General features: G+C 44.8%; 105 protein-coding genes and 1 pseudogene (1 of these 106 running past the window's edge). 57 read left to right on the forward strand and 49 right to left on the reverse strand.

Annotated elements, in window-relative coordinates; translation table 11 throughout:
• Nucleotides 1-382: 382 nt before the first annotated feature.
• The 7 genes from ABDW33_RS07340 to rlmD all read right to left on the reverse strand — a co-directional run bounded on the left by ABDW33_RS07340 (nt 383) and on the right by rlmD (nt 8348).
• A complete protein-coding gene (locus ABDW33_RS07340; protein WP_343689420.1) occupies nt 383-1366 on the reverse strand; it encodes a M28 family peptidase in 984 nt (327 codons plus the stop codon).
• A 29-nt stretch (nt 1367-1395) separates the two neighbouring features.
• Entirely contained in the window at nt 1396-2892 is a 1497-nt protein-coding gene (gene cysS, locus ABDW33_RS07345; RefSeq protein WP_343689421.1) for a cysteine--tRNA ligase, read from the reverse strand.
• Between the two features lie 75 nt (nt 2893-2967).
• On the reverse strand, nt 2968-4038 hold the full coding sequence (locus tag ABDW33_RS07350; RefSeq protein WP_343689422.1) for an endonuclease/exonuclease/phosphatase family protein: 1071 nt from the start codon (nt 4036-4038) through the stop codon (nt 2968-2970).
• 104 nt (nt 4039-4142) lie between these two features.
• The gene (locus ABDW33_RS07355; protein ID WP_343689423.1) at nt 4143-5207 is read right to left on the reverse strand and encodes an endonuclease/exonuclease/phosphatase family protein; all 1065 of its coding nucleotides are present in this window, start codon (nt 5205-5207) and stop codon (nt 4143-4145) included.
• 93 nt (nt 5208-5300) lie between these two features.
• Entirely contained in the window at nt 5301-6047 is a 747-nt protein-coding gene (locus ABDW33_RS07360) for a rhomboid family intramembrane serine protease (RefSeq protein WP_343689424.1), read from the reverse strand.
• 36 nt (nt 6048-6083) lie between these two features.
• Entirely contained in the window at nt 6084-6917 is an 834-nt protein-coding gene (locus ABDW33_RS07365; protein ID WP_343689425.1) for a rhomboid family intramembrane serine protease, read from the reverse strand.
• A 24-nt stretch (nt 6918-6941) separates the two neighbouring features.
• Nucleotides 6942-8348 carry a 23S rRNA (uracil(1939)-C(5))-methyltransferase RlmD gene (gene rlmD, locus ABDW33_RS07370; protein ID WP_343689426.1) on the reverse strand — a complete coding sequence of 469 codons (1407 nt, stop codon included), beginning with the start codon at nt 8346-8348 and terminating at the stop codon, nt 6942-6944.
• A 101-nt stretch (nt 8349-8449) separates the two neighbouring features.
• Here rlmD and ABDW33_RS07375 point away from each other — a divergent pair, with 101 nt between their 5' ends.
• The 4 genes from ABDW33_RS07375 (at nt 8450) to ABDW33_RS07390 (ending at nt 12402) form a co-directional block, all read left to right on the forward strand.
• The gene (locus ABDW33_RS07375) at nt 8450-9859 is read left to right on the forward strand and encodes a redoxin domain-containing protein (protein ID WP_343689427.1); all 1410 of its coding nucleotides are present in this window, start codon (nt 8450-8452) and stop codon (nt 9857-9859) included.
• A gap of 309 nt (nt 9860-10168) precedes the next feature.
• Entirely contained in the window at nt 10169-10861 is a 693-nt protein-coding gene (locus ABDW33_RS07380; RefSeq protein ID WP_343689428.1) for a porin family protein, read from the forward strand.
• Between the two features lie 112 nt (nt 10862-10973).
• Complete coding sequence (locus ABDW33_RS07385; RefSeq protein ID WP_343689429.1) at nt 10974-11582, forward strand: porin family protein; 609 nt, start codon at nt 10974-10976, stop codon at nt 11580-11582.
• Between the two features lie 124 nt (nt 11583-11706).
• Entirely contained in the window at nt 11707-12402 is a 696-nt protein-coding gene (locus tag ABDW33_RS07390; protein WP_343689430.1) for an outer membrane beta-barrel protein, read from the forward strand.
• Between the two features lie 235 nt (nt 12403-12637).
• On the opposite strand, the gene metF is transcribed toward ABDW33_RS07390, so the two are convergent.
• Nucleotides 12638-13591 carry a methylenetetrahydrofolate reductase [NAD(P)H] gene (metF, locus tag ABDW33_RS07395; protein WP_343689431.1) on the reverse strand — a complete coding sequence of 318 codons (954 nt, stop codon included), beginning with the start codon at nt 13589-13591 and terminating at the stop codon, nt 12638-12640.
• A gap of 188 nt (nt 13592-13779) precedes the next feature.
• On the opposite strand from metF, the gene lptB reads away from it, so the two are divergent.
• Genes lptB through fabG form a run of 3 tightly spaced genes read left to right on the forward strand, consistent with a single transcriptional unit; the run spans nt 13780 to nt 16885 of the window.
• Nucleotides 13780-14544: an LPS export ABC transporter ATP-binding protein gene (gene lptB, locus ABDW33_RS07400; RefSeq protein ID WP_343689432.1), complete on the forward strand. Its 765-nt coding sequence runs from the start codon at nt 13780-13782 to the stop codon at nt 14542-14544.
• A 30-nt stretch (nt 14545-14574) separates the two neighbouring features.
• A complete protein-coding gene (locus ABDW33_RS07405) occupies nt 14575-16107 on the forward strand; it encodes a GH3 auxin-responsive promoter family protein (RefSeq protein ID WP_343689433.1) in 1533 nt (510 codons plus the stop codon).
• Nucleotides 16108-16135: 28 nt separating this feature from the next.
• The gene (gene fabG / locus ABDW33_RS07410) at nt 16136-16885 is read left to right on the forward strand and encodes a 3-oxoacyl-[acyl-carrier-protein] reductase (RefSeq protein WP_343689434.1); all 750 of its coding nucleotides are present in this window, start codon (nt 16136-16138) and stop codon (nt 16883-16885) included.
• 57 nt (nt 16886-16942) lie between these two features.
• On the opposite strand, the gene ABDW33_RS07415 is transcribed toward fabG, so the two are convergent.
• Complete coding sequence (locus tag ABDW33_RS07415; protein ID WP_343689435.1) at nt 16943-17821, reverse strand: SMP-30/gluconolactonase/LRE family protein; 879 nt, start codon at nt 17819-17821, stop codon at nt 16943-16945.
• Between the two features lie 126 nt (nt 17822-17947).
• Between ABDW33_RS07415 and ABDW33_RS07420 the strand changes: the two genes are divergently transcribed.
• Nucleotides 17948-19375 carry a hypothetical protein gene (locus ABDW33_RS07420; RefSeq protein ID WP_343689436.1) on the forward strand — a complete coding sequence of 476 codons (1428 nt, stop codon included), beginning with the start codon at nt 17948-17950 and terminating at the stop codon, nt 19373-19375.
• Nucleotides 19376-19424: 49 nt separating this feature from the next.
• Complete coding sequence (locus ABDW33_RS07425; RefSeq protein WP_343689437.1) at nt 19425-20477, forward strand: nucleoid-associated protein; 1053 nt, start codon at nt 19425-19427, stop codon at nt 20475-20477.
• Nucleotides 20478-20673: 196 nt separating this feature from the next.
• Here ABDW33_RS07425 and ricT read toward each other — a convergent pair whose 3' ends face one another.
• The 5 genes from ricT to radA all read right to left on the reverse strand — a co-directional run bounded on the left by ricT (nt 20674) and on the right by radA (nt 26153).
• Nucleotides 20674-22152, reverse strand: coding sequence for a regulatory iron-sulfur-containing complex subunit RicT (gene ricT, locus ABDW33_RS07430; protein WP_343689438.1), 1479 nt, complete (start codon nt 22150-22152; stop codon nt 20674-20676).
• 143 nt (nt 22153-22295) lie between these two features.
• Nucleotides 22296-23435, reverse strand: a complete 1140-nt coding sequence (locus ABDW33_RS07435) for a hypothetical protein (protein WP_343689439.1) — start codon at nt 23433-23435, stop codon at nt 22296-22298.
• 87 nt (nt 23436-23522) lie between these two features.
• A complete protein-coding gene (locus ABDW33_RS07440; RefSeq protein ID WP_343689440.1) occupies nt 23523-24050 on the reverse strand; it encodes a glutathione peroxidase in 528 nt (175 codons plus the stop codon).
• Nucleotides 24051-24098: 48 nt separating this feature from the next.
• Entirely contained in the window at nt 24099-24779 is a 681-nt protein-coding gene (locus tag ABDW33_RS07445) for a ComF family protein (protein ID WP_343689441.1), read from the reverse strand.
• A gap of 6 nt (nt 24780-24785) precedes the next feature.
• Nucleotides 24786-26153 (reverse strand): DNA repair protein RadA, encoded by a 1368-nt coding sequence (radA, locus tag ABDW33_RS07450; protein WP_343689442.1) that lies wholly within the window; start codon nt 26151-26153, stop codon nt 24786-24788.
• Nucleotides 26154-26736: 583 nt separating this feature from the next.
• Here radA and ABDW33_RS07455 point away from each other — a divergent pair.
• The 6 genes from ABDW33_RS07455 to pyrH all read left to right on the forward strand — a co-directional run bounded on the left by ABDW33_RS07455 (nt 26737) and on the right by pyrH (nt 31510).
• Nucleotides 26737-27426 carry a zinc metallopeptidase gene (locus ABDW33_RS07455; RefSeq protein WP_343689443.1) on the forward strand — a complete coding sequence of 230 codons (690 nt, stop codon included), beginning with the start codon at nt 26737-26739 and terminating at the stop codon, nt 27424-27426.
• Nucleotides 27427-27728: 302 nt separating this feature from the next.
• On the forward strand, nt 27729-28172 hold the full coding sequence (gene rplM, locus ABDW33_RS07460) for a 50S ribosomal protein L13 (RefSeq protein ID WP_146968348.1): 444 nt from the start codon (nt 27729-27731) through the stop codon (nt 28170-28172).
• Between the two features lie 14 nt (nt 28173-28186).
• Nucleotides 28187-28576, forward strand: coding sequence for a 30S ribosomal protein S9 (rpsI, locus tag ABDW33_RS07465; protein WP_083723339.1), 390 nt, complete (start codon nt 28187-28189; stop codon nt 28574-28576).
• Between the two features lie 77 nt (nt 28577-28653).
• Nucleotides 28654-29655, forward strand: coding sequence for a 30S ribosomal protein S2 (rpsB, locus tag ABDW33_RS07470; RefSeq protein ID WP_343689444.1), 1002 nt, complete (start codon nt 28654-28656; stop codon nt 29653-29655).
• Between the two features lie 133 nt (nt 29656-29788).
• Nucleotides 29789-30616, forward strand: coding sequence for a translation elongation factor Ts (gene tsf / locus ABDW33_RS07475; RefSeq protein WP_343689445.1), 828 nt, complete (start codon nt 29789-29791; stop codon nt 30614-30616).
• Nucleotides 30617-30796: 180 nt separating this feature from the next.
• Complete coding sequence (gene pyrH / locus ABDW33_RS07480; RefSeq protein ID WP_343689446.1) at nt 30797-31510, forward strand: UMP kinase; 714 nt, start codon at nt 30797-30799, stop codon at nt 31508-31510.
• A gap of 45 nt (nt 31511-31555) precedes the next feature.
• On the opposite strand, the gene ABDW33_RS07485 is transcribed toward pyrH, so the two are convergent.
• On the reverse strand, nt 31556-32641 hold the full coding sequence (locus ABDW33_RS07485; protein WP_343689447.1) for a DUF3298 domain-containing protein: 1086 nt from the start codon (nt 32639-32641) through the stop codon (nt 31556-31558).
• 119 nt (nt 32642-32760) lie between these two features.
• On the opposite strand from ABDW33_RS07485, the gene pdxH reads away from it, so the two are divergent.
• Nucleotides 32761-33405, forward strand: a complete 645-nt coding sequence (pdxH, locus tag ABDW33_RS07490) for a pyridoxamine 5'-phosphate oxidase (protein WP_343689448.1) — start codon at nt 32761-32763, stop codon at nt 33403-33405.
• 58 nt (nt 33406-33463) lie between these two features.
• On the opposite strand, the gene ABDW33_RS07495 is transcribed toward pdxH, so the two are convergent.
• The 6 genes from ABDW33_RS07495 to ABDW33_RS07520 all read right to left on the reverse strand — a co-directional run bounded on the left by ABDW33_RS07495 (nt 33464) and on the right by ABDW33_RS07520 (nt 39450).
• A complete protein-coding gene (locus ABDW33_RS07495; RefSeq protein ID WP_072362758.1) occupies nt 33464-33592 on the reverse strand; it encodes a 30S ribosomal protein THX in 129 nt (42 codons plus the stop codon).
• A 328-nt stretch (nt 33593-33920) separates the two neighbouring features.
• On the reverse strand, nt 33921-34190 hold the full coding sequence (locus ABDW33_RS07500; protein ID WP_012788562.1) for an HU family DNA-binding protein: 270 nt from the start codon (nt 34188-34190) through the stop codon (nt 33921-33923).
• Between the two features lie 307 nt (nt 34191-34497).
• On the reverse strand, nt 34498-34800 hold the full coding sequence (locus ABDW33_RS07505; RefSeq protein WP_343689449.1) for a DUF4286 family protein: 303 nt from the start codon (nt 34798-34800) through the stop codon (nt 34498-34500).
• A gap of 15 nt (nt 34801-34815) precedes the next feature.
• Nucleotides 34816-35580 (reverse strand): exodeoxyribonuclease III, encoded by a 765-nt coding sequence (locus ABDW33_RS07510; RefSeq protein WP_343689450.1) that lies wholly within the window; start codon nt 35578-35580, stop codon nt 34816-34818.
• A gap of 71 nt (nt 35581-35651) precedes the next feature.
• Nucleotides 35652-38402 carry a methionine synthase gene (gene metH, locus ABDW33_RS07515; protein WP_343689451.1) on the reverse strand — a complete coding sequence of 917 codons (2751 nt, stop codon included), beginning with the start codon at nt 38400-38402 and terminating at the stop codon, nt 35652-35654.
• A 31-nt stretch (nt 38403-38433) separates the two neighbouring features.
• Nucleotides 38434-39450, reverse strand: coding sequence for a homocysteine S-methyltransferase family protein (locus ABDW33_RS07520; RefSeq protein ID WP_343689452.1), 1017 nt, complete (start codon nt 39448-39450; stop codon nt 38434-38436).
• Nucleotides 39451-39721: 271 nt separating this feature from the next.
• Between ABDW33_RS07520 and ABDW33_RS07525 the strand changes: the two genes are divergently transcribed.
• Nucleotides 39722-39934, forward strand: a complete 213-nt coding sequence (locus ABDW33_RS07525) for a hypothetical protein (RefSeq protein WP_343689453.1) — start codon at nt 39722-39724, stop codon at nt 39932-39934.
• Between the two features lie 102 nt (nt 39935-40036).
• Here ABDW33_RS07525 and recR read toward each other — a convergent pair whose 3' ends face one another.
• The 3 genes from recR to ABDW33_RS07540 all read right to left on the reverse strand — a co-directional run bounded on the left by recR (nt 40037) and on the right by ABDW33_RS07540 (nt 45451).
• Nucleotides 40037-40654 carry a recombination mediator RecR gene (gene recR / locus ABDW33_RS07530; protein ID WP_343689454.1) on the reverse strand — a complete coding sequence of 206 codons (618 nt, stop codon included), beginning with the start codon at nt 40652-40654 and terminating at the stop codon, nt 40037-40039.
• 46 nt (nt 40655-40700) lie between these two features.
• Nucleotides 40701-42209 carry an Ig-like domain-containing protein gene (locus ABDW33_RS07535; protein WP_343689455.1) on the reverse strand — a complete coding sequence of 503 codons (1509 nt, stop codon included), beginning with the start codon at nt 42207-42209 and terminating at the stop codon, nt 40701-40703.
• A gap of 83 nt (nt 42210-42292) precedes the next feature.
• A complete protein-coding gene (locus ABDW33_RS07540; protein ID WP_343689456.1) occupies nt 42293-45451 on the reverse strand; it encodes an ATP-dependent DNA helicase in 3159 nt (1052 codons plus the stop codon).
• A 53-nt stretch (nt 45452-45504) separates the two neighbouring features.
• On the opposite strand from ABDW33_RS07540, the gene ABDW33_RS07545 reads away from it, so the two are divergent.
• The 5 genes from ABDW33_RS07545 to ABDW33_RS07565 all read left to right on the forward strand — a co-directional run bounded on the left by ABDW33_RS07545 (nt 45505) and on the right by ABDW33_RS07565 (nt 48205).
• The gene (locus ABDW33_RS07545) at nt 45505-45966 is read left to right on the forward strand and encodes an SRPBCC family protein (protein WP_343689457.1); all 462 of its coding nucleotides are present in this window, start codon (nt 45505-45507) and stop codon (nt 45964-45966) included.
• A gap of 76 nt (nt 45967-46042) precedes the next feature.
• Nucleotides 46043-46546 carry a sigma-70 family RNA polymerase sigma factor gene (locus ABDW33_RS07550; RefSeq protein ID WP_343689458.1) on the forward strand — a complete coding sequence of 168 codons (504 nt, stop codon included), beginning with the start codon at nt 46043-46045 and terminating at the stop codon, nt 46544-46546.
• Entirely contained in the window at nt 46547-47041 is a 495-nt protein-coding gene (locus tag ABDW33_RS07555) for a hypothetical protein (RefSeq protein ID WP_343689459.1), read from the forward strand.
• A gap of 210 nt (nt 47042-47251) precedes the next feature.
• Nucleotides 47252-47620, forward strand: a complete 369-nt coding sequence (locus ABDW33_RS07560) for a hypothetical protein (RefSeq protein WP_343689460.1) — start codon at nt 47252-47254, stop codon at nt 47618-47620.
• 84 nt (nt 47621-47704) lie between these two features.
• The gene (locus ABDW33_RS07565; protein ID WP_343689461.1) at nt 47705-48205 is read left to right on the forward strand and encodes a hypothetical protein; all 501 of its coding nucleotides are present in this window, start codon (nt 47705-47707) and stop codon (nt 48203-48205) included.
• A 48-nt stretch (nt 48206-48253) separates the two neighbouring features.
• Here ABDW33_RS07565 and ABDW33_RS07570 read toward each other — a convergent pair whose 3' ends face one another.
• The 8 genes and pseudogenes from ABDW33_RS07570 to kbl form a co-directional block, all read right to left on the reverse strand.
• On the reverse strand, nt 48254-49159 hold the full coding sequence (locus ABDW33_RS07570; RefSeq protein ID WP_343689462.1) for a LysR substrate-binding domain-containing protein: 906 nt from the start codon (nt 49157-49159) through the stop codon (nt 48254-48256).
• A 57-nt stretch (nt 49160-49216) separates the two neighbouring features.
• Nucleotides 49217-49513: a hypothetical protein gene (locus ABDW33_RS07575; RefSeq protein WP_343689463.1), complete on the reverse strand. Its 297-nt coding sequence runs from the start codon at nt 49511-49513 to the stop codon at nt 49217-49219.
• A 326-nt stretch (nt 49514-49839) separates the two neighbouring features.
• Nucleotides 49840-50571, reverse strand: a complete 732-nt coding sequence (locus ABDW33_RS07580; RefSeq protein ID WP_343689645.1) for a flavodoxin-dependent (E)-4-hydroxy-3-methylbut-2-enyl-diphosphate synthase — start codon at nt 50569-50571, stop codon at nt 49840-49842.
• Between the two features lie 327 nt (nt 50572-50898).
• Nucleotides 50899-51783: pseudogene (gene ispG, locus ABDW33_RS07585) on the reverse strand ((E)-4-hydroxy-3-methylbut-2-enyl-diphosphate synthase); the annotation flags it as partial.
• A gap of 56 nt (nt 51784-51839) precedes the next feature.
• Nucleotides 51840-52643 (reverse strand): tetratricopeptide repeat protein, encoded by an 804-nt coding sequence (locus tag ABDW33_RS07590; RefSeq protein ID WP_343689464.1) that lies wholly within the window; start codon nt 52641-52643, stop codon nt 51840-51842.
• Nucleotides 52640-53674: a VWA domain-containing protein gene (locus ABDW33_RS07595; RefSeq protein ID WP_343689465.1), complete on the reverse strand. Its 1035-nt coding sequence runs from the start codon at nt 53672-53674 to the stop codon at nt 52640-52642. Before ABDW33_RS07595 ends, ABDW33_RS07590 begins: the two co-directional genes overlap by 4 nt.
• 185 nt (nt 53675-53859) lie before the next feature.
• On the reverse strand, nt 53860-54672 hold the full coding sequence (blaOXA, locus tag ABDW33_RS07600; RefSeq protein WP_343689466.1) for a class D beta-lactamase: 813 nt from the start codon (nt 54670-54672) through the stop codon (nt 53860-53862).
• 68 nt (nt 54673-54740) lie between these two features.
• Nucleotides 54741-55928 carry a glycine C-acetyltransferase gene (gene kbl, locus ABDW33_RS07605; protein ID WP_343689467.1) on the reverse strand — a complete coding sequence of 396 codons (1188 nt, stop codon included), beginning with the start codon at nt 55926-55928 and terminating at the stop codon, nt 54741-54743.
• A gap of 365 nt (nt 55929-56293) precedes the next feature.
• On the opposite strand from kbl, the gene ABDW33_RS07610 reads away from it, so the two are divergent.
• From ABDW33_RS07610 to ABDW33_RS07635, 6 genes are all read left to right on the forward strand, one after another.
• Nucleotides 56294-56779, forward strand: a complete 486-nt coding sequence (locus ABDW33_RS07610) for an RNA polymerase sigma factor (protein ID WP_183289204.1) — start codon at nt 56294-56296, stop codon at nt 56777-56779.
• Nucleotides 56780-56805: 26 nt separating this feature from the next.
• Nucleotides 56806-57867, forward strand: coding sequence for a hypothetical protein (locus tag ABDW33_RS07615; RefSeq protein ID WP_343689468.1), 1062 nt, complete (start codon nt 56806-56808; stop codon nt 57865-57867).
• Nucleotides 57868-57919: 52 nt separating this feature from the next.
• Entirely contained in the window at nt 57920-58825 is a 906-nt protein-coding gene (locus ABDW33_RS07620) for an outer membrane beta-barrel protein (protein WP_343689469.1), read from the forward strand.
• A 24-nt stretch (nt 58826-58849) separates the two neighbouring features.
• Entirely contained in the window at nt 58850-59089 is a 240-nt protein-coding gene (locus ABDW33_RS07625) for a hypothetical protein (RefSeq protein WP_343689470.1), read from the forward strand.
• Between the two features lie 139 nt (nt 59090-59228).
• Nucleotides 59229-62144: an insulinase family protein gene (locus tag ABDW33_RS07630; protein WP_343689471.1), complete on the forward strand. Its 2916-nt coding sequence runs from the start codon at nt 59229-59231 to the stop codon at nt 62142-62144.
• A gap of 140 nt (nt 62145-62284) precedes the next feature.
• Nucleotides 62285-62872: a L,D-transpeptidase gene (locus ABDW33_RS07635; RefSeq protein WP_147319889.1), complete on the forward strand. Its 588-nt coding sequence runs from the start codon at nt 62285-62287 to the stop codon at nt 62870-62872.
• Between the two features lie 195 nt (nt 62873-63067).
• Here ABDW33_RS07635 and ABDW33_RS07640 read toward each other — a convergent pair whose 3' ends face one another.
• From ABDW33_RS07640 to ABDW33_RS07650, 3 genes are all read right to left on the reverse strand, one after another.
• Complete coding sequence (locus ABDW33_RS07640) at nt 63068-64003, reverse strand: alpha/beta fold hydrolase (RefSeq protein ID WP_343689472.1); 936 nt, start codon at nt 64001-64003, stop codon at nt 63068-63070.
• A gap of 71 nt (nt 64004-64074) precedes the next feature.
• Complete coding sequence (acs, locus tag ABDW33_RS07645; protein WP_343689473.1) at nt 64075-65988, reverse strand: acetate--CoA ligase; 1914 nt, start codon at nt 65986-65988, stop codon at nt 64075-64077.
• Nucleotides 65989-66215: 227 nt separating this feature from the next.
• A complete protein-coding gene (locus ABDW33_RS07650; protein WP_343689474.1) occupies nt 66216-66509 on the reverse strand; it encodes a hypothetical protein in 294 nt (97 codons plus the stop codon).
• A 372-nt stretch (nt 66510-66881) separates the two neighbouring features.
• Here ABDW33_RS07650 and ABDW33_RS07655 point away from each other — a divergent pair, with 372 nt between their 5' ends.
• Together ABDW33_RS07655 and ABDW33_RS07660 are read left to right on the forward strand one after the other, a co-directional pair.
• Nucleotides 66882-67505: a helix-turn-helix transcriptional regulator gene (locus ABDW33_RS07655; RefSeq protein WP_343689475.1), complete on the forward strand. Its 624-nt coding sequence runs from the start codon at nt 66882-66884 to the stop codon at nt 67503-67505.
• 185 nt (nt 67506-67690) lie between these two features.
• Entirely contained in the window at nt 67691-68167 is a 477-nt protein-coding gene (locus tag ABDW33_RS07660) for a hypothetical protein (RefSeq protein WP_343689476.1), read from the forward strand.
• Here the strand turns inward: ABDW33_RS07660 and ABDW33_RS07665 are convergent.
• Nucleotides 68162-68683, reverse strand: coding sequence for a 5'(3')-deoxyribonucleotidase (locus ABDW33_RS07665; protein WP_343689477.1), 522 nt, complete (start codon nt 68681-68683; stop codon nt 68162-68164). The genes ABDW33_RS07660 and ABDW33_RS07665 overlap by 6 nt on opposite strands.
• Nucleotides 68684-68777: 94 nt before the next feature.
• Here ABDW33_RS07665 and ABDW33_RS07670 point away from each other — a divergent pair, with 94 nt between their 5' ends.
• The 8 genes from ABDW33_RS07670 to ABDW33_RS07705 all read left to right on the forward strand — a co-directional run bounded on the left by ABDW33_RS07670 (nt 68778) and on the right by ABDW33_RS07705 (nt 79915).
• Nucleotides 68778-69524, forward strand: coding sequence for a DeoR/GlpR family DNA-binding transcription regulator (locus ABDW33_RS07670; protein WP_343689478.1), 747 nt, complete (start codon nt 68778-68780; stop codon nt 69522-69524).
• A 14-nt stretch (nt 69525-69538) separates the two neighbouring features.
• Nucleotides 69539-70696: an MFS transporter gene (locus ABDW33_RS07675; RefSeq protein ID WP_343689479.1), complete on the forward strand. Its 1158-nt coding sequence runs from the start codon at nt 69539-69541 to the stop codon at nt 70694-70696.
• On the forward strand, nt 70683-70919 hold the full coding sequence (locus tag ABDW33_RS07680) for a hypothetical protein (RefSeq protein WP_343689480.1): 237 nt from the start codon (nt 70683-70685) through the stop codon (nt 70917-70919). The genes ABDW33_RS07675 and ABDW33_RS07680 overlap by 14 nt, the downstream gene beginning before the upstream one ends.
• Before the next feature lie 280 nt (nt 70920-71199).
• Nucleotides 71200-74019 (forward strand): carbamoyl-phosphate synthase large subunit, encoded by a 2820-nt coding sequence (gene carB, locus ABDW33_RS07685; RefSeq protein WP_343689481.1) that lies wholly within the window; start codon nt 71200-71202, stop codon nt 74017-74019.
• Nucleotides 74020-74494: 475 nt separating this feature from the next.
• On the forward strand, nt 74495-76447 hold the full coding sequence (locus tag ABDW33_RS07690; protein ID WP_343689482.1) for a ComEC/Rec2 family competence protein: 1953 nt from the start codon (nt 74495-74497) through the stop codon (nt 76445-76447).
• 11 nt (nt 76448-76458) lie between these two features.
• Nucleotides 76459-77973 (forward strand): bifunctional phosphoribosylaminoimidazolecarboxamide formyltransferase/IMP cyclohydrolase, encoded by a 1515-nt coding sequence (gene purH / locus ABDW33_RS07695; RefSeq protein ID WP_343689483.1) that lies wholly within the window; start codon nt 76459-76461, stop codon nt 77971-77973.
• A gap of 75 nt (nt 77974-78048) precedes the next feature.
• Nucleotides 78049-78645 carry a sigma-70 family RNA polymerase sigma factor gene (locus ABDW33_RS07700; RefSeq protein ID WP_343689484.1) on the forward strand — a complete coding sequence of 199 codons (597 nt, stop codon included), beginning with the start codon at nt 78049-78051 and terminating at the stop codon, nt 78643-78645.
• On the forward strand, nt 78620-79915 hold the full coding sequence (locus ABDW33_RS07705; protein ID WP_343689485.1) for a TonB family protein: 1296 nt from the start codon (nt 78620-78622) through the stop codon (nt 79913-79915). The genes ABDW33_RS07700 and ABDW33_RS07705 overlap by 26 nt, the downstream gene beginning before the upstream one ends.
• On the opposite strand, the gene ABDW33_RS07710 is transcribed toward ABDW33_RS07705, so the two are convergent.
• The 7 genes from ABDW33_RS07710 to mutY form a co-directional block, all read right to left on the reverse strand.
• Complete coding sequence (locus ABDW33_RS07710; protein WP_343689486.1) at nt 79909-80118, reverse strand: YqaE/Pmp3 family membrane protein; 210 nt, start codon at nt 80116-80118, stop codon at nt 79909-79911. The two genes, ABDW33_RS07705 and ABDW33_RS07710, sit on opposite strands and share 7 nt — an antisense overlap.
• Nucleotides 80119-80141: 23 nt before the next feature.
• On the reverse strand, nt 80142-81557 hold the full coding sequence (locus ABDW33_RS07715; protein ID WP_343689487.1) for a LutB/LldF family L-lactate oxidation iron-sulfur protein: 1416 nt from the start codon (nt 81555-81557) through the stop codon (nt 80142-80144).
• 85 nt (nt 81558-81642) lie between these two features.
• The gene (locus ABDW33_RS07720) at nt 81643-82218 is read right to left on the reverse strand and encodes a DUF3109 family protein (RefSeq protein WP_343689488.1); all 576 of its coding nucleotides are present in this window, start codon (nt 82216-82218) and stop codon (nt 81643-81645) included.
• Nucleotides 82219-82281: 63 nt separating this feature from the next.
• The gene (gene gldD / locus ABDW33_RS07725) at nt 82282-82917 is read right to left on the reverse strand and encodes a gliding motility lipoprotein GldD (RefSeq protein ID WP_343689489.1); all 636 of its coding nucleotides are present in this window, start codon (nt 82915-82917) and stop codon (nt 82282-82284) included.
• Between the two features lie 18 nt (nt 82918-82935).
• Nucleotides 82936-84294: a gliding motility-associated protein GldE gene (gene gldE / locus ABDW33_RS07730; protein ID WP_343689490.1), complete on the reverse strand. Its 1359-nt coding sequence runs from the start codon at nt 84292-84294 to the stop codon at nt 82936-82938.
• A gap of 171 nt (nt 84295-84465) precedes the next feature.
• Nucleotides 84466-84921, reverse strand: coding sequence for a single-stranded DNA-binding protein (locus tag ABDW33_RS07735; protein WP_343689491.1), 456 nt, complete (start codon nt 84919-84921; stop codon nt 84466-84468).
• Nucleotides 84922-85098: 177 nt separating this feature from the next.
• Entirely contained in the window at nt 85099-86163 is a 1065-nt protein-coding gene (mutY, locus tag ABDW33_RS07740; RefSeq protein ID WP_343689492.1) for an A/G-specific adenine glycosylase, read from the reverse strand.
• A 518-nt stretch (nt 86164-86681) separates the two neighbouring features.
• On the opposite strand from mutY, the gene ABDW33_RS07745 reads away from it, so the two are divergent.
• The 5 genes from ABDW33_RS07745 (at nt 86682) to ABDW33_RS07765 (ending at nt 91599) form a co-directional block, all read left to right on the forward strand.
• Nucleotides 86682-86972 carry an HU family DNA-binding protein gene (locus tag ABDW33_RS07745; protein WP_072362799.1) on the forward strand — a complete coding sequence of 97 codons (291 nt, stop codon included), beginning with the start codon at nt 86682-86684 and terminating at the stop codon, nt 86970-86972.
• A gap of 23 nt (nt 86973-86995) precedes the next feature.
• Nucleotides 86996-87838 (forward strand): tetratricopeptide repeat protein, encoded by an 843-nt coding sequence (locus ABDW33_RS07750; RefSeq protein WP_146968300.1) that lies wholly within the window; start codon nt 86996-86998, stop codon nt 87836-87838.
• Nucleotides 87839-87872: 34 nt separating this feature from the next.
• Complete coding sequence (locus ABDW33_RS07755) at nt 87873-87968, forward strand: AURKAIP1/COX24 domain-containing protein (protein ID WP_223233134.1); 96 nt, start codon at nt 87873-87875, stop codon at nt 87966-87968.
• A gap of 304 nt (nt 87969-88272) precedes the next feature.
• Nucleotides 88273-89823, forward strand: coding sequence for an Rne/Rng family ribonuclease (locus ABDW33_RS07760; RefSeq protein ID WP_343689493.1), 1551 nt, complete (start codon nt 88273-88275; stop codon nt 89821-89823).
• 120 nt (nt 89824-89943) lie between these two features.
• A complete protein-coding gene (locus ABDW33_RS07765) occupies nt 89944-91599 on the forward strand; it encodes a L,D-transpeptidase family protein (RefSeq protein WP_343689494.1) in 1656 nt (551 codons plus the stop codon).
• Between the two features lie 21 nt (nt 91600-91620).
• Here ABDW33_RS07765 and ABDW33_RS07770 read toward each other — a convergent pair whose 3' ends face one another.
• Nucleotides 91621-92001 (reverse strand): RidA family protein, encoded by a 381-nt coding sequence (locus ABDW33_RS07770; RefSeq protein ID WP_146968297.1) that lies wholly within the window; start codon nt 91999-92001, stop codon nt 91621-91623.
• 50 nt (nt 92002-92051) lie between these two features.
• On the opposite strand from ABDW33_RS07770, the gene ABDW33_RS07775 reads away from it, so the two are divergent.
• The 6 genes from ABDW33_RS07775 (at nt 92052) to ABDW33_RS07800 (ending at nt 97010) form a co-directional block, all read left to right on the forward strand.
• Nucleotides 92052-92705: a 3-hydroxyacyl-CoA dehydrogenase family protein gene (locus tag ABDW33_RS07775; protein WP_343689495.1), complete on the forward strand. Its 654-nt coding sequence runs from the start codon at nt 92052-92054 to the stop codon at nt 92703-92705.
• 3 nt (nt 92706-92708) lie between these two features.
• The gene (tsaB, locus tag ABDW33_RS07780) at nt 92709-93386 is read left to right on the forward strand and encodes a tRNA (adenosine(37)-N6)-threonylcarbamoyltransferase complex dimerization subunit type 1 TsaB (RefSeq protein WP_343689496.1); all 678 of its coding nucleotides are present in this window, start codon (nt 92709-92711) and stop codon (nt 93384-93386) included.
• Between the two features lie 293 nt (nt 93387-93679).
• On the forward strand, nt 93680-94039 hold the full coding sequence (locus tag ABDW33_RS07785; protein WP_146968294.1) for a metalloregulator ArsR/SmtB family transcription factor: 360 nt from the start codon (nt 93680-93682) through the stop codon (nt 94037-94039).
• Between the two features lie 293 nt (nt 94040-94332).
• Complete coding sequence (locus tag ABDW33_RS07790; protein ID WP_343689497.1) at nt 94333-95736, forward strand: MBL fold metallo-hydrolase; 1404 nt, start codon at nt 94333-94335, stop codon at nt 95734-95736.
• 112 nt (nt 95737-95848) lie between these two features.
• A complete protein-coding gene (locus tag ABDW33_RS07795) occupies nt 95849-96658 on the forward strand; it encodes an SDR family oxidoreductase (protein ID WP_343689498.1) in 810 nt (269 codons plus the stop codon).
• 28 nt (nt 96659-96686) lie between these two features.
• Nucleotides 96687-97010, forward strand: a complete 324-nt coding sequence (locus tag ABDW33_RS07800; RefSeq protein ID WP_343689499.1) for a BON domain-containing protein — start codon at nt 96687-96689, stop codon at nt 97008-97010.
• 260 nt (nt 97011-97270) lie between these two features.
• Here ABDW33_RS07800 and ABDW33_RS07805 read toward each other — a convergent pair whose 3' ends face one another.
• The 5 genes from ABDW33_RS07805 to ABDW33_RS07825 form a co-directional block, all read right to left on the reverse strand.
• On the reverse strand, nt 97271-98131 hold the full coding sequence (locus ABDW33_RS07805; protein WP_343689500.1) for a lysophospholipid acyltransferase family protein: 861 nt from the start codon (nt 98129-98131) through the stop codon (nt 97271-97273).
• Nucleotides 98132-98150: 19 nt separating this feature from the next.
• Nucleotides 98151-99749 (reverse strand): L-aspartate oxidase, encoded by a 1599-nt coding sequence (gene nadB, locus ABDW33_RS07810; protein WP_343689501.1) that lies wholly within the window; start codon nt 99747-99749, stop codon nt 98151-98153.
• Between the two features lie 159 nt (nt 99750-99908).
• Nucleotides 99909-100556 (reverse strand): hypothetical protein, encoded by a 648-nt coding sequence (locus ABDW33_RS07815; RefSeq protein WP_343689502.1) that lies wholly within the window; start codon nt 100554-100556, stop codon nt 99909-99911.
• A 17-nt stretch (nt 100557-100573) separates the two neighbouring features.
• Nucleotides 100574-101911, reverse strand: a complete 1338-nt coding sequence (locus ABDW33_RS07820; RefSeq protein WP_343689503.1) for an ATP-binding protein — start codon at nt 101909-101911, stop codon at nt 100574-100576.
• The gene (locus tag ABDW33_RS07825) at nt 101912-103267 is read right to left on the reverse strand and encodes a sigma-54 dependent transcriptional regulator (protein WP_343689504.1); all 1356 of its coding nucleotides are present in this window, start codon (nt 103265-103267) and stop codon (nt 101912-101914) included. It abuts the gene before it with no gap.
• 289 nt (nt 103268-103556) lie between these two features.
• Here ABDW33_RS07825 and ABDW33_RS07830 point away from each other — a divergent pair, with 289 nt between their 5' ends.
• From ABDW33_RS07830 to ABDW33_RS07865, 8 genes are all read left to right on the forward strand, one after another.
• The gene (locus ABDW33_RS07830) at nt 103557-104804 is read left to right on the forward strand and encodes an efflux RND transporter periplasmic adaptor subunit (protein ID WP_343689505.1); all 1248 of its coding nucleotides are present in this window, start codon (nt 103557-103559) and stop codon (nt 104802-104804) included.
• Between the two features lie 17 nt (nt 104805-104821).
• Nucleotides 104822-105511 carry an ABC transporter ATP-binding protein gene (locus ABDW33_RS07835; protein WP_343689506.1) on the forward strand — a complete coding sequence of 230 codons (690 nt, stop codon included), beginning with the start codon at nt 104822-104824 and terminating at the stop codon, nt 105509-105511.
• A gap of 12 nt (nt 105512-105523) precedes the next feature.
• Nucleotides 105524-107926: an ABC transporter permease gene (locus ABDW33_RS07840; RefSeq protein ID WP_343689507.1), complete on the forward strand. Its 2403-nt coding sequence runs from the start codon at nt 105524-105526 to the stop codon at nt 107924-107926.
• A gap of 100 nt (nt 107927-108026) precedes the next feature.
• The gene (locus ABDW33_RS07845; protein ID WP_343689508.1) at nt 108027-110363 is read left to right on the forward strand and encodes an FtsX-like permease family protein; all 2337 of its coding nucleotides are present in this window, start codon (nt 108027-108029) and stop codon (nt 110361-110363) included.
• A 73-nt stretch (nt 110364-110436) separates the two neighbouring features.
• Complete coding sequence (locus ABDW33_RS07850; protein ID WP_343689509.1) at nt 110437-112851, forward strand: ABC transporter permease; 2415 nt, start codon at nt 110437-110439, stop codon at nt 112849-112851.
• Between the two features lie 4 nt (nt 112852-112855).
• Entirely contained in the window at nt 112856-113518 is a 663-nt protein-coding gene (locus ABDW33_RS07855) for an ABC transporter ATP-binding protein (protein ID WP_116853235.1), read from the forward strand.
• A 179-nt stretch (nt 113519-113697) separates the two neighbouring features.
• Nucleotides 113698-115155: a TolC family protein gene (locus ABDW33_RS07860; protein WP_343689510.1), complete on the forward strand. Its 1458-nt coding sequence runs from the start codon at nt 113698-113700 to the stop codon at nt 115153-115155.
• A 38-nt stretch (nt 115156-115193) separates the two neighbouring features.
• Nucleotides 115194-115343, forward strand: partial view of an efflux RND transporter periplasmic adaptor subunit gene (locus ABDW33_RS07865; protein WP_343689511.1) — the 5' portion only. It continues 1161 nt past the right edge of the window; only the first 150 of its 1311 coding nucleotides appear in the window; its start codon is at nt 115194-115196; its stop codon lies beyond the right edge, outside the window.

Below are 115343 nucleotides of genomic sequence, written 5' to 3' on the forward strand. Positions count from 1 at the left end.
AAGCGGGTATTTTTCGGGAGTGGGTATTTCAGGAAGCGATCGTTTTAAGAGGAGGGAGTGTTGGGGAAATAATCGTTGGGGAGGAGAGAGTATTTGGAAGCGATCGTTTTAAGAAGAGGGAGTATTAGGGAAATAATTGTTTGGGAGGAGAGAGTATTTGGGAAGCGATCTTTTAAGAAGAGGGAGTATTGGGGAAATAATTGTTTGGGAGAAGAGAGTATTTGGGAAACGATCGATTTATGAGGAGTATTTGGGGATGCGATCGTTTGGGAAGAAAGAGTATTTGGGAGTGCGCGGGTCTTGTGGTGAGGGGGCGATTTAGCATAAAAAAAACGCTTCCACCTTTTGGGTAGAAGCGTTGTCTATAAAAAGTTTCTGAAGACTAATATTCAAATGGCTGTTTGTAGATCACTTCCAGCAATGTTTGTCCAACGACCTGCAAAGTTCTTTTATCAATCACCTGCATATTATCGTTTGTCGTATGCCAGTGAGGCGCAAAATTGCCATTCTGCTGCATGGCAATAATATCAAAGGTAGGAATCATCGCAATTGTATTGATATACACATGGTCATCAGTGATAGCAGCTCCTGTATTCTCATAGCGGAAGTAATCAGAGTAGCCTAGCCTGTTGGCCACATCCCAGAACATCTTCATTGGTCCATAAGCATACTGCTGGGAGCCTGCTTCCATAAAGAACTGTGAGCCACGGCCACCTACCATATCCAGCAGAATACCATAGTTCGCTTTATAGCCTTTTACATGTGGATTCCGGGCCCAATACTGCGTACCCAGGCAGTAACTATTTTCATCTTCACTTACACCGCTGTCTTCCACATCTTCCAGCAGGATATCGATACCCGCTGCAGGATGCTGTGCGTGCAGCTGACGGGCTACTTCCAGCAATACACCAACCCCACTCGCACCATCATCAGCACCGTCAAACTGTTTTGTTTTATCAAATGCATCCTGATCTGCATGAGGCCTGGTATCCCAGTGTGTGAGTAGCAGGATACGCTGCGCTGCATCCGGGTTGAAAGTAGCGATCACGTTGATACATGGAACAGATTTACCACCCGGAACAGTTACATTGGTACGCTGAATATAAAGGGTATCTGCCAGTGGTTTGAATTGCGCGATCAGCCACTCAGCACAGGTATTTTGTGCAGGTGTAGCAGGAATGCGGGGACCAAAGGAAACCTGTTTTTCAGTATATACGTAAGCGCTATCAGCGTTAAATACTGGAACATTCACGTTAGCCTGCTTAGATGTAGCAGTGGTATCAGTTGTCTGGGCCGGTTTGGTATCCGAATGACAGGCAGCTGCACAAAAGGCAATACCTGTTAAAATGCCAATCAATTTACGCATATGAAACAAGAACATTTAAATGATCAATCTTACTGGATAGTATAGCTCACGCTGCCATCCTTTTCGTCTTTTAACTGAATACCCGCTGCCAGCAACTGGTTACGGATCCGGTCTGAAGTAGCATAGTCTTTACGGCTCTTTGCTTCTTTACGCATTTCGATAATCAGCTGCATTACGCCATCCAGTGTATTGTTGTCTGTTGCCAGGTTCTCCGGCTCAAGTCCAAGGATGTCGATCAACCAGGTTTTCCAGGTCTTTTTGATCAGCAGGAAAGTGTCTTCACTGAGTTCATACATTTTAATCTGTCCACCCTTTAGAGAATTGATCACAGGGGTAATCTCGAACAGGTTGGCCAGCACTTTAGCTGTATTGATATCATCATTCATGAAGTCCTGGCATTCTTCGCACCAGGTACGCACCTGTTTATCGAGGTCTTTATTCAGGTCACCATCAGTTTTGGTATATTCCAGCTTCTGCAACACATCGTATGCACTCCACAGGCGTTGCAAGCCTTTTTCGGCTGCCTGTAAAGCTTCGTTGGAAAAATCGAGTGTACTGCGATAGTGTGTTTGTAATATGAAGAAGCGAACGGTCATAGGACTGTACGGTTTCTCCAACTGGTAATTATCGCCAGAGAACAGTTCTGTGAGGCGGATAGTGTTGTTATACGCCTTTCCCATTTTACGACCGTCTATAGTAATCATATTGTTGTGCATCCAGTAGCGGGCCATCAGCTCTCCATGTGCGATTTCGCTCTGAGCAATTTCACACTCATGGTGAGGGAACTGCAGGTCCATACCACCACCGTGGATATCGAACTGCGTACCCAGATACTTGCTGCTCATCGCAGAACATTCAATGTGCCAGCCGGGAAAGCCTTCTCCCCATGGGCTAGGCCAACGCATCAGGTGTTCGGGTGGTGCGTTCTTCCACAAGGCAAAGTCTACCTTATTGCGCTTCTCGTCCTGATTTTCCAGCTCGCGCGTCGTCTCCAGCATGTCTTCGAGTACGCGACCACTGAGGATACCGTAGTCGTGAGAAGCCGCATACTTCTTGACATCAAAGTATACAGAACCATTCACTTCGTAGGCGTAGCCTTTGTCCATGATGGTTTTGATCATTTCTATCTGTTCAATGATATGACCGGTTGCAGTAGGTTCTATACTTGGTTCCAGGGTGTTGAATTCACGGAATGCCCAGTGGAACAGGTTCGTATATTTTTGTACCAGCTCCATCGGCTCCAGCTTTTCCAGCTGTGCCTTTTTGCTGATCTTATCTTCGGCTTCGCGACCTTCTTCTTCGAAGTGACCGGCATCGGTAATATTCCTCACATAACGGACTTTGTAGCCAAGATATTGAAGGTATCTGTATACCACGTCGAAGGTAATGTAAGGGCGGGCATGTCCCAGGTGGGACTCTCCTGATACGGTCGGACCACACACATACATACCAACATGACCAGGATACAATGGGGTGAATACTTCCTTTTCTCGCTTCAGCGAGTTGTAAACTTTAAGCTCAGACATATCGTTTAATTCGGATTGCAAAGATAGTTATTGTTTCGTCAGGGAAATGATAGTCCCCGGCACCAGTCATCCAAATTATTTTGCATGGGTTGCATGCAGGGAAAAATTGGCGATAACGGGATAATGGTCCGAGAGGTCAGAATTTATCTTGCGGTAAGAATTGATTTCCATTGATTTATCGTAGAAAATATAATCGATCCGCAGGGTGGGTGCCAATCCGGCAAAGGTACGGCCAATACCACTCCCTTTCTGGAGGAAAGCGTCCTGTAAGGAGCCGCGGATGGTAAAATAGGTATAAGAGGCAGGTGTATCATTGAAGTCTCCGCAAACGATGGTGCGGTAGGGACTGGTTTTGATAAAATCTGCCACTACTATGGCCTGGCGGGCACGCCCTACATAGGCATCCTTCATCTTCTCAATGATGTTGCGGGTGGCTACCAAACCGCTGTCCTGCTGGTTTTTGATCTTTTGAATGTTATGGTAATCCCGCTGATCAAACCGATAGGAGGCCAGGTGCATATTGATAATTCGAATCGTATCGCCATCCTTCACAATGTCTGCATAGATCAGGCTTTCGCTGCGGGGACCCGTAGACATCTTGATCTTATCGGACTTGATAATCGGGTAACGGGAGTAAATGATAGATCCCCAGTGCTGCATACCTCCCCGGTTAAAATCGCTGGAAAAGTAGCGATAGGGCAGGTGCATTTCGTGGGAAATATCTTCCCTGTTATTGAAGTCATTTTTCTTTTCTGAGGTATAGAAATCCTGAAAGCATACCACATCCAGTGCCTGTTTTTTGATCAGGGCAAACATGGCCTGTCGGGTGTACTTACTGTCTTTCTCCCTGTATAGTCCAAACTGCGCTACGTTATAGCTCATAACATTGAGGCTACCTTCGGGAGCGACAAGCTGCTTTCCGGCAGAAGGAAAGTTGAAGGCAATGAAAGCCGAGATGGACTTCCATCCGATTACGATCGACAGCAGGGACAGCAGGCAATATTTATAATCGAACAGGAGCCAGCAGATAAAAAAGAGAATTAAGGCCAGCAGTAGTATTGGGAACAATAAAGTAAAGAAGCTGATCGGCCACCACTGCACGGGAGAAACAAAAGGAGCCAGGCATGCTACCAGGAAGAATAGCATGATAATGATGTTGACCGTTAGAAAAAAACCTTTTGTAAATAACCGCAGAAATCTCAACTCCTAATCGCTTTTACGAATAAAGATAATTGAAACGATCAACTTTGTTATAGTGATAAGCTTGCCATTATTGGAAAATGTTCAAAACCCTTGTGTGGAAAGGAGCTGAAACCGTTGATATGAAAAGGTGATTGTGTAAGTATATAGTCAATTCGAAGGGTAGGAGCAAGAAATGACAGTGTTCTTCCGATGCCCCAGCCCTGTTCAAGGAATGCGTCTTTTAGCCCTGGGGCAATGGTATTGTAGGTATATGACACAGGTGTGTCGTTGAAATCACCACACACAATAGTGGGATAAGGACTTTCTTTGATGAGTGCAGCCAGCTGTTCTGCCTGTGCAGCCCGCTTGCCGAAGGTGTGCTTCATTCTGCTGATGAGGCCTTTGGCCTGCGTTGTTTCGCCTTGTAGAGCGGCGTAATCCTTACGTCGAAACATGTAAGATTGCAGTTGTGCGGTAAAGACACGAATGATATGTTCATTTATTTTTATATCAGCCTGCAGAATGCTGCTGCCACTACCTACATCACTGTGTCCGCTGGGAATGTGGCAGGCAGATATGATGGGGTATTTTGAGAATAGCACGATGCCGTATTTCCAGGTGTTCCAACGCGTTTTATCGCAGGTAAAATATTGATAAGGGTAATGGAGTTTTTCCTGAATAGCGCCCAGGTGATCTGTATGGTCAGGGCCGCTGTTGGTATAGAATTCCTGAATGCAGAGAATATCCGGAGATGCTGATAGCAGGGTTGTATAAATAGATTGTTTGAGATCGGTGTCTTCTTCATATCGCTTCAATCCCATGCTACTGCTGTTGAAGGTCATGATGGTAAAATGACCGGTTTGGGGTGTGGCTTTGTTGCCCCCGGGATGATGGCCAAAGGTGACTAACAGGGCACGGGAGGAGAGCAGGATGCCAGCGAGAGAAAGGCCCCAGTAGGGTTTCTTTCTAAACAGCCAATAAGCCAGAAAAATCAGGTTAATAACCAGTATGATGGGAAAGAACAATCCTGCGAAGCCACTCAGCCACCATTTACCGGGACTGAGGTAAGGGAGCCAGCTGGAGAGGATCAGGGATAATGTGACAATGCTTGTGGCGATGAAAGATTTTGACACGGTACAGGGGTTTCTATAAAAGTAATGAAATACTCTATAAAGCAAAAACGCTTCTGTCATTGACAGAAGCGTTTTCAAATATCAGTTACCTCATTATTTTTCCTTCGGATGGAAGAGGTGAGTTACTTTGTACAAAACCTTGTTGAGTCCAGCTCCCCAGTCATTGCCTTTCTTCCAGGCGTTCATGAAAAGGTATCCCACCAGGGCGCCGCCTGTTAATGCTGGCAGCGCAGTGAGGTCATGGTGAGAGAACAGGTGTCCGGAAACTGACATGACCAGGTACAGAATGGTTACAATCCACATAGGTATACCACCGCTGAGTTGCTGGAAAATGCGCACATTTGGAGCCACCAGCAGCGAAGCGACAGCAAGGGACATTACACAGGCTGAGGAGCCGCAATAGGAGGCGAAGAATTGTGTAGCATGGAATGCTGGTATGAATTGCATACCCAACATGTAAAGAAGGTTGCCTGCCATACCACCAAAAAGATACAACGGAAGGATAACGCCGGCTCCTGCTTTGCGTTGTAAAAGGGAGCCAAATGCCCACAGCCAGATCATGTTACCAAATACCATCCAGACGCCTTCGTTTACAAAGAGGGAGGTGATAAATGTCCAGGGCATGCGGGCAAGCCTGCTGAAGCTGGCGGGGAGGATGACATTATTCATTACATCCAGGTTGAACCGGATGGTGGAATTGCCTTCAATATTATAAACTACTTGTGTAAAAAATAGCAGGATAAATACTGTCAGATTAACCAGTACCAACTGGGTGACCATGTTTTTCCCTTCTCCCAGAGAGAGGATTGGCATCGGTTCTCCTTTTTCGACTACGTCCATTGACCTAAACTTTAGGGTTCAAAGGTACGATTACATTTAGTAAAAATTTCGCCGGTTCCTCTTGTTCCACGTTCGGAGCAGCAGGTAGCTGAACAGTACCCCTCCCAGGTGGGCGAAATGCGCAACATTATCGCCTGCTGAATTGCGGAGGCCTGATACGAGTTCCATCAGGATCATGGCGGCAACGACGTATTTGGCCTTGAGTGGAACGAGGAAGTAAATGTATATCAGGCTGTTCGGGAACAGGTAGCCGAAGGCAAAGAGCAGTCCATACACTGCACCGGAAGCGCCAAGGGTAGCGGCGTCGCGGTAGGCAATCTGGTAATTGCGGAGAAAGACCTTCCCGTATTCTATTTTAATCTGGTTATCCGGGTAGAATAATTGCTGATTGGATGAATTGACGAGATCGTAATGGGCATTCAGGGCATTGAAATGGGCCAGGCTTGGATCGTTAATATAATTATTGATCTCAGCATTCAGGCGCATATTCTCATAGGTGAGCACGCCCATATGGCAAAGTGCTGCACCGAGGCCACAGATCAGGTAGAACATGATGAAGCGCTTGGCCCCCCACATATTTTCGAGGGTTGACCCAAACATCCACAGGGTGAGCATATTGAAGAATATGTGCACCAGCGAGCCATGCATGAACAGGTGAGTGATCAGCTGATGTGGTTTAAAAAGGGGAGAGCCCCAATAGTGCAGGGCAAAAAGATCCGACAGGAAATGACCTGGAACAAAATTCGGGTCATCGAATAATGTTACCTCTCCAAATTTTAGCTGTGCGAGAAACACTAAGCCATTGATGATCAATAAGTTTTTGATCACTAATGGTAATATGTTGAATCCGCGGGGCCTAAACTCACTCATTATGATTTCCGGTTCTGATTATTACTAATTCCTTTTTTCTAACAATACCACGTTCTCAATGTGATGTGTATGAGGGAACATGTCTACTGGCTGGATCTTTTTTACCGCATACATCTGGTCCAGCAGCGCCAGGTCTCTGGCCTGGGTAGCCGGGTTACAGCTGACATATACTATACGGGGGGCTGCGATTTCGAGTAGTTTGTTCACCAGTTTTTCGTGCATACCAGCCCGAGGAGGGTCAGTAATGATCACATCTGGTTGCCCATGTTGGGCAAAAAATGCATCGTTACATATGTCTACTACGTCGCCAGCGAAGAATTGAGCATTGTTTACGCCATTGCGGGCTGCATTTTCTTTCGCATCATCTATCGCCTCTTTAATCAGTTCGATACCCACCACTTTTCCTGCCTGTCTGGATACAAAAATACCAATACTGCCAGTTCCACAATATAAATCATAAACAATTTCTGTTCCCGTTAATCCGGCAAATTCTCTTGTTACCTGGTAGAGTGCTTCTCCCTGGTAAGTATTGGTCTGGAAAAATGATTTCGGGCCGATCTTAAAGGTAAAATCTTCCAATTTTTCCTCTGCGTATCCTTTGCCAAAATACACTTTAGGCTCCAGGTCGAAGATGCTGTCGTTCAACTTGGGGTTGATGGTGTAGAGAACTGTGGTAATACCGGGTACGGTTGCCAGCAGGTGATCCAGCAGGGCTTCGCGGTCTTTTTTATTTTCGTGTTGGATCACGAGGTTGACCATGACTTCGCCTGTGGTGAGGATGCGTACCACCAGGTTACGCAGCCAGCCTACCTGGGCACGGATATCGTAGAAAGAAAGTTCATGTTCGAGTGCGTAAGCCCTGATGGTATTACGAATGGCATTCACGGGTTCTGCTTCCAGATAGCAGGTGTTAATGTCAAGCACCTTATCGAAGAGCTTAGGTACGTGAAAACCGAGGGCATTCTGCCTTGGAATGGTACCGTCTTCAGCAATGGCTTCAGCAGGCATCCAGGCTTTGTTGCTGAATGTGAATTCCAGTTTGTTGCGGTAGTGTGTAACATGCTTTGAGCCGAGGATGGGCTGCATGTCAGGAAGTTCCAGTTTACCTATCCGGGTCAGGTTGTCAGTCACCTGCTGTTGCTTATAGGCAAGTTGTTTGTCATAAGGGAGCATTTGCCACTTGCAGCCACCACAGGTGCCAAAGTGTTCACAAAACGGGGTCACGCGGTCAGCTGCATAGCTATGAAAGCGGATGGCGCGGCCTTCGGCCCAGTCTTTCTTGCTTTTTCCCAGGCGAACATCAACGACATCACCGGGTACCACACCTCCTTCAATGAAGATCACTTTGCCATCAATACGGGCCAGTGCTTTCCCTTCAGCAGCATATGCGCTCACGGGAACTTTTTCCAGAATTACATTTTTTTTCCTCACGGGTGCAAAGGTAGGATTTTCATAGAGTAATGTGGGGGTGTAGCGGGGACGTATTTTTCAAATTCCTAATTCTTGGCTACATTTACATCAACCGATGTCCTATGCATAAACTTATGATAATACTGGCGTTTGTTTGCTCTGCAATGCAGTTACAGGCGCAGAATGGCTACAAGATCACAGTACAGCTGAAACAGTACAAAGGTGGTATGATGTACCTGGCCCAGTATATGGGTAAAAAGACATATATGGCGGATTCCGCCATGCTGAATGACCAGGGGGTAGCTGTACTTCAGGGAAAGGAAGCTTTACCAGGCGGTATTTACCTGGTCGTATTCCCCGGTAAAACCCGGTATTTTGAAATGCTCCTGGACAGCAAGCAGGAAAACTTCTCTGTTTCTGCGGATACCTCAGATCTGATCAATAAAATTGTTTATAAAAACTCTCCGGAAAACGAACTATTCGTAGCGTATAATAAGTTTCTTTCCAGGGATGTAGCTAACCTGAATAAGGAGGCGCAGGCCCTGCTGGCAAAGCATACTGCCGCGGATACCGCCAGTGCCAGGCAGGTACAGGCAGAACTGGGCAAAAAACTACAGGCTTACAGAAATGATGTGATTGCCCAAAATCCGCAAAGTCTGCTCACCAGTATCTTCAAAATGATGAAAGATCCGGAAGTGCCGCCTAAGCCTGCAGATGCGGATTCTACTTTTGGTTACCGCTATTTCAGAAGTCACTACTGGGATAATACAAACCTCAGTGATGGACGACTGGCCCGTACACCGGTACTGGAAGATAAACTGAGCAGGTACTTTACCCAGCTGGTGCCCATGGATCCGGATTCCATCAATGTAGCAGCAGATGAACTGATCGAAAAAACACGCAAGGATAAAGAGAATTTTAAGTTTGTGGTGTGGTGGCTGACTTCAACCTACGAAACCTCTCCTTATATGGGTATGGATGCTGTGTTTGTACACCTTGTGGAGAAGTATTATGTAGCGGGCGACGCATACTGGCTGAATGAGGAACAGCTGAATAAGGTCATTTCACGCGCCTATTCTATCGCACCTAACCTGATCGGACAACAGGCGCCACCACTGGAAGTGAAGGATAGTGCACTAAAACCTGTTTCGTTGTACACAACCAAGGGTAAATTTACCGTGTTGGTGTTCTGGGATCCTACCTGTGGGCATTGTAAGATAGAAATACCCAAACTGGATTCAGCGTACAATGCCAGCTGGAAGAATAAGGGTGTGACGATGATTGGATTCAAAACAGAAGGTACGAAGGAACAGTGGGAACAATTTATACATGACAACCATCTGAACGGCTGGATCCATGCCTGGGATCCTGATGCACAATCTAACTACAGGCGCCTATACGACGTATATAGCACACCGGTAGTTTACCTGCTGGATGAGAAGAAAAAGATTGTTGCAAAAAGATTAGGCGTGGAGCAGTTGAGTGAATTCATTGAGCGGTCAGACAATAAAGGAAAGACTGCAAAGAAGTAAGGTTTCCACGACTGTGTAACAGAACGTACATGTTGTACGCACACACTATTAAATGAGTAGTTATTTATTCCCTCAATACATGTATCGTCCCGTGTATCGCTTGCCAGCACATGCAGCAAAAGATACACGGGATTTTTTACAGGTACACTGTGAATCAATTTAAAAACTGAGTAACCGTGAAAATGAGAGCAAATATTAAATGACTATATAATTAATGTTGTAACTCTTTTATTATCAGGAGCATGTGTTTGCTGTTTTCTGCTTTGGCATAGTCTTTGGCAATGTAGTCGTAATAAAACATTCTAGGTTATGACAAAGAAGATGATCCTTTCGTTTGCGACCCTTGCAATTTTTTCAGCAAGCGCTATGGCACAGGTACGTGTAGGTGTAAAAGGTGGATGGAACCTTTCAAGTATTACGGTTGACAATAGTGGTAGTGTTGACAAAGACAAATCACTATCAGGTTTTAATATCGGTGTTATCGCAGATATGCCGTTAGTACCAAAGATACTGTCTTTCCAGCCGGGTGTATTCTACACAACCAAGGGTGCCAAATTGAAATCAAGTAGCAGCAGTGATGCGGTACAGTACAAGTACACTACTACTCCATCTTATATCGAAGTTCCACTGAACTTCATTGGTAAGTTGCCTGTTGGTCCGGGTGCAAGTCTCTTTGCGGGTGTTGGTCCGTACTTCGCTTTTGGTGTGGCTGGTAAGAACAAAGCTTACACAACTGTAGGTGGTGTGACGACTACTACAGAATCCAACATCAAATGGGATGATGATACCCCGTTCAATAATGACGATCCTAACCAGGGTTATAACAAGTACAAACGTTTTGACTGGGGTGGTAACGTGCAGGTAGGTGCGGAGATCAGTAATTTCCTTATTTCTGCACAGTATGGACTTGGTTTTAACAAGATCAATTCTGGCGGAAACGACGGTAGCAATGAAAAGAACAAAAACCGTGTGTTTAGTGTAAACGTAGGTTACCTGTTCTAATATCTTTAACAACCGGGCGTAAGCAGGCAACGTCTGTAATTAAAACAACAGCTATGAACATGTATAGCATCCAACAACGCCTGTAGGATGCTATACTGATAAATTCTCCTATATGAAAAAAGTACTCTTAGCAGTAGCCGGGCTTTTGATAGCCGGTGTATCTTTCGGGCAGACAAAATGGGGCATTATTGCAGGTCCTCAGTTTTCAAGTTTTACAACAAAAGCTGATAATGTCAGCAAAAAAACAAGTGATCTCACTACCAATCTGAGGGCTGGTATCACTGTAGACGTTCCGCTGGCTGACGAATTTTATATCGGTACTGGTTTGCTGTACTCTGGCAGAGGCGGGAAAGAGTCCCCTGTTAAAGTGAACTTATCTTATTTGCAGTTGCCGGTAAATTTCCTGTTTAAACCAGAAGTTGGTACCGGAAAGCTAAACCTTGGTGTAGGTCCATACTTTGCCTACGGAGTAGGAGGTAAGTACAAAGCTACTGTCAATAATGTTGAGGTGACTACCAAGGCTTTTGATGATGAAGCGGGTACAGGTAAGCTGAAAAGGTTCGATGCCGGTCTGGGTATCGTAGCTGGCTATGAACTGCCTGTAGGCTTGTATCTGGGTCTGAATGCAGACTTAGGCCTGGTAAATGCATATGACAACACTGACAATGGCAGGAGCTGGAAGAATACTTCCTTCGGTGTTTCGGTAGGATATAAATTTTAATGGCAAGCAATATTTTATGACAGGGCTGATCTCCTTCCCCGGAGGTCAGCCCTGTTGCTTGTTAACCGTGGATTAATACAACAATTGCCACAGATTTATTATCTTAGTTGCTACAAACCCCTATATGTTTGAGCAATCCATTCCTCGTATCATTTTATTATCCCTACTAAGCATGTTCCTGTTCCCTGATCAATCCAGGGCGCAGGTTAGTTTTAGTGTCAATGTAGGCCTCAATCAATCCTGGATGCAGTTCAGTGACCCAGCCGGGCATTCTGCCGAAGGTAATCGTCCACTCACCAGATTTAATGCTGATTTATTGTTACATGTTCCCCTGGTACAAGGACTGTATGTGGTACCGGGTGTACGATATATCACCAAGGGTGCAAACCTGACAGCGGGTGACGACGGAGAATTTACCCGCCGGCTGGAAGTACGTTACCTGGAAATTCCGGTTTGCCTCACTTATAAGGTACCTGTGTCATTTGGCCGGATCACAATAGGAGCGGGGCCCTATGCGGCTTATGGTCTGAACGGAAATAACCGGATGCAGGTTTATAATGGTGGAAATGTGGTCAGTACCACAGATTATAGTGTGGGATTCAGCAGAGATGTGAACAAGGGTATTTATCCCGGCACCCGGCTGAATCGCTGGGATGTGGGAGGACAGGCAGTACTTGGGATTGAGTTTAATAACCTCATGATGGCGGGGGTGCACTATAGCAGGGGCATCCGTAACCTGGATCTGTCCGGCAACAGTACCATACGCAATTACAGCGTAGGAGTTTCCCTGGGAATAATGTTTAGCAGGGAAGATTATTAACGGACATCGTTATTATTCCAATAGGAACAGAAGGCGTATCCGGGCAGGGTACGCCTTTTTTTTATGGCGAGTAGGGGTATGGCTCATAACCTGCGTCTTACATAGGATAAAACAAAAAGTGTGACAGTTATTCGGACATGCCACTACGTTTCCACGTAATGGCATTCTTATTTTAAAAGAACAACCCGCCTTCACCTGTGGGGAAAGCGGGTTGTTATATAAGGTGTTATAGTGGTTATACTACAGCTTCTACTACTTTTCTGATCACTTCCGGCTTGCCCAGTGTATAGTAGTGTAATACCGGCACTCCGAATTCCTTCAGTTCTCTGGACTGCTGAATGAGCCACTCGGTTCCTACCAGTTCTACATCTTTATCTGTTTTACACCTCAGTATTTCTGTGGCCAGGTCGTTCGGAATATCTACATGGAAGGCCCTGGGCAGTACTGTTAACTGCTTACGGGTGGTCATTGGTTTCAGTCCGGGGATGATGGGGACAGTAATGCCCATTTCCCGGCACTTTTTGACAAAGTCGAAGAATTTCTGGTTGTCAAAGAACATCTGGGTAATGATATAATCGGCGCCGTTCTCCACTTTACGTTTCAGATAACTCATATCGGTTGCGAGGTTCGGGGCCTCGAAGTGTTTTTCCGGATAGCCGGCCACGCCGATACAGAATTTGGTTTTCACCCCACCCTGCAGGTCTTCTTCCAGGTACATACCATTGTTCATATTGACAACCTGGTGCAGTAGTTCTTCGGCATAGCGGTGTCCATGAGGTTCAGGTTCGAAGGACGGCTCATTTTTAGGAGCATCCCCCCGTAGTACCAGTACATTGTCTACCCCAAGGAAGTTGAGGTCAATGAGGGCATTTTCGGTTTCTTCGCGGCTGAATCCGCCACAGATCAGGTGAGGTACAGCGTCTACATTATAATGGTTCATTACGGCAGCACAGATGGCTACGGTGCCGGGTCTTTTACGTATTTCCACCTTTTCGAAGGTGCCGTCTGACCTTTTTTTGAACATGTGCTCACTTCTGTGATAGGTAACATTAATAAATGCTGGTTTAAATGTCATCAGGGGGTCCAGATGATCATAGATCGACTCTATGCTCTTTCCTTTCAGCGGGGGGAGAATTTCGAAAGAGATCAGCGTATCCTTTGCCTGTGCGATATGTTCTGTTACTTTCATAGCAAATGGGCTTATTAATATATGAAGCCGGACAAAAATAATGCTTCTCTTAGAATTATCGTCTAATAATTCTCGAATAGTCCGAATATTTACAAACCTTTGTGTCGGATTTGTAGATAAAAGCACGAGCAGGAATTACCCGGCATTGAAAGCTAAAGTAAATGCTTATTTTTGCTAAGTTTCAACATATGGCATTAAAAATACATACAGATAAGCTGGTAAAGCGTTATGGTCAAAGAACTGTAGCGAATCAAGTTTCTGTAGAGGTAACTCAGGGAGAGATCGTTGGATTGCTGGGCCCGAATGGTGCCGGTAAAACAACCACATTTTACATGGTAGTGGGGCTGATCAAGCCGGATGAAGGGCAGGTATTTCTGGACCAAGTAAACATCACCAAGCTGCCCATGTACAAAAGGGCTAAGATGGGGATCGGTTACCTTCCCCAGGAGGCATCTGTATTCCGTAAGTTGAGCGTGGAAGACAATATTTCTGCGGTATTGGAGATGACTAACCTCAAGAAAGCTGAACAGAAAGAGAAACTGGAGAGCCTGCTGGAGGAGTTTCGCCTGACCCATGTGCGCAAAAGCCCCGGCGATGTACTGAGCGGTGGTGAGCGCAGGCGTACAGAGATTGCCCGTGCACTGGCTGTGGATCCTAAATTTATACTACTGGATGAACCATTTGCAGGTATTGACCCTATTGCTGTAGAGGACATCCAATCTATCGTTGCCCGCCTTAAATATAAGAATATCGGCATCCTGATCACTGACCACAATGTGCAGGAAACACTGTCTATCACTGACCGTGCTTATCTGCTGTTTGAGGGGAAAATACTGAAAGCCGGATCAGCCGAAGAACTAGCTGCAGATGAACAGGTTAGGAAAGTGTATCTTGGACAGAATTTTATTTTACGTCGTAAAAATTACCTGGACGAAGCAGCTAGACAGAAATAACTACAACTACTCCGTTCCTACCATCCTATTATGAGAATATTAAGTCCTGCAATATCACAACTGGCGCGTTTGCGCATGGGGCGCATAGAGTATTTTATGCAATATCCCCTGCAGGTGCAGCAGCAGGTATTTCAAAACCTACTAAGTGCCGCTCAGTATACTGAGTTTGGTAAGCAATATGGATTCTCGCAGATCTACAAGATTGAAGAGTTTAAACAAAGGGTACCTATTCATAATTATGATACCCTGAAGCCATATATACAGCGTTCCATGGAAGGTCAGCAAAACATTCTGTGGAATACGCCTATAAAATGGTTTGCCAAATCCAGCGGTACCACCGCCGACAAGAGTAAGTTCATTCCGGTATCTGTAGAAAGCCTGGATGAATGTCATTATCGTGCGGGTCGTGATGTACTTTCTCTTTACTATAATAATTACCCTGAGTCCAGGTTACTCACCGGCAAATCGCTCGTTATCGGTGGTAGCCATCAGGTGAACAAGCTGGCTCCGGACAGTGATTCCTACTTTGGTGACCTGAGTGCCGTAATGCTCCAGAACATGCCATTCTACGGCAACATGATCCGCACGCCGGATCTGTCTATTGCCCTTATGGATGAATGGGAAGAGAAGATCGAGCGCATGGCCAATACGGTGATCCATGAGAATGTAACTTCTATAGCTGGAGTGCCTACCTGGACAATGGTATTGATCAAGCGGATTTTTGAGATCACTGGTAAGGATAACCTGGCAGACATCTGGCCCAGCCTGGAGCTATACATGCATGGTGGCGTAAGTTTTACGCCATACCGTGAGCAGTTCAAAAAGCTGATTCGCAAGCCGGACATGTTCTACCTGGAAACCTATAATGCATCGGAGGGCTTTTTTGCCGCACAGGATGTGATCGGGCAGGAGGGGCTGTTATTGTTCCTGAACCATGGTATTTTCTATGAGTTCATGCCGATGGAAGAAGTAGGAAAAGATAATCCTCAGACACTTCAACTGAATGAAGTAGAGCAGGGCAAAAACTATGCGCTGGTAATCAGTACTAATGGCGGCTTATGGCGCTATATGGTAGGCGATACGGTGCAGTTTACGTCTTTGTCTCCGTTCCGAGTAAAGGTGAGTGGGCGTACCAAATCATTTATCAATGCATTTGGAGAAGAACTGATTGTCGAGAATTCAGATAAGGCGATAGCCAAAGCATGTGAAGAAACGGGTGCTATTGTAAATGATTACACAGCAGCCCCTATCTATTTTAGCGAAGGAGAAGCGGGAGGTCATGAATGGTTACTTGATTTTGATGTGATGCCGGATAGCGTGGATCACTTCATCGATGTACTGGACCAGACACTGAAATCTATCAATTCTGACTATGAAGCCAAGCGCCATAAAGATATGGCGCTGCGCAGGCCTGTATTGCATGTGCTTCCAAAAGGCACCTTCACCGAATGGTTGAAGAGCAAAGGGAAACTGGGTGGTCAGCACAAAGTACCCCGGTTGAACAACGACCGGCAGCATGTCGAAGAAATTTTAAAATTCACTGGTATCACGGGTGTGATATAATTGGGTAACCATTAACTAATACGTATATATGAAATTACTGGAGAACAAAGTAGCTATCGTCACCGGGGCCAGCCGTGGTATTGGAGAAGCTATCGCTATCAAATTTGCAGAAGAGGGTGCAAATGTAGCTTTCACTTACCTGAGCTCTGATGAAAAAGCCAAAGCGCTTGAACAGAAGCTGCAAGGCATGGGAGTAAAGGCGAAAGCCTATAAATCCAATGCCGGTGTTTACGAGGAATGCGAAACGTTGATCGCCGATGTACTGAAAGAGTTCGGCGCTATTGATATTTGTGTGAATAATGCGGGTATTTCAAAAGATAACCTGCTGTTGCGTATGAGTCCTGATCAGTGGGATGATGTAATGGACATCAACCTGAAGAGCGTGTACAACATGACTAAACATGTGATTCGCCCAATGATGAAGGCCAGGACTGGTTCCATCATTAATATGAGCTCTATTATTGGTATCAAGGGGAATGCCGGTCAGAGTAGTTATGCTGCTTCCAAGGCTGGTATTATCGGTTTTACCAAGTCTATCGCACAGGAGCTGGGTAGCCGTAACATCCGTGTAAACGCGGTAGCACCTGGTTTCGTGGAAACTGATATGACACATTACCTGAAGGAAGGTACCGGTGCGCAGGCTTATATTGAGAAAATTCCGTTGGGTCGCTTTGGTAGCCCGGAGGATATTGCCAACGTAACGTTGTTCCTGGCTTCTAACCTGAGTGCTTATGTAACAGGTCAGACAATCAGTGCCTGTGGTGGTTTGAATATCTAATAAGGATGTATATAATTGAAAAGCGGTTGTGTTTTCGGGCACAACCGCTTTTTATTTTTAATATTTTTTACCGGGTGTTGCAACGCGGAAGGTTTCTACACACTTTCGATCCTGCAGGGTTACGAAAACTGTTTTACCGTCCGGGCCACCGAAGGTGAGATTACTGCATTGCTTTCCTTTCAAAGGGATTTCCCTGATGGTTTTGCCGGCGGGAGAGAGTACCCAGATCACTCCTTTGCCCCAGCGGGCTACATAAAGGTTGCCTGCCTTATCACACTTCATACCATCGAAACCAAAATCTGGTACTTCAGCGAAGAGCTTTTTGTTGCTCAGGTTCCCGGTTTTGTCAACATCGAACTTCCAGATCTTACGTTGTACGCTTTCGTTCACATACAGTGTTTTTTCATCCGGACTGAGTTCTATGCCGTTTGTAGTACCCATGTCTGGCTCCAGCAGTACGGCTTTACCTCCTTTATCGATACGCCAGATCTGGCCGGTAGATTGTTTCCAGTTAGGATCTGATGCATAGATCTGATCCTTCTTGTTTATACAGAGATCATTTGGCTGATTGAACCTGTCATCATGGACATATACACTCACTTTCCGGGTCTTTGGATCTACCTGGAGTATATTGTGGTTGATGAAATCCGGCAGGAACATCTGGCCTTTGCTGTTATAATGAATACCATTGCCTACACTACTGTCAGGCAGTGTTACGAATACTTCTCCTGTGCCGGTTTTAGTATTTATCCTGCCAATAGTACCATCTTTTCCAAAGTTGACTACATAGAGATAACCGGACTTATCGTAATGAGGGCCTTCAATATTCACGGAGAACATTTGTTCTTTGGTAAGATCCCTGGTTTTGTATAAATCCTGGCTTTTTAGCTGTATTGTGGCAGTGAGACCCAGTAATAGACAGACAAGTTGTTTCATGATAGAAAGATTGACGTTGAACATTTAAGATAGTAAAATTTACACGGTCTGCAAGATTGAGCTAAAAATATAAGAATCAAAACATTATAAATATTTTATACATTTGTAATGTTATAAATCCTATATATGTTTCGTCCTATGCTTATGGCGGGCTCCCTATGGCTTGCGTTATTAATGACCTCCTGTCATTTTGGTTCAACGACTACTACCAATCAGGACAGTACAGTGAATGTTCCGGTTTCGCTTACGTTCGGGGAGTTTGTAGAGAGTTTACCCATCGTGCCCTTACCTTATTATTCAGATACATTACATGCTATTCCGGAGAATTTTAAAGTGCCGGGTTATCCGGCTATTTATGATATTCAGAAAGCTGGCAAACTTGCTACTGTGAATGGTTATACACCAGTCATCTACAGTGGTATGATGACGGAGGGGCACCGGGCTGTATATCTTAGCATTTACGATGCTGCCGGTGATGAGCGGTCCCGTATGCAGCTGGCGGGAGACGGGTATATAGATAAGGAAAGTGTGGCCTATAATGAGCGTTATAAAGATGCTTACCTGTACGCGGATTTCGAATCAGATTCGTTTATTGAACTGAAATGCTATTATCAATTCAATGATAAGGGGAATATTAATACGGAGAAGAGAGCTTGTTTCTTCTATCACATTACTACTGATGGCATGATAGCAAAGTTGCCACAGGATACTATTTCGCTGGATGCATTTGCCAGCGGATTTCCGGTGAAGGAAATGCCTTTTCAGGAAAATGCTGTGACGCTGAAAGGGTTAAAGTTGATTTCCAGACTGACGCCGTATTTCAACTTTGCGGAAGTAGATGTGGATTCGATATATGCGTATGGTAAAATTGAGCTGGATGGGTTGCCGACTGCCTTGTTATTTGGCCGGGACCTGGTGGAAGGAGAGGGGGGATCGGATGCACAGGTGGATCTGGTCACTTATAATGAAAAAGGAAATATAGCTGGTAACCTGATGATCATCGGAGGTAGTGGTACGGAGGGCGGAAGTTATAGAACCAGTAATGCCAGGATAGATCGTGAAGGAAATGTAAGGCTGGATGAGCAGAATACTTTATTCCTGGAGGACGGTGCGGAGTTTACGGCAAAGGTGGATATGCAGTATGCCATACAGTCGTCTGGTAGTATAGTGCCTGTAGAAGCGACGCTGATCACCATTACAGGGTCGGTATTCAGGCAGGATCAGTTGCTGAAGCAGTTTGGAGACAATCCAATTGATTACCTGGTAACAGAGATCCCCAGTCCGGAGAGGCTCCGGTTGGGTATGCACTTTTTCAGAAAGGGGACGGAGTACCTGGTGGAGCTATTCACCAGCAACGCGGATGGGATGGTGCAAGACAGGTACCCGGTGTATAATACATTGAAGAAGGTGAGTTACAAAGAAGCTGCGAGCAGGGACCAGGAGCCGGAGGATGGGTATGTGATAGAGAAGAGAGGGCATTACACAAAGGATGTGGTGATCAAATTGCCGGGTAAAGATGTGCATATAGATGCTGATGGCAGGTTTGTGAAATAGAGGTTATCCCTCACCCTTCAATGGGTTAATTTTCACTATTTTCGCCGGCATGATACATGTTTCTGAATTTAAGGACCTGGAGCTGCTATCGATCCACAAGGTGGGCAACGCCTCTCAGGAAGAGTCCCTGATCTGCTCTCAGGAGCCTTTGCAATTACAGGATGAGACCATCAGTCAGCTGTTGCTGAGTTATTTTATTCAGCCTTTTACAAATGCGGCAGAGTACTTCCGTTTTTACCATGAGGCGGACCTTCAATTAAATGAAATTTTTCAATATTGCCGTCGTATATTTGAGAATCGGGACAATTTTCATGAGCAATCAGTAAATATAGCCAAACATCTATATAAGCATTCCACACATCCTAAAATTAAGGGTGGAGAGTTGTATATCGCTTACTTTAGTAAATGTCAGGTGGATGGAGAGGATGTAGAAGCGATCGGTATATTTAAATCAGAAACGAGAGATACCTATTTGAAAGTATACCTGTCCAACGAGAGCTACCAGGTAAATTACGACGACGGTATTAATATCAACAAGCTCGATAAAGGATGCCTTGTATTCAATACAGAAGAGGAAGAGGGGTATAAAGTCAGTATAATAGATAGTATCAGCAAGCAAAATGAAGCTGTATACTGGAAAGACGCTTTCCTGCAGGTACAAAGAAGGGAGGATAATTATCATCAGACAGAGCTGGCGGTGAATATGTGTAAGCAATTCATCAGCGAAAAGTTACCTGGTGAATATGAAATGAGCAGGATTGACCAGGTAGATCTGCTCAACAAATCAGCTGCTTATTTTAAAGAAAAGGAGCAATTCCAGATGGATGATTTCGCTCAGGAAGTATTAGGACATCCGGATGCTATCGAATCATTTAAGGAGTATAGGCAACAATATCAACAGGATTATAAGCAGGAGATACCGGACGAATTTGATATATCAGCACCAGCCTTTAAGAAGCAACAGAAAGTATTCAAGAGTATTCTTAAACTAGACAAGAATTTTCATATATACATACACGGTAACAGGGAATTGATTGAACGGGGTTTTGATGAAGCCACGAATATGTATTACTATAAGCTGTTGTTTGAGAATGAGAGTTAACATGTCGTAACAAAATGCGGTATGGGTCGTCTAACATTATTACACCGATCGGTTATAATTTTTTCATAAGCAAAAACCAATTATTAATAAAGGCTGCTCTTTTGGGCGGCCTTTTATAGTTAACGGGCAAAGCCATGGGATTGTTTAATAAAAAAACGCTTCTGTTTTCAGGCAGAAGCGTTTTTTTATTATTGGATTATTTCTGTTGTTTTTGTTTAGGCTTTGGCGGCCTGTTTTGCGGCTGCTGTTGGCCACCACCACTACCACCTTGTTGCTGGGGTTTAGGTTGTGGTTTAGGCCCCTGAGGTTTACCCTGCTGCGGCTGTTGTTGTTTAGGCTGTTGCTGCTGCTGAGGTTTAGGTCCCTGTGGCTTGCCTTGTTGTTGTGGTTGCTGTTGACCACCACCACCCGCTTGTTGCTGGGGTTTAGGTTGTGGTTTAGGCCCCTGTGGTTTGCCCTGCTGTGGCTGTACCTGTTGTTTAGGTTTTGGCTGTTGAGCAGGTTGTTCAGCAGGTTTACCACCTTGTTGCTGTTGTTTATGTTTTTGTTTTTCCTTGTCCTTGTGTTTGCGTTTCTGGGATGTTTTTTCCAGTGAGCGCAGGCTGATCTGGCCTACAACGTCTGCAAATCCGAGGTCGGTTTCTTTTGGTTTACCTGCTACGACTTCAACTGGTTTCAGGTCGTCAGGTCTGATGTTCTGTTTGTTCAGGTGGCGTATTTCTTTTACGCGGCTGATGGTCAGCGGGTATTGTTTATTGCTGTCGCCGTAAGAATACCACATCAGGTTTTTGAAGATATCCCTCTTCTGCAGGGTAGCTACACCATTAACGGTTTCAATGCTATCTGCATCTTCCGGGAAGTCTTTCAGGGCATCGAGGTAGGTATCCAGTTCATAGTTCAGGCAGCATTTGAGGCGACCGCATTGGCCGGATAATTTTGCCTGATTGATGGAAAGGTTCTGGTATCGTGCAGCGGTGGTGTTAACACTCTTGAAGTCAGTAAGCCAGGTAGAGCAGCACAATTCGCGGCCACAACTACCGATACCGCCTACTTTGCCGGCTTCCTGGCGGGCGCCGATCTGGCGCATTTCCACCTTTACCCGGAATTCTCCGGCGTAGAGCTTAATTAATTCACGGAAGTCAACACGGTCATCAGCAGTGTAGAAGAAGGTGGCTTTACGTCCATCTGCCTGAATTTCTACCTCGGCGAGTTTCATTTCGAGGCCGATACTGCGGGCAATTGCTCTTGCTTTAATGAGGGCATCTCTTTCGCGGGCTTTATTTTCACCCATTCTGTGAAGATCTTCATTGCTGGCGCGACGCAATACTTTTTTTACTTCAGGGGTATCTTCTATCCTTCTTTTCTTCATCTGGAGCTTTACCAGTTCGCCAATGAGGCTTACCTGTCCTACATCAAAACCGCTTACCCCTTCTACTGTAACCATCTCTCCTTTATCCAGGAACTGTTTGGTAACGTTTCGGAAGAAATCTTTCCTGCTCCCGTTGTTGAAACTTACCTCTATAATATCAAATGGTGCTAAGCTATCACTTAAGGGAATATTGGCCAGCCAGTCAAAAACATTCAATCTGTTACATCCTCCACTACTGCAACCTCCATTACTTTTGCATCCTGACGGCTTTCCCTCTGCACCTGTACCACATCCGGCACAAGCCATATTTATATATTTAAAAGAGTTAATTGATATGCATCCGGTATTGTCCCGAACGCTTTAAAATACGTATTTCCCTTTATATATACAAAAGGGCGAAAGTAACAAAGGTAACGGAAAAAGTAATGTCCCGTCGCGTCAATATAGGTTTAACAGGCTGGGACGGGCTTATGTTTAAAAATGTACTGCAATTTGATACTGAGTGCGTGAAAGAGCAGTTTAGCGTTGGCATTGCGCTCAATATAGTAGCTCGCGTTGTCCAGTTCCTGCATAATTAGTTCCATCTGTTGGAGGTTGGCCAGTTTTTGCAATTTGAAGGCAAAATCGGTCTCTTCCTCAGAAAAGGCCAGCAGGCTTTTGTCTATGTATTTCAGTCTCAGGGTATGTTCCAGCAGATTGATAAAATAGCGGAGGAATTGTTTTTGATTTTCGCGTCCCATTTTAGTGCTGGCTATTCCTTCTATCCATTCCTGGAGGGCCAGGCGGTTGTTGGTGAAAATATAGTTGAGCCAGTTGCGGAGCAGCTCGTGGTAGTCGTCTTCGGCGTTCTGGAGCAGGGCAAGTGCTTCCCGGTAGTTGCCGGAAGCAATAGTAGCGGCCTGACGGGCTCTGGCAGCAGGTGCATTGGCCCGGGTCACGAGTGCATTTACCAGTACATCTTTAGGTAATGGATTTACCTTGATGAGGTGGGTACGGGAGAGGATGGTCGCCAGTATCTGTTCCTGATTTTCGGCAACCAGGATAAAGATGGTGTCGTCTGGTGGTTCTTCGATCAGTTTAAGCAGGCGGTTTCCTTCATTGCCCAGGTATTCGGGCATCCACATGAGAAGGATCTTATATTTACTTTCAAAGCTTTTCAGGCTCAGTTTGCGAATAATATCCTGGCATTCAGTGGCCGTAATATTACCCTGTTTGTTTTCTGCTCCAATAAATTGCAGCCAGTCATAAGCGTTTCCATATGGATGTTCGGCAATGAATTCACGCCATTCGCTGGCGTAATCGGCACTGACTGGTTTATCGCCTGTTTTTTTAGGAATAACAGGGTAGGAGAAGTGAATATCCGGATGAATATATTTTTCTGCTTTGATACAGGCTGCGCATTTACCACAGGGACCGTCGGGTTGTTTGTCTTCGCAAACCAGGTGTTGTGCGAAGGCAAGGCCAAGGGGCAGACCACCGGCACCTTCCGGTGCCAGCAAGATCATGGCATGGCTAATGCGTTGCTGGGTGACAGCGTTGAGCAGCTGGTGCTTGATGTCGTCCTGACCTATGATATTGGAGAAGAGCATGGGTGCAAATTAAAAGAAAAATCGCTTACGCCTTTGGCATAAGCGATTTTTCGCTGGGGAGAGGCTTGTGGCCACCTGAAGAACTACTTAATATTTCTTTTCGATTGCAGCGATCACTTCTGCTGAATTAGGTTGTGTTTTAGGGGCAAACACGGCAACCAGGTTTCCTTTTTCGTCCAGCAGGTATTTTTGGAAGTTCCATTGTACTTCTGCAGGTTCGAGATGTTTTTCCTTGCTTTGTTCCAACAGCCATTTGTAGATAGGGTGGATATCGGCACCTTTCACGGAGATCTTGGCAGCCATTGGGAAGGTGACTGCATATTTTTTGGTACAGAACTCCTGGATCTGCTGGTTGCTACCTGGTTCCTGAGCGCCAAAGTTGTTAGCAGGGAAACCGATAATCACCAGGTTTTTTTTGTACTTCTCATAGAGTTTTTCCAACTCAGCATATTGTGGTGTATTTCCACAAAGAGAAGCGGTGTTCACGATCAGGATTTTCTTGCCTTTGTAATCGGCAAAGTTGATTTTACCACCATCTACAGCATCTACTTTAAAATCGTAAATGGCGCTGCTTTTCATAAATATCAATAACGAGATGAGCAATGTTTTTAACATACCTACAAAGTTTGAAATGAAGTTAGAGAATAATTCACATATTAGGCGTTAATGGCGTGCATATGCCAGTGAACAAATGCTGAACGGAATATCAGCCTGTTGAAAGAGTTTTCCGCAGGCCTCAGTGGTAGCGCCAGTTGTAATCACGTCATCGACAAGTAACACGTGTTCACCTTTTAAGAGTGCTGGTTGTGCCAGGCTAAAAGCATGTTCTACATTTTGCCAGCGGAGGATCCTGTTTTTCCTGGTTTGGGAGGCGGTGAATACTACCCGTTTGAGCGCATGTGGAAATACAGGTTTTCCAATCACAGCGGCAATGCCTGCTGCTAATAAAGCAGATTGGTTATAGCCACGAAATTTCTCTCTTTTCCTGGTAATAGGGACAGGTACAATACAGGTGATCTGTTGGATCCAGCTGGTTTGTGCCAGCATTTTTCCCATTTGTTTGCCCATATAGACGGTTAGTTTCCTTTTGTGCCGGTACTTTATTTTATGCACCAGCTTACGGAGTATAGATGCCTGAGAAAAATAGTAAGCAGCCAGGGCGTGTTGTACAGGCAATCTGCCGTAGAATAATTTTTCTACGGGGTTTTCTGTAAAGTGCTGAAAGCCCGTGTGTGGTAAACTGACGGAGCATTGATGACATAGAAAAGCTTCAGTAGGTGTGAGAGTAATACCACAACTCTCACATACATGGGGAAAACAAAGATGGAGTAACGCTGTAAACATGTGTGGTTAGAATAATCTGCTATACACTTCATCTACGCGGCCTACGGGAATCACTTCGATATTGAATTTACTGAAGTCGGCTCCTTTTTTATTATACCGGCTTACGAAGATCTTTTCAAAGCCCAGTTTTTCTGCTTCGGCAATGCGTTGTTCGATACGGTTGACTGCACGGATTTCACCGCTTAGTCCTACTTCGCCGGCAAAGCAGATCTTGTTGGCGATAGCAATGTCTTCGTAGGAGGAGAGTAATGCACAGAGCACTGCGAGATCGATAGCGGGATCTTCGGCGCGGATACCTCCTGCGATGTTAAGGAATACGTCTTTGACGCCAAAGTGGAAGCCGCCTCTTTTTTCGAGTACGGCGAGCAGTAATTGCAGGCGGCGAAGATCGAAGCCGGTGACAGTACGCTGCGGAGTGCCGTATACAGATTGTGTAACGAGTGCCTGTACTTCAATGAGCATAGGGCGCATGCCTTCCATAGTAGACGCGATGGCGACGCCGCTAAGCAGATCTTCACGTTGCGAGATGAGAATTTCGGAAGGATTGGTGACCTGTCTTAATCCGGTTCCGGTCATTTCATAAATGCCCAGTTCTGCGGTGGAGCCAAAGCGATTTTTGATGGTACGTAGTATGCGGTAAGCATAGTGTTGATCACCTTCAAATTGTAATACCGTATCCACCATATGTTCCAGAATTTTCGGGCCGGCGATGGAGCCATCTTTTGTGATATGACCGATTAAAAATACGGGTACATGACTTTCTTTAGCGAAGCGTTGCATTTCGGCGGCGGTTTCCCGGATCTGAGAAACGCTACCTGGAGCAGATTCGATAAATGGAGATTGTAGTGTTTGTATAGAATCGATGACTACGAGTTGAGGACGCAATTTTTTAATCTCCTGAAAGATGGTTTGGGTGTTGGTTTCCGTAAGCAGGTAGAACTGGTCGTTGGTTGCCTGCAGGCGATCTGCGCGCATTTTTACCTGAGTGGCGCTTTCTTCACCGCTTACATATAGCGTAGTGATATTTTTAAGTTGCAGTGCATTTTGAAGGAAGAGCGTGCTTTTGCCGATACCGGGTTCACCGCCTACGAGTACGAGAGATCCTGGTACGATACCGCCGCCGAGTACACGGTTCAATTCAACATCGGGTGTGAGTAATCTTTCTTCTTCAACTGCGCTTACTTCACTGAGGTTCACAATGTTATTACGGCCATTCTCTTTTTCTGTTTGCCAGGATTGGTTGCGTAGCGGAACATCTTTCTGAATTTTCTCTTCGACAAATGTATTCCATTGATTACAGGAAGGACATTTACCTGTCCACTTAGCAGATTCATATCCACAATTCTGACAGAAGAATGCTGATTTTATTTTCATGTAGCAAAGGTGATAAAAGCACTAAAAAAATGAGCAGTGCTATCCATAAAAAAGTTAAAAAAGGGAAAAAATGGGGTGGGAAGAAAATGGCTTAAAAAGAAAAGAGCCAACAGAAGATTCTGCTGACTCTTTCTACTTACTAACCCATTAAATTCAGGTCTAAATTACTAAATGGCTTCAGAATAAAAAAGTTTATTTAATCGATGTGAATAACTTTTGAAGAGTTTTTCTAATGTGACAGATCGGCTCCCATAGCCTATTTCAGGGCTTCCCGGTATTTAATTATACTTTCATTGAAAGGGCGTAAAAGGTTGATAAATAGGATTGATAACGCCCAAAAATATATATGAAAAAAGGGTCATAACAGGCACATCTTATGCTGTCATATAGTCCGAAAATCGCCGTAAAAATTTTTAAAACAGGACACAATGACAGTGTTAAATTTCTGTTTGGCAGGTCGTGACTGGGCGTGTGGGGTAGTTTCTTAAGGAAATCATAAATCCTTTAGAAAGGATGGTTTTGGAGGGGATTTTGATCTTAGTTAGGGGTAATTTTATAAAGAATTTAAACACTTACTCTATTTATGACACCTGGAATGTTGATAGTATCGCTGATTTTTGTTGGGATCAGCATGCTGGTGAGTTACCGGTTACAGGGGAAATTCAGGGAATACAGTGGGATACCTACCTCATCCGGTTTGACCGGCAAGCAGATAGCACAGAAGATGTTGAGTGAGAATGGGATATATGATGTGCAGGTGATATCTGTAGATGGGTTTCTGACTGACCATTACGACCCTACCAACAAGACGGTTAATTTAAGTCCGGAGGTATATTCCGGGGCGAATGTAGCGGCCGCGGCGGTGGCGGCACATGAGTGCGGGCATGCGATTCAGCACCAGAAGGCGTATGCATGGCTGGGCTTCAGGTCCAGGTTGGTGCCTTTGGTACAGTTTAGTTCGCAATGGCTGCAGTTTGTATTGATGATCGGGGTTTTTGCATTGTACTGGACGTCGGCGCCTTTATTGATTGGTATATTATTATTTGGACTGACAACGGTGTTTGCGTTAGTGACGTTGCCGGTAGAGTTCGATGCTTCCAGGAGGGCGTTGATATGGCTGGACAATACGGATCTGATGCGGGTGCAGGAGCATGACAAAGCGAAAGATGCCCTTTGGTGGGCGGCTATGACCTATGTAGTAGCAGCGGTAGCTTCTGTGGTTACGCTGGTGCAGTATATCTTTTTATTCCTGAGTGCAAGGGACAGGAATTGATCAGTAAGTACTTTGTCATAATTGTCAGGGGCCGGAAGTAGGAGACTACATCCGGCCCTTCTATTTATATCATTTGTGCAATATGTATTTCTAGCTGATTAACAGGCTAAAAAGGGCCTAATGAATTTTTTCACCGGGTATGTTAATAATTATCGGTCAAAATTTTTATTGAAAACCAGTGTGTTATAAGGGTGCTTGTGAAAAAATGTCTCAAAAAGTATGGTTATTCAAACTCTGTGATTTAACTTCGCACTCCCAAATTGTGTGGGATCATATTTCAAGCGTAAATTTTATTTACTATAATGAATACTTTAAGCTTCAAGACTAAATCTGCCAACGACGCAACTGTAGTGCGTGACTGGCATATTGTAGACGCTACCAACCTGACACTGGGTAGGATGAGCGCGAAGATTGCGTCCATTTTAAGAGGTAAGAACAAGCCTTACTATACTCCTCACACTGATTGTGGAGATTTCGTGATCATCATCAATGCTGAAAAGATCCAGCTGACTGGTAATAAATGGAATGACAAGGAATATCTGACTTACACTGGTTACCCAGGTGGTCAGAAAGCAGAGGTTGCGAAGGATCTGATCCGTCGTCGTCCGGAAGTCGTAATAGAAAGGGCTGTTAAGGGCATGCTGCCTAAGAACCGTCTGGGACGTGCTATGTACAAAAAGCTGTTTGTATATGCCGGCGCTGAGCATCCACATGCTGCGCAGAAACCTAAATCCTTAACTTTCTAATTTTTCTCTGATACATGGAAAAGCAAAAAAATACTATTGGTCGTCGTAAGGAAGCCGTAGCTCGCGTGTATATCAGCAAGGGCACTGGTGCAATTACAATCAACGACAAGGACTATAAAGAATATTTCGCGCTGGTTTACCTGCAGAATCAGGTAGAGCTGCCGTTGAAAACTATCGACGCTCTGGATAAATTTGATATAAAGGTAAATGCTGCCGGTGGTGGTATCAAGGGTCAGGCAGAAGCAGTGAAACTGGGTATTGCACGTGGACTGTGTGAGGTGAACATCGAGTTCCGTCCTGCACTGAAAGCGGCTGGACTGCTGAAACGTGATCCTAGAGGCGTTGAACGTAAGAAACCAGGTAAAGCTAAAGCTAGAAGAAGCTTCCAGTTCTCTAAACGCTAATCGTGATGAATGCGTGGTGGTATTATATACCCTTCGCAGATTATTAACATTGACCTTTTATAACAGAGTATAATAACATGGAAAATAATACCTCATTACAGCAGCAGTTACTGGAGGCAGGTGTACACTTCGGTCACCTGAAGAAGAAATGGAATCCAAAAATGCTGCCTTACATTTTCGCAGAAAAGAAAGGTATTCACATCATAGATCTGAACAAAACCGTTGAAGGATTACAGGAAGCTGCTGCAGCCCTGAAATCTATCGCTAAGAGCGGTAAGAAGATCATGTTCGTTGCAACAAAAAAGCAAGCTAAAGAAATCGTAGCAGAAGCGGCTAAGCGTGTAAACATGCCTTACGTGACTGAAAGATGGTTAGGCGGTATGCTGACCAACTTCACCACAATTCGTAAGAGTGTGAAGAAAATGCAGAGCATTGAGAAAATGCTGACTGACGGTACTTTCGATAGCATCACTAAGAAGGAGCGTCTGACCCTGACACGTGACAAGGAAAAAATGGAGAAAGTACTGGGCGGTATCGCTCAGCTGGCTCGTGTTCCTGCTGCGTTGTTCCTGGTTGACATCAGCCATGAGCACATTGCACTGGCAGAAGCTCGTCGTCTGGGTATCTCCACCTTCGGTATGGTAGATACTAACTCCGATCCTACCAAGGTAGATTTCGCAGTACCAGCTAATGATGACGCTACTAAATCTATCGCAATCGTTACTAACTATATCGCTGCAGCAATTGCAGAAGGTTTGGCTGAGAGAGCTAACGAGAAAACTGACGACGTAGTTGAAGAAGAAGAAGAAGACAACAAGTCTCTGAAATTCGAACTCGAAGGCGGTGATGATCGTGGTGGTGAAAGAGGTCGTAAGCCAGGTGGTCGTGGCCCGGGTGGTCCTGGTGGTAACAACAACCGTCCTGGCGGCGGCGGCGGCAACCGTCCTGGTGGCGGCGGCAATCGTCCAGGTGGTAACCGTCCTGGTGGCGGTGGTGGTAACCGTCCAGGCGGCGGTGGCGGCGGACAGCGTCGTCCTGCAGGTTCTGGTGGTAGCAGACCAGGTGGTGGCGGAAGATAATTCTGTTCATGACTAAATAGATCAATTGCGAACCGTGGACAGCTTACCTGATCTGTGGTTCGCAATTGGTCATATAAACCGGACAAGTAGCAAAATTCATATAAACTTAATACTCTTAAACTCATTATAAGTTATGGCAGCAACAATTACAGCCGCTGATGTGAACAAACTGCGTCAGCAAACAGGTGCAGGTATGATGGATTGCAGAAAGGCGCTGGTAGAAAGCGATGGTGATTTTGAACAAGCAGTTGATTATCTGCGTAAAAAAGGCCAAAAAGTAGCCGCTTTACGTTCTGACCGTGAAACTAAAGAAGGTGTTATCATTGCTAAGACTGCTGCTGATGGCAAATCTGGCGTGGTAGTAGCATTGGGTTGCGAAACTGACTTCGTAGCTAAGAATGAAGACTTCATTAAGTTTGCCCAGTCTCTGGTAGACCTGGCCCTGACTTCCGGTGCTAACACTGTAGAAGAACTGGGTGCTGCTACACTCGATGGCGCAACTGTTAATGACAAAGTAAACGACCAGGTTGCTAAGATCGGTGAGAAAATCACCCTGGCACGTTTCGAAAAAATCAGTGCTGCTTCTGTAACTGCTTATATCCACGGTAACTACCGCATGGGTGTACTGGTAGGTTTCTCTGAACCAGTAGCAGAAGAAGTTGGTAAAGACGTAGCGATGCAGATCGCTGCTATGAACCCAATCGCAGTAGATGCAGCCGGCGTTTCTGAAGAACTGGTTGCCCGTGAAAAAGCAATCGCTCTGGAACAGATCGCGGCTGAAGGTAAAACCGGCGACATGGCTGAGAAAATCGCTATGGGTAAGGTGAATAAATTCTTCAAAGACAATACCCTGTTACAGCAGGCATTTGTAAAAGATAACAACAAATCTGTTGGAGACTATCTGAAGTCTGTAAATGCAGGCCTGAAGGTAACAGGATTCAGCAGGATCGCATTGGGATAATATAATCCCGGTCAGAAAAGGAGAGAAGTTTTTCTCTCCTTTTTTTTGTGCTTAATGGAAATCACGTAGTGTCAACGACGGGTAAACCTGCCCCGGAAATTCCGCGTTCCGCATTTTTTGTATCTTAGGGGCGCAGTAACCGATAACTAACTTCAATTAATATATCATTTTTCTATAGTCATGTTGCCAAAGTATAAGCGTATTTTACTTAAACTAAGCGGTGAGTCCTTAATGGGCGAGGGGAATTACGGAATCGATCACAAAGTGATCTCACAGTATGCATACGATATTAAAGCTGCTACTGATCTGGGCGTGCAGGTTGCGGTCGTGATTGGTGGCGGTAACATCTATCGTGGTATGAACGAGAAAGAAACGGGTATTGAACGTGCTCAGGGTGATTATATGGGGATGCTGGCGACAGTTATCAACGGGATGGCCATGCAGAGTGGTCTGGAAAAGGTGGGTTTATATACCCGGCTGCAATCAGCTATCAAGATGGAGCAGATCGCAGAACCTTATATCCGCCGCCGTGCTATCCGCCACCTGGAAAAAGGCCGTGTTGTGATCTTTGGTGCTGGTACAGGTAACCCTTACTTCACTACTGATACCGCTGCTTCCCTGCGTGCGATCGAAATCCAGGCAGATGTAATTCTGAAAGGAACCCGTGTTGATGGTATTTATACTGCTGATCCGGAAAAAGATCCAACTGCTACAAGGTTTGAAACTATTACCTTCTCTGAGGTATACCAGAAATCACTGAATGTGATGGATATGACGGCTTTCACTCTTTGTCAGGAGAATAAACTTCCGATCATTGTGTTTGACATGAATCGCCCGGGCAACCTGCTGCAGGTGATCATGGGAAAGAATGTCGGGACATTGGTAAAAGGATAAACTTATTTTAAAAGGGGAAGTTGCTTAGCAACTTCCCCTTTTGCTTTATTTCAGATAACCTTTCAGCGCTGTAAAGGGCAGAAAGAGGGTAATCTGTCCCATTGCATACGGCCCAATCTCATACGGTGTATAGCAGAAACCAATCCCCTTACCGGTGATGAAAAAGTTGTCATTCACCGGAATACTGTCGACCAGTAACATGTCTTTTAAAGCCGTTTCTTCACCCACCGAGAATAATTTTCTATAAGCTTTTTCCAGCAATGCCGGTAATGCCTCTTTATAGCCCGGTTTAAAGAGGTCATCAGTTGTTAATACTTTCTTCTTATTAAGATCTAAAACCTTGTAAATCGAGCCGTAATTGCCATGTGCCCCCCCTGTATACTCATAGCTAAATGATTCAACACATAAATAAGGGTATTGGTTGTATACGACCCTCATATCTGCATCGGCAGACCAGCTGGCAGTAGCCGGAATTTCCTGGGTAGTGTCCAGGTCTGATTCAGTGGTCTTGTAGGTAATCAGGAAGGAGTCTATGTCCCTTCTCAGATAGCGAACCGGATTGTCCAATACCGGGTTGCCTGTAACTGTGTTGCGGATAAAAGCGGCGGTCGCTTCATCCTCTCCGGCAGCCGGCCAGATAATAGCGTTAGTGGCGACTGCTACAGGAGAATTAGGGTGACCTGCGAGCAATTTTAGCGAGTCTTCTCCATAATATACGCTCAGCGGCGTCGCCTCTTTCATATCCGGATGTAATGTATAGTCGTAAGTAGTTCCTTTTCCCCTCCATTTCCCCTTGTATACACCAGCACTATCCAGGATGCCTGTAAAGAATCGTTCTTCCTTTTCTTCAGTACTCTCATACAATACCAGCATCTTATTCTGATCCTGGTTGCCCCAGATGACAATTGGTTCCCCGATGTCGTCGTACATATAATAACCACGGTACATTGCAGGGTTGGCTTTGGTCAGTTCCATGGTAATATTCTTACCTGCCAGTGTACCTTTCAGTTGAACATAAAAATAAGGTGTGGTCTTAAAATTGGGCAGACTCACGTTCGCCTGTTTGGGACGCTTGTCTCCACAGGACACCAGTAAGAAGGCTGAAATAGTAATAAGGAGTAAGGTTCTCATGTGTTAAAATTAGTAATTATTCATATTCTTTTATGTGTAGAATCCTGATGACAATCAAGCATTTTAGCGTATTGATGCGAGGGGCATCGTGTATCTTTGTGATAGTAAATTATTGGCCCATGCTAAATAAAGAAGTAGCTGACCTGCGCAAGGATTATACACTTGCCGAACTGGACGAAAACGAAGTAGCCCAGGATCCGTTTCAACAATTTGAGAAATGGTGGAACGATGCCATTACCGGAGAGATAGATGAAGCGAATGCGATGACGCTGGCAACCAGCACAGCAACTGGTATTCCTACTACACGCATTGTATTGCTGAAGAGTTTTGACAGGGATGGTTTTGTGTTTTTTACCAATTATGATAGCCGTAAAGGCCATGAAATGGCCGCTAATCCGCATGTATCGCTGCTGTTTTTCTGGAAGGAACTACAAAGACAGGTGCGCATAGACGGGTTGGTATCAAAAGTAGATGCGGCCATGAGTAATGAGTATTATAACAGCCGTCCGATAGGTAGCCGGATCGGAGCAATTGCATCTCCTCAGAGCCGGGTTATACCGAGCAGGCGTTTCCTTGAAGAAAAGGTAAGAGCAGTGAGTGAAAAGTACGAGGTGAGTGCGCCTGAAAGACCGGAAAACTGGGGTGGATACATTGTAAAACCGGTAGCGATTGAGTTCTGGCAGGGACGTAGTAGTCGACTTCATGACCGCATCCAGTACAGTCAGGAAGGGAGTAACTGGAAAATAGAGCGCCTGGCGCCGTGATATAGGAACTAATTATTAGAGGCTGATCCCATTAAAGAGGTCAGCCTCTTTAATAATTTTAGGCTTGCTTTGCAGCAGCTTTTGCAGCTTTAACAGCAGCAGCTTTTGCAGGCTTAGCAGGTCTTGATTTACCGAAAGAACCACTGAAAATCTTACCTTTTTTGGTTTTGATATCACCTCTACCCATTGTTAGACAGTTTGATTGTTTATTATTAATTGGTGCAAATTACAGAAAAAAGGAAAATACCGCAAACCCGGGCTTTTCCGGGATGTGGAAAGGATGGCCTGGCCAGCTTTAAAATTGAGTTACAGGCATGTTTAGGGAACCTTTGGTCGAAGAAGCGTCGAAGAAGCGTCGAAGAAGCATCGAAGAAGCGTCGAAGAAGCATCGAAGAAGCGTCGAACAAGCATCGAAGAAGCGTCGAACAAGCGTCTAGCCCCCAAAATGGGCCTGTATAAAATAAAAAAAGCAAGAAACAGTGATGTTCCTTGCTTGAATAAGGTAAGCTAACAGATTAAAGCTTGTCGGACAGCGCCTTACCAGCTTTGAATTTAGCAACTTTCTTAGCTTTGATCTTGATGATCTGGCCAGTCTGTGGGTTTCTACCGTTACGAGCAGCACGTTTAGAAACAGAGAAAGTACCGAAACCTACTAAGGTTACTTTACCACCTTTTTTCAGGGTATCAGCAACAGCTTTAGTGAAAGAATCCAGCGCTTCGTTAGCTTGGGTTTTAGTGATACCGGCATCTTTTGCCAGTTTGTCGATTAATTCGGCTTTGTTCATAGCTAGTAAGATTTAACTAGTGAATTAAAATGTTTGATGTGAGCAAATATAGCGCGTTTTATCAGATTACCAAATTTTTTACATCTTTTTTAAGCAAAAATTTATCGGCTGAAAAGGGCTACAGGTAACGGTTACAGCTGATTCGCCCATGATATGGATGTATGAGCGAAACAGGAGTTAATTGCTGAAACCCGCTACTAGTGGCAATTTGCTACTGGTTTTATAATAAACGTCAGAGTGTTCCAAGTATTGTACCAAACTCACAATCCCCTATAAACAGTGGATTTCCTGTGGATAAGTTTAGATGTTATACTACCTGCATTACAGTTCTGAAGGCTACAAACTGGCTCCCAAACAGGTCGTAAGCTCTTTTTTGGAGTACTGGCGCATACTCGTCTATGTAAGTTTGATAGTTCTCCAGCGTATCTGCAAAGAATTGTATGGAGTAAGTGAGACCATCTTCCTCATCCTGATCCAGCAGCCTACACATGCGGTAATCATGGAATAAGCCGGTATTCATAATTGCAGGGATCTGGTCTTCTTTCATCCATTGCAGCCATCTGTCGTTAATGGGATGCGTAACCATCGTGGTAACGTTAAATATAATCATAGTTGGAAGTCCTTGTTAGTGGCTTAATTGCAGGTAGATAGGGCAGTGATCAGAGTGCTTTACATCAGCATAGATCTTCGCCTCTTTCAGCCTTTCCTGCAGGGGAGTCGTGACGGTGATATAATCAATCCGCCAACCTTTATTGTTGTTGCGTGCATTGGCGCGGAAACTCCACCAACTGTACTGATGTGGATCTGCACAGAAATGACGGAAAGTATCTACAAATCCATTCTCGAATAATTTGTCCAGCCATGCACGTTCTTCCGCCAGAAAACCACTGCTGTTCTTGTTGCCGACAGGATCATGGATATCGATTGGTTTATGCACAATGTTATAATCACCGCACACTATTATATTAGGCCTTGTTGCTTTGAGTGTATGGAGGTAACCAAAGAACTCGTCCAGCCATTGGTATTTATAGGTCTGTCTTTCGTCTCCACTAGTCCCGGAAGGGATATATGTGTTAACAAGTGTGATATCCCCGAAATCGAGGCGTATTACCCTTCCTTCGGCATCGCTCTGCATGTAGCCGTTTCCATATTCTACATGGTCGGGTTTTATTTTGGTAAGCACTGCTACGCCACTGTATCCCTTTTTCTGTGCGGGATACCAGTAGTGTTCATAGCCAAGCTCGTCGAACTGCTGGTAGTCTACATTATCTTTATGTGCTTTTATTTCCTGTAAGCAGATGATATCGGCGGGGTCGGTTTTGAGCCATTCTGTAAAGCCTTTTGTCATGGCAGAACGGAGCCCGTTTACATTGTACGATATGATTCTCATACTGTAAATATACGAATGCCGGTGATTGCAGCGCAACCACCGGCATTCAGCTAAAAATTATAACGAAGTTTTTACATGTCGTATTCCAGTACCGGTCTAAGCCATTTCTCTGCTTCCTCTACTGTCCAGCCTTTGCGCCCGGCGTAATCTTCTACCTGATCTTTTTCGATTTTGCCTATACCAAAGTACTTTGCTGCCGGATTTGCGAAATACCAGCCACTTACACTCGCAGCAGGATACATGGCGAGTGATTCTGTCAGGGTAATACCGGTATTTTCGGTAGCATCCAGCATATCAAATAGTTTGTATTTCTCTGTATGTTCAGGACAGGCAGGATAGCCAGGAGCCGGACGAATACCTGCATATTCTTCTCTGATCAGGTCATCTTTGCTCAAATGTTCTTCTGCTGCATATCCCCAGAATTCCTTTCTCACACGCTCGTGCATCAGCTCTGCAAAGGCTTCTACCAACCTGTCTGCAAGGGCTTTCAGCATGATGCTGCTATAGTCGTCATGGTCTGTTTTGAACTTTTCCAGCCAACCTTCAATATCACCTCCGGTGGTGACTGCAAACGCTCCCATGTAGTCTTGTATACCTGTATCAGAAGGTGCTATAAAGTCTGCCAGGGAAAGATTTGGCTGACCTGGTGCTTTCTTGATCTGTTGACGCAGACATTCCAGTTTTACAGTTCCTTGTCCTGGTTTGGGAGAAAGTACTGTGATCGTATCATCGGCGGTTGTGTTGGCAGGGAAGAGGCCTATTACTGCATTGGCAGTGAGCCATTTCTCTTCTACGATACGTTTTAGCATCGCTTTCGCATCCTCGTAGAGGCGGCTTGCTTCTACACCGACTACTTCGTCCGTCAGGATCGCAGGGAATTTGCCATGCAGTTCCCATGAGATAAAGAAGGGCTGCCAGTCGATATATTCAGCAATTTCAGCCAGTTCATACTGTCTGAATACCTGTACTCCCAGTCGTTTAGGCACCACTGGATTGAAGCCAGTCCAGTCTCTGATTGCCTTGTTCTGGCGGGCTTCTGCGATAGGCAGGTATTGTTTCACCGGTTTCTTGTTCCGGAAATTGTCATTTAGCTTAGTGTATTCTGCGGTTACTTCCTGCAGGAAGTTTTTCTTTAACGCTTTGTTCAGCAGGTTTCCTGTAACGGTAACGCTACGAGATGCATCCAGTACATGCACCACCCCATGTTCGTATTCCGGCGCGATCTTTACAGCGGTATGGGTACGGGAAGTAGTTGCACCACCAATTAATAATGGCACTTCAAAGTGCTGGCGTTTCATTTCGCGGGCTACGTGTACCATCTCATCCAGGCTTGGCGTGATCAGGCCACTGAGACCAATAATATCAACATCTTCCTGACGGGCGGTCTGCAGGATCTTCTCTGCGGGTACCATTACACCCATATCGATGATATCATAACCATTACAGCCTAATACCACACCGACAATGTTTTTACCGATGTCGTGTACATCGCCCTTTACGGTGGCCAGCAGGATCTTTCCGGCTGACTTGATCACACCGCCATTTTCTGCGACCATTCTGGCTTTTTCCTCTTCAATAAAGGGTGTCAGTACGGCTACAGATTTCTTCATCACACGGGCGCTTTTTACAACCTGTGGCAGGAACATTTTACCACTGCCGAACAGATCGCCGACCACGTTCATTCCATCCATAAGCGGCCCTTCGATCACGTCGAGCGGACGGGGATATTTCTGTCTGGCTTCTTCGGTATCTGCTTCTATATAGTCGGTAATGCCGTTTACCAGTGCGTGGCTCAGTCGTTCTTCCACCGATCCCTGGCGCCAGGTTTCGTCTTTTTCAATCACTTTGCCTTTTGCCTTAACGGTTTCGGCAAATGCGATAAGGCGTTCGGTAGCGTCTTCGCGGCGATTCAGGATAGCATCGTCGCAAAGCTCACGGAGCTGTGGTTCGATCTCGTCGTAGATCTGCAGCATACCAGCATTGACGATACCCATGTTCATACCCGCTTTAATAGCGTGGAACAGGAATACGGAGTGCATGGCTTCGCGCACCACATCGTTACCTCTGAAGGAGAAGGAGATGTTACTCACACCACCGCTCACACTAGTCAGCGGCATCAGTTCCTTGATACGGCGGGTGGCGTTGATAAAGTCTACTGCATAGTTATTGTGTTCCTCGATACCGGTGGCAATCGCAAAGATGTTAGGGTCGAAGATGATGTCTTGCGGATCAAAGCCAACAACCTCTGTCAGGATCTTGTAGGAACGGTGACAGAAGGCAACCTTTTTTTCTTCAGTATCAGCCTGTCCATATTCATCGAAGGCCATTACAACTACAGCAGCACCGAAGCTTTTGCAGATGGTGGCGTGTTCAATGAATTTCTCTTCTCCTTCCTTGAGGGAGATAGAGTTTACGATACACTTACCCTGCAGGCATTTCAGACCTGCTTCAATGATGCTGAACTTACTGGAGTCGATCATCACCGGGATCTTTGAGATGTCCGGCTCTGCGGCGAGCAGGTTCAGGAAAGTGGTCATTGCTTTTTCACCATCCAGGAGGGCATCATCCATGTTCACGTCCAGTACCTGGGCACCATTTTCTACCTGCTGGCGGGCTACGGACAGTGCTTCTTCGTACTGTCCCTCCCTGATCAGGCGGGCAAATTTCTTGGAACCGGTAACGTTGGTACGTTCACCGATATTGATGAAGTTGGTTTCAGGTCTTACTATCAGTGGCTCCAGGCCGCTCAGGCGCAGGAAAGGTTTGATGACAGTTTTTTCCTGTCCGGTGGCAGTTTGCGCGGTATTGAGTGTATCGCTCATTGGTAGCTATGGTAATTAGCGGATAAATTAATTAAGCCAGTGTTGTTTCCTGTACAGGTAACGCTCTGGGTGCAATTTTCGCAACGTGCTGGGCAATGTGCCGGATATGATCCGGGGTGGTGCCACAGCAACCGCCTACGATATTTACGAAGCCTTCTTTGGCAAAGTCTTCGATAATGCAGGCTGTATCATGCGGTGTTTCATCGTATTCTCCGAATGCATTTGGCAGGCCGGCATTTGGATAACAGCTGACATAGCAGCCCGCTATCTGCGCCAGTTCAGCTACGTGAGGGCGCATTTGCTCTCCACCCAATGCACAGTTTAACCCTACAGAGAATGGTTTGGCATGCATAACGGAGATATAAAAAGCTTCCAGTGTTTGTCCGCTCAATGTACGTCCGGAGGCATCTGTGATGGTGCCGGAGATCATGATGGGCAATTCTGGTTGTTTGATATCCCTGAAATACTGTTTGGCTGCAAAGATAGCCGCCTTACTATTTAGTGTATCAAAGATAGTTTCGATGAGCAGTATGTCAACTCCTCCTTCATGTAAACCGCGGATCTGCTCATAATAAGCAGCTACTACTTCGTCAAAAGTAACGGAGCGGAAGCCCGGATTGTTCACATCAGGGGAGAGGGAGAGTGTTTTATTCAGCGGACCGATGGCACCTGCTACAAAGCGGGGCTTGTCAGGGTTTTTTGCTGTATAATCATTTGCTGCTCTTTTGGCAATTTGAGCGGCCGCCACATTTAGTTCAAAAGCCAGGGCCTGCATGTCATAGTCTGCCATTGCAATGGTCGTACTACTAAATGTATTGGTTTCGATAATGTCGGCGCCAGCTTCGAGATATTCTCTGTGTATGGCTTCGATGATCTGGGGCTGAGTCAGGTTGAGCAGGTCATTGTTGCCTTTTACATCCAGATGATAATCTTTGAAACGCTCGCCTCTATAATCTGCTTCTTCCAGCTTATAACGCTGGATCATGGTACCCATGGCACCATCTATGATCAGAATACGTTCTGCTGCACACTGGGATAATGATTTCATATCGATTATGCGTTTACTATTTTTTCCGGAAAGACATACAAAGATACTTATTTATTGCCTCATTATATGAAATATCACCATTGGAACATGTATTGGCAGAATTTTTTACTTTATTAGGGAAAATGAGAGAAAATTTTGTTTGAAACTAAAAGTCTACTATATTTGTAGGGTAATACAACAATGGATCGATATACCACCGTCTGATTACTACCAGGGAATCCACCACTTTGCCCGCATAGTTATTAACCTGCTTAAACAAAAATTTAAGACAATGAGCATTGCGAAGCATGTACACAGCTTACAAAAGCACTTAGCGCAATTTGGTTTATACCCGGTGCCTGATGATGCTGAGAATGAAGCCAATACTGTATTTAGGATCTGCTTTCTGAACAAGTATGAGATAGAGCGCTGGCGTGAATTGCGCAATGAAGAGGAGGGAGGCGGACCACAAAAAGACAAAGACCAATCATCAACTTTTTCATAACGTGGAATTACAGGTTAAACACACACGGGTGTTGTTGAGCACTCGTATTTATTTAAAAAACGCTGAAAGGCAGCTGCAGAACGCTGATACCTTCGGCGTTTTTTATTTCTGTACGTAACTTTCCAGTGGTAAACGATTAGAGATAGATCTGGCCAGCGTCATTTCATCTGCATATTCCAGTTCCCCGCCGAAGGCGATACCACGGGCGATGGTGGTGATCTTTACAGGAAAATCCTTCAGCTTTTTAGAGAGGTAATAAATAGTTGTGTCCCCTTCAATTGTCGGGCTCAGCGCCATGATGATTTCTTCGACTCCTTCCTGCTGCACTCTTTCTACGAGGGAATAGATATTCAGCTGATCGGGACCGATGCCATCAATAGGAGAGATGATGCCTCCCAGTACATGGTATACACCATTGAACTGCTGGGTATTTTCAATCGCCATGACATCACGGATATTTTCCACAACACACACTAAAGTTTTATTGCGGGAGGGATTACTGCAGATAGAGCAGATCTCTTCGTCGGAGACGTTGTGACAGGTCTTGCAAAACTTGATCTGGTCACGCATACGGGTGACTACTTCGCCGAATAGCTTTACCTGGGCAGGGTCCTGTTTGAGGAGATGTAATACCAGGCGAAGCGCTGTTTTTTTGCCAATACCCGGCAGCCGCGCAAATTCATTAACAGCATTTTCTATCAGAGCGGAGGAGAAGATCATGGTACAAAAATAATGATTTTTCGTGGGGGCTGTGTGCCCCGGCCGGTTATAACTGTAATTTGATCGGTACTCCCCAGTTAGCTTTGATGTTCTCCTTTTTAGGGAAGGTCACGACTCTTTCGGGTTGTTTTTTGGGTGTACCATAGTATACTCCACGGTCCCAAACGCCATTGTTGTTATCATCCAGCAGAATCCTTACTTCATATTCAGCTGGCGTAATGCGCTTCTGAACCCACGAACCTTTTACAAGTTTACCTGAGTACTTTATTTCTTTGTCTTTCACCAGCTGTGCCACAAAGTGCATGGTATCGCCACCGGCTGCTCTCAAACTATCACTCAGTGTGAGAGTCAGCATCGCACTACCATAATCTGATTCTTTCCTGGCGTTGAAGAGGATGGTATCAGCTTTTGATTGCTCTTGCCCAAGGGTATCAAGAACGGCCTCTTTGGGGATAGTAAGGCGGTATGGCATACCTTCTTTCCAGTTGTATACGACATGTAGCACTTTGCGGGTAGAATCGAAGAAAGTAGTGAAAGGTACTGGCTTAAAGGTGGTATCTTCTGCCAGCAGCATGCGGGTTGTATCCAGTGTTTTTACCGGGGCACTGAAGTTCACGATCAATGGCATACCCAGGTCCTGGCTGTTTTTTTCTCCCAGGGTTGCTGCTACCAGAATCCTTCTTTTCTTTTCTTTCTCTTTTTCTTCTTTAGACTTCTTGTCCTCTTCAGGAGGAGGATTGTTTCCTTCCTGTGCTCCACCGGGGCCACCTGCTTCACCCATTTCATCGGGCCCTCCCCCTTTTAGCGTAGAGTCTTTTTCTATGAAAGTGAGGAGTGGTATGTCGTACAGATTTTCATCGCGCAGGTGAATCACGCTATCCTGAAAGGCAATTAGTTCTTTAGGGTCATTGTATTGCAGGTCTTTGTTTTCTTCTTTGAGGGCGAATAGCTTGTAATCGCCGGGTGCAAGATTTTTGAACCAGAACGTACCGTTCCCTCTGGAGCGTGCGTAGTAAACCGGTTTTTCCTTGGATACTACGGAATCTTCCAAATGGCGGTACAGCATTACAGATACGTTGCTATCTGGTTTGCCGCTTTCAGCATTAATGATATATCCTTTTATCTGCAGGGAATCAAGGTAGTCGCCGGTGGATATTACATAAGCGAAGTCCTGAATAGGATTACGCTCGTTAATATCGCGGATTGCATCAGAGAAGTTAAAGGTATAAGTAGTATTGGCTTCCAGCGTATCCTTGATCACCATGGTAATGGTTCTCAATTTAGCTGTTACGGTTGGCGTGCGTTTCAGGGTAGGAGAAACAATCAGTTTTTCGAAGATGTTGTCCAGCTCTACGTATTCACTGAAAGACATCGTTACCTTATGAGCCTTGAAGTGCAGGCTGGAATCTGCCGGACTGGCACCGAGCAATACAGGAGGTATCGTGTCTTTTGCGCCTCCGCTGGGTGGAACGATGTTCGCACAGCTGGAGAATAAAAGTACACTTGCTATGATAACTGTAAGCAGGGAAACCCAGCCACGGAAATTCTGATTCATTTTTATCGTATTATGCCAAAAACCGGGTCCAAAGATCAAATTTGAATCAGTAAAATCCAAATATTGCCGGAGGGTGGGAAATGTTAAAATTGTATTTCGCTTTCTTCTTCCAGGTCATGAAGTGCGATATGCAGCTTGTGATCTTTTACAAAGTTGCACCATACACAATCCTCTTTGCCACATCCGGTATAGAAATCCTTGTTTTGAATTTTGGTCCAGGTATCCACGATCTGCTGTGTTACAGCTGCGATATCATCGGCTGTGATGAACACTTTTTCCTTGTGGTAGACCTTTTGTTTATTCGGTTCGACAAAGTCGAATTCTGTGCTTGCCACCTGCCAGCTTTTGGAGCGGTAGTTTTCCAGCAGGATCTTATAGAACACTGCCTGTCGCCAGTAGTCACCTCCATTTGGGTTCTTTTCGTTAGGGCGGTCAAACTTTTTGTAGTCTTTGATTGCCTTTTCGTAGTCACCGGTTTTGTAGTCTACTACATTGACCTGATTACCTTCAAACTCCAGTTTATCCACCTTTCCTTTAAGAGGGACGCCACTTACTACGATATTGCGCACGTTTCTCTCCACGCTTACTATCTTGTTCCAGGTGCCGATATAGGTATCGTAGTAGTTGGTCAGGATCTCTTTACCATACTCCATTCTTCTTTCAAAAGACTCGCGGGTAAAGCACTCGCGGTTCCGACGCATGCTCCATACGAAGTCTTTGACAAACTCTTCGCGGGTAGGAAAGGTATTGTTGCCTGCTTCCTGCATTTTCTGGAAGAGTTTTTCCAGCGCATAGTGTACGGCAGAACCAAACTCCGTATTCTCTGAGCGGCCAGTCGGGATGCGGACAAGGTTTTTATAGAAGAAGCCCAGCGGGCAATCAAGGTAATTGTTCAGTGCTGTCACGTTCATCGTAAAGCTGGCGAGCAGGTTGTCGATAAACAACTGATCTGCACGGGCTATTTCAGGTGCCAGCTGCTTGCTGTAATGGAGTGATTCGAAGGCGAACATGGCTTCTTCGGAGAGTTCCACTTTTTCGTTGGGCAGCTGGTGTTGTTCCAGTATTTCTGTGATGAACATGCTGGGTTCCAGCGGTTTCCCATCCAATCTGAATTCAGGATAGCTGATATAGAGGTATTTTTCTGCACGGGTAATGGCCACATAAAAGAGGCGGCGCAGTTCCTGCTCATCTGTGCTGGTAGATTGGGTGGCGAACACGGTATCGGGGAAGGAGAATCCGCTGTTGTTTTTCTTTTTCTTCTCCCAAAGGTGAGAGTTGGTGCCTGCCAGGAAAATATATTCGAATTCCAGTCCTTTGGAACCGTGTGCGGTGATCAGGTTAATTCCCTTTTCGTTACCAGATACCTGTACCAGCGGAATGGGGATTTTATTGGCCTCCATGAGGTCAACCATTTCCACAAAAGGTACGAGGCCCAGATCGGGGTTGCGACGGGTTTCTTCTTTAATGAAATCGAAGAGTGCCTGCAATACTTTCATCAGCCACATTTTCTCAGGAGAGTCCATGATGTGGGTGAGGATGCCGCCTTCGCTGATAATGCTGGCAAAAAGTTGTTGTAAGGTGAGATTATGTGCTTCTTTAATCCATCTTTCCATCATTTTACTTAGTTCCATCATGGCCAGTTCCGGCGCTTCAGTAAAGAGCGTGAGGTTACGAGTGGTTTGCCATTCCTGCAAGTATTGACGGATGGAGGACTTTTCAGCATATCCTTTTTCAGCTACTCTGATACTCACTTTGGCTATTTCAACGGGTGGAATATCGTAGAAGTCGAAATGCATGATCTTGAAGAGCAGATCGTCTCCGCTGTAGGGCGTATCCAGTTCTGCTGCCAGGTAGCGAAGTATTGTTAATACTTTGCGGGCGAATGGATTTTCAAACAGGTTCACATGTCTTTTGGAATAGAAAGGAAGGCCTTTGAGACGGAAGTATTGTGCGAGCTCTTCCCCAAATCGGTTCTCGCGGTAGATGACAGCTATCTTGCCTGGGGGAACTCCTTTTTCCAGCAGGGATACCATTGTGTTTGTCAATCCGGCCATTTCATCGCGGGGTGTATTGTAGCGATGGATAACAGGGCTGATGTTCAGGTGCATCAGCTTATCATTGCTGGAGACAAGCTGTTTGCTAAGTCCTGGTAGCTGATTAACCAGGCGGGAATTGCCGTTATTATCAATCAGCGTCATAGACGCATCCAGTATGTTCTGTACGGAACGATAGTTCTGGGTGAGTACAATGGTACGCAGGGTTTCTGCAAAGCCGCCGGCAAACTGCTCCATGTTTTCGATATTGGCGCCCTGGAAACGGTAAATGGACTGGTCATCATCGCCTACTACAAACACGTTTGGCAGTTCTTCGCCGGTAATGAGCTGCTGAATCAGCCGGTTCTGGGTACCACTGGTATCCTGGTATTCATCCACGAGGATGTATTGAAAGCGTTCTTTGTAGTCTGCCAGGAGATTGGGGTGTTGTTCGAAGGCCCTGATCACCCAGTTGATCATATCATCGAAGTCGTACCTGTTGGCGGCATGCATGAGGGAATTGAACACGATGAATTGTTCAACAGCAGCTTCCAGACGGGCCATTTTCTCTACTTCAATTTCTATCTTATCGGTACGAATGTCTCCTTTTTTAAAATTTTTGGTCGCTCTTTTGCAGATAAATTCGTCGCGGTTCGGCAGGTCGTCGATGTAGGTTTTGATAGCATCTTTGATATAGTCAACGGTCCAGCCTTCCCGCTTCATGGTAGAGAAGAGGTTGGAAAGGTTGTTCATATCAAAGTATACATCCCCACGGTAACGTTTCAGGGGATTCTGTTTGCTAAAGCCGTCAATGAGTTTTTTGAGCAATTGTATTTTTTCCAGTTCTGATATAGGATCGAGGCTGTTTTTTTCAAAGTAGCCCAGGTTGTCCTGTATGACTTCGTTACAGAAGGAGTGGAATGTATGGATATTAACACGGTAAGCATCCGGGCCGATGAAGTCGGTGAGGCGCTTACGCATGGCAACAGTACCTGCGTCGGTATAAGTAAGGCAAAGAATGTTTTGTGGTAAGAAGTCGCTGTCGCGCAGAATCTTGCCGATACGCGATGCCAGGATCTGCGTTTTGCCGGTACCAGGACCGGCTATCACCATCACAGGGCCTTCGGTATTGTCAACGGCTTCCCGCTGTCGTTCATTTAACCGATTATACACTTCCTCGAAACGTTGTTGATATTGATCTCTGGACATGACTATATTTGATATGGATTAGCATCTGGCGACACTAAAATATATATGAAGTTATGGCAAAAATCTATCTGTTGCGGTATGAGCAGGTATTAAATACATCGATACCGGAGGCCTGGACGTTTTTTTCACGGGCAAATAACCTTGAAAAAATAACGCCCTCGTATATGCGTTTTGACATTACCTCGCCTGTTACGGATAAACCGATTTATGCAGGTGAAATCATCACCTACGTTATTCATCCTGTGCTTGGCATACCCTTGCGCTGGATGACGGAAATTACGCATGTAAAAGAAGGTGAGTATTTTGTAGACGAACAGCGGGAGGGGCCATATGGGCTCTGGCATCATCAGCACCATTTTGAGGCAGTGGAAGGGGGCGTGAAGATGACTGATATTGTGCATTACTCATTGCCATTAGGCATTTTGGGCAGGCTTGCACATGCACTTTTCGTGCGACGTCAGCTGGAAGGGATTTTTGCTTACAGGAAGCAGCGGGTACAGGAGTTCTTCGCATAGCATTTACATGTTATAACAAGAAACTTGATGGTTAAGGAGAGATTAGCTATCTTAGTTATAGTTAAACCTACAACATTTGGGACAGGCTGCTGTTCATATTGATGAGCATTTACTAATTGAACGCTTGATTGCTGGAGACCCCGGAGCCAGGGAGTTATTATATGACTACTATGGACCAGCATTATATAGTTTAATATTACAGGTGGTTCCAGATAATAAAAAGGCTGAGGACATCCTAACTACTGTATTTGTACGTATATATAGTGATATATACACCTACAGGCAGTCCGGCAACGCCACACTTTTCGGGTGGATGATGCGCCTGACAAGGGAAATAGCTCTTTCAGAGGGTAGTCATACGAGTGAGGAAACAACGAAGGCAGTAATACTCCAGGGGAACAATTCGCTACTGCGGTTTACCAATACATTGCCACAGGATAAACAAAAAGTGTTCTATCTGTGCTACTTTAAGGGGCTACCCAAGGAAGCAGTGGCCCGAATGACAGGGGTAGAGCCCGAGACGATCGCCGGACTGATGAAGGAAATAATGATGGCTTTCAGGAACTTTTTAAGAAATTAATTGGAACTCGATCACTACATACAAAGCGGTATCATAGAGAGCTATGTACTTGGGCTTGCTACCAACGTAGAGGTAGAAGAGCTGCAATATATGCGTAAACTCTACCCCGAACTCAACAGTGAAATAGCTGCTGTGGAAAGGCGTATGGAGAGAACTGCATTGGCGGAAGCTGTTTTGCCTCCAGAGGAGTTGAAAGAGCGCATTTTCCAGCGTATCAACTGGAGAGAGGACGATTACTATGATACCGGTGATTATCGCAGATCTTCCAATACCCGTGAAAAGGCCAGTTACAACACGACCTATATTAATATCCAGCCAAAGGATAACCAGTATATTACGGTACACAAATGGTGGAAACTCTTTTTCATAGCTGTGTTTATTATTTCGAAAGTTTGTCTGGCTTCAGCTATTTACTTCTATTTGAAGTATGAAATGCAGGAAAAGAAGCTCGAACAATTAACTCCGCGCACAGAAGTACCTACTAATCCCAGGTGATTTTACAGGGCAACCTATAAAAAAGTGATATTTTTCAAATTTTAATTTGACATTTGCGCAGGCAAGTGATGTTGACCTTTAGAGGGAACATATGGTTTCACTTCTTTTATTTTTTGCCTTCTGGACTTACAGGATTACATAGATAGTGGTATTATAGAAAGTTACCTGCTTGGCCTTGCGTCAGTTGAAGATGTGGCTATGCTGGAACGTATGCGTTACATATATCCGGAGTTGGAAACAGAAATTGCGATGGTTGAATACCGGCTTCAGAGGGTTACGGAAGAAGGGGGAGTGACTCCTCCCGCAATAGTCTGGAATAAGATCGCTACCCGGATTACCTGGGAGAAACCACCCAGGAACCAAAGGCTATTGCCTGAAAATCCGACCTATATTCTACAGCCTCAGCGTAATACCATGACAGTAAGCATCTGGTGGCGTTGTGCGGTTATTGCGATGGGCATGATTATCATAGGTTTATTGGCCACCACCATTTATTTCTATCACCGTTTTCATCAAATGGAAGACCGTTTTCTCCGCATGTTGCCCAACCTGGAGCAGCAACAATCAACCCAGAGGTAGGTTTGGTACACTTCTTGTCTTCTCTAAATTCGAGCCGGTAACTAATTGCGTTACTGCCTTTTTAAACATTAAAATATTTCTTACATGAAGCATCTTACATTAGCAGCATTGTGCTTGCTGGCATCTCTCTTCACCATATCCTGTAAGACCCAGTCGGGGGCTACCAATACTAACGTGAGCGCAAGCAAGGGGAGCGTAAAAGGTAACTGGATTATCACTGATATCAGCTTTGAAGGGATCCCACAGCATTCAAAAATCACTGTTTTTGATCAGGCTTCTTACAGCTGTTTTAAAGGTAGCCAGTGGGTATTCCCGAATAATGAGACCAATGGTTCCTATACGCTGACTTCTACAGACGACGGTTGTAGCACTGCTTCCCAGCCAATTGTATGGTCTATTTACAAAGCAGATGGTGTGGAAAATTTACAGTTCAAGAAAATTGGAGGTGGTGTAAAAGCGAAGAATGTTACGGAAGGTTACCGCGTGGAAATCAGCTCGCTTGACAAGACGACCATGGTATGGAGAGCCGCAGTAAATTATGAAGGCAAAACAGGGTATATCATTTACACGCTTCAGCGTAGCTAGAAAATAATATTGAAAACAAAAACCGGCTATAATGGCCGGTTTTTTTATTTATGGTTGTTGTAATTCAGTATGTTGTCTGGAAAAGCGCATGAATAGTTGTGCTAATTTATCCTGTTGTCCCTGCAGGTAGATAAAATGGAATTTCCTTACCAGTTTAAAGTTCCTGACTGGCAGAATTTTAAATTCTCCAGCTTCCAATTCCCGCTGTACTGCTTTTAAGGAAAGGAATGCGGCACAGGGGGCGTGGTGCAGGTAAGATTTGATGCTTTCGGTACTCCCCATGTACATGGCTATATGCAGGTCGGTCAGTTTCAATTTTAATCTTTTTAGTTCATCGGTGATGACTTCCAGGGTACCAGAGCCATGTTCACGCATGAGCAGGGGAATGTTTTTCAGATCGGCAGCATTGAGGGGAGTATTGTTATCACCGTAGTTATAATTTACATTTCCTATCAATGCTATTTCGTCTTTGGCGATCTCCACATACTTGAGTACAGGGTTTTTGGAGCGTCCTTCTATGAGACCCAGCTGGATACTTTTGTCAAATAGTGCCTGTTCTATCTGTTCGGTATTACCACTAATCAGGGAGGCAGTTACTTCGGGATACCGCTGATTGAATTGTGCCAGCAAAGGGGGAATGAAGTATTGTGCGATGGTGGTACTTGCACCTAAGGCCAGCAGGCCACCCTGTTCATGTTTGAGCTGGTTGATCTCATATTCAAGATTACGGTAGCTGGTAAAGATATCGTCTGCATGCTTGAGCATCACCTGCCCTGCACGGGTGATCTTGATACGGTTGCCGATTCTTTCAAAGAGGGCCATGCCCAGTTGTTGCTCCAGCTCGTGAATGTGCTTGGTCACGGCGGGCTGGGAAATAAACAGCTCTTCGGCTGCTTTGGTAAAGCTTAGGCGTCTTGCAACTGTATAGAACACTTTTAACCTGAAGTCCAACATGTGATAAATGTACGAAAATAAAAAAGCTGGCTATTATGAGCCAGCTTTTTACGATAATTATGCTTTCTTTTTTGCATCAGCTTTTGGAGCTGCTTTCGCGTCTTTTTTCTCTTTATTCTCCTTGTAACGCATGTCAGGAGTACCGTCTTTCTTCTTAGGTGTGTTTGCTGCTGCTTTGTCTTCTTTGTTTTCTTTGAAACGTTTGTCAGGAGTGCCGTCTTTTTTCAGCTTTGGCGCGTCCTGTTTAGCTTCAGTTTTAGGTTTGTCCTGTTTTTTCTGTGTTGCAGGAGTCTGTGCGAACGCGATAGAGGCACCCATGAGCAGGGCGAGTACACCAGTCAGAAACTTTTTCATAGTGTTGTTCATTTAAATTAAAGTATAGAAAATATTAGATGAATGCTGGTATTTAAGCGACTGGTACTTAGGTTATTAAACCCGTAGTTCTCACATGTAAAATACGTATATATACGCTTGACTCAGGGCCTTTGTCAGACGTACCTTTGTATCAACCTGACAATATTACTATTAACCCCAAAAGCTATTGAATGTTAGAGAAGAGATGCATCGATTGTCTGACAATAATATAAATAACCCCTACTATTGATTTTAGTTCGTCCGTTAACCTCAAGAACACGCATAAAGATGCGAGGGCTGTTGGTTCACAACAGCCCTTTTTTATTTTAATTATTTGTTTCTACCCACATACCGTTTTCCCTGATCAGGTTGATCAGTTCATCTACGGCTACATCACTATTCAATCCTCGTTTTACCACTTCTTTGCCTCGGTAAAGGGTGATTTTGCCAACGCCGCTGCCTACATAGCCAAAATCAGCATCTGCCATTTCGCCGGGGCCGTTTACAATGCAGCCCATGATAGCGATCTTCACTCCTTTGAGGTGATTGGTTACTGCTCTGATTCTTGCTGTTGTTTCCTGCAGATCGAATAGGGTACGACCGCAGGAAGGGCAGGAGATGTATTCAGTTTTAGAAATTCGGGTACGTGTGGCCTGCAGGATGCCGAACGCAACATTGTTCAGCAGGGTATGATCTACGGTATCTGCTGCGGTTTCGGTTTTCACCAGCCACAAGCCATCGCCAAAGCCATCCAGCAACAGTGCACCGGTTTCAGTAGCGTAGTGTATCAGGTGTTCATCATTGGTATGATCAGCTGCCAGGCAACGGAGAATGCATGGTAACTGCACATTTTGTTGCATGAGTGTCATGAATGCCCGGCGTACTTCCGGCATTGCATGCTGATTAGAGGAATGCAGGCATAGTACAACTGGTTTGCCATTGTTGAGTTGCAGCAGCAGTTCTTCCGTCAGAGTAACACCGGTATTGATATCAACAAAGTTCAGTACCTCAGAGGTATTTTTGGCTTGTATGAACTCTTCGGCGGAGAAGAGCGGCATATATTTTTCCTTTTCTTCTACGGTTTCCCAAACGTTTTTGGGGACGATCACTTTCAGTGTGCCTGGCAAAGCAAAGGAAAGCGCCACATGGCAGAACAGGTAATCTGCTGCTGCGTCGGCAATATTCCATTTGTCAGTTGCTTCATCATAATTATAACCGATGCCCTGTAAGTCTACGGGCCTGATAGCACTTACGTCACTCAGATCCGCTACGACTACCGGCACTTGTTTACCTCCTACATTATTAAAGGCAACAGACTCCCGACGTTTGTAATTGAATGGAGAGTAAGGAACCTGTTCAATGGGAGGGATGGGAGTATGATTCTGACGTGTGGTATAGCGTTTTACCAGATCCCGGCATACAGGCAATTCGAATTCCGGATCTTCTGTAAGTGATACGCGGATAGTATCGCCAATACCATCTTCCAGGAGGGTACCAATACCAACGGCTGACTTGATACGGCCATCTTCGCCATCACCGGCTTCAGTAACACCGAGATGCAATGGATAGCAGTGCCCCAGTTCTTCCTGCATAGTTTGAATGAGCAGACGGTAAGCCTGCACCATTACCTGCGGATTACTGGCTTTCATACTCAGAATGATGTTGCGATAGCTGAGATCTTCCGCAATACGGAGAAATTCCATTGCGCTTTCCACCATACCCATGGGGGTATCTCCATACCGGCTCATGATACGATCGCTGAGGGAACCATGGTTGGTACCGATGCGCATCGCTGTACCATATTCTTTACAGATGTTTACCAGTGGAGTGAACTGTTTGCGAATACGATCGGTTTCAGCCAGGTACTCACTGTCTGTATAGTTGATGGTTTCAAATTTCTTTTTATCTACGAAGTTGCCGGGGTTGATACGCACTTTTTCCACGATACGGGCTGCTATTTCAGCGGCATTGGGAGTGAAGTGGATATCGGCTACGAGGGGAGTATGATAGCCTCTTTTACGCAGTTCGCTTTTTATGGGCAGCAGATTTTCTGCTTCTTTTTTGCTGGGCGCAGTGATACGCACCAGTTCGGAGCCCGCTTCGATACAACGGATGGCCTGCTCTACAGTAGCCAGGGTGTTCATTGTATCTGTAGTTGTCATGGTCTGGATACGCACAGGGTTAAAATTCCCTATCAACAAATCGCCTACCTTAACTTCCAGCGTAGCCAACCTTTTATACTCCGTCAGTGAATTACAATATAACTGCATAGTTCGAAAAAATATCCAGGGCAAAGGTAACAAAAAGCATCACGTGGGATGTTAAATCACCAATCCTTATCCACAGGCACAACCTGTCCTTTTGCTTTCTTCATTTTGTCCTGCAGTTTCTTTTCCTCCTGACCTAAAGCCTGCAGGTATCGTTCTGCCTCCTGTTTATCCAGTTTGCTGGGTTGTGGTTGCGGTTTCTCGTCCTGCTGATCTTTTTGGTCTTTATTGTCTTTGTCCTTATTCTGCTGGTCTTTGTTGTTTTTATTTTGGTCCTTATTGTCTTTGTTCTGTTGATCTTTGTTTTGATCCTTTTTATCCTGGTTGTCCTTATTGTCTTTGTTCTGCTGATCTTTTTTGTCTTTGTTTTTATCCTTGTTCTGCTGGTCTTTGTTGTCGTTTCCTCCGTTGCCCTGCTGTTTTTTCAGCATGGCCTGTGCATATGCAAGGTTATAGCGAGCCTGGGCATCAGTGGGATTCATCTTCAGGGCTTCTTTGTAAGCCTTGATGCTTTCTTCCCATTTCTTTCCTTCCATAAAGGTGTTTCCGATGTTGTAGCTGGCATCTGCTTTCTGAGTTTTGTTAGGTGCCATCTTAAAGCTATTCAGGTATTGTGCACGAGCGTCGTCGTAGCGTTTTTGCTCGTACATGGAGTTACCCAGGTTATACCTGCCTTCTACAGACGCCTGGTTGACTTCCAGTGCTTTCTTGTAGTTTGCTTCAGCATCGGTGTATTGCTGTTTTGAGTACAGTTCGTTGCCTTTGCGGATGTACTTATTACCATTCTGGGCGAAGGAGTAATTACAAATGCAGAGGAACAAGCCAGTCAGCAAAAGGTGATATGTCAGGTTATTCTTTCTCATGGTTTTTCTGTAGCAGTGACAACATTGGCGCGTGCGCTGCGCTTAATTTCCGGAATAAAGAACTCCGCTACCAGCAGTATCAGGCTAATAACGAGAAAATATTGGAAATAGCTGTTGTAGTCTGTAAAAATATTCTCTCCGAACTCTTTCTGTTCCATGCTGTCTATTTTATGGACCAGAGAATTCACCACTTCTTCGGTATTATTATCCAGGTGTTCGTAGATGCCTTTCCCGGCGGCAGCTATGCGTTTCAGCTCTTCTTCGTTGAGTTTGGAGATGACGGTGTTGCCATCTTTATCCTTTTTGTAGGTGCCGGTTTCAGGATCTGGTAATGGAGATCCGGTAGGCGAACCAATACCGATGGTATTGATCACAACCCCAGCGTCGAATGCAGCATTGGCTTTGGAGATGGCAGTTTCGTCATGATCTTCCCCATCGGAGATAATGATGAGGGATTTGTGTTTACGTTCCTTTTTATTGAAAGCCTCATCGCTCACCTGAATGGCCTGACCGATAGCGGTACCCTGAGTTGGGATCATGTCCGGGCTTACTGTGCTCAGGTACATTTTTGCAGCAGAGTAATCGATGGTCAGTGGCATTTGCAGGTAAGCGTTACCAGCAAAAACAACCAGGCCGACACGGTCGTTATCCAGTTTATCAACGAGTTTTGAAATTAATTGTTTGGCGCGGGTAAGGCGATCGGGTTTTACATCGCCGGCCAGCATACTTTTACTGACATCGAGGGCAATGACTACATCCACCCCTTTGCGGGTTATTTTTTCCATACGACTTCCTTTTTGGATATTGGCCAATCCGAGGACGCCAAAGAAAAAAGCGAGGAAAATAAGGAGGAAGCGGAATGCAAACCGCCGGCGGGAGTAACCGGTGAATAGTTTCTCTACCAGTACCGGGTCACCCAATTTGCGTATTGAGCTGCGCTTCCACCAGGAGATGCTGATAAACGCCAGTTGCAATACCAGCAGCAGTACTAAGGCCCATAAATATTCGCTATGCTGAAAACGTAACATCATAGGGATCAAATATAATTTTTTTAGTACGTTTTACACTATTAGAGGGTAAGGATTTAGGAGATTTTTAACGTAGGTAAGAGGTGGAAAGAAGATGGTTGACGGAGGCAACGAATTGATTGACAGCGTCAAGTGATTTTTTCAGGCATGAAAAAAGGCCGTTTTGGGCGGCCTTTTCTTAAAATTATTTATTTGTGTCCTTCCATATAACCGGCTTCCTGGAGAATACTTTTTGTGATATTCATTCTCACTTTTTCCATGTCAATGTTTGGATTATCAGATTCGATGTTGAGTACAAAGAAAGCAGGATGTCCGTTTTCTTCGATCCAGCCTACTATCCAACCGATCTGTTTTTTACCTTCCTGGCCCCAACCAGTTTTGTAGCGCAGCTCGTATTTAGGTGTTTTTTCCATTAGCATTACTTCACGTACCCATTGCATGGTCAGTTTATGGAAGGGAAGCTCATCAAAATAGAGTTTCTTCACGAATCCCAGTTCTTCATCCGGAGAGATGCGGAGGCTGTTATCCAGCCAGAAGGTATCGATTCGGCTGATTTTCATGTTGCCATATTTCACGGTATCCAGGTAGTGCTGCATGACAGGTTTGGTAATGCGACGGGCTACTTCCTGGAAATAAGGAACTGCAGATAGGCGGAAAGCCTGCTGCATGCTCAGGTCACGATCCCATACGGAGTCAGCGCCCTGGTGGTGTACGCCATTCCATGGAATAACAGTGGCGGTATCCTTGATCACACCGGTCTCCAGGCCAACCAGGGAATTGAAGATCTTGAAGGTGGAAGCTGGCAGGAAGCGTTCTTTAGCGCGATCAATATTATATACCTTAAAAGATCCTTGTCCGTTGTCGAACAACATAAAGGTGCCTTCTACCTTATTGTCGGTAAAATACTTTTCCCATTCTTTCTGAACGTGCACATTATTTGGTGCGCAGGCATTCACTAAGATCGCCATCAGCAGTAGCAGCCAACCGGTTTGTTTCATCATAGCAAAATTTTGATCCTGCAAAAGTAATATATAAAAGGAAGAAGCCCGCCTTAGGAGCGGGCTTCTAATTATTTAATCACACCTAATTCCTTTCCTACTTTGGTGAAGGCGGCGATTGCTTTGTCCAGATGGGCTTGTTCGTGAGCAGCACTCAACTGAACGCGGATGCGGGCCTGGCCTTTGGCAACAACCGGGAAGAAGAATCCGATAACGTAGATTCCTTCTTTTAACAGTTTTTCGGCAAACTGTTGGCTGAGTACGGCATCGTACAGCATTACAGGCACAATCGGGTGATCACCTGGTTTGATGTCGAAACCGGCCTCCGTCATTTTTGTCCGGAAATATTTGGTATTATATTCAAGTTTGTCCCGGAGTTCGGTGGTAGAACTGAGCATGTCGAGCACGGCGATAGAAGCGCCTACAATGCTGGGGGCTACAGAGTTAGAGAAGAGATAAGGACGGCTACGCTGGCGGAGCATGTCAATGATCTCTTTTTTACCGCTGGTAAAACCACCTGATGCACCACCCAATGCTTTACCGAGGGTACCGGTGATAATGTCGATACGGCCCATTACATTTCGATATTCATGAGTACCGCGGCCGGTTTTCCCGAGGAATCCGGAAGAGTGGCTTTCATCGATCATTACGATGGCATCGTATTTATCTGCCAGATCACAGATCTTGTCCAGCTGGGCGATGGTACCGTCCATGCTGAAAGAGCCATCGGTAACAATGATACGGCTACGAAGACCTGCGGTTTCCTGCAGTTTGGCTTCGAGGTCAGCCATATTATTATGTTCATAGCGGTAACGTTGTGCTTTACACAGGCGTACACCATCTATAATAGAAGCATGGTTGAGAGCATCGGAAATGATAGCATCCTGTTCGTTGAACAGGGGTTCGAATACTCCACCGTTTGCATCAAAGGCAGCAACATAGAGGATAGTGTCTTCAGTACCAAGGAATTGTGCAATTTTTTGTTCCAATTCGCGGTGAATATCCTGAGTACCACATATAAATCGCACGCTGCTCATACCATATCCATGTGTATCAATCGCATCTTTTGCAGCCTGCACCACCTTGGGGTTACTGGAAAGGCCCAGGTAGTTATTGGCGCAAAAGTTAAGTACAGTATTGCCACCTACCTGGATTTCGGCACCTTGTTCAGAGGTGATGATCCTTTCGTTTTTAAAAAGGCCGGCAGTACGGATCTCGTTCAGTTCCTCCTGCAGGCGGGTAATGAATTTTTCGTTCATAGTAGCAGATTTTGTAACCGGGTTCAAAGTTATGGCAATAAAAGTATTACGATTCGGGGATCTGGGAAGCGAATTCTGGCAGTTATATAAAAAGTTTGACGGGGGTGTAACATTTGGTTGAAGCTTTGCGTCATAATAATGTCTGCACCCTGATCCTGTTTTATCCAGGAGAAATGATCCGGACTGAATATTTCCGCGCTGTATGTAGTGAATTGATGGCTTGAGCGCCCGCGGGAAGTTCTGCCATTCGGAAAAAGATGGGAAATATTGCAGAAAATTATGGTACGTAGTTGGGCGGGACAAGAGGAAGAGATGCGTTTAAAGTTAATTGTCGGACATTAGCACTAAAATCCTGCAACACCTGGATGACGGAAAAGGAGTACAACAAATGCGTGGATCTGTACGCGGATAATCTCTTCCGGTTTATAGTAAAGAACCTAGACCATACAGAGGATGCGAGAGACGTGGTACAGAATGCGTTTGAAATATTGTGGAAACATTGTATAGATGTGCCTTTTGAAAAGGCCAAGTCATATCTCTTTACAGTAGCTTACCACAATATGATAGACCATGTCCGTAAGGTAAAGCGGATAACACTGGTCGATGAGTTTAAGGAAGAGACGAAGATTAGCGAGCAGAAGATAAACGATGCCAGGAAAGTATTGGAGAAAGCGCTGGATAAACTAACAGATGTACAACGATCCCTGATTCTGTTAAAGGACTATGAGGGATATAGTTATGAGGAGATAGGAGAGATCATGCAACTGAATCCTTCGCAGGTAAAAGTATATCTACATAGGGCGAGGTTGCATCTGAAGCAGTATCTTGTGAAAATCGAAAATGTAATTTGATCTGATTTTTAATTATTTATCAGACTTTGGCGATAAATATAGACATATCGAACTATGAGGAGTACCTGCTGAGTGCCGTGGACGGTGAATTGAATGAGGAGGAGCAGGCAGCGCTGGAGGTTTTCCTTCAGCAGCACCCTAAGTGCAGGCAGGAATTAATCCTGCTGCAGTCGGCACGTATAGTGCCGGACAACGAACTGCGTTTTGACAGGAAGGAAATGCTATACAGGCAGTCAGAAGCCGATACGCTTTCCGCCGGAAACTACGAAGACTTTTTACTGAAGTATGTAGATAAAGAACTGAGTACAGCAGATCAACGCAAAGTTGAGGTGCTGGCCCAACAGCATCCACACATCAGCCGGGAGCTGCGGCTGCTGGAGGCATCGAGATTACAACCGGACCTTTCTGTCATATTCCCTGATAAGTCAGTGCTTTACCGGAACAAGACCCGGGTTCGTGCCATCTGGTGGTGGGCTGCGGCAGCTGCTGTAGTAGCTGGTGTAGCAATATTATTGATTCCTCCACGACATTTGGAAGGGCCTGGTGCAGAAGTGGCCGTTCATCAGCAGCAAAAGCAACCCGCTGTTCCCTTGCCGCCACATTCTTCCCCCCAGCAACAGGTAAATGACAAGCCAGCTGTTGCAGCGGTAGAAAAGCCGGCTGCTAATCCTCATACTGCCAGCACTCAACCCGTTGTTACGGCGCATGTAGCTCCGGCAACACATAGCATAACAGCTACGACTCCTCCGCCAGCTGCCCCGGCGGCCCGGCAGGATGATGTTCCGGCTTCTGTGGCACTGAACAAATTACCTCAGCCAGAAAGTACCACCAGTGAGATTGTACAACAGCTGAAGGAACAGAAGGAGCAACAGAAAATAGCCAACGCTGGAATCACCAATGAAACTGATAAAGCGCCGGTAATAGCCAAATCGGATAACAATAAAGAAGATGCCATGCATACCCGGATAACGGAAGCTTCCAGGCCCGTTCAGGGAGAACTTGTTGTGTCAGTGACAATGAGAGGAGATAGTAAGATATTAAATGGAGTTGCAAACGTAGCGCGATTCTTTTCCAAAAAGAAGAAATAAGCATAGCAAAGCTGTTGTCAGGACGGCCATCTTATATGTAAGAATTATCAATATGAAGTGTAAAGTATTACGCTGTTTAATTTTATTGCTTTTCATTTGTGCGGGTGTTCATGCCCAGACAGCCGACACTATTCAGGTGAAAGGCTTGATTATTGTACAGGGAAAAGATGCAAAGGGAAAGCGCATCTTTAAGGTGTATAATGATACGGCATATGCCAGGACACAACTAAAACGCAATTTACAGACGCGTTGGTTCGTTTTTGATCTGGGATATAATAATTATATGGACCGGAGTGATTATAACGGAGCTGCTTCATTAGCCCTGTATAGTGCCCCCAGTGATGTATACTTTAGTGACATGAAGGCATACACTTATTCAGCAGCGGGGTTAAATACCCTGGCACCCAGAGTAGGCAGTTCGCCACTTACTCCGTCAGAATTTAAACTGATTGCCGGTAAATCTATAAATGTAAATATCTGGTTGTTCCAGCAGCGATTGAATCTATACAAACATAAGCTGAACCTGATTTATTCCTTTGGAGTGGAGATGAACAACTATCGTTTTGCCCGTAATATTACTTATGTTCCCGGTTATCCCACTACTATTATGAGGGATACTGTGAGCTTTTCAAAGAATAAGCTGTTTGCAGAGTATTTGAGTGTGCCTGTCATGTTGAACTTTAACAGCAATCCAGCCCGTCCTTCACGTGCATTCAAAATGAGTATGGGTATTATGGGTGGGTACCTGGTAAAAGCCCGTACAAAACAGATCAGCCGTGAACGAGGGAAAGTAAAGAAAGTTGACGATTTTAATCTTAATAAATGGAGACTCAGTATTACCGGAGATGTAGGATATGGCCCTGTAAAGCTGTATGGCAACTTTGCATTGACGCCATTACATGATTATGGTCTTGAGCAATATCCTTTTTCTGTGGGATTACGTTTCAATGGTTTTTAATACGTGGGGATCAAATAAGTTAGTATGCGCTCATTCATTACGTTTATGGTTTGTACCGGATTTATAATCTGGGCCCACTCATGTGATAAGAGAATAGTTGGTGTTAAGATCTATGGTCGTGGACCGGATGCAGGACAAAGTCAGGATGGATATGTTCAGAGGGAATCACATTCGCCTGTTCCATTATTTATAGCCAATGCTGCTAAAAGACATGCTGCCGACTCTATCCTGTTACCGAAGCAGGATCACTTCATTGTGAGGTAGGACCTGAGCACCTGGTCCGCTGCTCACCTTTATACTCCTTTTAACAATTTCCAGTTTGTAGGAAGTTGAAACTTACCGTTATATTTGGTTTTTATTCAAAAACCAACAAATGAACCTCGTTAAAAAAACAATTTTTTTAATGCTGCTAGCCAGTTGCATTATCCAACTGTCTATTGCGCAGCAGAAGTATGAATGGAAGGAGGCCAAATCCGGGGGATATACTTATAAGTATATTACCAACGATCCCATGCAGGCCCGATTCTATACCTTGAAAAATGGTCTGACCGTGATACTGAGCGTCAACAAAAAAGATCCTCGTATTCAGACCCTCATCGGCACAAGAGCAGGTAGTAACAATGATCCTAAAGACCACACTGGCCTTGCACACTACCTGGAACACCTTCTCTTTAAAGGTACAGAGCAATATGGTTCTCTGGACTGGGCTAAGGAAAAACCTTACCTGGACAAGATCGAAGGCTTGTATGATAACTACAATCATACTACTGATGCGACTACCCGCAAAACTATCTATCACCAGATAGACAGTGTATCAGGTCTGGCTGCTAAATACGCCATTGCCAACGAATACGATAAAATGATGACTGGTATGGGAGCACAGGGTACTAATGCTCATACCTGGGTAGAAGAAACTATCTACGAGGAAGATATCCCTTCCAATGCTATCGACAAGTACCTTGCTGTTCAGGCAGAACGTTTTAAGGATCCGGTTTTTCGTCTCTTCCACACAGAGCTGGAGGCAGTGTATGAAGAAAAAAACAGGGGGCTGGACGATGACAGCCGTAAATCTTACGAGGTATTGCTTTCTTCCCTGTTCCCTACCCATAACTACGGTCAGCAGAGCACCATTGGTACGGTAGAACACCTGAAGAATCCTTCTCTGAAAGCGATACGCCAGTTTTACAACTCTTATTATGTGCCTAATAATATGGCCATCGTAATGGCGGGAGATTTCAATCCTGATTACGTTATTAAGAAGATTGATGAGGACTTTGCCTATATGAAGGCCAAACCGGTTCCTGAATACAAAGCTCCTGTGGAAGCGCCTATCAAAGCGCCAATTGTGAAGGAAGTGGTTGGTCCTGATGCAGAAAGTGTAACGATCGCATATCGTATGCCTGGTGCATTGGATACTAAATCAGCTGTAATACTGGGCGTGATCTCTGAAATCATGAACAATGGTAAAGCAGGTCTGCTGGATTTGAACATCAACAAGGCGCAGAAAATGCTTGGTGCCAGTGCGGGTGTAATGGGCTGGAAAGACTATGCTGTATTTCAGATGAGTGGTAAACCAAAACAAGGCCAGACCCTTGATCAGGTAAAAGACCTGTTACTGGGTCAACTGGAAATTCTGAAGAAAGGGCAGTTCGACGAAACCCTGGTAAAGGCAATCGTAAACAATGCTAAACTTGCTGAATTACAAGGGCTGGAGAACAATAATAACCGTGCATCCTCACTGATGGATGGCTTTATCAAGCACAGGGGCCAGAACTGGCAGGCTGACGTTGCCTATGTAGATAACATGGGTAAGGTTACCAAGCAGCAGATCGTTGATTTCGCCAACAAATATTTTGCTGATAACTACGTGCTGCTGTACAAACGTAAAGGCGAGGACAAAAAAATTGAAAAGGTTGAAAAACCTATTATTACGCCGGTTGAAATCAATCGTAATGATCAATCTGCTTTCCTGAAAAAAATCGATGCAATGCCAGCTACCCCGGTACAACCACAGTGGCTGGATTTCGACAAGGATATTCAGAAAGGTAAAGCTGGTCAGGCAGATGTATTGTATGTACAGAACAAAGACAATGGTCTTTTCCGTTTATATTTCCGTTTTGATATAGGTGGCTGGAACAATAAACTGTTACCGCTGGCAGCCCAGTACCTGCAATTCCTGAGTACTGATAAATATACTTCAGAGCAGATCAGCAGAGAGTTCTACAACATTGCCTGTAACTTCACCGTATCTTCCGGCAGTGAAAATTCAGCGATCACCATCACAGGTTTACAGGAAAACTTCGATAAGGCGGTAAGTCTGTTCGAACACCTGTTAACACATTGCCAGGCGAATGAAGAAGCGTTGGCTGCACTGAAAGGCCGTATTACAAAATCACGTGCAGATAGCAAACTGAATAAGGGCAACATCATGAAGGGGCTTGCCAACTATGCGATGTATGGTGCTAAGAATCCTTTCAACAATGCGTTGAGCCAGGCGGAACTGGATGGTGTAACAGCCGCTCAGCTGGTAGATATGTTACATTCAATGGGCAACTATAAGCACACTGTGATCTACTACGGTCCTCAGTCAATGAACGAAATGATTGCGGCTGTACAGAAAGATCACATGATTCCTGCAACATGGAAGGACGCGCCTCCTCAGCAGAAATTTGACAAGATCGATCAGACTAAGAACCAGGTGCTGTTTGCTAACTATGATATGGTGCAGACAGAAGTAAACTGGGTAAGAAACTCTGAAGTTTACAATCCTGATAACACAGCACTGGTAAGTATGTTCAATGGCTACTTTGGTGGTGGCATGGGATCTATTGTATTCCAGACTATCCGTGAATCTAAAGCCCTGGCTTATTCTACTTATGCTGTCTATGCAACTCCCGACAAGAAAGGTGCACGTTATTCTGCTATTGCTTACGTAGGTAGCCAGGCAGACAAGATGAACGATGCGATCAACGGCATGAATGAGTTGCTGAATGATATTCCCCGTTCCGACAAGTTGTTCGAAACTTCAAGACAGAGTCTGAAACAGGATATAGAAACAGAAAGAATCACTCAGGATGGTATTATCTTCACTTACCTGGCAAACCAGAAACTGGGTTTAAAGGAAGATAACCGCAAGAAGGTGTATGAAATGATTGATAAGATCACTTTTGACGATGTGAAGAAATTCCACGACGCAGAGCTGGCTAAAAAGCCATATACTTATTGCGTGGTAGCATCTGACAAACGTGTAAGTCTGGATGATCTGAAGAAGTATGGAGAAGTGAAAGTGTTGACGCTGGAAGAAATATTCGGTTACTAATACGATCGGAATATAAGCCCTCCGGTACCAGTTTATGGTGCCGGAGGGTTTTTTATTTACATTTGTGGCGTCAATTTTTAACCCGTTGCAATAAAGAATTGACGATCAACGTTAAGTAACCAGCTAAATACCCTGTGAAAATGAATCGCTATTGCCTGTTGCTACTATTGGTATTACTGTATGTGCCAGTATCAGGATTTAAAACCACAATTACTACTAACATTAATAACGACAGTTATCTTTATTCAGTGAAAGTGAATCCGGGGAATATAGATCCCGACAAGATATTTCTGCTGATAGATAAGAGTGACTACAGACTTTACCTATATGAAGATGTAACGCTGCGCAAGATCTACAAAGTAGTATTTGGTAATAATGATCAGTCTGATAAGTGCAAAGAGGGTGACCGTTTGACACCGGAAGGGACTTTCCATATCATGAGTAAAAGATTTGATAAGTTATGGAACAGGTTTATGTTACTGGATTATCCCAATGAAGCGTCTATGGAGCGTTTTCATCGTCTGCAAAATGAAGGTTATTTGCCAGCAGTGGCCACACCAGGTGGTGGAATCGGTATTCATGGCGTAGAATGGAATTCAGGTATCCGGGATAATTATGTAGAACAACGGATCAACTGGACGCTGGGCTGCATCAGTATGAAGAACAGTGATGTAAGTGAGTTGTATGAGGTGATTAAGGTTGGAACACCTGTTGTGATCAGAAAATAGAAGCTGTATATTTCATTGCAGTCAGTGTACTTAAATTTGTACAGCTATACAACATAATGTTTTAAAGATCTTTCAGACTTTACGTTAAGCATTGTAGTGACATGAGCCACACACTATAGCTGGTGTCATGAATTAACATAAAGGCGGGTATTGGTCTTGTGAAGGCATGCTTCATTCGGGTGAAGCATGCTTTTTTTATTTTGTGGCCAGGAAAGAGGTGACTGCTTTTTTCCACTTGGGGCCTTCGTGTCTGCAAAAGGATTGGTGTCCTGATTGAGAAAAAATAACCAGTTGCTTTTGCTGGCTTCCGAGATGGTTGAAAACCGAATTAGTTTCCTGCCTCGTCACCCGGATATCATGCTCACCCCAGCAGAGTAATACCGGCATTTTCAGCTTTTCTCCTGCTGTTGCAGGTTCATATCCCGGTCCCCAGAAGCCCTGTTCTAAACCGCCCCAGAATGTCAGTAATTGGGAGAGCGGCGTTTGCGGCAGGTTGACAGCACGCATGCGGCTCTTGACAGCATCGGTGAGTGTAGCAAATGGACATTCCAATATTACTTTTTGTGGCTGCAGGTGGTATTGAGGAATTGCTTTCAGAATAGCTGCGGCACCCATACTGACACCCCATAGAATGATTGGTTTTTTATCCTTTTGGCTGATATAATCATACGCTGCTTTTACATCATCAGTTTCTTTGTATCCAATGGTGCAGGTATTGCCTTCACTGTTGCCATGGCCTCTGAAGTCGGTAAGGAAAGTACTGTATCCCAGATGTCGAAACCAGGCAGCTTCGGAAAGCGCGGGTCCTTTATTGCCACCATATCCATGAAAGAGAAGCACGGTACCTTTTGAGTTAGGTACGGGTATATACCAGCAAGAGAGGTGGAGCCCATTTGATGTAGTTAAAGAGACAGGAATGTAGGCGGTATCAGGTACAGTCGTCGCCACTGTTTTAGACATACGTACACCGAAGAGAATAATCTTCAGTTTTCCCAATGCATTCATCTGTTCCGGCTTACGGTTGTCGGTAGTACCGGGGGCGTAGAAATGCGTGAACTTATAAGCATGAAAAGCAGCGACAATATTGAGAACAACAAAGAGGATGAGTAGGGTACGTGTAAGCAGCTTCATGGGGAACAAGGTATAGGATTTTTTCCTATAAAACAATGCTTCTGCCAGCGGCAGAAGCATTGTAAAATTTATTATTGCTTTCCTTTTTTGATCTCGTCTACAACGCTGGGATCCAGCAGGGTAGAGGTGTCGCCGAGGTTCTCCATTTCGCCTTCTGCGATTTTGCGGAGGATACGACGCATGATCTTACCGGACCTGGTTTTCGGCAGCCCACTTACGAACTGGATCTTATCTGGTTTGGCAATAGGGCCAATGATGCGGGATACAGTTTGCAGGATGTCTTTCCGGGTAAGTTCAGGGTCATGTACCATTTTTTCAGCGATCACGAAGGCATAGATTCCTTGTCCTTTGATGTCGTGTGGATATCCTACAACGGCACTTTCCACTACGCCTGCGTGCATATTGATGGCGTTTTCGACTTCGGCGGTGCCAATACGGTGGCCGCTTACATTCAATACATCATCGACACGGCCGGTGATGCGATAGTAACCATCTTCATCACGCAGACAGCCATCGCCTGTAAAGTAGAGGTTGTCGTAGGTGGCGAAGTAGGTGGTACGGCAGCGTTCATGATCACCGTAGGTAGTACGTAGCATGCCTGGCCATGGGTATTTGATACACAGGTTACCATTCACATTGTTGCCGGTGATTTCCTGGCCCCGTTCATCCACGAGGATAGGTTGTATCCCTGGAAGTGGCAGTGTGGCATAACCTGGTTTTTCAGGTGTGATGCCTGCAATGGGTGTGATCATGATCCCTCCGGTTTCTGTTTGCCACCAGGTATCTACGATCGGGCAACGTCCTTTACCGATATTATCTTTGAACCAATGCCATGCTTCTTCATTGATGGGTTCACCCACGCTACCCAATTTCTTCAGGGAACTCAGGTCTTTATGATTGACTGGTCCCAGGCCATAACCCATAAGGCTGCGGATGGCGGTAGGTGCGGTGTAGAGTGTGTTTACACGGAACTTGTCGGTGATAGACCACAGGCGACCTGCATCCGGCCAGGTAGGTACTCCTTCGAACATTACGGTGGTAGCACCGGCGCTGAGTGGGCCGTATATAATATAACTATGACCAGTGATCCAGCCTACGTCTGCAGTACAGAAGTATACTTCACCTGGCTGGTATTGGAATGTATTGACGAAAGTGTAGTTGGCATAAACCATATAGCCGGCGGTGGTATGTACCACGCCTTTCGGTTTGCCGGTAGAGCCGGAGGTGTAGAGGATGAAGAGCATGTCTTCGGCGTCCATTTCTTCGGCGGGGCAGGGAGGGTTGCCCATTGTTTCCACCTGTTTGATTTCATCTTCCCACCAGAGGTCACGGCCTTTGATCATGCTCACAGGGGTGCGGGTGCGGGTACATACGATTACTTTCTTAACAGAAGGGCAGGCGATGAGAGCGTCATCGATAACAGATTTCAGGGGAATATCTTTATTACCACGGAAGGCGCCATCGCAGGTAATAACGAGGCTGGCCTGGGCATCCTGAATTCTGTCGGCGATAGACTGTGCGCTGAATCCACCGAACACTACGGAGTGAACGGCGCCGATGCGGGCGCATGCCAGCACGGCGATGGCCAGCTCCGGGATCATACCCATGTAGATACAGACGCGGTCTCCTTTCTTTACACCATTATTTTTGAGAACATTTGCAAACTGGCAAACTTTATTATAAAGGTCTCTGTAAGTAATAACGCGGTGACGTTCTTCCGGATCATTGGGTTCCCAGATAATAGCGGGGGTATTACCCAGGGTGCCAAGGTGGCGGTCAAGGCAGTTTTCAGTGATATTGAGTTTGCCACCTACAAACCATTTTACATTTGGTTCCTTGAAGTTCCATTCCAGGACTTTATCCCATTTCCGGCGCCAATAAAAATGATCAGCTACATTGGCCCAAAATCCTTCGGGGTCCATGACGCTCTGCTGATACTGCTGTTGATACTCTTCTAAGCTTCTAATCTGGTAAGGATAAGCCATGGCTGCAATCAGTTTTTGTGTTGGTCAATAAGTAATAACGTGCGCGTAATATGTGCAGCTTAAATTTAATAAAATTGAGGAATACGGTGGTAGTGATTAACCGTTTATAAGCAAATATTAACGTAAAAACAGGGGAAAAACTGGTATGCCTTTCACTAAGACCTTTTTGGGGAGGTAGTGAATGCCCTCCGGACGGGAGGCGAAATTAGAGATGAAGGATGGCGTGATTAGTTTCTGCCATTCCTTTTGCGATACTTCTCACAATAATCCCAGAACTCTTTGTAGACTTCATCTGATACTGCGATGATCTTTTCCTTCTCTGCATTACTGAGTAAAGGAATGATCGGTTCCTGCTCGCCATCGACAATCCTGTAGGAAGGGCGCATTTTGCGATAGAAAGTAGGAACGCTCCAGTTACATTCGATGCAGACGCGTTCGCGGAATGTAAGCGGCAGATTGATCATTCGGGAATGCAGATCTGCCATCAGGTTTACCGCTTCGTTACTGTGTGATTTTGCCATTTTATTTGGTTTTATACCCTTGGGACTGTTGGTTGCAACTTGTTGATAATTATATCATTAGTATAAAAGCCATGCACGTGCCAACAAATGTATTTATAAAATTATAATTGGCGTAAAATCTGCACACAAATTTCATAAATTATTAAAAACCTTGTTATTATAAATTTATATAGCCTATAAATGTCAACTTTTTGCCCTGAAATTGATGTAAGAATGCTTGATTTAGAACGGAGTTTGTCATTTTATACGCTCAAGAGTAACGTAACTATATTGTCTATATGAAAGATCAATTAGGGAAATGAAATGGAAATTATTATTATATTGTATGAATTGCACATTAAAGAGATAAACAGTTAGTAAAATCAAGCATACATGTCCAGGTTAATCCATATGGGCCAGCGCCTGAAGCAGATCTTAAAGCAAAGAAAGATTAAGATTGTTGACTTTGCTGATATGGCCGGTTTCACAAACCAGATAGCCCATTACCATCTACGAAAAAGTGATATGAAACGAAGTACATTAGAGAAGTTCTGTGAGATCATTAATATCTCGCCGGAGGAATTCTATGAATGGAATAGTGTTTCGGTCATTAACGGTGAAAAACCACCTGCTTCTACAGTATTACATCATGGTCACAGATTGATGGAATTGATCAGTGAACGGGGATTGAATAAAACAAGGTTAGCCAAGCGGCTGGGAATGTCGCGGCGCACCATGTACAATCTCTTTGATAAAGAGCTTTTTGGAAGTGAAGAGTTAGACAAGGTGTCGAGAGCACTTGAAATAAGTTCCACAGGATTCCTTCATCCCGGATCATTAGACGATACCAGGATCGCCGATAATGATGAAATGCTGGCTTTGAGGGAAAAATATTACAAGTTGCTGGAAGAGTACAATTTGTTATTAAAGACCCATTCCTCACTAAAAGAAGCACTCGAACAGGCCAAGAAAGATAATTTACAATTACGTAAACAAGCCCGTTCCAAAAAGGGCTAGATTAACCAGTGTTTATCAACCTATCAGAACACCTATTTGAAAACGCCGTATTCTGTATTAATTAGAGAGCCATTTTCTTAATTCCATCATCGAGCGTATTTTATTGTATACAGTAGTAGTATTACTATTTTGCGATAAATTACATATTGCTAACCCGATTCCGGGATGTAAAAATTGTCACTGATATGAATTATTTGCCTGGTGCATTTGATGTGCCAATGTGGTATATCGTTATGCATTTAAAAGGCGCATCTGGCATCCTCACGCAAAAGAGATATTGTGATGTGCTGGCCCGCCGGTTAAACAGGGATCAGGAGAATAGTCTGATCAGGATAGACGATTACCTGTTGCTACCAGAAACCATATACCTCATGGTACAGGAAGAGGCACTTAAGCTGGATATATGGTATCCTGCATTTCGGGATCAGTTGCTGGAGGAGTTAAAGGAATTATACCTGTCTGAGTTGATAGCGGGAGGTGCCATTTTACCTACCGTCAATCTTTCGTGGGAACCGGTTTCACATGAGTTGATCGCCGGTCCGGAGGCCTTTGAGCACAGGGTAAACGAAATGTTATTTCTACCCGTGCGCAAAGGGTTGGCATCAGATCCGGAACACTATCCTTATAACAGTGTAAACAATAAAGCAGGCATAGATTTATAGTAATAACTGACCTACTTCTTCCCAGCTGTTTACACGCTTGTAACCGGAAATATTAACATTGTGCGGTGCTGTGAACATCAGCGGTTCACCCTTGAAATGCTGCAGATTTTTCACGTGATCATCGATCATGTAATCGGCCTGCACAATGGTTTTGGAACCACAGAAAACGATTCGTTCCCATCCTATGAAAGGGAAATGCTCCTTTAACCATTCCAGTTTTTCAACGAGTGACTGAGGGAACTCCATGGCTGCAGATACGATAAAAACATCGTGTTTGTCAAACAAAGCTTTTACTACTTCCTGGCAGTCTTTGATCACTGGTTTGTTCCTGAAGAATCCCGGCTCGTACAGAAATCCCCTGATGACGTCTTTGCCCGCAGGAAAGCCCTCCGTTTCAGGTAAACCCAGCAGCGAAGCTTTATCTATTGTTTCGCCGTAGCGGTCTGCATACCAGTTGATATATTGCTGGCTGGTATCTGCCATTACCCCATCCATGTCTATTGCTATTCTTGCCATATTTTGCTGTTTATTGCAAAGTTATGCAAATAACACAAAAATAATAGCATAAAGTCGCAAATTTTTACTTAATATTGCAGGAAATTGCAAGAATATGCTGAAAGAGGAACGATTTGAATACATCCTCAGAAAGTTACAGGTAGATCATAAAGTGCTGCATACAGAGTTGAGCAACGACCTGAATGTGTCAGAAGACACTGTGCGCCGTGATCTGGAAGCCCTGGCGGCAAATGGTTTGCTCACGAAAGTGAGGGGAGGAGCTATTCCTCATTCTCCCAATCCGTTTAATTTTACCGAAAGAATTACTATTCACGAAGATGATAAAAGGGCGATCGCTGAAAAGGCGCTCTCATTTTTGCATAATGGTCAGACTATAATAATGGATGGTGGTACCACTACCTATGCACTTGCCAAGTTATTTCCTCCTGCACTACAGTTGACAGTTGTAACACCCAGCGTCCCCATCGCCATGTTGCTGATGGAGCATCCGGGTGTGGACGTTATCCTTACAGGTGGTCGCGTTTTCAAAAGTTCGCAGGTAACGGCAGGTATCGAAACCATCCGTATGCTTGAGAAGTTGCGTGCTGATATCTGTTTTATGGGTGTATGCAGTTTGCATACAGAAGTAGGTGTAACGGGACCTCATCTGGATGAGGCTACGGTAAAAAATGTGATGGTACAGGCTGCAAGTAAAGTGGTGGCACTCGTAACAAGTGAAAAAATGGGAACGGCAGAGCCGTATAAGGTTTGTGATATAAGAGAAATGGATACAATTATAACCGATGAGACGGGATTAGCGATGGCACTTCCTTACACAGAGTTAGGTATTAAAGTGATCTGATTTTAAATATTTATATGTTTCAGGCATTGACAGCAGGGCTTCCGCAACAGCGGCAGGCGCGCATAGCAGTGAGCGCACTATTTTTCTTAACGGGATTTTGCTTTTTTAGTTGGGCAACCCGTATTCCGGACATTCAGCAAAACTTACATCTTTCCGAAGGACAGTTAGGTGGATTGTTGTTGGCATTGCCAATAGGATCTTTATTGTCTATGCCCGCAGCAGGTGCGTTGGTAGGAAAGTACGGCAGCCGGCAGGTCCTGCTGGTGTTTGGATTGCTGTATGGATTGATCCTGCCAACACTCGGTTTGGCGGGGGAGACATGGATCTTATTTTCATTGTTGATCGTATTCGGGTTTTGTGGAAACGTCGCTAACATTGCGGTGAATACACAAGCCGTATTTGTCGAGAAAATGTATGGGCGGTCTGTAATGGCTTCCTTTCATGGATTGTGGAGCACCGGAGGGTTGGTAGGTTCCTTACTGGCCTGGGGAATGCAGAAGTGGCATGTTTTACCCTATCAGCATTTCCTGGTGAGTATGGTGATTGTGTTTATTATTCTGGCGCTGAATATCAATCAGGTGGTAAGACATGACTACCAGGCCGGTGAAAATGAGGAAAAGCAACCACTGTTTGTATTGCCGGACAAGTTCCTGATGATCCTTGGTATCATAGCTTTCGCCTCTATGATCTGCGAGGGGGCCATGTTTGACTGGAGCGGGGTCTATTTCAGAAAAGTTATCCATGTAAATATTGCCGTGGTTGGAACAAATGCCTTTATGAGTACCATGGCTTCTTTCCGCTTTCTTGCAGATTACCTGAAACTACGATTTGGCGTTAAGCGGGTGCTACAGTTAAGTGGCGGACTTATAGCCAGTGGCTTATTGCTGGCCGTTATATTCCCTTATTTCACGACAGCCATCATCGGATTCCTGATGGTGGGGGCTGGTGTATCATCGGTAGTGCCGCTGATTTATAGTGCCGCAGGACGTAGCACAACGATGACGCCGGGAATGGCACTGGCAGCGGTTTCTACTATTGGCTACCTGGGCTTTTTATTTGGTCCGGTATTAATTGGGTTAGTCGCACAGGTGAGTAGTCTGCGGGCATCTTTCTTTCTCATTGCCTTGATGGGGTTATCCATTGCAGTAATGAGTAACCGTGTTAAAAATTAAAAAAGCATATCCAGGAATGGATATGCGCCAGCTCATACAAAAAGAAAAAACATTATCATTTGGGGAAGGCACCTGGCTACAAGCAGGTGCCTTCCCTGTATATAGTGCTTATAGTGCAGAACTGATGAATTGCTTCATAGATATTTGGACGTTAGGAAATTATTATCTGTACAAACATACAATGTGCAAAAATGTTATTCAACAAGGGATTAATAACTGGTAGGAACTCAAAACATTAACCTGCTGGCAGATAATTAATTATTAAAAAACAGAATATGTATCTGTTGGATATCTGGTTGAGTGGTCCGGCAAATTTATATATGATTTAATATTATTCATCAGGTGAATTACAGGCTATTAGTGAATTTTGGACAATAGGATCAGCCGCGTTTCAAGATTTATTGCAACAATAAACTTTATTACTCTTAACTTTGCACGATTTTTTTGTCGGGTGAATGAGAAGAAAATCAGCCAGGTTTTTAATTACTCAATGAAATACGCAAATGCCTAAAGACTCTTCTATCAAATCTGTTCTTATTATTGGTTCTGGTCCTATTATTATTGGTCAGGCATGTGAATTTGACTATTCTGGTTCTCAGGCAGCACGTTCCCTGCGTGAAGAAGGAATCAAAGTGATCCTGATAAATTCCAATCCGGCCACTATCATGACTGACCCTATGATGGCCGATAGGGTATACTTACTGCCACTGACGGTAGAGAGTATAGAACAGATACTGGAAGAGCAGCAGATAGATGCTGTGTTGCCTACCATGGGTGGTCAGACTGCCCTTAACCTTTGTAAGGAGGTAGATGAACTGGGTATCTGGGAAAAATACAATGTTCGCCTGATTGGGGTGGATATTAAAGCTATCGACAAAGCAGAAGACCGCGAACAGTTCCGCCAGTGGATGATCCGGCTGGGTGTACCTGTTGCGCCTGCAAAGACAGCTAACTCCTTCCTGGAAGGTAAAGAATTCGCACAGGAAATCGGTTTCCCGCTGGTGATCCGTCCTTCCTTTACCCTGGGTGGTACCGGTGGTGGTTTCGTGCACACCAAGGATGATCTGGACGAAGCATTACAACGTGGTCTCCAGGCGTCACCTATCCACGAAGTACTGGTAGAAAAAGCAGTACTGGGTTGGAAAGAGTTTGAATTGGAATTACTGCGCGATGCAAAAGACAATGTAGTCATCATTTGTACAGTGGAAAACCTGGATCCGATGGGTATCCATACAGGGGATTCCATTACCGTAGCACCTGCCATGACGCTGAGCGATACCGCTTACCAGCTGATGCGTAATAAGGCAATGGAGATGATGCGTGACCTGGGTAACTTTGCCGGTGGTTGTAACGTACAGTTCTCTCTCAATCCTGCAACAGAAGAAATCATCGCTATCGAGATCAATCCTCGTGTAAGCCGCTCTTCTGCACTGGCTTCCAAAGCAACTGGTTATCCAATTGCAAAGATTGCTGCTAAACTGGCCATCGGTTATACACTGGATGAACTGGAAAACCAGATCACCAGGACCACTTCTGCATTCTTCGAACCAGCACTGGACTACGTGATCGTTAAGATGCCCCGCTGGAACTTCGATAAATTTAAAGGTGCTGACCAGACACTGGGGCTGCAGATGAAATCTGTAGGTGAGGTGATGGCAATCGGTCGTACATTCCCTGAAGCTTTACAGAAAGCTTGTCAGAGCCTGGAGAACGATGCACTCGGTCTGGGTTACTACGGTAAATCACAGATGAAGAGTGAGCAGCTGCTGGAAAGAATGAAAACACCTACCTGGGACAGGATCTTCCGTATCAAGGATGCCCTGATGGAAGGTGTATCTGTAAAGCACCTGCACCAGATGACCTATATTGATAAATGGTTCCTGAACCAGATCAATGATATCGTGACCCTCGAAAAACAACTGATGGAGCACGATCTGGATACATTGCCTGCTGATATGCTGCGCGAAGCGAAACGTATGGGTTTCTCTGATGCACAGCTGGTCAACCTGCTGGGTAACTGCGAAGAAGAAGAGGTATACAACAAACGTAAGGAACTGGGCATCACCCGTACTTACAAGATGGTAGATACCTGTAGCGCTGAATTCGAAGCAAAGACACCTTATTTCTACTCCACTTTTGATAAAGTAAATGAAAGCCAGCCTTCTGAAAAGAAGAAAGTGATCGTACTTGGTTCAGGCCCTAACCGTATCGGCCAGGGTATTGAATTCGACTACTGTTGTACACATGGTCTGCAGGCTATTCAGGAATGCGGTTACGATGCCATCATGGTAAACTGTAACCCTGAAACAGTATCTACTGACTTTGATATGGCTAATAAGCTGTACTTCGAGCCAGTATTCTGGGAGCATCTATGGGAAATTATCGAGCTGGAAAAACCTGAAGGGGTGATTGTACAGCTGGGTGGTCAAACGGCGCTGAAACTGGCTAAAAAACTGGAAGAAAAAGGTATCCGCATCATCGGTACATCCTTCGATAACATGGATATCGCTGAAGACCGTGGCCGCTTTTCCGACCTGCTGAAAGAACTGAATATTCCTTATCCTAAGTATGGTACAGCCTACAATACGGATGAAGCAATCGAAGTAGCGAAAGAAGTAGGTTATCCGGTACTGGTTCGTCCTTCTTATGTGTTAGGCGGTCAGCGTATGCGTATCGTGATCAACGAAGAAGAACTGGAAAGCTCTGTACTGAGCCTGCTGAAACACTTACCAGGTAACAAAATCCTGATTGACCACTTCCTGGATCGTTGCCAGGAGGCAGAGATCGATGGTATCTTCGATGGCGAAAACTTCCATGTAATGGGTGTAATGGAGCATATCGAGCCTGCTGGTATCCACAGTGGTGACAGTAATGCGGTATTGCCGGCATTCAACCTCTCTCCAATGGAAGTAACAACCATGGAGTACTACGCTGAGAAAATTGCAAGAGCACTTGATATCCGTGGTTTGATCAACATCCAGTTTGCCATCAAGAGTGGCCAGGTGTATGTGATCGAAGCTAACCCGCGCGCATCCCGTACTACACCATTCATCGCGAAAGCATATCAGGTACCTTACCTGAACATTGCTACCAAAGTGATGCTGGGTAAGAACAAACTGACCGATTTCACCATCGAGAAGAAACTGGACGGTTTTGCTATCAAGGAGCCGGTGTTCTCTTTCAATAAGTTCCCAGGTGTGAACAAGGAGTTAGGCCCTGAAATGAAATCAACAGGTGAAGCGATCCGCTTTATAAAAGACCTGCGCGATCCATATTTCAGAACCTTGTATAAGGAAAAGAGCATGTACCTGAGCAACAAGTAAGTTGTTACAGCATATTTTTGAAAAGGGGTGTATCTCAACAGGATGCATCCCTTTTTTTTATGCTATTACTGCATGTTTGGAACAATAGAAATTGTGAAAGATAAACGGGGTAGCCTATAAAAAAAATCAGAGCCTGATGAAGATCAGGCTCTTTCTTTTCCCTCAAAATAACCATTAAAGACACGACTATTTACTTACGTAAATAGCGTGACCGGTAATGCAGTTTACTATAAATATTAAATATTAAAAAGATGTTAACTAATCAATAACAGATGAAAATTATAATAATCTCTATTTAAATGATAAACAATTGTATAATAGATTCTGTCAAATTAATATGTGTAAAATATATTTTGAGCTTGTAAATATTTTCATCTTATTAACTTATCAAGTTGACTTCCACAGGATCAAATTTTTACTCCTGAGACGGGTGTGTTAAATTGCCGTATTCCATTTTGTTAACCAATAGAAAGTCATGTTTGTTTATATCCTGAGAACAGCTCCCTTTTTACGGATTGTGATTCCATTTATGGCGGGGATTATATACCCGATACCGTTGTTATATAACCTTCCTGTCGCATTGTTGCTTTTAGCTATTCATCTGGGATCTGGCTACATGCCCGTGTGGATAAGGTTCCGACTGGATGTTTATAGAGGCCTGATACTGCAGTTATTACTGGTTTGCACCGGGTCGCTGCTGGTGAGTGCCAGGCAGCAGTATAAATATCATTTGATCAAACCCGCTACAGATCAGGTATTGGTTGGAACAATCGCAGTGCCTGTACAGCAAAGTCATTATGGATACAGGACTGTTATTGAATTACAGACAAAAGAACAGCTGCTGGTTTATTTTCCTCCGGATAGCGCTGTCATGGCTATTGAAGAAGGGGACAGGTTGTTATTCAACGGGCAGCTGCAACCTGTTTCATTTAATGGGAACCCGGGTGCATTTAACTATCGTGCGTATTGTGCTGTGCGATATATTTATCAGCAGGTGCATCTGCAAACGGGCCACTGGCGCCATATTCACATGCCTAAAAGTCTTCTGTTACGATGCAGGAATCGTTGTCTGCAGATCATCAATACTTATATCGGAGGGCGGGAAGCCGGATTAGCGGCGGCTTTGCTCATAGGGTACAGGTATGGTTTAGACAAAGAAATGGTGAATGATTATATGCAAACAGGTATTGTGCATATTATTGCCATCTCAGGTATGCATCTGGCATTGATCTATGGTTGTCTGATCTGGTGCCTTCAATGGTTGCCGATGCAGACTGTTAAAGGTTTGCTTGTTATCATAATAATATGGGGATTTACTTTACTCACCGGTGCTTCTGCTTCTGTGCTAAGGGCGGCTGTTATGTTGACAATAGTCACTGCCGGGAAATTTTTTCTCGATCGCGATTCCTCTACTTACAATCAGCTGGCACTATCTGCGTTCCTGTTGTTGTGTTATGACCCTGCGCTCATCAGAGATGTCGGCTTTCAGTTATCGTATCTGGCAGTGTTAGGCATATTGATTTTAAATAAGCCTTTGTACCAACTTCTCTCTTTGAAATATGTCTGGCAGCGGAAACTATGGGAAGCAACTGCACTGGCCATTGCTGCACAGGTAGTTACATTCCCGTTATGTCTTTACCTCTTTGGCCAGTTCCCTTTGTATTTTCTTCCAGCCAATTTACTGGCAGTACCCTTGTCTACTTTCATCCTCTATGGAGAAATATTGTTGTTGGCGATACATGCTCATTGGATAGGTGACTGCCTGCGATGGTTGTTGCAGCTGATGAACCACATCGTTGCGTGTATCGCCCATTTGCCGGGTGCACTTATTTCCGGATTGCAAATATCGGGATATGGGGTAATTGCCTTGTACGTTTGTATTGGTGGAATACTGGCTGGTAAAAGAGGTATGGTTTTTATACCCGGAGCACTGTGTCTGTGGAGCCTGGCTACGCTGCCCGGAAGGATACAAAGGCAACAGCAACATTGCATGATTGTGTACAATCAACCACGGCATACAGGCATTGACTTTATTCAGGGACATGTTGTTCAGTTCGCAGGTGATGATAGCATCTCTATGGAAATGTTGCGGACAGCAAGGGCCGTTTACGAAGCAGCTATAGGAAGGTTGAGCTGTTTTGAACAGCGGGGGCATTTCATTTGTTGTGGAAACAAGCGCCTGGTAATTGTGGACAGCGCATTACCTGCTGGCAGGCCAACAAAAAAATTCAAGACAGATTATCTTTTACTGTCACATAATCCACGTGTGGCTATCAAAGATTTGCAGGGGTTTTTCGACGTGGGCTGTTATATTTTTGACGCATCCAGTTCCCGTAGCAGGATAGAGGAATGGAAAAGTGAATGTTACACGCTAACTTTGCGCTTCCTTTCGGTTCCGGACCAGGGAGCCTATGTTGTAAATTTCTAATGTTTCCATACATGCAAAAGCAAATAAAATCAGCACTGATCTCCGTTTTCTATAAAGACAACCTGGAGAACATCGTTAAAAAATTGGGTGAACAGGGTGTTACCATCTATTCTACCGGTGGTACACAAAAGTTTATTGAAGACTTAGGTGTTTCCTGTGTGGCTGTAGAAAATTTGACAGCTTATCCGTCTATTCTGGGCGGCCGTGTAAAAACATTGCACCCTAAGGTATTTGGTGGTATCCTGGCTCGTCGTGATAATCCACAGGATCTGGAGCAGCTGGCACAATATGAAATTCCTGAACTGGATCTGGTGATTGTAGATCTGTATCCGTTCGAGGAGACTGTGAAGAGCACTCAGGATGAGCAAACTATTATCGAGAAGATCGATATTGGTGGCGTATCTCTGATCAGGGCCGCTGGTAAGAACTACAAAGATGTGGTGATTGTCGCTTCCAAAGATCAATATGCTGATCTGGAAAAAGTATTGACTGAAAATAAGGGTGCTACTTCTTTGCAGGATCGCCGTGCATTTGCGGCCAAGGCTTTTGAAGTATGTGCTAACTACGATGTAGCGATTTCTCAATACTTCCTGAACAATGAGCCAGCAGCTTATTTCCAGGTATCTGCTCCTCAGGGTCAGATCATGCGTTATGGAGAGAATCCTCATCAGAAGGGTGTATTTTATGGTAATCTGTCTGAGCTTTTCAACAAGCTGCATGGTAAGGAACTGTCTTACAATAACCTGGTAGATGTAGACGCTGCCTGCCAGCTGATACAGGAATTTAAGGACATCACCTTTGCGGTTATCAAGCATACCAACGTATGTGGTATTGCCAGCCGTTCTACCCTGAAAGAAGCATGGGACGCTGCACTGGCCGGTGACAAGGAAAGCGCGTTTGGTGGTGTACTGGTATGTAACGCAATTGTAGACAAAACGACTGCTGAATCTATCAGCGAGATCTTCTTTGAAATCCTCATTGCTCCGGGTTTTGCCCCTGATGCACTGGAAGTATTGCAGGCTAAGAAGAACCGCATCTTATTGGAGCAGAAAGCCCCTGTGGTAGCTCCGAATGTATACAAAAACATCCTGAACGGCGTACTGCTGCAGGAAAATGATAAAGGTAACTTCCAGGACTGGAATGATGTAGGCGCAAAACCAGCTACCCCTGAAGAGAAAGCTGACCTTACTTTCGCTAACATCGTATGTAAGCACCTGAAATCTAATGCCATCGCACTGGTGAAAAACCAGCAGCTGATTGGTAAAGGTTGTGGACAGACTTCCCGTATTGACGCGCTGCGCCATGCAATTGAAAAAGCAAAGCAATTCAATTTTGACCTGAGAGGTGCTGCAATGGCTTCTGATGCGTTTTTCCCATTCGATGATTGCGTACGTATTGCTCATGCTGAAGGTATCGTATCTATCATTCAGCCAGGTGGTTCAGTGCGTGACAACGACTCGGTTACTTTCTGTAAGGAGAATGATATGGTGATGGTGATGACCGGTATGCGTCATTTCAGACACTAATCTTTTCTTAACAGCGAATAATATTTTATAAGCACCGGTTATGCCGGTGCTTATTTTTTATATTTGTTACCGGCTATGGCATTTATACATCACAATAGCGACAATGGGGCAGAAGACGCTCAGCTGATCCGGATCTACAAACAATCCGGTAAGTTGGAAGATCTTGCCAACTTATACCAGCGTTACATGAACCTGGTATATGGTGTCTGTCTGCGCTATTTTGATGAGGAAGCCAGCAAGGACGCCGTGATGCAGATTTTTGAAGAACTGATTGTGAAATTGCAACATCATGAGGTACAGAACTTTAAGAGCTGGCTGCATGTGCTGACCCGTAATCATTGCCTGATGAAACTGCGGGCCATGAAAAACAAAGAAAGCCGTGAAGTTTCGCTTGATGGGCTCCCTGTTATGGAAAACGAGCAGTTTACACATCATGATGGCGGCAACGCTCTGGAGACCAACCTCCAGGAAATGGAACGGTGCATGGAAACATTGCCGGAAGAACAGAAGCGCAGTGTTGATCTTTTTTACCTCAAAGAAAAGAGCTATAAAGAAGTGGCTGATCTGACAGGATATGAAATGAAGAAAGTGAAAAGTTATATTCAGAATGGGAAACGCAATCTGAAAAACTGTATGGAACAACAAAATGCAGCAGCAAAACAATCATATTAAACCTTTGGCAGATCCTGAGCTGATACGCCGTTACCTGGCTGGAGAGCTGGATAGCAAGGCTATGCATGCCCTGGAACGCCAGGCGTTGGATGATCCTTTTCTGGCAGAAGCGCTGGATGGCTTTGAAATGCATGCTCCCGATCAGCGTATAAACCTGGCTGATCTAAGCAAGCGGTTAGCGCAGCGGGTGCAACCTGCCCCAAAGAGAGTGATCCCGATGTACTTACGTTGGGCCGCCGCCGCTGCTGTGTGTTTAGCTATCGGATCAAGTGTCATATGGTTATGGCCTGCGCGTAATCAAAGCGAAATTGCTAAGGTGACGGTTAAAACTGATACGATCATTCCGGGTGAAGTAGCCGGATTGGTACAGGTGCCGGAAACTATGACCACGTTCAGGAAACAACAGAATAATGCTGATACCAAATCATACCGGGCGCCGGTTGTTCCTCCACCGGCTTTAGCACCCGCTCCGCAGCCACAGGCCGAAGTGGCAGCAGCAGAACCTGCACCTGCAGCAACTTTTGACGTAGGCAAAGCATCCCGTTTAGCAGCGGATGATAATAAAGATACCGCCGATGTGATAGCCAGCCAGAATTTATATAAGAATAATAATTTTAACCCAAGCGACGTGTCTGTGACGTCCTTATATAGCAAAAGGGTGACGTCCCCCTCTGGCTTTGATCCTTACATGATCAAGGGCAGGATACTTAATACTAAAGGAGATAGCGGCATCGCTGGGGTAACAGTCAGCATGGGTGCAGTAGGTACGATCACTGATAATGAGGGCTATTTCTCTCTTCCTAATGATAACATGGGTGTAATACCCAGGATGAAAAAAATGAGTAGTAACAGGAATGAGTATAAACAGGTCACTGCCTACGCTTCCGGATACCAGAGCAGTAGTACTACTTTTAAGGGCGATCCTTTTATAAGAATGCAGCTCAGACGAACTACAGATACTTCTACAACGGCTTTGAGTAGCAACAACGAACCCGTACCGGTGGGTGGATTTGAGAAATTCGAAATATACCTCGCTAAAAATGTACAATATCCTGCCGGGCTGACTGTGAGTGGTAAGGTGAGGGTACAGTTCCATGTAGCGCCAGATGGTTCTTTGACTGATTTCAGGGTGTTGAAAAAACTGCAGCCTGAATGTGATCAGGAGGCCATTCGCCTAATCAAGGCCGGTCCAGCCTGGATGCCGGCAGCCAATGGAAAAGCTGTTAAAGTGAAAGTGGATGTGAGGTTTACCCCCGAAGCGCATCAATAACTCGCTCTATTCTGCCTGATTGCTTTAATCAGTTTCCTGTTTCTTCTATCTGCGCGACTATCATTTAAGGATATAACTGCCCATATTGCAGCTGGAATCCAGCCCAGTACAGTGCATTGTAAAATCAGGCATAATATGCCGGAAAGGAGCTTTCCTCTCAGCAAAAATGATAGCCAGGGTAGGAGTATCGCTATCAGCGTCATGAAGTGGTGTTTTGTTGAATTTACTACTTTTTGCGGTCTTTCCACATCTGATTGAAGGACTTGGGCGCAAATACAGGTAATTCCCTGTCGTCTCCCCAGGCTTTGGTAAAGAACTTTTTCATGAAGAAGTTCTTCATATTTCCGCTGGCCAGGTTCATCATGCGCCGGCTCAGACTAGCTTGTTTCCAGCCAAACCATGAAATTTTCTCAGCACCGGATGTGTGATTTTCTTCTACCGCTTTATGTCGGTTGTGGAGCAGTAATTCGTGCAGGTTAATACGTACCGGACATACTTCTGTACAGTTTCCACACAGGGAAGAAGCATAGCTCAGGTGCATATAGTCATCAACTCCTCTCAGGTGAGGAGTAATAACGGCGCCGATCGGTCCGCTGTAGGTCGTACCATAACTATGACCGCCTATGTTTTTATAAACCGGGCAGGCATTCAGGCAGGACCCGCAACGAATGCAGTAGAGGGCTTCTCTTGCTTCTGTGTCTGCGAGGAGGTTGGTCCGGCCATTATCCATGAGAATTACATACATTTCTTCAGGCCCATCTATTTCTCCTTCCTGGCGGGGACCACTGAAAATGGAGTTATATACCGTCACCTGCTGACCGGTACCATAGGTTGCCAGCAATGGCCAGAATAGTGCCAGGTCATTGATAGAGGGAATCATCTTTTCGATGCCTACCAATACGATATGTGTTTTAGGAAAAGCAGTAGTGAGACGGGCGTTTCCTTCATTTTCGGTAACGGCAATACCACCGATATCAGCGATGATGAAGTTTGCACCGGTAATGCCGATTTCTGCATCCAGGTATTTCTGACGTAGTTTTTCACGGGCTACCATTGTGAGTTCCTGCGGCGTCAGGTTAGGAGCAGTACCCAGTTTCTCTTCAAACAGCCGGGCTACATCTTCTTTGCTTTTGTGCATGGCAGGGGTTACGATGTGGTAAGGCGGCTCATCGTCCAGCTGCTGAATGTATTCTCCCAGATCTGTTTCTACACACTCAATATCATGTTTGGCCAGGAAGCTGTTCAGGTGAACTTCTTCCGTTGCCATTGATTTACTTTTAACGATGCTTTTGCAATTCTTTGCTTTGCAGATGGCCAGGATCTCTTCCAGTGCCTGATCGGAATTCTCCGCCCAGATCACTTTTCCTCCACGACGGACCAGGTTGGATTCAAATTCCTCAAGATGTTTGTCCAGCTGCTCAATAGCTCTCCATTTAATATTCTTGGCGCGTTCACGTGCAGTCATCAGGTCGGAAAACTGGTTTTTCCCGGCTTTTACTGCTGTATTATACTTGCCTATATTATAATTGATTGTCTGGCGATGACCGAGGTCTGTCGCTTTCTTCTCGCTCTTGTCCAGGAATGTGGAGGCATTCTGATGCATAAGTTGTTGAAATTGCTGATTGCGAATGACAAAAGCCATACCGTTTTCCGGTATGGTGGTGTATTAGACAACTGTTTGGTAAAGATAGGGAATTACGGAAGGATAATACCATTGGCCGTCAGCGTTAATCTGCGCGGTATTTTTTGGTGGCTATTTTATCCAGTACTGAATAGAATTCTTCACCGTACTTGCGAATGATCGCTTCCTGGAGGAACCGGTATACAGGCACTTTCAGGCTTTTACCATTCTTGCAGGCCGGCTTACATATGTCCCAACGGTCGTAGTTCACCGCTTCAAAAGATTCATATTTTGTCACCCGGATAGGGTAGAGGTGGCAGGAGATTGGTTTCTTATAATCTACTACGCCATCCTTGTAGGCCTTTTCGATACCACATCCTACTACACCATATTCGTCTATACTGGCGTATGCACAGATACCTCCATCTACGATGGGAGTTACATATCCATATTCGTCGTCCGTGGTATTGGTACCTGTTTTTTCTATTTCGGCAATCCCTTCGGGGCGTAAGTAAGACTTAATTTTCGGATAAACCTTCTTCAGGATCTTTACTTCTTCTTTGTCCAGTGGCGCGCCACAGTCCCCGGCCACACAGCAGGCCCCTTTGCAGGCCCCCAGGTTGCACACGAACTTTTCTTCTACTATTTCGTCACTGATGTATTTATCGTCTATGATGATCATTGGCAGGATAATGACCGCAAAATTACAACAATCCGGTTGCTTTTACATGGTTCGGTTCGGAGTCTACCGCCATTTCAATGTTTCCACCAGGTGAAGCATGTCCTGCTGGAGGAATTTGTGAACAGGTGCCAGAGAGTCGGCATTCGGTGCAGCGTCGAAATAAAGGGCGCCACGCAGGAAGTGTCTGACTGAATCTGTCACATAGAATTGTTTGGCAGAAGCGGCATTTCCTCCCACATCGTAAAAGAGGCCATATATACGGTTGTCGGGATTACCAATGCTCTTTTCTTCAATGTATTCTGCCTTATAAGTATGCTTATAAGTCATTTTGAAGGCATCGTTGATGAGTTTCTGGAAGTCATTTTCCCCTTTTCCGATCTCTTTGTAGCTCATGTATATTTTCCCATTCAGGGTAGGAAACTCTACATTTATCCAGTAGGGATTTTCTGTTTTCTCTCCAAAGAAGAGGCTGTCCTTGACGATATTGGCATATACAGGATATTCAAATGTATATGGGTAGCCGGGTTGGTCAAATACACGGTATTCCCTTTTGGGGAAATTGATCTGGAAGTACCCCCGGGGTTTGGGTGTATAAGTTTGTTCACAGGCAGTATACAGCAACGGCAGTAATAACAGCATGAAACAGCCCTTCAGCCGGGCGGTAACAGTTGACAGGCTTCTTTTTCTCTTACAGTTCATTGCTTCTATGTTGTGATATTAGTCTCCTTCCACGTTTTGCCTGACGCTTACCTGTACTTTCTGGATGCGCATCTTGCTCTTTTCCAGTACGGTAAAGTCATAATCCCCGTAGGTGATCACGCTGTTTTCTTCCGGGAATTTACCAGCCAGTTCAAGGATAAGACCGCCAATGGAGTCACTTTCTCCTTTCACTGCTTCGAAGGTATCCGGAGGTATGTTCATGATACGGCAAACGTCGTTGAGCATGGTTTTGCCCTCGAACACGTAGGTATAGTTATCAACTTTTGAATAGTTGAATTCTTCTTCGTCAAATTCGTCTTTAATATCTCCGATCACCTCTTCCACGATGTCTTCAAGGGTTACGATACCCGAAGTTCCACCGAATTCGTCTACCACTACAGCAAAGTGCATTCTCCTTGTCTGGAATTCAGACAGCAGGTCTTCGATCAGCTTATGGCCATGGACGAAGAATGGCTGGCGCATCACGGTGTGCCAGTCAAAGGATTTGCCTTTGTCGAGATGTGGGAGCAGGTCTTTGGTATGAATAACGCCCACAATGTTGTCCAGATTGCCTTTATAAACGGGCAGGCGGGAATAGTGGAGGTCAGCTACATGCTTAACGACGACATCAAAAGGGGCGTCATATTCAACACCATGCACATCCAGGCGGGTATGCATGATTTGTTTTACGGTGATATTGCCAAATTTCAGGATCCCTTTCAGGATATTTTTTTCTTCCTGGGAAGCGGTGGGGTCCACGCTCATTTCGATAGCTTCGTCTATCTCCTGGTAGTTGACAGCGCCGCTACCTCTGTGGAAGAAGCGGGCTTCGATGCTTTCACTCATGCTTACATAGAAATCGCTCACAGGTTCGAGGGTAGCGTGTATGATGCTTACAAACCAGGCGAAGTAGGTAGCAAAGCGAATATTATTTTGGGCAGCCCATACTCTTGGGAGTACCTGACCAAAGAACAGCAGAACAAAGATGATGATAGCTATACGCACTACGAAGGAAACGACCGGCAATGTTTGCAGGTCTTCCATTTGGGTGATGAGGTAGCTGGTCACCATAATAAATGCCAGGGAGAGGAGTATACCTGCTATCTGGAGGGAGGCCAGCAGGGAGCGGGGCTTCTCCAGGAGTTTGGTAATGAGTTTTCCACTGGTGTTCTGTCTTGTTTTCAGGGCGTTCAGGTCCTTGTAGTTCAGGGAAAAGAAGGCTACTTCCGCGCCGGAGACAATGAAAGCCAGGAGTAAGAGTATGAAGATTACAAGCAGATAGATCACCACATTTGGCGTGGCAATGGGTGCCGAGGCTTGCAACAGGGTGAAATTACCAGAAATAATGCTTGCCGGATAGGTGTACAAGTTGTTCAACTTTTCGTTAAAGAATTAGAAAACCAGCAATACACTGCAAAGCAGGTTCCAAAAAAATGGGAAAGAAATTCAGGTCTTACATTGAATCGCTTTCCCTATATGCAAATATAAGTAATACCCCATTACGGGATTATCAAGCAAAAAAGAATTAATATTTTTTAATTGGATAGTTTAAAAGGGCAGATCGTCAGCTGCGTCACTAATTTGGGGGGGGATGTCCATATTGGGGAAATTCTCACCGGAAGTGCTGCCAGTATTACTATGGTGGATGGCATGCTCTGAATTGTTAAGATCCATGCGTTTGTCCAGCATAACAAGGTTATCGCCTACAACTTCGGTGGCAAATTTTTTATTTCCTTCCTTATCTTCCCAGCTACGGGTGCGCAGACGTCCTTCGATGTAAACCAGGCTACCTTTGTGCAGGTACTTCTGCGCCAATTCTGCCAGTCCTCGCCATAAAACTACTGTATGCCATTCTGTTTGGGAGATCAGTTTACCGGCCCTGTCCTTAAATGTCTCTGTGGTAGCCAGAGAAAATTTAGCTACTGCTATATTGCCTTCCAAAAACTGTACATCCGGATCTCTACCCAAGTTGCCAATCAGGATTACTTTATTAACACCTCTCATTGTTGCAGGTTTTAATCTATTGATTTAACGATGGAAATATAATGTTTCTTTAAATAAACAACCTTCTTAAAGTTAACATTTTTTTCAAATCGATGTGAAAAAAATGCTGACTACTTTTAGCTTCAAATACCTTGCCGCAGCAAGTTGAGCGCAATTTATCGGCAGTTAGTTTTAGTATCAGAACAAGCTTAATTCCCCACGTTTCAGGAAGTCAGTAATAGTTTTCGGGAATGCATACCTATCCAGTTGATCCTGGGGCACTGCCGTATAGCCGGGCATTTCAGGCTGTTGTGTGACAGATAGCATGATGAACTGGCTATGAATGGTTTGATGTGTAAGCTGCTGTTTGAACGAGGCGGACACTGCATCTATGTTATAACGTATATTACCCACTTTTTCTTTGAAGGCGGGGAGTTTTTTTAAGGCTGTGATATCGGCGGGGGCGGTGGTTTCAATGAGAACAAACTCATGCAGGTTTTGCCAGATATCATTTTCGGTACGCTTGCGGATATATAGATCGTCTTTGTGTCTTACAATCAGGTAGTTGAAGTATCGTTTTTTGATCACGAGCTTCTTTGCCTTTACGGGTAGCACGCCAACAAGGTTCAGTTGAAGGGCTTTGCACTTCCTGGCCAGGGGGCATGTTTTGCAGGCTGGCTGTTGAGGTTTGCATACCACAGCGCCAAAATCCATGATACTCTGGTTGTAAGTAGCTGATTCTCCGTGGGGGAGTAGTTCAGCTGCCAGGGTTGCGAACTGTTTTTTGCCGGCGGTACTATCGATAGGCGTATCGATGTCAAAGAAGCGGGAGAGCACTCTGAATACGTTGCCATCCAGCACAGCATGTGGAAGGTTGAACGCAAAGGAAGCGATTGCGGCGGAGGTGTAGGGGCCAATACCTTTAAGCGACTGGATAGCTTCGTAGGTATTGGGAAAGTGTCCGTGGTACTGTGAAACGATCTGCCTGGCGGCTGCCAGCATATTTTTACAACGGGCATAGTACCCTAGTCCCTGCCAGAGGCGGAATACTTCTTCTTCCGGAGCAGCGGCTAATTGCTGTACGGTAGGGTAAGCCTGTATAAACTTTTCGTAATAGGCCCATCCTTGTTCCACGCGGGTTTGCTGGAGAATAATTTCGGACAGCCATATACGATAGGGATCTTTTTCGCCTTTCCACGGCATTGTGCGCGTATTGTCTTCACGATTCCATTCGAGGAGGGTACTGGTGAAAAATTGTTTCATGGAATGCAAAGATAAGTGAGACAGGAATGATAAAATGAGTAGTCAGAAAGGGAGGTGCAGTGAAAATATATATAATCATCTATAACATATGAAAATATCTGTTATCTAAATACTTTTTTAACAGAACTAGCTGATAAATAGACTAATGTGAAGAAATATGCGTTATATTTAAGTAGGATGCCGAATTTTATTTTGTTCAAATGGACGTAACTTTTTCATTAAGAGCAGAAAAAAAAGACAAAATGAATATTATTTTTTGTATATTCGTTAAGTAGTGGTTTAGTGAAATATTCTGCTACATACCTGAAGAAGTGACCATATATTGATCACTAAATAAGACCTCTGCTCAGGAATGACCTATTGCCGGAATATGCATTAGTGATTAATACACAAAGACTTGTAGAGTTATTATTAAAAAGATATAAGGTATAAGAAAAAAAGATAAAATTTATTTGCTTAAAATTCAGCAATTAAAAAAAATTAAATAATTTTGGGACAAGTAATCCTTCGCTTCAATTATGAGAAAAGCTGACTTAATTAACAATATTGCTGAAAAAACCGGCATACCTAAAGTAGATGTGTTAGTAACACTAGAAGCCATGTTTAAGGAGGTCAAGGAAGCGTTGGCTAATGGCGAGCATATCTATATTAGAGGTTTTGGTAGCTTTATTACAAAGAAGAGAGCGGCCAAGATTGGTCGTAACATCAAGAAGAATGTGGCGGTAGAAATTCCAGAGCACTTTATTCCTGCATTCAAGCCTTCGAAAGAATTCGTTGCTGAGGTAAAGAAGCTTAAAAGTTCTTCGTAATTTTGCAGCCTAATATTTAAGGCGTGCAAAAATCACAAGTTCTATTGGTGGGTGCCGCGGTGGCATTACTAGTTGTATTGGTCGCCTTCGGCCGCACCATACCACATTCGGAGAAGAAAGCTATGCCAACTGCCGGCCCTATGATGGGCGGTCAGGAGCAGCAACCTATTGCCTTTAGCGAATTGCTGGCTACCGCCAAGCAAAAAGTCCCTGCTGATAAATTACTTTTGATCAATTCTTTGGAAAATAAAGTAGTGCGGGGAGATGTTAAAACTCAGCAGATAGCCGCTTACAAACAGCTTTATGCCTCATGGGATAGCCTTAACCAACTACCCATAGCTGCGCATTATCTTGGCGAAGCCGCCAAGTTGGAAAATTCCGAAAAAAGCCTCACCTTTGCAGCCAATTTATTTTTGGAACACCTGGAACATGCTCAGGACCCGGCAATTAGTAAATGGGAAAGCCAACAGGCACTCTCATTGCTGGATCAGGCTATTAAACTTAGCCCGAACAATGATTCCCTGAAGATTCAACAGGCGCTGTTGTATTTAAATACCGGCGAACCTATGGTCGGTGTCCAAAAACTTAGGGAAGTGGTGGCTGCCAATCCCGACAATCTTGAAGCTCAGTTGACACTGGCTAATCTTGCTATCCAATCCGGACAGTACGAAAAAGCCATCCAACGTATGGACACACTGTTGCAACGCCATCCGGACGAAGCGAAAGCTATTTTCGTCCAGGCTGAAGCTTATCGCTCTAAAGGTGATGTGAAAAAAGCAGTGGAACTGTTCGAGCAATGCAAAAAACTGCTCAAAGACCCAGCCCTAAAGGCTGAAATTGACAATTATATTAAGAGTATTCAATAATATTCTATTTTCTAAACATTTTAAACTTTTTAGTATGCCTTGCGGTAAGAAAAGAAAGAGACATAAAATCGCTACCCACAAACGTAAAAAAAGACTGAGAAAGAACCGTCATAAGAAGAATAAGAAATAGTTTTCTCCTGTTTCCCGCCATTTATACTAACCAGGTTTTATTTACGGCGTGTTAATCGGATAAATTTTTTTATATATCCTGCATGATTTTAGCGATTATTCTTAAATTGCTGAAGTCATGCAGGTTTTTCCACAATTCCCGCTTAGCATCCCGGATATTACCTGCTAGATCGCTAAACCCTTAAGCAATCCATCATCATGTACGCTAACATCACTGTTAGCTATAATCTGGTATGCAGTAAGCTGTTATTAAATAGTCGTGCATAACATAAAGGTGAAGTAATAATGGTTAAAATTTTGGACGCTTGAACAAGGAACTAATTATAAATGCGGCACCTACTGGTGTGGAAATAGCGTTGCTGGAAGATAAAAAATTGGTCGAATTGCATCATGAAAGTGGCAACCCCAATTTTGCAGTAGGAGATTTATACCTGGGGCGGGTTAAAAAACTAATTCCAGGACTGAATGCAGCGTTTGTAGACGTTGGCTTTGAAAAAGATGCCTTTTTGCATTACACAGATCTTAGCCCATACATTCGCTCTATACTAAAATTTACCCAGCAGGCTATTTCTGATAAAACCCCCGAGGGGTTTGACTTTACAAAGTTTAAGAACGAACCGGAAATTGTAAAAACCGGTAAAATCACAGATGTGCTGGGCGGTAAACCCAACATTCTCGTGCAAATCCTGAAAGAGCCCATTTCTTCTAAAGGCCCCCGTCTGAGCTGTGAAATTTCTTTACCAGGAAGATTTATCGTGTTAACACCCTTTAATGACATTGTAGCTGTATCTAAAAAGATACACTCTTCCGAAGAAAGAAAACGCCTGCAAAAGATCGTCGAAGCTATCAAAACACCCAATTTCGGTGTAATAGTACGCACAGCCGCTGAAGGAAAGAAAACTGCAGAACTGCACGAAGACCTTACCACCCTGGTCGAAACCTGGAAAAATATCCAGTCAAATCTGAAAGGCGCACAACCTCCACAGAAAATACTGAGCGAACAGGCCAAGACTACCAGTATCCTCCGTGACCTGTTGAACGAAAGTTTCAACCGGATCGTCATTAACGATAAAAATATGTACACTGATACCCGGGCGTATATCCAAAAGATTGCCCCCGAGAAACAGGATATCGTTACCTATTATCATAATGGCGCACCCATCTTTGATCACTACGGCATTACCCGTCAGGTAAAAGCATCGTTCGGCAAAACCGTTAACCTGGATAGTGGTGTATACCTCATTATTGAAGCGACAGAAGCCCTCCACGTCATCGACGTGAACAGCGGATACAAAAGCTCCAGTAATAACCAGGAACAAAACGCACTGGCATCCAACCTGGAAGCCGCTGCAGAAATTGCCCGGCAACTGCGCCTGCGCGACCTTGGAGGAATTATCATCATTGACTTCATCGATATGAAGCTGCCTGAAAACAAAAAGGTAGTATACGAAGCAATGGAGAAATTCATGGCCCAGGATAGAGCTAAACACACCATCCTGCCTATCTCCAAATTCGGACTCATGCAGATCACCCGTCAAAGGGTGAAACCTGAAGTCACAATTTCTGTGGCTGAAGATTGCCCTACCTGCCATGGTACCGGCAAAATCGGCGCCTCCGTACTAATCATAGATGACATTGAAAAGAACCTGCAATACCTGATTAACCATCAGCACAAAGGACTCTCCATTCATGTGCACCCCATCTTCAAAGCTTTCCTTACACAAGGATTCCTTACCTCTCGTCAATGGAAATGGTATTTCGGCTATAAAAAATGGATCAAAATAAAAGCAGACTCTAACTACCACCTGACAGAATACCGCTTTTTTGATGCCAATGATGAAGAAATAAAACTCTAAAACTAATTTCCAAACAATATTGCAAAATGCTTAATGCCTACACCGCATTAAGCATTTTGCTTTTATATCGGTATCAACTTTTTCCTTTACTTTTATATCACACCACTTTAAATCATGATCATGCGCAATGTTCCCCTGTTGCTGCTTGCATTGGCAGTTGTCTTCGCATCGTGTAATCACGAAGGTAAACGTAAACGCCAGCGGGCAAGAGATACCAGTCATTATACCCAGAAGGACTATATTGATCTCACCCTCGATAGCAACGCTGTGAATTCATTTTTACAACACGATTCCAGCAATGCTTCATATATCCGTAACTTTTACAGACAACGGAACTTTCACTTTGCCTGGATCGGTAACGATGGACAACTCACCGAACAGGCAGGGAACTTCATCAACCTCATGAAATCTGATGCTGACTTTGGACTGAACGATAGTAGCATTATCAGTCGTCCACTGCGCGATGTTTACGATACCCTTATGATGGAGGGAGGTAAACTGAAGCCCGGAGATAAAGCTGTTTCCCAGATCGAACTGTCGCTCACTGCCCAATTTTTTGCATACGGCAATAAAGTATGGGGCGGCCTTACCTCCGATACAGCCAAAGATCTTGAATGGTTCATTCCACGCAAACAGATTGATCTGCAAGGCCTGCTGGACTCTATGATCACCCGTCCTGCCAACGCGTTCGAAGAACCCGTGAACATCCAGTACAAACTGCTGCGGAATAAACTGAAACAACTGGCCTCCCTGGAAAAAGAACCATGGGACTCTCTCCGGGCTACGGAAAAATTATATAAGCAAGGTGCAACAGCGCCCGTTATTGCCGGTGTAAAACATCGCCTGTACCTGTTAGGCGACCTGACGGCTGCTGATACCTCTGCCGTATTTACAGCAGCACTCGATACCGCCATCCGCAACTTCCAGGATCGAACAGGGCTGAAAATTGATGGTACCATTCAGGCACCTTTATTGCGTGCTTTGAATGTGACACCCAAGCAGCGTATTACACAGATACTTATTAACATGGAGCGCCTTCGCTGGGTACCGGCTTCTCCGCCATCCACCTATCTGCTGGTAAATATTCCGGCCTTTAAACTGTATGTATATGACAGCAGTAAAGTAGATTGGAGCTGTAACGTTGTAGTAGGAAAACCGGGGGCAAACACGGTTATCTTCAGCAATGAAGTGAAATATGTAGTATTCGCTCCATACTGGAATGTACCTCCCGGCATTTTAAAGAACGAAGTGCTACCTGCTATGCGCCGTAACAGCGGTTATCTGGCCCGCAATCATATGGAGGTGGTAACAGGCAACGGTCAGCCTGTAAGCGCCGGATCTATCAACTGGAGCAAAGCTTCCATCTCCAATTTCCCATATATCATTCGTCAGTTGCCAGGCGGCTCCAATGCATTGGGTAAAGTGAAGTTCCTCTTTCCGAATGAATACAATATATACCTGCACGATACACCATCAAAGGGATTATTTGGCGAAAACAAACGTACTTTCAGCCATGGCTGTATCCGGGTTGCTGAACCGCAGCATCTGGCAGAATGGTTGCTCCGAAATGATTCCAGCTGGAATAAATCAAAGATTGTAGAAGCAATGAATGGAAGTAAAGAGAAATTCGTAACGCTGAAACAAAGAGTACCGGTGTATATTGGCTATTTCACTGCATTTGTGGATAGTGAGGGCAGACTCAATTTCAGAGATGATGTATATGGCCATGATGCAAAACTGGCCACCACCTTATTTGGCACAAAGGCTGACTTATAAAGTCAGCCTTTGGCTTACATATTACTTACTGGCGATCACAGAGATCTCCACATGTACATTCTTTGGCAAAGCAGCTACCTGCACAGTTTCACGGGCAGGAGCATAACCGCTGAAATAACTACCATAAGCTTCGTTAATTTTACCGAAATCATTCATATCGGTGATGAAGATGGTGCTCTTCAGTACATCGCTGAATTCCATACCAGCAGCGTTCAGAATTGCCTTTACATTCTGCATCACCTGGTGGGTTTCTGCAACGATGTCTTCAGTTACCAGCTGATTGGTCGCTGGATTGATCGCAATCTGTCCAGATGCAAACAGCATATTGCCTGTCAGTATTGCCTGGTTATATGGGCCTATAGGAGCAGGCGCGTTCGGCGTATTGATGATCTGTTTTTCCATAGTGTAAAAATAATTAGTTATTAATTAATAGGTTTGCGAAAATTTAGCCCATGACTATCCTGATTATCGGAGATGAGCAAAATTTTATAGCGTTACAGCGCAAAGGAAGCCTGGCTACACATACGGTAGAGCAGGCTGATGACCTGAAAGGGCCGGAGGTGATGCAGGGCAAAGACCTCGTCATCGATCTGGAGTTCGATGAACACCCTGACAATGCAGCTGTTTACGCACAATTTCCGACTATTCCCGTGCTGGCAGGGGTAGTAAAAACCTCACTGCAGGCAGTGAATTCTAAATATGGTTGTACCCTTATTGGTTGCAACTTTTTACCCGGGTTCATTGAAATGCCGGTAACGGAAATCTCCCTGCTGGAAGATGCACAGCAACCTGTGTTAACTGCTATCATGCAGCAACTGGGATGGGCGTATGAACTGGTGCAGGATGCCGTGGGCATGGTCACTCCCAGGGTAGTATGTATGATCATCAATGAAGCCTATATGGCAGCTGAAACCAATACAGCTTCCAGGGAAGATATTGACGTCGCGATGAAACTAGGTACCAACTATCCCATGGGACCTTTTGAATGGAGTAAAAAAATCGGGATCAGACAGGTATATGAAGTACTGGCAGCAGTTCACACAGCTACCGGCAATCCACGGTATATGATCAGTGAATTATTGAAAAAAGAAGCTACTAATAATTAGATAATGGCATTAATACTCAATATCGATACGGCTACGAATATAGGATCTGTATGTCTCTCCAGGGATGGACAGGTAGTACAGACCCTTGTCAATGATCAACAGCAGGATCATGCTGCGACCATGACACTGTTTATTCAGCAGTTAATGCAGGAGCATCAGGTAACACCCGCACAGCTGGATGCCATTGCTGTAAGTGCAGGGCCTGGATCCTACACCGGATTAAGGATAGGAGTGGCCACCGCCAAAGGATTATGTTATGCCTGGGAAAAACCGTTAATAGCCGTTTCCACACTTCAACAAATGACTCAGGGAATGTTTTCTCAAACCAACGATGAGGACTCCTTATATGCCCCCATGCTGGATGCAAGAAGAATGGAAGTGTATACCGCTGTATACACAGCACAGCTGGATGAAATATTACCCCCGCAGGCATTGATTTTAAGTCCTGCATCCTATGCTGATCAACTGGCAGATAAACGCGTCTTTTTCTTTGGAAATGGTAGTGAAAAATGGCAGCCGTTACTGGGCGAAAACCCGCATGCTACATTTTTGCCATATACAATGAATGCAGAACATATGGTACAATTGGCAGAAAAAGCATTCCGGAACGGCACATTTGAAGACGTAGCATATTTCAGTCCGTTCTACCTTAAACCCTTCCACACAACAATGAAGAAGTAAGTACTCATACTGTCATAACCTGCTTGTTTAGCCCCCTAAAGCCATCTTTTTAACCTTAAAAAGAAGCGTAATCTTCACATTTATTCAAAATAGTGTCATGAAATTGTCAAATTACGTTTAATTGGCAAGTAAACGCCTTCTATATATTAAAAAATAAGGTATAGAAGTTTTTTTTATTACGACTAATATTATATTTTTGTATAAATCGATACCCGGTTATTGTTTTCTAACAAGTTATGGGTTTACTGTCCGTTGATCCCTTTCATTTCATCATTTTTTAAAACTATTATGCGATGGAAAAAACATTATTAACGACCTCTTCTAATACTCTTATTATTTCTAGAGGTACCAATGAAAAAGACCAAATTAAATTGGATTACATTGCCGTTAAGAAGGCAGCTATGGTATTGCGTGCAATCAATCATAAGCTGCGCCAGCAAATGATTAAGCTGCTGGAAGATCACAAAAAAATGACAGTGACTGAAATCTACGTTAAGCTGCGTTTGGAGCAGTCAGTAGCTTCACAGCATCTGGCTATTCTTCGTCGTGCCGGCATTGTGATTACCGAGAGAGATGGTAAATTCATTCACTATACGATTAACAAGGCTCGTATAGCAGAAGTTGCCAAATTCGTAGAAGAGCTGGTAGGCTAATTATGGTTTTGGTTATTGCTCAGCTGAGTACAAAAAATATTGGGGCCTAACTAAGAGTGAATTATGCTGAGAACTTTTAGTTAGGCTCAAATTTTTGTTGGAGAAGCACTTATTTGTAGTGATGGCTCAGTAGCATTGTAAAAAAACTTTCAACATCATTCCGGTTATGATTCATAACGGGTTGATGTTTTTTTGCTATACATATCTGTTTAGCATTCCTAATATGTTCTCTCCTCATACCCCTGGTACTTCCTGCTTTATTATCCGTAAATTTGCAGGAAATCAAAGACCAAATGTTTGTAAAGCAACTGTATACTAATTGCTTATCGGAAGCTGCCTACTTTATTGAGTCGGAAGGTGAAGCCGTTGTGATAGATCCCCTGCGGGATATAGATGCATACCTCGACCTCGCTAAAGAACGTAATGCTACCATAAAGTATATCTTCGAAACTCACTTCCATGCTGATTTCGTATCAGGTCACCTGGAGCTGGCAGCAGCTACACAGGCACCCATTGTATATGGGCCTGAAGCTGTAACAAGCTTCCCTATTTACAAAGCCAAAGATGGAGAGGTGTTCAATATCGGAAAACTGCGCCTGCAGGTGATCCACACTCCCGGTCATACACTGGAATCTACCTGTTACCTGCTGCTGGATGAAAATAACCAACCTGCCAGCCTGTTTACAGGTGATACCCTCTTCGTCGGCGATGTAGGTCGTCCTGACCTCTTCAGTGGTAATCTGACCAAAGAAGAACTGGCGGGTCTGCTATACGAATCACTGAATAATAAGATTAAAACCCTGCCTGACAACGTAACCGTTTATCCTGCTCATGGGCCGGGTTCTTCCTGCGGCAAGAACCTGGGGCCGAATACCTTCAGTACCCTGGCCGAGGAAAAAGCGAACAACTATGCACTCCTGGCCAATGATAAAGCCTCTTTTATTGCAGAAGTAACTGATGGTCTTGCTACTCCTCCGTCTTATTTCCCGATCAATGCACGCATTAACAAAGAAGGTTACGATGCGCTGCAGGAAGTGATGGGAAAGGCAAATCAGCCACTGAGCGTAGCCGCTTTTAAGGCGAAAGTGAAAGAAGGTGTTGGCATCCTGGATACCCGCCCTGCTACTGAATTTGCAAACGGATTTGTACCAGGTTCCCTCAGCATCGGTCTGGAAGGCAGGTTTGCAGAATGGGCAGGCAGCCTGCTTAACTTTGAACAGGACATCGTATTGGTAACGACTCCTGGCCAGGAAGAAGAGACAATCATTCGTCTGGCCCGTGTCGGCTTCGATCATGTAGTAGGGTACCTGCAGGGTGGCTACGAAGCATGGATTGCCGCCGGCGAAAAGCACGACATGATCATTAACGTGGAACCTGATGAACTGGCGATGGACATTCCACATGATCCTAACCTGGTAATTGTGGATGTTCGTAAACCTGCCGAGTTTGCCGATGGTCACATCAAGGATGCGATCAACCTGACCCTCAGCGATATGACTGATCCCGGTAACCTGGGTGATTTCGATGAAAATCATAACCTGTATGTACACTGTCAGGGTGGCTATAGAAGCATTATTGCCTGCTCTCTGCTCAAGAGAGAAGGTATTCACAACCTGCGCAATGTAGAAGGTGGGTATAACAACATGAAGGGTACAAATGGACTGGAAGTTGTGAAAGAAACGAACGTGTTGAATTAATACATTTATTGCCAGATAATTAAAAAAGGACCATGCTACCCACATGGTCCTTTTTTTTATACACGGGAGGTATGCTTTTTGACCAACAATATGCAAAAAAACAGTACTTCCTATGGGCAAACAATTACAAGGACAGGTGGCACTGGTCACCGGCAGCAGTACAGGGATCGGGGCTGCCATTGCAGTGGCTATGGCTGAAGCCGGTGCCTCAGTGATCATTAACTTTCATAGTGACAAAAGCAAGGCAGATGCTGAGAAAATCCTGGATCAGATTAAATCTGCCGGAGGGGATGGTTTCGTACATCAATGTGACATCAGTAAGGAAGAGGAAGTGCTGACCATGTTTTCAGCCATCTTATCCCGCTACGGTACGCTTGATATTGTGGTTCCCAATGCAGGTATTCAGGAGGATGCCCCCTTCCTGGAAATGACCCTGGATCAGTGGAATGCCGTGATCGGTACAAACCTGACAGGACAATTCCTTTGTGCACGCGAAGCCGCAAAGGAATTTAAAAGAAGAGGTGTACAGGCATCCCGCTCCAAAGCTGCCGGAAAAATCATTTGTATGAGTAGTGTGCACGAAGTTATACCCTGGGCCGGCCATGTAAATTATGCAGCGAGCAAGGGCGGCGTGAAGTTACTCATGCAATCTATGGCACAGGAATTGGCTCCCTATAAGATAAGAGTGAACAGCCTGGCCCCCGGCGCGATCAAAACACGCATCAATAAAGATGCATGGGATACCCCGGAAGATGAACAGAAATTATTGGAACTCATCCCTTACGGCAGAATAGGAGCCCCTGAGGATATCGCTAAAGCGGCCGTGTGGCTGGCAAGTGATGAGAGCGATTATATGACAGGTACGACCTTGTTTATTGATGGTGGAATGACCCTTTATCCCGGCTTTGCCGACAATGGATAATGCATTTTAGTAATTAAAAAATTTAACCATGAATCGTAAACCTTTATTGATGGCCGCCAGCATGCTGGCGGTTACCAGCCTGTATTCATGCCAGCCCGGAGATGATACCGTCAGGCTGGCCGTAATTGATAAACTGAATAATTCACCCGGTGTTTCAGCCGAAGTAAAAGATGGCGTAGTTGACCTGAACGGAGAAGTCCCCAATGACAGTGCAAAGGTAGCAGCAGAAGATGCCGTGAAACATGTAAACGGTGTGAAGGCGGTCAATAACAACATTATGGTGGAACCAGTTATACCACCGCCACCACCAATGCCGGACGATTCCGGCGTTCATCAAAGCGGACAACAATAAATAAATAGCTAAAACGAGAGCGCTCCGGCCAGGGGCGCTCTCGTTTTTATGCACGTGACTACAGTGTTATAACGTTGCTATAACGTCACCATAAGTACACCAAAAGGGCACTTCAATATCAATTGGATATTGAAGTGCCCTTTTGGTGATGTATTAGTACTCATTCGATGTAGTAGTGGTCCTATTGCTACCATATAAAAAGGGAAGCGGTCTCTCACTCATGAATGAGAGACCGCTTCCCTTTTATCTTCCTATTGTTTTTATTGCTCGTTATAGCGATGTTTCCACCTTCTGTGGCTCCATACCCACACGTCAGGTTGTTCCAGGATATTTTTCTCCAGGTACCGTACAAAAGTTTCTGTCACTTTACCTTCCGGTTCCTGTTGCGGATGGTCGAATGCCAGTTTCAGGGTAGCATGATAGTAGCCTCTTTTCACTTTTCTGATGTCTACAAATACGACGGGCGTATCATTTCTTCTCGCTGTCATCTCCGGGCCTTTGTAGAATGCTGTCATTCGGTTCAAAAATGGAAACCAATAGCTGCGCCGTGGGTTGCCGGGATTCTGGTCTGCTACCAGGGCTATGAGGTGCTGTTTATGCTGCCAGGGGGCCATTGCCTCCTTGATGTCATTTGCCGGAATCAGCACTGTTCCTGATTGCTCGCGAAAGTGCCGAAAAAAACGATCCGCCGGCTTGTTGGTAAGCGGCATGTACACCACCAGAAAAGGAAAACCTACCCTTTGCATGCAAAATACATTGGCCCATTCCCAGTTGAAATTATGGCCTAAATGCAGCTGACAACTTTTTCCCTGTGCATAGAGGTCATGCAATACTGTCAAATCGCATTTAAAGCGTTTTCCCAGCGACTTTTTGCTCATGGTCAATAGTTTGACTGTCTCCACAGTCATATCCGTCAGATTGCGGTAGTAACTTCTTGCCAGTTTTGTAATCTCTGCCGGGGATTTTTCAGGGAAAGATTGCCGGAGATTATCAAATACAATCTTTTTCCGGTAGCCTACCAGGTAGTAAATAATGAAGTATAACCCATCGCTGATGAGGTATAACAGCCACAATGGCAATATTGAAATGGCGTATGTTAGTGCCAGTATTAAATAGTACATCTCTTCTTAGCAACAAATTCTATAACACAATGTTTTGTACCAGCGCGCTCTTATTTGGATAGTCGGTATTGAAATGAAGTCCCCTGCTTTCTTTACGGAAGGAAGCGCTTTTTACGATCAGATAACCTACTGTGATCAGGTTACGTAACTCACACAACTGGGGAGATACCTCGGTTTTCTCGTATAAGCTTTCTGTTTCCTCATGCAGTATATCCAGCCGGCGTATCGCTCTTTGTATACGCTCATTGGTACGCACGATACCCAGGTAGTCACTCATGATCTGCTTCAGTTCTTTCAGACTCTGGGTGATGAGGATCATTTCTTTTGGAGCGGTGGTGCCTGCTGCGTTCCAGTCAGGTACATTTTCTTTGAATGCGATTGAATTGATCCTGTCTACAGCTGTCAGGTAGCAACGGTGTGCAAATACCATGGCTTCCAGCAGTGAGTTCGAAGCAAGGCGGTTAGCACCGTGTAGTCCGGTGCTGGAACATTCACCGCATGCATACAGGTTCTGAATACTGGTACAACCGTGTTCATTGACCTTGATGCCTCCGCAGCTATAGTGGGCAGCAGGTGCTACTGGTATCATATCTTTCTTCACATCGATACCGGAGGCCAGGCATTTTTCATAGATATTCGGGAAGTGGTGAATGAACTTCTCCATATCCATATGGCGGCAATCGAGATAGACATGTTCTGTACCGGTGATCTTCATCTCACTGTCTATAGCTCTGGCTACGATATCGCGTGGAGCAAGGGAGAGACGTGGATCATATTTATGCATAAAGTCTTCGCCGTGAATATTGCGCAGGATACCTCCATCACCGCGCACTGCTTCTGTAATCAGGAAGGCATTGTTCACACCTGGCTGATAGAGGGCGGTGGGGTGGAACTGGATGAACTCCATGTTCTCTATTCTGCCTTTTGCGCGGTATACCATCGCCACACCATCGCCGGAGGCTATAGATGGATTGGTGGTGCTGCGATACACCTGCCCGTTGCCACCGGTGGCCAGGAGCGTAATGCGGCTCAGGATCTTTTCTATCTTATTGGTAAGGAGATTCAGTACGTATACCCCGTAACATTCTATGTCAGGTGTGGATTTAGTCACCAGGTAACCGAGGTGATGCTGGGTAATGAGATCTATCACAAAGCAGTGGGTGACCAGTTCGATATTTGGGTGCTGTCGCACAGCTGCCAGCAAGGCTCTTTCTATTTCATAACCGGTAATGTCCTTGTAGTGGATCACCCTGAACTCTGAGTGGCCCCCTTCTTTACCAAGGGAAAATTCACCACCCGGATTCTTGTCAAAGTTAGCCCCCCATTCTATGATTTCGTTCACCCGCTCCGGCCCTTCCTTCACTACGATCTCCACTATCTTTTTGTTGCATAGGCCATCTCCGGCAATCAGCGTATCCTCAATGTGCTTGGCAAAACTGTCATTCTCAAGGTCATTCACTACGGCTACGCCACCCTGGGCATACTTTGTATTCGTTTCGTCTTCCTGGGTCTTAGTGATGATGGTGATCTTTTTATCTGGACAGGCACCTGCCACTTTGAGCGCATAGGTTAATCCTGCGATGCCGGAACCGATCACTAAAAAGTCTGTCTGTTGCATAATAACTCGTCTAGCGAATCAAATGTACGGTATATTACCGGATTGTTACCTGATTGCATCAGCAGGCGTGTTGCAGATAGATTGATCCCGGGAATTGTATGACCTGTGAGGTTCGCTGAAATACCTGCAGGGAACCGGAGCCTCGCCGGTGATTGGCAATCAACTTACCTGTAAGGGGGTGCCCTGCTTTTGCCAGATATAGCGGGTAGCACCATAGACGAGGCCGTAATTGGCCAGGGCGTAGCAAAACACGCTTAGCGAAGGATGGGCTAACGCCAGTGCACCACCGGCTATCAGGAATGTGATGCCAGCCAGGCAATACCAGCCATGGGGCTGTTCCCTGAGCCGAAAGGCATGCATGACCGATTGAAGCGCTATAGAGGCAGTAAACATACAAAGCACCACCTGCCACACCATACCATATGCTTCTAACCGGGGGAGGAGGTAGAAAAAGATCGCCAGTCCCAAGGCCTCCGTCAGGAAAATAAATGCCCATTTACAGGTAGGCAGCGGATAATTGGTATACCGGATCTTTAGAAAAAAGGCTATATAGACAAGGTGAACTAAAGGGATAGCAGCGACAGCAGAAAGGTGGACATAAGGTAGACTCGTGATGGTTAATCCTATGATTAACAGCACTCTAAGGATAGTCGGGGTGAAGCGGGTCCCTTTTATGAAAAATACCACCGATAAAATGGTCAACAGTACCAGGGAAAGCTGCATCAAAAAGTAGGAATTGATGATACAACCCCAAAGCAGTACAGGCATTAAGCCCCAATATACACTGGTAAAAGTAACCGGTTTCATGCGGCAAAAATATGATTTTACACGGTAGCCAGGATTACATTAAATGTCGTACCATGATTACTGGTGGTATCTACCTTCAATTGTCCGCCATGCAGCTGAATGATTTGTTGGGAGAGACTGAGTCCTATACCACTACCTTTTCGCTTGGTTGTATAGAAAGGTATGAATATCTTATTGATCGCATCTGCATCTATTCCGGGGCCGTTGTCAGCAATGGCAATACAAACCTGGTTGGGCGTAGTCATGGTAGCTGTAAGCCTGATTTCAGGATGAGCAGTTTGCTCCAGTGCATCCATGGCATTTTTAATCAGGTTAATGAGCACCATTTGCAACTGGGCACTGTCTGCATGAATTTCGGCACCGGCAGATTCTACTTCACACTGGTAATAGATCCCTGCCTGCTTAAGATCTGATTGCAACAGATTGCTCACGACCGTGATCAGCTCCTTGATATTGACATCTGTGAACTGGGGTTTGGGCAGGGCGGTATAATCCCGGTAAGCATTCACAAAGTTCATAATACCTTTACTCCGGCTTTTAATCGTTTCCAGGGCTTCCATCAGATCTGTAATGGCCTCCTGCTGGTGGCTGTCCGGCGCTATATCCTGCTCTATGATATCCTGCATGGTACTGATGAGAGAAACGATAGGCGTGACAGAATTCATGATCTCGTGGCGAAGGATCTTGGTCAGGTTTTGCCAGGCTTCCAGCTCTTTTTGTTGCAACTCTGCATGGATGTTCTGCAGGGAGATCAGTTTGACCAACCGGCCCTGCAGGCGAACGGTCGCAGCCTGGATGGACAGTTGTTGTTCACTACGGGTGCGATACAGGATCTTATTGCCGGAGTGAACCTGAAGCAGCAATTCAGGTAAATCAGGATGTGCTGTTTTCAGCTCCGAAATATTGCGTAGCCGGTAGATCCCCAATAACTTGAAGGCGGCCGGGTTGATCAGTTCTATTCTTCCTTCCGCATCGAAAGACAGTACACCGATACTGATATGCTGTACGATGGTATCGATATACTTCAGGTTGGCTTCTTTTTCAGCCCTCGTTTGTCTGAAGGCTTCCAGTACTTCGTTGAACTGGTAGTTGAGTGCCTGAAAGCTTTTGCCCATTTTATTATCGGCACTGAACCGGATGGAAAAATCTTCGTAGCGGATGGACTCCAGAAAGAGTGTCAGCTTCCTGTTGATCCTGTTCATATAGTAATACATTCCATAGATCTGTATGCAGATCAGGGCGACAATCGCCAGCCCTGGAATAGGTCCCAGGATTCTCCATACCTCTACACCGGCAATGGTGCTGGCAGTAAGCAGGAGTATGCGCAGGAATATATTGACGCTGAACCGGTTCATTTAGATATTATATTTTTCCAGTCTTCTGTAGAGTGCTGCTCTGCTGAGGCCCAGTTCCCTGGCGGCTTCTGTGATATTGCCATTGCATTTTTTCATGGCCTGGGTAATGATATTGCGTTCCATCTCTTCCAGGTTATAGCCGGTATTCAGCTGGGTTTCCTGTACGGGGTTTTTTACGAATACATCTTTCGCCTGCAATACCTTGCCTTGTGAGAGGATAACAGCCCGTTCCATAGCATGTTGCAGTTCACGGATATTACCTGGCCAGTCATATTGTAATAATTGCTGAATGAGGGATTCATGCAGGCTACTCACCGGGCGTTTATATTTAGTACTATATACCTGCAGGAAGTGTTCGGCAAGGGCGATAATGTCTTCCTGCCTTTCTCTGAGTGGTGGCAGCTGAATTTCAATCGTATTAATGCGGTACAGTAAATCCTGCCGGAACAGATACTGTGCTGCCATCTGTTGAATATTACGATTGGTGGCACAGATCAGCCGTACATCTACGGGAATGGCCTTGTTACTACCCACCTTGGTGACAGACCTGTTTTGCAGTACAGTGAGCAACTTAGCCTGTAAGGGTAGCGAGATGTTCCCGAGTTCGTCTAAGAAGATCGTTCCTTTGTTGGCTTCCTCAAATCTGCCTACCCTGTCTTCGCGGGCATCGGTAAAGGCACCTTTCACATGGCCAAACAATTCACTTTCAAAAAGGCTTTCGCTGATGGCACCCAGGTCGACACTCACAAAAGGATTGTTGGTACGGTGGGAGAGCTGGTGAATATGCCTGGCCAGCATATCCTTGCCTGTACCATTTTCACCGAGTATGAGTACGTTGGCGTCTGTGCCGGCTACCCTTGCGGCTGTATCTAATACTGCCATCATTGCCGGACTATTGCCGATAATCGCATTATTATTGTTGGTGACCGGGGCAGGAGGGGCCACTTTTTCCTTTTGCTGGTGTTTTTTATTATAAGCAGCCTGCATGGTGGCCAGGAGCTTCTCATTTTCCCAGGGTTTCAGTACAAAATCGGCTGCCCCTGCCTTGATGGCCCTTACTGCCATCTCTACGTCTCCATAAGCGGTGAACATCACTACAGCCGCTGTAGGCTGTATGTCCAGGATCCTGTCCAGCCATTCAAAACCTTCCTTACCGCTACTCAGGTCACGGGTGAAATTCATGTCCAGCAGGATCACGTCGTATTCGAAGTTAGATACCAGGTATGGGATCTTTTGCGGATTGCGTTCGAAATCTACCTGACCAAAATGGCGTTTCAACAGCAGACGTGCTGCACGCAATACGTCCATATCATCATCTACTATCAATATTTTACCAGGCAGTGTTGTCGTAGTCATAACCAATTAAATAAATATAAAGTTGATAGAACTCCGCAAACAATGTTCCCGACAATAAGTAATAAGGGTAGACGACTGCGGATGTGGCCACTGGCAATATTATAAAAAGATTTCGGTTTTTGGCAGTACTGGTGCCGGATTGAGGGAAAGTGTCCGGAATTGGACGTGCAGTGTGCGGTACAGGACGATTTAGCTGGAGGTTGCGCTGTGAAATGCTTTGCTGGTAAAGGATTCCCGGCTTTGGCATGCCGGTTGTCTTATTCGGAATGCAAGTTTAGCACATTCACCTATGGATAGAAAAATAGAAAAGAAATACTGGTCAAAGAAAAGGATTACCCTGGTAAGTGGAGGCGCAGTAGTAATATTGTTGCTGGCCTATAACCTGATCTTTGCTGATCACCGCTCTAAGTTAAATGTAGAGAAGGACAAGATCACTATTTCTAAAGTTACCCGGGGTACTTTCGATCAGTATATCGCTGTTACGGCTGTCGTATTGCCATTGAAGACCATTCGTCTGGATGCCATCGTAGGAGGGTATGTAAGCCAGAAATACCTGGAAGGTGGAAGTACGGTAAAGAAGGGAGACAGTATTCTCCGGCTTGAGAACCAGAATATGATGATGGAGTTTGTCAACCATGAAACAGAAATATACCGCCTGATCAATGAGCTGCAAAATACCCGGCAAAGTTTAAAGCAAAACCGTTTCACTATGCAGCAGACACTTTCGAAACTGGATTATGATATCGATCAGGCCAAAGACCTGTATGATCGTAACAAGCAGCTTTTTGATGAAAAGGTTGTAGCCCGCCAGGATTATATCAAATACAAACTGGATTATGACAGATTGGTCAAGCAAAAGCAGATCGAAATAGAGAGCCAGAAATTCCAGGAAGATAATGCCAGGATCCAGATTGAAAGACTGGAATCTACTATTGCCCGTACCCAGCGTAACCTCCAGATGATGAAGGATAACCTGAACAACCTGGTACTGAAGGCGCCTATTGATGGTCAATTGTCATCGGTAGATGCAGAAGTGGGAGGTAGTATCCAGGCCGGCCAGAACATCGGCCAGATTGATGACCTGGATGGTTTCAAGATGAGAGCTGAGGTGGATGAACATTATATTTCAAGGGTGTTTCCCGGGCTGAAAGCCAGCTTTGAATTCAACAACAAAAACTACGACCTGGTTATTATCAAGGTATATCCTGAAGTAAAGAACGGCCGCTTTAATATAGATATGAAGTTTGACAAAGAAACACCTGACGGCATACGCAGAGGACAATCCTCTCCTATCCGCCTCGAATTAGGTAAATCTTCAGCAGCTCTGCTGTTGCCGGTAGGTGGTTTCTTTTCTGACACAGGTGGTAACTGGGTGTACGTAGTCGATAAAAGTGGTAAACGTGCTGTAAAACGCAACATTTCCCTGGGCCAGAAAAACCCGCAGTTCTTTGAGATCCTCGAAGGCCTGCAGGAAGGTGAACAGGTGATCACTTCATCCTATGAGAATTTTGGAGATAAAGAAGTATTAGTATTTTAATAATCAAAACAACCGCAATGATACGTACAGTTAATCTGCAAAAAATATTTACCACGGAAGAAATAGAAACTTCGGCGCTCAATGGCATCAACATGGAAGTAAAAGACGGTGAGTTTGTCGCTATCATGGGGCCTTCAGGTTGTGGCAAGTCAACTTTACTGAATATCCTAGGGTTGCTGGATAACCCTTCTGGCGGAGAGTATCACTTCTGGGATCATGAAGTAGCCAGGATGAGTGAAAGGCAACGTGCACAGTTGAGAAAAGGTTCTATCGGATTTGTATTCCAGAGTTTTAACCTCATCGATGAACTGACTGTATTTGAAAATGTAGAATTGCCGCTCCTGTACCTGAAAGTACCTGCCAGCGATCGTAAAAAGAAGGTAGAGGAAGTATTGGAGCGTATGAATATTATGCATCGCCGCAACCACTTTCCGCAACAGTTGTCGGGTGGTCAGCAACAGCGTGTGGCAATTGCCCGTGCAGTAGTTGCCAAGCCTAAGATGATCCTGGCCGATGAGCCTACCGGTAACCTCGATTCTACCAATGGGGAAGAAGTAATGAAGCTGTTGCAGGAGCTGAATGATGCCGGTACAACGATGATCATGGTCACACACAGCCCTTACGATGCAGGGTTTGCACACCGTGTAGTTAACCTGTTCGATGGTAAAGTAGTCACTGAGAACATCAAGGAACAGTTTCACGTTTAAACTTAACCACACATGCTTAAGCATTATTTCAGAGTTGCCCTCCGTCACCTGAGGCGGCAACAGGTCATCACGGTGATTAACATACTGGGACTGGCGATTGGTATGGCATGTTGTATGTTGATCGTATTATTCGTGAGAAACGAATATGGGTTTGATAATTTTCATCCCAACGGTAACAACATATATCGTGTTACCAATAGCTTTACAAAGGCGGGTGAAACCAATTATGGTTCCAATACGCAGTGGCCGGTAGCACCCTACCTGAAAAATGAAATAAGCGATATCAAAGCATCCGTACGTATCATGAATATGGGTACTGCATTGTATACTTTTCAGGATAAGCAATATGTAGATCCTGTAGCCTATGCAGATGCCGGTTTTTTCACCCTGTTTAATTTCCCGTTGGTAAAAGGCAACGCCGCAACAGCCTTACAGGACCCATATACCATGGTTGTTACCGAGAAGATTGCAAAGAAATATTTCGGAAACAATGATCCTATCGGTAAAATACTGAAGGTAGATAACCAGTTTGATTGTAGAATAACTGCTGTGGCAAAAGATCTGCCACTCAATACCGATATTGGAAAAGACATCGTTTTATCCTACGCTACCTTTGAACAGCTGGTTAAAAAAGATGGTAGTTCAATGGAGCAATGGTATAACTTTAATGACAACACCACGTTCATACAATTGGCTGACGGTGTGAGTCTGCATAAGATGGAAACCCAGCTACAGGGATTTACAGACAGGCATGTCAAAGCAATTGCCAGTTCGCTGGGCGAAGTCTTTGGCTTGGATCTGCAGCCATTAGCCAATATACATTTGCACCCCTATGGTGATAAAAACAAGCAGGACAATGCCTATTTACTCTATATCTATATCGTTATTGCCATCGTCATTATCCTGATCGCCTGCTTCAACTTCATGAACCTGATCACAGCCAGGGCCAATGAAAGGGCTATTGAAGTAGGGGTGCGGAAAGTAATGGGGAGCGAGCGCCGGCAGCTGGTTATACAATTTATGTCGGAAGCCGTGTTATTAACAACGATTTCCTTTGTGCTGGCTATCCTGCTTGCATTATTATTCATGCCATGGTTTGATAAAATCACAGGCAAGGAATTCGAGCTCTTTACCTGGAGCAATCTTCCCTTCCTCGGATATCTTTTTGCGATGTCTATAGTCGTGGGATTGTTGTCTGGCAGTTATCCTGCACTCTACCTTTCCGGTTTCCTGCCAGTGGCTGTGCTAAAAGGCGGATTTAAAACCGCTGGTTCCCGGGTTTGGATCAGGAAGACATTAGTGATCGCACAGTTTTCAATTGCTATTATTCTGATTGTGGCAACGATCGTGGTATATAGTCAGTTGCGCTACTGGCAAAATAAATATCTGGGATTTGATAAGGAGAGACTGGTGACCGTAAACATTTCTTCAGAAAGCGCTAAAAAGGCTGCCAAAGTAATAAAAGAAGAGTTGTTAAGGCAGCAGGGAATTCAACAGGTAACAATGTCCAATACCGCTATGGGCAGGTATGTTGGCGCTGTAAATCCAGTAGTAAAAGAAGGCGACAGTGAAGATAAATCAATTGTAACCAGCGTGATCATAGGCGACTTTGACCTGTTGAAAACACTGGATATAAAATTGACGAAAGGGCGTGATTTCTCAACTGGCTTTGCAACGGATAGTAACAATTCCTTTATCGTAAACGAAGCAATGGTGAAAGCCATGAATATGCATGATCCCATTGGTCAGCGCATTAAATGGTTGCCTGGATTTACTGAAAGGAAAGGAGAAATCATTGGTGTAGCAAAGGACTTCAATTATTCTACGCTTACAAACCCGGTATCTCCAGCTATATATATCGTGCAAGATGGTGGTTTTAGTGTTATGAGCATCCGGTTATCAAAAGGCGGTGACCTCACGAAGCAGGTAGCGGATATTGAAAAAGTCTGGAAGAAATATGTTACAGATTATCCCTTATCCTATTCCTTTGTGGCAGATGATCTGGCGCGTCAGTATATCAATCAGGACCGGCTGGCATCTTTATTTGGCACCTTCTCAATGCTTGCCATCGTGATCGCCTGTATGGGATTGTTTGGACTGAGCATCCTGATAGCCCGGCAGCGTACCAAGGAGATTGGTATTAGAAAGGTATTAGGTGCTTCTACCACAAATATTACCAGGTTGCTTTCACAGGATTTTATGCAACTGGTTTTGATCGCATTGCTCATCGCTGTTCCGGTATCCTGGTACCTGATGAACCAGTGGTTGCAGGACTTTGCCTATCGCATTGATGTAGAGTGGTGGATGTTTGTAATAGCAGGCTTCATGGCTATGATTATTGCATTATTTACGATTAGTTTTCAGTCAGTGAAAGCAGCATTGAATAACCCCATAAAATCATTAAGAACAGAATAAAGATATGTAAGTCGTTACGTTTTAAAATGACAAGTTCAAGAATGAAACCTGGGCCGGTTTTGACCAGCCCATCCTTTTCTTAAATTTTAAACCGTTTATTATGATTAGGAGCTACATCAGGATCGCAATACGCAACCTATGGCGTAATAAGTTATTTTCTGCGATTAATATCGGGGGGGTGGCAGTTGGTATGGCCATTAGTTTTATGCTTATACTTTATGTCCTTTTCCAGTTTAGTTTTGATAAGTTTCATCAGCATACCAATGATATCTACCAGGTAGTAACTGAAGATCAGGGTGCATGGACTACGCCAGTTCCACTGGCGGCTGCTATGGAGCGGAATATACCTGGGATCAGCACTACGTCCAGGGCAAGTTATTTTTTTAAGCATCTTTTACAGGCTGGGGAAAACAGTATTAAGCTGACAGGCGGTTATGTAGATCCTCAGTACCTGGATATCTTTAGTTTCCCTGTTATCAATGGCAGTAAAAAGCCATTACAGGAGAAAGGAGAGATTGTACTGACGGCAGGTACTGCACGTAAATTATTCGGAGGGGTCAATCCTGTTGGACAGATTGTAAAGCTGGACGCACAGGATCCGTTAGTGGTAAGTGCAGTAGTCAACGATCCGCCGGCTAATTCTTCAATACAATTCGATTTTCTGTGTGGCTGGTCATTGTATGAGGCCAGGGAAAGCTGGATCAGGGAAAGCACCTGGGGTAACTTTGGTATTATGACTTATGCGTTGCTGGAGCCGAATGCATCCCTGGCTGATGTGCAGCGCAAATTGAAGAATATATTACAGAATGAAAGCAAGACGACAACAACGACCACCCTTATGCTGCATGCGGCAAAAGACTGGAAGCTATATAATACTATCAAAGACGGAAAGATCATAGGCGGAAATATAGAAACAGTACGACTGTTCCTGATATTAGCCCTGGGTATACTACTCATTGCATGTGTAAACTTCATGAACCTAAGCACAGCGCAGGCGGAGCGAAGGGCACGTGAAGTCGGCGTAAGGAAAGCAATTGGTGCAAACAGAAGGTCATTGATCTGGCAGTTTTTTGGCGAGTCGCTCATATTGGTAATGCTCTCTACTGTATTGGCTTTAGCATTGGTTTGGGTCCTGCTGCCTGCATTTAACACGTTTGCAAAAACTTCGCTGTCATTGTTTAATGCACCATTGATTTTTTGGCTGGGCATGCCTTGTTTGTTATTGGTTACAGGATTACTGGCAGGTAGTTATCCGGCATTGTATCTATCTTCTTTCAAACCTATAAAAGTATTGAAGGGAAGTATTAAGATCAGTGGCAACTTCCTGTCCCGGCAAACGCTGGTGGTATTTCAGTTTGGCCTTGCCGTAGTGCTCATCATTACCACCATTATTATTTATCGCCAGCTTTACTATATTCAGCATAAGCCTATGGGATACGATCCTAAAGGATTGGTAGATGTGGAACTGGAAGGGAAGCTGTACGATGGTTATGAAGCTTTCCGGAATGCTGTGATTGCTGCAGGCGCAGCAGAAGAGGGTACGATAATCAGCAATCAGATTACGAATGCCGGCAGTACAAGCTGGGGACTTAAATGGCCGGGACAAGCGGAGGGAGGAGACCAACAGTCATTTGGTGTGATTGCTACTGCTGAAAATTTTGCAGGCACGTTTAGTATTCCTGTAGTGCAGGGCAGAGATTTCCTGTCCAAAGCAGATTCAATGTCTATCATGCTAAATGAAACCGCGTTGAAAGTGATGCACCTGCAAGACCCATTGGGGCAGGTGATTACTTACAATGGACAGCGACGTATTATTACAGGTATTGTGAGAGATTTTGTATGGGAGACTTCCTATAAACCGGCAATTCCGATGATCTTTACTTACAATCCTGACTGGCGGGGTGCAATGACCTTTAAACTCAACTCATCGCTTCCTGTAAAAGATGCGATGGACAGACTGGAGAAAGTTTATCATGAAATGAATCCTGATTATCCGTTCAACTACTCTTTTGTAGATGATAATTACCAGAAGAAATATGATAATGAAAGATTTCTCAGCAATACCATTAACGTCTTCGCATCACTGGCTATCATTATCAGTTGTCTGGGATTGTTAGGGTTGTCGGTATTTGCTGCGGAACAACGTAAGAAAGAAATAGGCATTCGCAAGGTAATGGGCGCAGGTGTACATCAGGTCATGCTGTTATTGTCGAGGGAGTTTCTGAAACCGGTCCTGATTGCGATTGTGGTGGCATCGCCAATAGCAGCTTATATCATGAACAACTGGTTGCAACACTATACTTACCGTATCAGTATAGAATGGTGGATGTTTGGAGCAGCCGGGCTGCTGGCTGTATTGATAGCAGTAGCTACAGTGAGCGTACAGTCATTCAGGGCTGCCAGCATGAATCCTGTTAAAGCATTGAGAACAGAATAATGGCAGGTATGTGTACGCAATGTGGCGTTGGCCAATCCGGCCAGGACTATTCAAACAGCATAAAAATCGGGGTATGTTCTATAACTATATAAAAATAGGTTGGCGCAACCTGAAGCGCCAGAAAGTATTTTCGCTGATTAATATCACGGGAATGACAGTAGCATTTTGTATCGCCTTCCTATTAGGTATTGCTGCTTATTTTGAATGGTCTTACGATCAGTTTCATACCAATAAGAACAGCGTTTTTCAGGTCTATACCACGGAGAGGATGGCTGACGGAAGTGTGCAAAATAACAGTAGTCAATCTGCACCATTTGGGCCCGTGATTGAAAAGGAATGTGCATCAGTGCAGGCGGTTAGCCGTTTTGCCTGGGATTATGAAGCGGTATCTTATAAAGAAAGGTCATTGGACCTGCATGTTAATTTTGTAGATCCCGGCTTCCTTTCAATGTTCAGTTTCCCCGTGCTGGAAGGAGATAAAAATGCATTGCAGAAATCCAGCCAGCTCCTTATTACCAAACGGGCTGCGGACAAGTTATTCCAGGGTGAATCTCCCATTGGCAAGCTGGTGCAGGTGCACATGAATAATCGTCTGCAGCCTTTTACCATTGCGGGTGTGATGGCAGACGTACCCCGCAACAGTAGTATTGATTTTGAAATACTATGCAGTTTTCAAAATGTACTCGCCGGGCTGGAGGACCCGGATACCTGGGATAACCAGTCTTACCAGGTATTTGCCCAGCTGCGTCCTCATACTACACCGGCTATGCTGGAGCAGCAAATGAATGCAGTCATTCACCGATACAGAACCAATAAGCTGAACAGCATGAAGCAGAATGGTGTAACGCCGGGTGCTGATGGCGAATTATTGTCAATGCATACCCTGCCATTGTCGGATATGCACTTTAGAGAAGAAAGTAATACAGGTGGAGATATTAACCCATTTTATCCCTGGATGTTATTGATCATGGCCTTGCTGATAGTATGTACAGCCAGTATCAATTTTATCAACCTCAGTATGGGGCGGTCCTTTACAAGAGCCGGGGAGATTGGATTACGAAAGGCACTGGGGGCAGTACGTACACAGCTCATTATGCAATTCTGGTGTGAAGCACTTATTGTATGTACTGTTGCTTTTATCGCCAGTCTTGCAATGGGCTTATTGGTATTACCTACTTTTAATCGTTTATTTAGTTATCATCTTGACTTCTCCATTTTATTAAATGTAAAGTTGATTTGCTGGATGATCGTTGCTTTTTTCTTTGTAACAATGCTGGCCGGAGGTTATCCTGCCTGGCTCATTGCCCGTACCAATCTGATTGAAGTACTGAAAGGCAAGATGAGCCTGGGAAAGAGTAGTTTCCTGAGGAATACGCTTATCGTTGTGCAATTTGTAGTAGCCGTGTTGCTTATCAGTTCAACTGTTGTACTGTGGCAACAATTGAATTATCTCCGTACCCGTCCTATGGGTTTCGACACTGAGCAGGTGATCAGCATTCCGGTGACTGGCAATGTAGATGCCACAAAAGTACTAGCCCGTATGCAACAGCAGCTGGAGGGAGACCCACATGTAGTTTCAAGCACCGCATCATTTATGAACCTGGGTACAGGGCTGGCAGGGGGAGAATCTACATGGAAAGTTGGCTTTAGTTTTAAAGGGCGTGAAGCAAAGACAGTATGGGTACCGGTAGATTATGATTATCTGCAAACCCTGGGTTTACGGTTGGTAGCGGGTAGAGATTTTTCGAGATCATTCGGGGCAGATTCCAATACGGTGATTGTGAATGAGAAAATGGCGGCATCGCTGGGCGGGGGGAAGGATATTGTGGGCCAACAGTTTGAATTTGATGGTCAGCAAGTGCAGATTATCGGGATCGTAAAAGACTTTAACTTTAAATCACTGCGGCAGGGAATAGGACCATTGACCCTGAAACTGACTCCTTCATTGCAGGCAGCGGCTATATTTGTGAAAGTAAAACCCACTGACCTGCCTGGGGCCATGGCTGCTGTGGAGCGGTCGTGGAAGGAGGTCGTACCACAGGGAGACTTTAAAGGCTCCTTCCTGAATGACAATGTGAACCGGATGTATGAAGCAGAGGCAAAGCTTGCAACCATTATAGTTTGTAGCGCTATACTGGCTATTCTCATTTCCTGCATGGGCTTGTTCGCAGTAGCTGTATTGGTAATCGGGCAGCGTAACAGGGAGATTGGGATCCGCAAAGTAATGGGCGCCTCAGTGAGCAGCATCGTGGCCCTGCTGTCAGGAGGATTTCTGAAGTTGGTGTTGATCGCTATTCTGATAGCAGTACCCGTTGCCTGGTATATCATGAATACCTGGCTACAGCATTTTGCTTACCGTATCGAGATCCAATGGTGGCTATTTGCGCTGGTAGGAATAGCAGCGCTGATTATAGCATTTTTCACCATCAGTATACAAACGATCAGAACAGCATTCATGAATCCAATAAAATCGATCAAAACAGTTTAAGATAATGATACAGCTAAAGCACATTTCAAAATATTATCCCGTAGGATTTGGCAAAAATGAAATATTGAAAGATATTGACCTCACAATATTTGAAGGAGAGTTTGTATCCATTATGGGCCCTTCCGGTTCAGGAAAATCTACGTTACTGCATATCCTGGGCCTGCTGGAAGAGCCTTCACAGGGAGAATACCTGTTTGAAGGAGAGCCGGTACACAAGATGAATGAAAAGAAGCGTACCCAATTGCACCGGGGATCCATTGGTTTTGTGTTCCAGGCTTACCACCTGATAGACGAACTGACGGTTTATGAAAACATAGAAACACCACTTTTATATAAGAATATACCATCAGCAGAAAGAAAGAGCCGTGTAGCAGATGTACTTGACAGGTTTAATATTGTTGCAAAGAAGGACCTGTTCCCTAACCAGCTTTCCGGCGGACAGCAACAGCTGGTAGGCATAGCCCGCGCCATTGTAGCAGAACCCAGGGTGATACTGGCGGATGAACCAACTGGTAACTTACATTCTGATCAGGCAAAGGAGATTATGGAACTGTTCAGGCAATTGAACCAAAGAGACAAGATCACCATTATACAGGTTACACACTCCGAGTTAAACGCAACCTACGGTCAGCGAATTATACAAATCCGCGACGGGAAAATCGCATAATCAGGAGATAATCAATTTAATAATCCGGTGTTTAAAGTCTCTTTAGAGCAGCAGAATAGCCGTTTTGCCTGCAGCAGACTTTGAACGCCGGTTTTTTGTACCGTCAGGGGATCGTTTTTCAGGCTTTTATAAAGAAAATGTTTATGTTATCATTACAATTATTATATTTTTGGGATGTCATGAAATTATCCAAGTACCCGGGATGTATCCTGGCAATTTTTTTATTGTTTGCTAACACTGTAGCAACTAAAGCACAGGATACCTGGAGCCTTCAGCGTTCCGTAGATTATGCCCTGGCAAATAACATTGATATCAGGCAGCAGGTAGTGCAGAAAAGGTTAGCTGAGCTGACCCTGCATCAAAGCAAAATGGCCCGGATACCAACCCTGAACGGCTCTCTGAATGGCAGCTATGCATCTGGCCGTAACATTGACCCGATAAGCAACTCCTTTGTCACTTCGGCAGTTTCCTCATACAGTGGTGCGGTGTCCGCAGGAGCCAACATCTTTAGCTTTTTTTATCAGCAGAATACAATAGCCGCCAATAAGTATAGTTATCAGGCACAGGATAAGTTGCTGGAGAAGGCAAGGAATGACGTTGCTTTTAATATAGCAACAGCCTTCCTGCAAATACTTCTGAATACGGAACAGGTACATATCAGCGAGGTACAGGTAAAACTGACAATGGATAACCTGGCTAATACCAAGAAGCTGGTAATTGCAGGTTCAGTACCTGAAAGCAACCAGGCGGACCTGGAAGCGCAGTTGGCTACAGATAGTGTCAACCTGGTAAATGCCCAGAACCAGGTAATCCAGTCAACGCTGCAGATGAAGGCATTGCTGAACCTCAGTTTTGATCAGCCATATGTGCCACAGATACCTGACAACATTGCTGAGATTCCTTTACCAAGGCTGGACGAAGTAGATCCTGAAATGGTATATAGTGCCGCCAGATCTAATAACCCGCTGATAAATGCCGATCAGTTGCTGATCAAATCCAACGAAAGAGCATATGCTGCCTATAAAGCGCAGATGTACCCATCGCTCACTGCATCAGGACAGGCTTATACGGGCTATGCCAACAGTGCGAAGAATGCCACGCCGGTTTCAATAAAACGTGTCGATACTGTGCATGTGGGAATGGTTGATGTAGGCAGCCAAACCTATGAGGTAAAGAACCTGTCTTATGAATATAATATGAGAGTGACGACAATACCGTTTGGAGATCAGGTCAGTAACAACTTTAAGCAGTCTTTTGGCATGTCACTCAGTATTCCTATCCTGAATGGCTGGACTTACCGTACGAATGTGCAGAAAGCGAAGCTGAATATTGAAGCACAAAAGCTGACCATGGAAAAAGATAACCAGAAGTTACGTCAGGATATCTATACCGCTCATGCAAACGCTGTATCAGCCTTACAAAAGTATTACGCCGCGTCCCGTGGGGTTGATGCCTCCCAGAAAGCATATGATTTTGCCACTAAGCGATTTGATCTGGGTTTAATGAATACGATTGACTATATTACTACACAAAGCAAATTGTTCAATGCGCAGATCAATAAAGTTTCCGCGCAATACGATTATATATTTAAAATGAAGCTTCTGGAGTTTTACAGGGATCAAAAAATAGCACTGTAGCAAGGCTGGTCCCGCTCCTTTTTGAAATACACCGGCATATGAAGAAAAAAAGAAAGACACTTTACTGGGTCATTGCACTCGTTATCCTGCTGCTCCTCATAACCTGGAGAATTGTTGCCCGAATGAACCCGGAAGGCATTAAGGTTGCAATAGAAGAGGCTGGATATAAAGACATTATAGAGGTAGTG

It is taken from the genome of Chitinophaga sp. (assembly GCF_039596155.1).
Taxonomy (GTDB): Bacteria; Bacteroidota; Bacteroidia; order Chitinophagales; family Chitinophagaceae; genus Chitinophaga.

Coding starts and splice junctions, on each gene's coding strand:
- ABDW33_RS07445 (WP_343689441.1), bottom strand. CDS start 24,779: ATGTTTACAGCGTTACTCCATCTTTGTTTTCCCCATGTATGTGAGAGT.
- ABDW33_RS07440 (WP_343689440.1), bottom strand. CDS start 24,050: ATGTTAAAAACATTGCTCATCTCGTTATTGATATTTATGAAAAGCAGC.
- rpsI (WP_083723339.1), top strand. CDS start 28,187: ATGGAAAAGCAAAAAAATACTATTGGTCGTCGTAAGGAAGCCGTAGCT.
- ABDW33_RS07560 (WP_343689460.1), top strand. CDS start 47,252: ATGCGTTACATATATCCGGAGTTGGAAACAGAAATTGCGATGGTTGAA.
- ABDW33_RS07835 (WP_343689506.1), top strand. CDS start 104,822: ATGATACGTACAGTTAATCTGCAAAAAATATTTACCACGGAAGAAATA.
- ABDW33_RS07625 (WP_343689470.1), top strand. CDS start 58,850: ATGCGCTCATTCATTACGTTTATGGTTTGTACCGGATTTATAATCTGG.
- ABDW33_RS07805 (WP_343689500.1), bottom strand. CDS start 98,131: ATGTACTATTTAATACTGGCACTAACATACGCCATTTCAATATTGCCA.
- ABDW33_RS07690 (WP_343689482.1), top strand. CDS start 74,495: ATGTTTGTTTATATCCTGAGAACAGCTCCCTTTTTACGGATTGTGATT.
- ricT (WP_343689438.1), bottom strand. CDS start 22,152: ATGGCTTGTGCCGGATGTGGTACAGGTGCAGAGGGAAAGCCGTCAGGA.
- ABDW33_RS07650 (WP_343689474.1), bottom strand. CDS start 66,509: ATGGCAAAATCACACAGTAACGAAGCGGTAAACCTGATGGCAGATCTG.
- ABDW33_RS07505 (WP_343689449.1), bottom strand. CDS start 34,800: ATGATTATATTTAACGTTACCACGATGGTTACGCATCCCATTAACGAC.
- ABDW33_RS07485 (WP_343689447.1), bottom strand. CDS start 32,641: ATGAGAACCTTACTCCTTATTACTATTTCAGCCTTCTTACTGGTGTCC.
- ABDW33_RS07380 (WP_343689428.1), top strand. CDS start 10,169: ATGACAAAGAAGATGATCCTTTCGTTTGCGACCCTTGCAATTTTTTCA.
- acs (WP_343689473.1), bottom strand. CDS start 65,988: ATGGCTTATCCTTACCAGATTAGAAGCTTAGAAGAGTATCAACAGCAG.
- ABDW33_RS07590 (WP_343689464.1), bottom strand. CDS start 52,643: ATGAGAAAGAATAACCTGACATATCACCTTTTGCTGACTGGCTTGTTC.
- ABDW33_RS07765 (WP_343689494.1), top strand. CDS start 89,944: ATGCGCAATGTTCCCCTGTTGCTGCTTGCATTGGCAGTTGTCTTCGCA.
- ABDW33_RS07385 (WP_343689429.1), top strand. CDS start 10,974: ATGAAAAAAGTACTCTTAGCAGTAGCCGGGCTTTTGATAGCCGGTGTA.
- metF (WP_343689431.1), bottom strand. CDS start 13,591: ATGAAAGTAACAGAACATATCGCACAGGCAAAGGATACGCTGATCTCT.
- ABDW33_RS07705 (WP_343689485.1), top strand. CDS start 78,620: ATGCAGCAGCAAAACAATCATATTAAACCTTTGGCAGATCCTGAGCTG.
- ABDW33_RS07770 (WP_146968297.1), bottom strand. CDS start 92,001: ATGGAAAAACAGATCATCAATACGCCGAACGCGCCTGCTCCTATAGGC.
- ABDW33_RS07855 (WP_116853235.1), top strand. CDS start 112,856: ATGATACAGCTAAAGCACATTTCAAAATATTATCCCGTAGGATTTGGC.
- ABDW33_RS07665 (WP_343689477.1), bottom strand. CDS start 68,683: ATGGCAAGAATAGCAATAGACATGGATGGGGTAATGGCAGATACCAGC.
- ABDW33_RS07670 (WP_343689478.1), top strand. CDS start 68,778: ATGCTGAAAGAGGAACGATTTGAATACATCCTCAGAAAGTTACAGGTA.
- ABDW33_RS07640 (WP_343689472.1), bottom strand. CDS start 64,003: ATGAAGCTGCTTACACGTACCCTACTCATCCTCTTTGTTGTTCTCAAT.
- ABDW33_RS07580 (WP_343689645.1), bottom strand. CDS start 50,571: ATGCCGCTCTTCTCCGCCGAAGAGTTCATACAAGCCAAAAATACCTCT.
- tsaB (WP_343689496.1), top strand. CDS start 92,709: ATGGCATTAATACTCAATATCGATACGGCTACGAATATAGGATCTGTA.
- ABDW33_RS07785 (WP_146968294.1), top strand. CDS start 93,680: ATGGAAAAAACATTATTAACGACCTCTTCTAATACTCTTATTATTTCT.
- ABDW33_RS07710 (WP_343689486.1), bottom strand. CDS start 80,118: ATGACGCTGATAGCGATACTCCTACCCTGGCTATCATTTTTGCTGAGA.
- ABDW33_RS07795 (WP_343689498.1), top strand. CDS start 95,849: ATGGGCAAACAATTACAAGGACAGGTGGCACTGGTCACCGGCAGCAGT.
- ABDW33_RS07745 (WP_072362799.1), top strand. CDS start 86,682: ATGAGAAAAGCTGACTTAATTAACAATATTGCTGAAAAAACCGGCATA.
- ABDW33_RS07715 (WP_343689487.1), bottom strand. CDS start 81,557: ATGGCTTTTGTCATTCGCAATCAGCAATTTCAACAACTTATGCATCAG.
- ABDW33_RS07845 (WP_343689508.1), top strand. CDS start 108,027: ATGATTAGGAGCTACATCAGGATCGCAATACGCAACCTATGGCGTAAT.
- ABDW33_RS07375 (WP_343689427.1), top strand. CDS start 8,450: ATGCATAAACTTATGATAATACTGGCGTTTGTTTGCTCTGCAATGCAG.
- ABDW33_RS07850 (WP_343689509.1), top strand. CDS start 110,437: ATGTTCTATAACTATATAAAAATAGGTTGGCGCAACCTGAAGCGCCAG.
- ABDW33_RS07520 (WP_343689452.1), bottom strand. CDS start 39,450: ATGAAATCATTATCCCAGTGTGCAGCAGAACGTATTCTGATCATAGAT.
- fabG (WP_343689434.1), top strand. CDS start 16,136: ATGAAATTACTGGAGAACAAAGTAGCTATCGTCACCGGGGCCAGCCGT.
- ABDW33_RS07455 (WP_343689443.1), top strand. CDS start 26,737: ATGACACCTGGAATGTTGATAGTATCGCTGATTTTTGTTGGGATCAGC.
- ABDW33_RS07610 (WP_183289204.1), top strand. CDS start 56,294: ATGACGGAAAAGGAGTACAACAAATGCGTGGATCTGTACGCGGATAAT.
- ABDW33_RS07365 (WP_343689425.1), bottom strand. CDS start 6,917: ATGAGTGAGTTTAGGCCCCGCGGATTCAACATATTACCATTAGTGATC.
- ABDW33_RS07735 (WP_343689491.1), bottom strand. CDS start 84,921: ATGAGAGGTGTTAATAAAGTAATCCTGATTGGCAACTTGGGTAGAGAT.
- cysS (WP_343689421.1), bottom strand. CDS start 2,892: ATGTCTGAGCTTAAAGTTTACAACTCGCTGAAGCGAGAAAAGGAAGTA.
- ABDW33_RS07495 (WP_072362758.1), bottom strand. CDS start 33,592: ATGGGTAGAGGTGATATCAAAACCAAAAAAGGTAAGATTTTCAGTGGT.
- ABDW33_RS07825 (WP_343689504.1), bottom strand. CDS start 103,267: ATGACTACGACAACACTGCCTGGTAAAATATTGATAGTAGATGATGAT.
- ABDW33_RS07775 (WP_343689495.1), top strand. CDS start 92,052: ATGACTATCCTGATTATCGGAGATGAGCAAAATTTTATAGCGTTACAG.
- ABDW33_RS07830 (WP_343689505.1), top strand. CDS start 103,557: ATGGATAGAAAAATAGAAAAGAAATACTGGTCAAAGAAAAGGATTACC.
- ABDW33_RS07390 (WP_343689430.1), top strand. CDS start 11,707: ATGTTTGAGCAATCCATTCCTCGTATCATTTTATTATCCCTACTAAGC.
- ABDW33_RS07435 (WP_343689439.1), bottom strand. CDS start 23,435: ATGCTCTTCTCCAATATCATAGGTCAGGACGACATCAAGCACCAGCTG.
- ABDW33_RS07675 (WP_343689479.1), top strand. CDS start 69,539: ATGTTTCAGGCATTGACAGCAGGGCTTCCGCAACAGCGGCAGGCGCGC.
- carB (WP_343689481.1), top strand. CDS start 71,200: ATGCCTAAAGACTCTTCTATCAAATCTGTTCTTATTATTGGTTCTGGT.
- kbl (WP_343689467.1), bottom strand. CDS start 55,928: ATGAACGAAAAATTCATTACCCGCCTGCAGGAGGAACTGAACGAGATC.
- ABDW33_RS07620 (WP_343689469.1), top strand. CDS start 57,920: ATGAAGTGTAAAGTATTACGCTGTTTAATTTTATTGCTTTTCATTTGT.
- ABDW33_RS07815 (WP_343689502.1), bottom strand. CDS start 100,556: ATGAAACCGGTTACTTTTACCAGTGTATATTGGGGCTTAATGCCTGTA.
- ABDW33_RS07800 (WP_343689499.1), top strand. CDS start 96,687: ATGAATCGTAAACCTTTATTGATGGCCGCCAGCATGCTGGCGGTTACC.
- blaOXA (WP_343689466.1), bottom strand. CDS start 54,672: ATGATGAAACAAACCGGTTGGCTGCTACTGCTGATGGCGATCTTAGTG.
- rplM (WP_146968348.1), top strand. CDS start 27,729: ATGAATACTTTAAGCTTCAAGACTAAATCTGCCAACGACGCAACTGTA.
- ABDW33_RS07755 (WP_223233134.1), top strand. CDS start 87,873: ATGCCTTGCGGTAAGAAAAGAAAGAGACATAAAATCGCTACCCACAAA.
- ABDW33_RS07840 (WP_343689507.1), top strand. CDS start 105,524: ATGCTTAAGCATTATTTCAGAGTTGCCCTCCGTCACCTGAGGCGGCAA.
- ABDW33_RS07630 (WP_343689471.1), top strand. CDS start 59,229: ATGCTGCTAGCCAGTTGCATTATCCAACTGTCTATTGCGCAGCAGAAG.
- ABDW33_RS07510 (WP_343689450.1), bottom strand. CDS start 35,580: ATGAGAATCATATCGTACAATGTAAACGGGCTCCGTTCTGCCATGACA.
- ABDW33_RS07525 (WP_343689453.1), top strand. CDS start 39,722: ATGAGCATTGCGAAGCATGTACACAGCTTACAAAAGCACTTAGCGCAA.
- ABDW33_RS07350 (WP_343689422.1), bottom strand. CDS start 4,038: ATGCTATTCTTCCTGGTAGCATGCCTGGCTCCTTTTGTTTCTCCCGTG.
- mutY (WP_343689492.1), bottom strand. CDS start 86,163: ATGAAACAATTTTTCACCAGTACCCTCCTCGAATGGAATCGTGAAGAC.
- ABDW33_RS07535 (WP_343689455.1), bottom strand. CDS start 42,209: ATGAATCAGAATTTCCGTGGCTGGGTTTCCCTGCTTACAGTTATCATA.
- rpsB (WP_343689444.1), top strand. CDS start 28,654: ATGGAAAATAATACCTCATTACAGCAGCAGTTACTGGAGGCAGGTGTA.
- ABDW33_RS07790 (WP_343689497.1), top strand. CDS start 94,333: ATGTTTGTAAAGCAACTGTATACTAATTGCTTATCGGAAGCTGCCTAC.
- ABDW33_RS07820 (WP_343689503.1), bottom strand. CDS start 101,911: ATGAACCGGTTCAGCGTCAATATATTCCTGCGCATACTCCTGCTTACT.
- ABDW33_RS07660 (WP_343689476.1), top strand. CDS start 67,691: ATGAATTATTTGCCTGGTGCATTTGATGTGCCAATGTGGTATATCGTT.
- purH (WP_343689483.1), top strand. CDS start 76,459: ATGCAAAAGCAAATAAAATCAGCACTGATCTCCGTTTTCTATAAAGAC.
- ABDW33_RS07540 (WP_343689456.1), bottom strand. CDS start 45,451: ATGTCCAGAGATCAATATCAACAACGTTTCGAGGAAGTGTATAATCGG.
- ABDW33_RS07700 (WP_343689484.1), top strand. CDS start 78,049: ATGGCATTTATACATCACAATAGCGACAATGGGGCAGAAGACGCTCAG.
- ABDW33_RS07405 (WP_343689433.1), top strand. CDS start 14,575: ATGAGAATATTAAGTCCTGCAATATCACAACTGGCGCGTTTGCGCATG.
- ABDW33_RS07720 (WP_343689488.1), bottom strand. CDS start 82,218: ATGATCATCATAGACGATAAATACATCAGTGACGAAATAGTAGAAGAA.
- ABDW33_RS07570 (WP_343689462.1), bottom strand. CDS start 49,159: ATGTTGGACTTCAGGTTAAAAGTGTTCTATACAGTTGCAAGACGCCTA.
- metH (WP_343689451.1), bottom strand. CDS start 38,402: ATGAGCGATACACTCAATACCGCGCAAACTGCCACCGGACAGGAAAAA.
- radA (WP_343689442.1), bottom strand. CDS start 26,153: ATGAAAATAAAATCAGCATTCTTCTGTCAGAATTGTGGATATGAATCT.
- ABDW33_RS07360 (WP_343689424.1), bottom strand. CDS start 6,047: ATGGACGTAGTCGAAAAAGGAGAACCGATGCCAATCCTCTCTCTGGGA.
- ABDW33_RS07635 (WP_147319889.1), top strand. CDS start 62,285: ATGAATCGCTATTGCCTGTTGCTACTATTGGTATTACTGTATGTGCCA.
- ABDW33_RS07500 (WP_012788562.1), bottom strand. CDS start 34,190: ATGAACAAAGCCGAATTAATCGACAAACTGGCAAAAGATGCCGGTATC.
- ABDW33_RS07565 (WP_343689461.1), top strand. CDS start 47,705: ATGAAGCATCTTACATTAGCAGCATTGTGCTTGCTGGCATCTCTCTTC.
- ABDW33_RS07420 (WP_343689436.1), top strand. CDS start 17,948: ATGTTTCGTCCTATGCTTATGGCGGGCTCCCTATGGCTTGCGTTATTA.
- ABDW33_RS07545 (WP_343689457.1), top strand. CDS start 45,505: ATGGCAAAAATCTATCTGTTGCGGTATGAGCAGGTATTAAATACATCG.
- gldD (WP_343689489.1), bottom strand. CDS start 82,917: ATGAACTGTAAGAGAAAAAGAAGCCTGTCAACTGTTACCGCCCGGCTG.
- pdxH (WP_343689448.1), top strand. CDS start 32,761: ATGCTAAATAAAGAAGTAGCTGACCTGCGCAAGGATTATACACTTGCC.
- tsf (WP_343689445.1), top strand. CDS start 29,789: ATGGCAGCAACAATTACAGCCGCTGATGTGAACAAACTGCGTCAGCAA.
- lptB (WP_343689432.1), top strand. CDS start 13,780: ATGGCATTAAAAATACATACAGATAAGCTGGTAAAGCGTTATGGTCAA.
- ABDW33_RS07860 (WP_343689510.1), top strand. CDS start 113,698: ATGAAATTATCCAAGTACCCGGGATGTATCCTGGCAATTTTTTTATTG.
- ABDW33_RS07655 (WP_343689475.1), top strand. CDS start 66,882: ATGTCCAGGTTAATCCATATGGGCCAGCGCCTGAAGCAGATCTTAAAG.
- ABDW33_RS07425 (WP_343689437.1), top strand. CDS start 19,425: ATGATACATGTTTCTGAATTTAAGGACCTGGAGCTGCTATCGATCCAC.
- ABDW33_RS07595 (WP_343689465.1), bottom strand. CDS start 53,674: ATGATGTTACGTTTTCAGCATAGCGAATATTTATGGGCCTTAGTACTG.
- ABDW33_RS07575 (WP_343689463.1), bottom strand. CDS start 49,513: ATGAAAAAGTTTCTGACTGGTGTACTCGCCCTGCTCATGGGTGCCTCT.
- ABDW33_RS07415 (WP_343689435.1), bottom strand. CDS start 17,821: ATGAAACAACTTGTCTGTCTATTACTGGGTCTCACTGCCACAATACAG.
- nadB (WP_343689501.1), bottom strand. CDS start 99,749: ATGCAACAGACAGACTTTTTAGTGATCGGTTCCGGCATCGCAGGATTA.
- recR (WP_343689454.1), bottom strand. CDS start 40,654: ATGATCTTCTCCTCCGCTCTGATAGAAAATGCTGTTAATGAATTTGCG.
- ABDW33_RS07340 (WP_343689420.1), bottom strand. CDS start 1,366: ATGCGTAAATTGATTGGCATTTTAACAGGTATTGCCTTTTGTGCAGCT.
- pyrH (WP_343689446.1), top strand. CDS start 30,797: ATGTTGCCAAAGTATAAGCGTATTTTACTTAAACTAAGCGGTGAGTCC.